Origin of the sequence: Burkholderia sp. MSMB1072 (genome assembly GCF_001524725.1) — a bacterium.
GTDB lineage: Bacteria > Pseudomonadota > Gammaproteobacteria > Burkholderiales > Burkholderiaceae > Burkholderia.
The window spans coordinates 56182-167111 of the sequence record NZ_LOYC01000071.1; the positions used below are offsets into that span (position 1 = coordinate 56182).

Annotated in this window: 109 protein-coding genes, 1 tRNA gene, 1 other RNA gene, 1 pseudogene and 1 riboswitch (2 of these 113 only partly in view); of the genes and pseudogenes, 58 read left to right on the top strand and 54 right to left on the bottom strand. The window is 67.7% G+C overall.

Annotated elements, in window-relative coordinates:
- Positions 1 to 819, top strand: the 3' portion of a protein-coding gene (gene murB / locus WS89_RS30175) for a UDP-N-acetylmuramate dehydrogenase (RefSeq protein WP_059795744.1). 231 nt of this gene lie to the left of the window's left edge; only the last 819 of its 1050 coding nucleotides appear in the window; its start codon lies off the left edge, out of view; it ends in the stop codon at positions 817 to 819.
- A gap of 87 nt (positions 820 to 906) precedes the next feature.
- Here the strand turns inward: murB and argF are convergent, their stop codons facing one another.
- Positions 907 to 1836 carry an ornithine carbamoyltransferase gene (gene argF / locus WS89_RS30180; RefSeq protein WP_006482207.1) on the bottom strand — a complete coding sequence of 310 codons (930 nt, stop codon included), beginning with the start codon at positions 1834 to 1836 and terminating at the stop codon, positions 907 to 909.
- A 412-nt stretch (positions 1837 to 2248) separates the two neighbouring features.
- Here argF and WS89_RS30185 point away from each other — a divergent pair, with 412 nt between their 5' ends.
- Positions 2249 to 2569 (top strand): DUF3579 domain-containing protein, encoded by a 321-nt coding sequence (locus tag WS89_RS30185; protein ID WP_011546046.1) that lies wholly within the window; start codon positions 2249 to 2251, stop codon positions 2567 to 2569.
- Positions 2570 to 2724: 155 nt separating this feature from the next.
- Here the strand turns inward: WS89_RS30185 and rpsT are convergent, their stop codons facing one another.
- On the bottom strand, positions 2725 to 2997 hold the full coding sequence (gene rpsT / locus WS89_RS30190; protein ID WP_059795746.1) for a 30S ribosomal protein S20: 273 nt from the start codon (positions 2995 to 2997) through the stop codon (positions 2725 to 2727).
- A gap of 304 nt (positions 2998 to 3301) precedes the next feature.
- On the opposite strand from rpsT, the gene murJ reads away from it, so the two are divergent.
- Positions 3302 to 4852: a murein biosynthesis integral membrane protein MurJ gene (murJ, locus tag WS89_RS30195; RefSeq protein WP_059504672.1), complete on the top strand. Its 1551-nt coding sequence runs from the start codon at positions 3302 to 3304 to the stop codon at positions 4850 to 4852.
- Between the two features lie 8 nt (positions 4853 to 4860).
- Positions 4861 to 5703 carry a SirB1 family protein gene (locus WS89_RS30200; RefSeq protein ID WP_011546044.1) on the top strand — a complete coding sequence of 281 codons (843 nt, stop codon included), beginning with the start codon at positions 4861 to 4863 and terminating at the stop codon, positions 5701 to 5703.
- A gap of 238 nt (positions 5704 to 5941) precedes the next feature.
- Here the strand turns inward: WS89_RS30200 and adk are convergent, their stop codons facing one another.
- The 4 genes from adk to lpxK all read right to left on the bottom strand — a co-directional run bounded on the left by adk (position 5942) and on the right by lpxK (position 8932).
- Positions 5942 to 6604: an adenylate kinase gene (adk, locus tag WS89_RS30205; RefSeq protein ID WP_059504675.1), complete on the bottom strand. Its 663-nt coding sequence runs from the start codon at positions 6602 to 6604 to the stop codon at positions 5942 to 5944.
- Positions 6605 to 6812: 208 nt separating this feature from the next.
- On the bottom strand, positions 6813 to 7604 hold the full coding sequence (gene kdsB, locus WS89_RS30210) for a 3-deoxy-manno-octulosonate cytidylyltransferase (protein ID WP_059795747.1): 792 nt from the start codon (positions 7602 to 7604) through the stop codon (positions 6813 to 6815).
- 124 nt (positions 7605 to 7728) lie between these two features.
- Positions 7729 to 7923, bottom strand: a complete 195-nt coding sequence (locus tag WS89_RS30215; protein ID WP_006482216.1) for a Trm112 family protein — start codon at positions 7921 to 7923, stop codon at positions 7729 to 7731.
- The gene (lpxK, locus tag WS89_RS30220; RefSeq protein WP_027812762.1) at positions 7904 to 8932 is read right to left on the bottom strand and encodes a tetraacyldisaccharide 4'-kinase; all 1029 of its coding nucleotides are present in this window, start codon (positions 8930 to 8932) and stop codon (positions 7904 to 7906) included. The genes WS89_RS30215 and lpxK overlap by 20 nt, the downstream gene beginning before the upstream one ends.
- Before the next feature lie 451 nt (positions 8933 to 9383).
- Here lpxK and xseA point away from each other — a divergent pair, with 451 nt between their 5' ends.
- Both xseA and sodB read left to right on the top strand, forming a co-directional pair.
- Positions 9384 to 10766: an exodeoxyribonuclease VII large subunit gene (gene xseA, locus WS89_RS30225; protein ID WP_059795748.1), complete on the top strand. Its 1383-nt coding sequence runs from the start codon at positions 9384 to 9386 to the stop codon at positions 10764 to 10766.
- A 230-nt stretch (positions 10767 to 10996) separates the two neighbouring features.
- On the top strand, positions 10997 to 11575 hold the full coding sequence (gene sodB, locus WS89_RS30230; RefSeq protein ID WP_006489396.1) for a superoxide dismutase [Fe]: 579 nt from the start codon (positions 10997 to 10999) through the stop codon (positions 11573 to 11575).
- 103 nt (positions 11576 to 11678) lie between these two features.
- Here the strand turns inward: sodB and chrA are convergent, their stop codons facing one another.
- The gene (gene chrA / locus WS89_RS30235; protein WP_059795750.1) at positions 11679 to 12890 is read right to left on the bottom strand and encodes a chromate efflux transporter; all 1212 of its coding nucleotides are present in this window, start codon (positions 12888 to 12890) and stop codon (positions 11679 to 11681) included.
- Between the two features lie 96 nt (positions 12891 to 12986).
- Complete coding sequence (locus WS89_RS30240; RefSeq protein WP_059504684.1) at positions 12987 to 13694, bottom strand: Crp/Fnr family transcriptional regulator; 708 nt, start codon at positions 13692 to 13694, stop codon at positions 12987 to 12989.
- 81 nt (positions 13695 to 13775) lie between these two features.
- Between WS89_RS30240 and WS89_RS30245 the strand changes: the two genes are divergently transcribed.
- From WS89_RS30245 to WS89_RS30255, 3 genes and pseudogenes are all read left to right on the top strand, one after another.
- On the top strand, positions 13776 to 14300 hold the full coding sequence (locus WS89_RS30245; RefSeq protein WP_059795751.1) for an Mpo1 family 2-hydroxy fatty acid dioxygenase: 525 nt from the start codon (positions 13776 to 13778) through the stop codon (positions 14298 to 14300).
- Positions 14301 to 14364: 64 nt separating this feature from the next.
- A pseudogene (locus tag WS89_RS30250) lies at positions 14365 to 14580 on the top strand (ketopantoate reductase C-terminal domain-containing protein); the annotation flags it as partial.
- Positions 14581 to 14671: 91 nt separating this feature from the next.
- Positions 14672 to 15277 (top strand): class I SAM-dependent methyltransferase, encoded by a 606-nt coding sequence (locus tag WS89_RS30255; RefSeq protein ID WP_059795754.1) that lies wholly within the window; start codon positions 14672 to 14674, stop codon positions 15275 to 15277.
- Positions 15278 to 15296: 19 nt separating this feature from the next.
- Here WS89_RS30255 and WS89_RS30260 read toward each other — a convergent pair whose 3' ends face one another.
- Both WS89_RS30260 and mdtD read right to left on the bottom strand, forming a co-directional pair.
- A complete protein-coding gene (locus tag WS89_RS30260) occupies positions 15297 to 16571 on the bottom strand; it encodes an EAL domain-containing protein (RefSeq protein WP_034208206.1) in 1275 nt (424 codons plus the stop codon).
- Between the two features lie 168 nt (positions 16572 to 16739).
- A complete protein-coding gene (gene mdtD, locus WS89_RS30265; RefSeq protein ID WP_034208205.1) occupies positions 16740 to 18176 on the bottom strand; it encodes a multidrug transporter subunit MdtD in 1437 nt (478 codons plus the stop codon).
- A 226-nt stretch (positions 18177 to 18402) separates the two neighbouring features.
- Between mdtD and WS89_RS30270 the strand changes: the two genes are divergently transcribed.
- A complete protein-coding gene (locus WS89_RS30270; RefSeq protein WP_059795756.1) occupies positions 18403 to 18726 on the top strand; it encodes a DUF2917 domain-containing protein in 324 nt (107 codons plus the stop codon).
- Here WS89_RS30270 and WS89_RS30275 read toward each other — a convergent pair.
- Positions 18699 to 19931 (bottom strand): citrate/2-methylcitrate synthase, encoded by a 1233-nt coding sequence (locus WS89_RS30275; RefSeq protein ID WP_059795757.1) that lies wholly within the window; start codon positions 19929 to 19931, stop codon positions 18699 to 18701. The two genes, WS89_RS30270 and WS89_RS30275, sit on opposite strands and share 28 nt — an antisense overlap.
- A 140-nt stretch (positions 19932 to 20071) precedes the next feature.
- Between WS89_RS30275 and WS89_RS30280 the strand changes: the two genes are divergently transcribed.
- Entirely contained in the window at positions 20072 to 21463 is a 1392-nt protein-coding gene (locus WS89_RS30280; RefSeq protein WP_059795758.1) for a CoA transferase, read from the top strand.
- A gap of 22 nt (positions 21464 to 21485) precedes the next feature.
- On the opposite strand, the gene WS89_RS30285 is transcribed toward WS89_RS30280, so the two are convergent.
- Positions 21486 to 22232: a GntR family transcriptional regulator gene (locus WS89_RS30285; RefSeq protein WP_006489667.1), complete on the bottom strand. Its 747-nt coding sequence runs from the start codon at positions 22230 to 22232 to the stop codon at positions 21486 to 21488.
- A 166-nt stretch (positions 22233 to 22398) separates the two neighbouring features.
- Between WS89_RS30285 and WS89_RS30290 the strand changes: the two genes are divergently transcribed.
- Complete coding sequence (locus tag WS89_RS30290; protein WP_059795759.1) at positions 22399 to 23244, top strand: aldo/keto reductase; 846 nt, start codon at positions 22399 to 22401, stop codon at positions 23242 to 23244.
- 30 nt (positions 23245 to 23274) lie between these two features.
- Here the strand turns inward: WS89_RS30290 and WS89_RS34800 are convergent, their stop codons facing one another.
- The 6 genes from WS89_RS34800 to WS89_RS30315 all read right to left on the bottom strand — a co-directional run bounded on the left by WS89_RS34800 (position 23275) and on the right by WS89_RS30315 (position 30075).
- Positions 23275 to 24534 (bottom strand): hypothetical protein, encoded by a 1260-nt coding sequence (locus tag WS89_RS34800; protein WP_082742028.1) that lies wholly within the window; start codon positions 24532 to 24534, stop codon positions 23275 to 23277.
- A 291-nt stretch (positions 24535 to 24825) separates the two neighbouring features.
- A complete protein-coding gene (locus WS89_RS30300) occupies positions 24826 to 25836 on the bottom strand; it encodes a HoxN/HupN/NixA family nickel/cobalt transporter (protein ID WP_179949396.1) in 1011 nt (336 codons plus the stop codon).
- 162 nt (positions 25837 to 25998) lie between these two features.
- Entirely contained in the window at positions 25999 to 28110 is a 2112-nt protein-coding gene (gene fusA / locus WS89_RS30305) for an elongation factor G (RefSeq protein WP_059504705.1), read from the bottom strand.
- Positions 28111 to 28337: 227 nt separating this feature from the next.
- Positions 28338 to 28838 (bottom strand): DUF192 domain-containing protein, encoded by a 501-nt coding sequence (locus tag WS89_RS30310; protein WP_059795763.1) that lies wholly within the window; start codon positions 28836 to 28838, stop codon positions 28338 to 28340.
- 160 nt (positions 28839 to 28998) lie between these two features.
- The gene (locus WS89_RS33415; protein WP_011352970.1) at positions 28999 to 29214 is read right to left on the bottom strand and encodes a hypothetical protein; all 216 of its coding nucleotides are present in this window, start codon (positions 29212 to 29214) and stop codon (positions 28999 to 29001) included.
- A gap of 282 nt (positions 29215 to 29496) precedes the next feature.
- Entirely contained in the window at positions 29497 to 30075 is a 579-nt protein-coding gene (locus WS89_RS30315) for a pseudouridine synthase (protein ID WP_006490892.1), read from the bottom strand.
- A gap of 276 nt (positions 30076 to 30351) precedes the next feature.
- Between WS89_RS30315 and icd the strand changes: the two genes are divergently transcribed.
- Both icd and WS89_RS30330 read left to right on the top strand, forming a co-directional pair.
- Positions 30352 to 31608, top strand: a complete 1257-nt coding sequence (gene icd, locus WS89_RS30325; protein WP_006478026.1) for an NADP-dependent isocitrate dehydrogenase — start codon at positions 30352 to 30354, stop codon at positions 31606 to 31608.
- A 283-nt stretch (positions 31609 to 31891) separates the two neighbouring features.
- A complete protein-coding gene (locus WS89_RS30330; RefSeq protein WP_059795764.1) occupies positions 31892 to 34120 on the top strand; it encodes an NADP-dependent isocitrate dehydrogenase in 2229 nt (742 codons plus the stop codon).
- A 123-nt stretch (positions 34121 to 34243) separates the two neighbouring features.
- Here WS89_RS30330 and WS89_RS30335 read toward each other — a convergent pair whose 3' ends face one another.
- A complete protein-coding gene (locus WS89_RS30335; protein ID WP_034208193.1) occupies positions 34244 to 34468 on the bottom strand; it encodes a hypothetical protein in 225 nt (74 codons plus the stop codon).
- Between the two features lie 613 nt (positions 34469 to 35081).
- Here WS89_RS30335 and WS89_RS30340 point away from each other — a divergent pair.
- Complete coding sequence (locus WS89_RS30340) at positions 35082 to 36689, top strand: multicopper oxidase family protein (protein ID WP_059795974.1); 1608 nt, start codon at positions 35082 to 35084, stop codon at positions 36687 to 36689.
- A gap of 180 nt (positions 36690 to 36869) precedes the next feature.
- Here WS89_RS30340 and WS89_RS30345 read toward each other — a convergent pair whose 3' ends face one another.
- Positions 36870 to 37073 carry a cold-shock protein gene (locus tag WS89_RS30345; protein ID WP_034208192.1) on the bottom strand — a complete coding sequence of 68 codons (204 nt, stop codon included), beginning with the start codon at positions 37071 to 37073 and terminating at the stop codon, positions 36870 to 36872.
- A gap of 545 nt (positions 37074 to 37618) precedes the next feature.
- On the opposite strand from WS89_RS30345, the gene clpS reads away from it, so the two are divergent.
- The 3 genes from clpS to WS89_RS30360 all read left to right on the top strand — a co-directional run bounded on the left by clpS (position 37619) and on the right by WS89_RS30360 (position 41713).
- Positions 37619 to 37933 carry an ATP-dependent Clp protease adapter ClpS gene (gene clpS / locus WS89_RS30350; RefSeq protein ID WP_006398529.1) on the top strand — a complete coding sequence of 105 codons (315 nt, stop codon included), beginning with the start codon at positions 37619 to 37621 and terminating at the stop codon, positions 37931 to 37933.
- On the top strand, positions 37930 to 40230 hold the full coding sequence (gene clpA / locus WS89_RS30355; protein ID WP_059504715.1) for an ATP-dependent Clp protease ATP-binding subunit ClpA: 2301 nt from the start codon (positions 37930 to 37932) through the stop codon (positions 40228 to 40230). The genes clpS and clpA overlap by 4 nt, the downstream gene beginning before the upstream one ends.
- 103 nt (positions 40231 to 40333) lie before the next feature.
- Entirely contained in the window at positions 40334 to 41713 is a 1380-nt protein-coding gene (locus tag WS89_RS30360) for an amino acid permease (RefSeq protein WP_059795977.1), read from the top strand.
- 212 nt (positions 41714 to 41925) lie between these two features.
- On the opposite strand, the gene dut is transcribed toward WS89_RS30360, so the two are convergent.
- From dut to WS89_RS30385, 5 genes are all read right to left on the bottom strand, one after another.
- A complete protein-coding gene (gene dut, locus WS89_RS30365) occupies positions 41926 to 42372 on the bottom strand; it encodes a dUTP diphosphatase (protein WP_059504717.1) in 447 nt (148 codons plus the stop codon).
- 54 nt (positions 42373 to 42426) lie between these two features.
- A complete protein-coding gene (gene coaBC / locus WS89_RS30370; RefSeq protein ID WP_027808191.1) occupies positions 42427 to 43638 on the bottom strand; it encodes a bifunctional phosphopantothenoylcysteine decarboxylase/phosphopantothenate--cysteine ligase CoaBC in 1212 nt (403 codons plus the stop codon).
- A 67-nt stretch (positions 43639 to 43705) separates the two neighbouring features.
- Complete coding sequence (lspA, locus tag WS89_RS30375) at positions 43706 to 44206, bottom strand: signal peptidase II (protein ID WP_059795765.1); 501 nt, start codon at positions 44204 to 44206, stop codon at positions 43706 to 43708.
- A 3-nt stretch (positions 44207 to 44209) separates the two neighbouring features.
- On the bottom strand, positions 44210 to 47047 hold the full coding sequence (gene ileS, locus WS89_RS30380) for an isoleucine--tRNA ligase (RefSeq protein WP_059795767.1): 2838 nt from the start codon (positions 47045 to 47047) through the stop codon (positions 44210 to 44212).
- A 102-nt stretch (positions 47048 to 47149) separates the two neighbouring features.
- A complete protein-coding gene (locus tag WS89_RS30385) occupies positions 47150 to 48142 on the bottom strand; it encodes a bifunctional riboflavin kinase/FAD synthetase (protein WP_059504721.1) in 993 nt (330 codons plus the stop codon).
- A 122-nt stretch (positions 48143 to 48264) separates the two neighbouring features.
- Here WS89_RS30385 and purN point away from each other — a divergent pair, with 122 nt between their 5' ends.
- From purN to nadC, 6 genes are all read left to right on the top strand, one after another.
- On the top strand, positions 48265 to 48927 hold the full coding sequence (gene purN, locus WS89_RS30390) for a phosphoribosylglycinamide formyltransferase (RefSeq protein WP_059795768.1): 663 nt from the start codon (positions 48265 to 48267) through the stop codon (positions 48925 to 48927).
- A complete protein-coding gene (locus WS89_RS30395) occupies positions 48924 to 50189 on the top strand; it encodes an RsmB/NOP family class I SAM-dependent RNA methyltransferase (RefSeq protein ID WP_059795769.1) in 1266 nt (421 codons plus the stop codon). Before purN ends, WS89_RS30395 begins: the two co-directional genes overlap by 4 nt.
- 17 nt (positions 50190 to 50206) lie before the next feature.
- Positions 50207 to 51589, top strand: coding sequence for a mechanosensitive ion channel family protein (locus tag WS89_RS30400; protein ID WP_059795771.1), 1383 nt, complete (start codon positions 50207 to 50209; stop codon positions 51587 to 51589).
- Between the two features lie 220 nt (positions 51590 to 51809).
- Complete coding sequence (locus WS89_RS30405) at positions 51810 to 53006, top strand: DesA family fatty acid desaturase (RefSeq protein ID WP_059504729.1); 1197 nt, start codon at positions 51810 to 51812, stop codon at positions 53004 to 53006.
- Positions 53007 to 53309: 303 nt separating this feature from the next.
- Positions 53310 to 54446 carry a quinolinate synthase NadA gene (gene nadA, locus WS89_RS30410; RefSeq protein ID WP_059795979.1) on the top strand — a complete coding sequence of 379 codons (1137 nt, stop codon included), beginning with the start codon at positions 53310 to 53312 and terminating at the stop codon, positions 54444 to 54446.
- On the top strand, positions 54446 to 55408 hold the full coding sequence (nadC, locus tag WS89_RS30415) for a carboxylating nicotinate-nucleotide diphosphorylase (RefSeq protein WP_082742015.1): 963 nt from the start codon (positions 54446 to 54448) through the stop codon (positions 55406 to 55408). The genes nadA and nadC overlap by 1 nt, the downstream gene beginning before the upstream one ends.
- Before the next feature lie 97 nt (positions 55409 to 55505).
- Here the strand turns inward: nadC and nadB are convergent, their stop codons facing one another.
- The 4 genes from nadB to radC all read right to left on the bottom strand — a co-directional run bounded on the left by nadB (position 55506) and on the right by radC (position 58683).
- Positions 55506 to 57092 carry an L-aspartate oxidase gene (gene nadB / locus WS89_RS30420; protein WP_059504730.1) on the bottom strand — a complete coding sequence of 529 codons (1587 nt, stop codon included), beginning with the start codon at positions 57090 to 57092 and terminating at the stop codon, positions 55506 to 55508.
- Positions 57093 to 57253: 161 nt separating this feature from the next.
- Complete coding sequence (gene rpmG / locus WS89_RS30425) at positions 57254 to 57421, bottom strand: 50S ribosomal protein L33 (protein ID WP_006478046.1); 168 nt, start codon at positions 57419 to 57421, stop codon at positions 57254 to 57256.
- 17 nt (positions 57422 to 57438) lie between these two features.
- Entirely contained in the window at positions 57439 to 57672 is a 234-nt protein-coding gene (rpmB, locus tag WS89_RS30430) for a 50S ribosomal protein L28 (RefSeq protein WP_004186391.1), read from the bottom strand.
- Positions 57673 to 57909: 237 nt separating this feature from the next.
- A complete protein-coding gene (gene radC / locus WS89_RS30435) occupies positions 57910 to 58683 on the bottom strand; it encodes a RadC family protein (protein WP_059795773.1) in 774 nt (257 codons plus the stop codon).
- 135 nt (positions 58684 to 58818) lie between these two features.
- On the opposite strand from radC, the gene WS89_RS30440 reads away from it, so the two are divergent.
- From WS89_RS30440 to WS89_RS30475, 8 genes are all read left to right on the top strand, one after another.
- Entirely contained in the window at positions 58819 to 59274 is a 456-nt protein-coding gene (locus tag WS89_RS30440; protein WP_034208176.1) for an FKBP-type peptidyl-prolyl cis-trans isomerase, read from the top strand.
- A gap of 2 nt (positions 59275 to 59276) precedes the next feature.
- Complete coding sequence (ispH, locus tag WS89_RS30445) at positions 59277 to 60257, top strand: 4-hydroxy-3-methylbut-2-enyl diphosphate reductase (protein ID WP_059504734.1); 981 nt, start codon at positions 59277 to 59279, stop codon at positions 60255 to 60257.
- A gap of 202 nt (positions 60258 to 60459) precedes the next feature.
- The gene (locus WS89_RS30450) at positions 60460 to 61170 is read left to right on the top strand and encodes an amino acid-binding protein (RefSeq protein ID WP_179949898.1); all 711 of its coding nucleotides are present in this window, start codon (positions 60460 to 60462) and stop codon (positions 61168 to 61170) included.
- A 212-nt stretch (positions 61171 to 61382) separates the two neighbouring features.
- Positions 61383 to 62333 carry a branched-chain amino acid ABC transporter permease gene (locus tag WS89_RS30455; protein ID WP_034208173.1) on the top strand — a complete coding sequence of 317 codons (951 nt, stop codon included), beginning with the start codon at positions 61383 to 61385 and terminating at the stop codon, positions 62331 to 62333.
- A gap of 19 nt (positions 62334 to 62352) precedes the next feature.
- A complete protein-coding gene (locus tag WS89_RS30460; RefSeq protein WP_059504738.1) occupies positions 62353 to 63522 on the top strand; it encodes an ABC transporter permease subunit in 1170 nt (389 codons plus the stop codon).
- Positions 63523 to 63545: 23 nt separating this feature from the next.
- On the top strand, positions 63546 to 64322 hold the full coding sequence (locus WS89_RS30465; RefSeq protein WP_034178806.1) for an ABC transporter ATP-binding protein: 777 nt from the start codon (positions 63546 to 63548) through the stop codon (positions 64320 to 64322).
- A complete protein-coding gene (locus WS89_RS30470) occupies positions 64322 to 65038 on the top strand; it encodes an ABC transporter ATP-binding protein (RefSeq protein ID WP_006750046.1) in 717 nt (238 codons plus the stop codon). The genes WS89_RS30465 and WS89_RS30470 overlap by 1 nt, the downstream gene beginning before the upstream one ends.
- A gap of 290 nt (positions 65039 to 65328) precedes the next feature.
- Positions 65329 to 66000, top strand: a complete 672-nt coding sequence (locus WS89_RS30475; protein WP_059795775.1) for a DUF2278 family protein — start codon at positions 65329 to 65331, stop codon at positions 65998 to 66000.
- 24 nt (positions 66001 to 66024) lie between these two features.
- On the opposite strand, the gene WS89_RS30480 is transcribed toward WS89_RS30475, so the two are convergent.
- From WS89_RS30480 to WS89_RS30490, 3 genes are all read right to left on the bottom strand, one after another.
- Positions 66025 to 66480 (bottom strand): GNAT family acetyltransferase, encoded by a 456-nt coding sequence (locus WS89_RS30480; protein ID WP_034208170.1) that lies wholly within the window; start codon positions 66478 to 66480, stop codon positions 66025 to 66027.
- A gap of 13 nt (positions 66481 to 66493) precedes the next feature.
- The gene (locus WS89_RS30485) at positions 66494 to 67678 is read right to left on the bottom strand and encodes an acetylornithine transaminase (protein WP_059795776.1); all 1185 of its coding nucleotides are present in this window, start codon (positions 67676 to 67678) and stop codon (positions 66494 to 66496) included.
- Positions 67679 to 67968: 290 nt separating this feature from the next.
- Entirely contained in the window at positions 67969 to 69000 is a 1032-nt protein-coding gene (locus WS89_RS30490; protein WP_059504744.1) for a CDP-6-deoxy-delta-3,4-glucoseen reductase, read from the bottom strand.
- Between the two features lie 107 nt (positions 69001 to 69107).
- Here WS89_RS30490 and WS89_RS30495 point away from each other — a divergent pair, with 107 nt between their 5' ends.
- Positions 69108 to 70145: an NAD-dependent epimerase/dehydratase family protein gene (locus WS89_RS30495; protein ID WP_059504746.1), complete on the top strand. Its 1038-nt coding sequence runs from the start codon at positions 69108 to 69110 to the stop codon at positions 70143 to 70145.
- Here WS89_RS30495 and WS89_RS30500 read toward each other — a convergent pair.
- Together WS89_RS30500 and WS89_RS30505 are read right to left on the bottom strand one after the other, a co-directional pair.
- The gene (locus WS89_RS30500; protein WP_059504749.1) at positions 70128 to 70316 is read right to left on the bottom strand and encodes a hypothetical protein; all 189 of its coding nucleotides are present in this window, start codon (positions 70314 to 70316) and stop codon (positions 70128 to 70130) included. The two genes, WS89_RS30495 and WS89_RS30500, sit on opposite strands and share 18 nt — an antisense overlap.
- Positions 70317 to 70421: 105 nt before the next feature.
- Positions 70422 to 71138, bottom strand: coding sequence for a pseudouridine synthase (locus WS89_RS30505; protein WP_059795777.1), 717 nt, complete (start codon positions 71136 to 71138; stop codon positions 70422 to 70424).
- Between the two features lie 112 nt (positions 71139 to 71250).
- On the opposite strand from WS89_RS30505, the gene copC reads away from it, so the two are divergent.
- The 4 genes from copC (at position 71251) to WS89_RS30525 (ending at position 74260) form a co-directional block, all read left to right on the top strand.
- Complete coding sequence (gene copC, locus WS89_RS30510; protein WP_059504752.1) at positions 71251 to 71625, top strand: copper homeostasis periplasmic binding protein CopC; 375 nt, start codon at positions 71251 to 71253, stop codon at positions 71623 to 71625.
- A 64-nt stretch (positions 71626 to 71689) separates the two neighbouring features.
- Complete coding sequence (locus WS89_RS30515) at positions 71690 to 72190, top strand: DinB family protein (RefSeq protein ID WP_059504754.1); 501 nt, start codon at positions 71690 to 71692, stop codon at positions 72188 to 72190.
- Between the two features lie 179 nt (positions 72191 to 72369).
- Positions 72370 to 73143 carry an SDR family oxidoreductase gene (locus WS89_RS30520; protein ID WP_059795778.1) on the top strand — a complete coding sequence of 258 codons (774 nt, stop codon included), beginning with the start codon at positions 72370 to 72372 and terminating at the stop codon, positions 73141 to 73143.
- A gap of 187 nt (positions 73144 to 73330) precedes the next feature.
- Complete coding sequence (locus WS89_RS30525; RefSeq protein ID WP_059795779.1) at positions 73331 to 74260, top strand: LysR family transcriptional regulator; 930 nt, start codon at positions 73331 to 73333, stop codon at positions 74258 to 74260.
- A 108-nt stretch (positions 74261 to 74368) separates the two neighbouring features.
- On the opposite strand, the gene WS89_RS30530 is transcribed toward WS89_RS30525, so the two are convergent.
- Positions 74369 to 75256, bottom strand: coding sequence for a LysR family transcriptional regulator (locus WS89_RS30530; protein ID WP_059795781.1), 888 nt, complete (start codon positions 75254 to 75256; stop codon positions 74369 to 74371).
- 112 nt (positions 75257 to 75368) lie between these two features.
- Here WS89_RS30530 and WS89_RS30535 point away from each other — a divergent pair, with 112 nt between their 5' ends.
- Positions 75369 to 76259 (top strand): alpha/beta fold hydrolase, encoded by an 891-nt coding sequence (locus WS89_RS30535; RefSeq protein WP_059795980.1) that lies wholly within the window; start codon positions 75369 to 75371, stop codon positions 76257 to 76259.
- Positions 76260 to 76294: 35 nt separating this feature from the next.
- Here WS89_RS30535 and WS89_RS30540 read toward each other — a convergent pair whose 3' ends face one another.
- Positions 76295 to 77194: an SDR family oxidoreductase gene (locus WS89_RS30540; RefSeq protein WP_059795782.1), complete on the bottom strand. Its 900-nt coding sequence runs from the start codon at positions 77192 to 77194 to the stop codon at positions 76295 to 76297.
- A gap of 44 nt (positions 77195 to 77238) precedes the next feature.
- Complete coding sequence (locus tag WS89_RS30545) at positions 77239 to 77976, bottom strand: SDR family oxidoreductase (RefSeq protein WP_059795783.1); 738 nt, start codon at positions 77974 to 77976, stop codon at positions 77239 to 77241.
- Positions 77977 to 78096: 120 nt separating this feature from the next.
- Here WS89_RS30545 and WS89_RS30550 point away from each other — a divergent pair, with 120 nt between their 5' ends.
- On the top strand, positions 78097 to 78999 hold the full coding sequence (locus tag WS89_RS30550; protein ID WP_059795784.1) for a LysR family transcriptional regulator: 903 nt from the start codon (positions 78097 to 78099) through the stop codon (positions 78997 to 78999).
- A gap of 345 nt (positions 79000 to 79344) precedes the next feature.
- On the opposite strand, the gene WS89_RS30555 is transcribed toward WS89_RS30550, so the two are convergent.
- From WS89_RS30555 to WS89_RS30565, 3 genes are all read right to left on the bottom strand, one after another.
- Positions 79345 to 79429 (bottom strand) — tRNA-Leu (locus tag WS89_RS30555).
- 95 nt (positions 79430 to 79524) lie between these two features.
- Positions 79525 to 80682: an ABC transporter substrate-binding protein gene (locus WS89_RS30560; protein ID WP_059795786.1), complete on the bottom strand. Its 1158-nt coding sequence runs from the start codon at positions 80680 to 80682 to the stop codon at positions 79525 to 79527.
- A gap of 70 nt (positions 80683 to 80752) precedes the next feature.
- Positions 80753 to 81694 (bottom strand): CysB family HTH-type transcriptional regulator, encoded by a 942-nt coding sequence (locus tag WS89_RS30565; protein WP_027785173.1) that lies wholly within the window; start codon positions 81692 to 81694, stop codon positions 80753 to 80755.
- A 214-nt stretch (positions 81695 to 81908) separates the two neighbouring features.
- Here WS89_RS30565 and WS89_RS30570 point away from each other — a divergent pair, with 214 nt between their 5' ends.
- The 6 genes from WS89_RS30570 to cobA all read left to right on the top strand — a co-directional run bounded on the left by WS89_RS30570 (position 81909) and on the right by cobA (position 88092).
- Positions 81909 to 83588: a nitrite/sulfite reductase gene (locus tag WS89_RS30570; RefSeq protein WP_059504769.1), complete on the top strand. Its 1680-nt coding sequence runs from the start codon at positions 81909 to 81911 to the stop codon at positions 83586 to 83588.
- A 25-nt stretch (positions 83589 to 83613) separates the two neighbouring features.
- On the top strand, positions 83614 to 84156 hold the full coding sequence (locus WS89_RS30575; protein WP_059795787.1) for a DUF934 domain-containing protein: 543 nt from the start codon (positions 83614 to 83616) through the stop codon (positions 84154 to 84156).
- The gene (locus tag WS89_RS30580) at positions 84153 to 84905 is read left to right on the top strand and encodes a phosphoadenylyl-sulfate reductase (RefSeq protein ID WP_059504772.1); all 753 of its coding nucleotides are present in this window, start codon (positions 84153 to 84155) and stop codon (positions 84903 to 84905) included. Before WS89_RS30575 ends, WS89_RS30580 begins: the two co-directional genes overlap by 4 nt.
- A gap of 75 nt (positions 84906 to 84980) precedes the next feature.
- A complete protein-coding gene (gene cysD / locus WS89_RS30585; protein ID WP_006478076.1) occupies positions 84981 to 85943 on the top strand; it encodes a sulfate adenylyltransferase subunit CysD in 963 nt (320 codons plus the stop codon).
- Positions 85944 to 85965: 22 nt separating this feature from the next.
- The gene (locus tag WS89_RS30590) at positions 85966 to 87282 is read left to right on the top strand and encodes a sulfate adenylyltransferase subunit 1 (RefSeq protein WP_059504774.1); all 1317 of its coding nucleotides are present in this window, start codon (positions 85966 to 85968) and stop codon (positions 87280 to 87282) included.
- Between the two features lie 60 nt (positions 87283 to 87342).
- Positions 87343 to 88092, top strand: coding sequence for a uroporphyrinogen-III C-methyltransferase (gene cobA, locus WS89_RS30595; RefSeq protein ID WP_059504776.1), 750 nt, complete (start codon positions 87343 to 87345; stop codon positions 88090 to 88092).
- Between the two features lie 81 nt (positions 88093 to 88173).
- Here the strand turns inward: cobA and WS89_RS30600 are convergent, their stop codons facing one another.
- Genes WS89_RS30600 through lptF form a run of 3 tightly spaced genes read right to left on the bottom strand, consistent with a single transcriptional unit; the run spans position 88174 to position 90831 of the window.
- Positions 88174 to 88557, bottom strand: coding sequence for a sirohydrochlorin chelatase (locus WS89_RS30600; protein WP_027785167.1), 384 nt, complete (start codon positions 88555 to 88557; stop codon positions 88174 to 88176).
- A 27-nt stretch (positions 88558 to 88584) separates the two neighbouring features.
- Positions 88585 to 89733, bottom strand: a complete 1149-nt coding sequence (lptG, locus tag WS89_RS30605) for an LPS export ABC transporter permease LptG (RefSeq protein WP_059504778.1) — start codon at positions 89731 to 89733, stop codon at positions 88585 to 88587.
- A 3-nt stretch (positions 89734 to 89736) separates the two neighbouring features.
- Positions 89737 to 90831, bottom strand: a complete 1095-nt coding sequence (lptF, locus tag WS89_RS30610; RefSeq protein ID WP_059504780.1) for an LPS export ABC transporter permease LptF — start codon at positions 90829 to 90831, stop codon at positions 89737 to 89739.
- A 122-nt stretch (positions 90832 to 90953) separates the two neighbouring features.
- Between lptF and WS89_RS30615 the strand changes: the two genes are divergently transcribed.
- From WS89_RS30615 to WS89_RS30625, 3 genes are read left to right on the top strand one after another with little or no spacing between them, the layout of a single operon-like run.
- On the top strand, positions 90954 to 92465 hold the full coding sequence (locus tag WS89_RS30615; protein WP_059504781.1) for a leucyl aminopeptidase: 1512 nt from the start codon (positions 90954 to 90956) through the stop codon (positions 92463 to 92465).
- A gap of 34 nt (positions 92466 to 92499) precedes the next feature.
- On the top strand, positions 92500 to 92916 hold the full coding sequence (locus WS89_RS30620; protein ID WP_006478083.1) for a DNA polymerase III subunit chi: 417 nt from the start codon (positions 92500 to 92502) through the stop codon (positions 92914 to 92916).
- A 25-nt stretch (positions 92917 to 92941) separates the two neighbouring features.
- Positions 92942 to 93700: a DUF2486 family protein gene (locus WS89_RS30625; RefSeq protein WP_059795788.1), complete on the top strand. Its 759-nt coding sequence runs from the start codon at positions 92942 to 92944 to the stop codon at positions 93698 to 93700.
- Between the two features lie 148 nt (positions 93701 to 93848).
- Here the strand turns inward: WS89_RS30625 and WS89_RS30630 are convergent, their stop codons facing one another.
- Entirely contained in the window at positions 93849 to 94175 is a 327-nt protein-coding gene (locus WS89_RS30630) for a c-type cytochrome (protein ID WP_059504785.1), read from the bottom strand.
- A gap of 128 nt (positions 94176 to 94303) precedes the next feature.
- A complete protein-coding gene (gene ilvD, locus WS89_RS30635; protein WP_059795982.1) occupies positions 94304 to 95977 on the bottom strand; it encodes a dihydroxy-acid dehydratase in 1674 nt (557 codons plus the stop codon).
- Between the two features lie 134 nt (positions 95978 to 96111).
- Here ilvD and WS89_RS30640 point away from each other — a divergent pair, with 134 nt between their 5' ends.
- Together WS89_RS30640 and lgt are read left to right on the top strand one after the other, a co-directional pair.
- A complete protein-coding gene (locus tag WS89_RS30640; RefSeq protein WP_034208142.1) occupies positions 96112 to 97026 on the top strand; it encodes a LysR substrate-binding domain-containing protein in 915 nt (304 codons plus the stop codon).
- A gap of 87 nt (positions 97027 to 97113) precedes the next feature.
- Positions 97114 to 98010 (top strand): prolipoprotein diacylglyceryl transferase, encoded by an 897-nt coding sequence (lgt, locus tag WS89_RS30645; protein ID WP_059504789.1) that lies wholly within the window; start codon positions 97114 to 97116, stop codon positions 98008 to 98010.
- A gap of 150 nt (positions 98011 to 98160) precedes the next feature.
- Here lgt and WS89_RS30650 read toward each other — a convergent pair whose 3' ends face one another.
- The 5 genes from WS89_RS30650 to WS89_RS30670 all read right to left on the bottom strand — a co-directional run bounded on the left by WS89_RS30650 (position 98161) and on the right by WS89_RS30670 (position 100537).
- Positions 98161 to 98901 carry an SIMPL domain-containing protein gene (locus tag WS89_RS30650; RefSeq protein WP_059504791.1) on the bottom strand — a complete coding sequence of 247 codons (741 nt, stop codon included), beginning with the start codon at positions 98899 to 98901 and terminating at the stop codon, positions 98161 to 98163.
- A gap of 180 nt (positions 98902 to 99081) precedes the next feature.
- Positions 99082 to 99543 carry an EVE domain-containing protein gene (locus WS89_RS30655; protein ID WP_006478090.1) on the bottom strand — a complete coding sequence of 154 codons (462 nt, stop codon included), beginning with the start codon at positions 99541 to 99543 and terminating at the stop codon, positions 99082 to 99084.
- 69 nt (positions 99544 to 99612) lie between these two features.
- Positions 99613 to 99794, bottom strand: a non-coding RNA gene (gene ssrS, locus WS89_RS30660) — 6S RNA.
- 81 nt (positions 99795 to 99875) lie between these two features.
- A complete protein-coding gene (locus WS89_RS30665) occupies positions 99876 to 100190 on the bottom strand; it encodes a cell division protein ZapA (RefSeq protein ID WP_006478091.1) in 315 nt (104 codons plus the stop codon).
- Positions 100187 to 100537 carry a hypothetical protein gene (locus WS89_RS30670; RefSeq protein ID WP_059504792.1) on the bottom strand — a complete coding sequence of 117 codons (351 nt, stop codon included), beginning with the start codon at positions 100535 to 100537 and terminating at the stop codon, positions 100187 to 100189. Before WS89_RS30670 ends, WS89_RS30665 begins: the two co-directional genes overlap by 4 nt.
- A gap of 154 nt (positions 100538 to 100691) precedes the next feature.
- Positions 100692 to 100940: riboswitch (cobalamin riboswitch) on the top strand.
- 160 nt (positions 100941 to 101100) lie between these two features.
- Here WS89_RS30670 and WS89_RS30675 point away from each other — a divergent pair.
- The 5 genes from WS89_RS30675 (at position 101101) to cobC (ending at position 105366) form a co-directional block, all read left to right on the top strand.
- Entirely contained in the window at positions 101101 to 102099 is a 999-nt protein-coding gene (locus WS89_RS30675) for a FecCD family ABC transporter permease (RefSeq protein WP_059795985.1), read from the top strand.
- The gene (locus WS89_RS30680) at positions 102096 to 102914 is read left to right on the top strand and encodes an ABC transporter ATP-binding protein (RefSeq protein ID WP_059795789.1); all 819 of its coding nucleotides are present in this window, start codon (positions 102096 to 102098) and stop codon (positions 102912 to 102914) included. Before WS89_RS30675 ends, WS89_RS30680 begins: the two co-directional genes overlap by 4 nt.
- Before the next feature lie 61 nt (positions 102915 to 102975).
- A complete protein-coding gene (gene cobT, locus WS89_RS30685) occupies positions 102976 to 104031 on the top strand; it encodes a nicotinate-nucleotide--dimethylbenzimidazole phosphoribosyltransferase (RefSeq protein WP_059795790.1) in 1056 nt (351 codons plus the stop codon).
- 13 nt (positions 104032 to 104044) lie between these two features.
- Positions 104045 to 104797 (top strand): adenosylcobinamide-GDP ribazoletransferase, encoded by a 753-nt coding sequence (locus WS89_RS30690; protein WP_059795792.1) that lies wholly within the window; start codon positions 104045 to 104047, stop codon positions 104795 to 104797.
- Positions 104782 to 105366: an alpha-ribazole phosphatase gene (gene cobC / locus WS89_RS30695; protein WP_059795794.1), complete on the top strand. Its 585-nt coding sequence runs from the start codon at positions 104782 to 104784 to the stop codon at positions 105364 to 105366. The genes WS89_RS30690 and cobC overlap by 16 nt, the downstream gene beginning before the upstream one ends.
- A gap of 103 nt (positions 105367 to 105469) precedes the next feature.
- Here the strand turns inward: cobC and WS89_RS30700 are convergent, their stop codons facing one another.
- Genes WS89_RS30700 through cobU form a run of 4 tightly spaced genes read right to left on the bottom strand, consistent with a single transcriptional unit; the run spans position 105470 to position 108897 of the window.
- On the bottom strand, positions 105470 to 106396 hold the full coding sequence (locus WS89_RS30700) for a cobalamin-binding protein (RefSeq protein WP_059795795.1): 927 nt from the start codon (positions 106394 to 106396) through the stop codon (positions 105470 to 105472).
- The gene (gene cobD, locus WS89_RS30705; RefSeq protein WP_059795797.1) at positions 106393 to 107412 is read right to left on the bottom strand and encodes a threonine-phosphate decarboxylase CobD; all 1020 of its coding nucleotides are present in this window, start codon (positions 107410 to 107412) and stop codon (positions 106393 to 106395) included. Before cobD ends, WS89_RS30700 begins: the two co-directional genes overlap by 4 nt.
- A complete protein-coding gene (gene cbiB, locus WS89_RS30710) occupies positions 107405 to 108349 on the bottom strand; it encodes an adenosylcobinamide-phosphate synthase CbiB (protein WP_059795798.1) in 945 nt (314 codons plus the stop codon). The genes cobD and cbiB overlap by 8 nt, the downstream gene beginning before the upstream one ends.
- A complete protein-coding gene (cobU, locus tag WS89_RS30715) occupies positions 108343 to 108897 on the bottom strand; it encodes a bifunctional adenosylcobinamide kinase/adenosylcobinamide-phosphate guanylyltransferase (protein WP_059504806.1) in 555 nt (184 codons plus the stop codon). Before cobU ends, cbiB begins: the two co-directional genes overlap by 7 nt.
- A 75-nt stretch (positions 108898 to 108972) precedes the next feature.
- On the opposite strand from cobU, the gene WS89_RS30720 reads away from it, so the two are divergent.
- From WS89_RS30720 to WS89_RS30725, 3 genes are all read left to right on the top strand, one after another.
- Positions 108973 to 110475 carry a cobyric acid synthase gene (locus WS89_RS30720; RefSeq protein WP_059795800.1) on the top strand — a complete coding sequence of 501 codons (1503 nt, stop codon included), beginning with the start codon at positions 108973 to 108975 and terminating at the stop codon, positions 110473 to 110475.
- An 82-nt stretch (positions 110476 to 110557) separates the two neighbouring features.
- A complete protein-coding gene (locus tag WS89_RS34375; RefSeq protein WP_179949705.1) occupies positions 110558 to 110695 on the top strand; it encodes a hypothetical protein in 138 nt (45 codons plus the stop codon).
- A 150-nt stretch (positions 110696 to 110845) separates the two neighbouring features.
- Positions 110846 to 110930, top strand: the 5' end (the start) of a protein-coding gene (locus WS89_RS30725; RefSeq protein WP_059504810.1) for a DoxX family protein. The gene runs 329 nt beyond the window's last position; the window shows 85 of its 414 coding nt (coding positions 1–85); the start codon lies at positions 110846 to 110848; the stop codon falls past the right edge of the window.

Below are 110930 nucleotides of genomic sequence, written 5' to 3' on the forward strand. Positions count from 1 at the left end.
GACGAGATCGCGGGCCGCGGCGTCGTGCGCGAGGACGACGATGCATGGTACGTCGAGGCCGGCGGCGGCGAGAACTGGCACGCGTTCGTCGCGTGGACGCTCGAGTGCGGGATGCCGGGCCTCGAGAATCTCGCGCTGATCCCGGGCACCGTCGGCGCCGCGCCGATCCAGAACATCGGCGCGTACGGCCTCGAGATGAAGGCGTATTTCGATTCCCTGGTCGCGGTCGAGCTGGCGACGGGGCGCCGCGAGCGTTTCGACGCCGCGCGCTGCGCGTTCGGCTATCGCGACAGTTTCTTCAAGCGGGAAGGGCGCGGCCGGTTCGCGATCGTCGCGGTGACGTTCCGGCTGCCGAAGCAATGGGCGCCGCGGCTCGGCTACGCGGACGTCACGCGCGAACTCGACGCGCGCGGCATCGCGCCCGATGCGGCGACGCCGCGCGACGTGTTCGACGCGGTCGTCGCGATCCGCCGCGCGAAGCTGCCCGACCCGCTGGTGCTCGGCAATGCGGGCAGTTTCTTCAAGAATCCGGTGATCGACGCCGCGCAGTTCGATGCATTGCGCGCCCGCGCGCCGGAGATCGTGTCGTATCCGCAGCCGGACGGGCACGTGAAGCTCGCGGCCGGCTGGCTGATCGACCGCTGCGGCTGGAAGGGTCGCGCGCTCGGGGCGGCGGCCGTGCACGACCGCCAGGCGCTCGTGCTCGTCAATCGCGGCGGCGCGACCGGCGCCGACGTGCTCGCGCTGGCGCGGGCGATCCAGGCCGACGTGCGCGCGCGGTTCGGCGTCGAGCTGGAGGCGGAGCCGGTCTGCCTGTAACGCAGTGCGTGCGCCGGTTTTGGCGCATCCAAACGAAAAGCGCCGATCATCGACCGGCGCTTTTTTACGCGTGTGCGTTGCGGCGCGTCAGTGCTTGAGGCGGCCGAGCAGCAGGAACTCCATCAGCGCCTTCTGCACGTGCAGGCGGTTTTCCGCTTCGTCCCACACGACGCTCTGCGGGCCGTCGATCACGCCGGCTGTCACTTCCTCGCCGCGGTGCGCGGGCAGGCAGTGCATGAAGAGAGCATCCGGATTCGCATGGCCCATCATTTCCTCGTCGACGCACCAGTCGGCGAATGCCTGCTTGCGCGCCTCGTTCTCGGCCTCGAAACCCATGCTCGTCCATACGTCGGTCGTCACGAGATCGGCGCCCTTGCACGCCTCGTTCGGATCGTCGAACACCTCGTAGAACGGCGCGCTGTCGGGCGACACGAGCTTCATGTCGAGCGCATAGCCGGGCGGCGTCGACAGGCGTAGCTTGAAGCCGAGGATCTGCGCGGCTTCGATCCACGTGTACAGCATGTTGTTCGCGTCGCCGACCCACGCGACGGTCTTGCCGGCGATCGGGCCGCGGTGTTCGTAGTACGTGAAGATGTCGGCGAGCACCTGGCACGGGTGATATTCGTTGGTCAGGCCGTTGATCACCGGCACGCGGGAGTTCTGCGCGAAGCGTGTGATCACGTCCTGCTCGAACGTGCGGATCATGATGATGTCGACCATTCGCGAGATGACCTGCGCGGAATCCTCGACGGGTTCGCCGCGGCCGAGCTGCGTGTCGCGCGTGCTCATGAAGACGGCGTGGCCGCCGAGCTGGAAGATCCCGGCCTCGAACGACAGGCGCGTGCGCGTCGAGCTCTTCTCGAAGATCATCGCGAGCGTGCGGTCGTGCAGCGGGTGGTAGGTCTCGTAGTTCTTGAACTTGCGCTTCAGGATACCCGTGCGTTCGAGCACGTACTCGTAGTCTTCCAGCGAGAAATCCTTGAACTGCAGGTAGTGACGAATGGTTTTGGCGGTCATGAAACGAAATACGGCGGGTCTCACCCGGCAGCGAGGCCGGACGGCGCCGCCGTCGGGTGTGGATAACTCAAAGCAGCATAAAGGATTTTCCGTGCTTTGACGAGCCGTGGCGCGACGCGGCGCTGGATCGCCGTGCACGACCGGCGGCGTGGGAGCGGGGGTGTCGGGACGACGCGCGATGGCGCGCTGCGGTATAATTCGAAAGTTTTCTCCAGCCCGGCAGGCAAGGCTTTTCGCGCTCTGCCGGACACAAGCCGTGCGCTGCACACATCCGGTGCAGTCCACCGGCGGCGCGCCTCGACGCCCCGTTTTCGGGATATCGATCGGCTCGTGCCGCCGACCCTCCAGCTTTGTGTTCGCGTACCCAGGCGCCGTTGCCTGGGCATCGCCGGGCCGTCACTTGGGTAACCACATGGCTGAAACCCCTCCGACCGAATTTTTCATCCAGGGCATCACGAAAGACGGGAAAAAGTTTCGCCCGAGCGACTGGTCGGAACGACTGGCCGGTGTGATGGCCTGCTTCGGGCCGGGGGCGAGCGGGCCGAATGCGCGTCTCAAGTATTCGCTGTACGTGCGCCCGACGATGCTCGGCGACCTGAAATGCGTGATCCTCGATTCGCGGTTGCGCGACATCGAGCCGATGGCTTTCGATTTCGTGCTGAACTTCGCGAAGGACAACAACCTCGTCGTGACCGAGGCGTGCGAGCTGCCCGACTACAACACGAAGAAGTGAGTGATGTCGACGGGCGAGGGCGCGTGCTGCGCCCGCCCGGACGAATGCCGCCGCCGTGCGTGATGCGTAGGCGACAGGCAACAAAAAGCCCGCCGAGGCGGGCTTTTTTGCGATCGCAGGAAACAGGAGCACCCGCCGAAGCGGGCACACCGGATTTACGCTGCTGCCTGCAGACCCTTGACGGCTGCGGCCAGGCGGCTCTTGCTGCGAGCGGCCTTGTTCTTGTGAACGATCTTCTTGTCGGCGATCGTGTCGATCGTCTTCACGGCACCCTTGAACAGCTCGGCAGCCTTTGCCTGGTCGCCGGCTTCGACAGCCTTGCGAACCGACTTGATCGCGGTACGGAATTTCGAGCGCAGCGCCGAGTTGTGCGAGTTTGCCTTCGCGGCCTGACGGGCGCGCTTGCGTGCTTGTGCGGAGTTAGCCATGACGGTTCCTTATCCTGTCCTGTTTCCAGAGCTTGGAGCCTGACGGCCAAGCGCTGCTTTTCGATCCGTCCCCTGAGAACGATTGCCCAGGGGCGCATAAAAAAACGGTGATTTTAACCGAGGCCGGGACATGAAAACGGCAGTTGCCGTGCATGTACGAGCCCAGAAACCGGCGATTATAGCAACAAAATCAAGCGAGTGGCAAGTTCGACGTAACGCCCGCCGGGCGGGGCGCCGGCGGCGGGTGCGCTTTTCGGCATCGGCCGGTGGCCGGGTCGCGCAACGTCCGTATAATAAGCGCCCCATGAATCTATTCCGAGCCCTGCTGACGGTCAGCGGCTTCACGCTGCTGTCGCGCGTGACCGGACTGGCCCGCGAGACGCTGATCGCCCGTGCGTTCGGCGCCAGTCAATACACCGACGCGTTCTACGTCGCCTTCCGTATCCCGAACCTGCTGCGCCGCCTGTCCGCCGAAGGCGCGTTCTCGCAGGCATTCGTGCCGATCCTCGCCGAGTTCAAGAACCAGCAGGGTCACGATGCGACGAAGGCGCTCGTCGACGCGATGTCCACCGTGCTCGCGTGGGCGCTGGCCGTGCTGTCGGTCGTCGGGATCGCCGGCGCGTCGTGGGTCGTGTTCGCGGTCGCGTCCGGCCTGCACGGCGACGGCCAGGCGTTCCCGCTCGCGGTCACGATGACGCGGATCATGTTCCCGTACATCGTGTTCATTTCGCTGACCACGCTCGCGTCGGGCGTGCTGAACACGTACAAGAGCTTCTCGCTGCCCGCGTTCGCGCCGGTGCTGCTCAACGTCGCGTTCATCGCCGCGGCCGTGTTCGTCGCGCCGCACCTGAAGGTGCCGGTCTACGCGCTCGCGTGGGCCGTCATCGTCGGCGGCGTGCTGCAGTTTCTCGTGCAGTTGCCGGGCCTGAAGAAGATCGACATGGTGCCGCTGATCGGCCTCAACCCGCTGCGTGCGCTGCGTCATCCGGGCGTGAAGCGTGTGCTGGCGAAGATGGTGCCCGCGACGTTCGCGGTCTCCGTCGCGCAGTTGTCGCTGATCATCAACACCAACATCGCGTCGCGCCTCGGGCAGGGCGCCGTGTCGTGGATCAATTACGCCGACCGCCTGATGGAATTTCCGACGGCGCTGCTCGGCGTCGCACTCGGCACGATCCTGCTGCCGAGCCTGTCGAAGGCGCACGTCGATGCCGATTCGCACGAATATTCGGCGCTGCTCGACTGGGGGTTGCGCGTCACGTTCCTGCTCGCGGCGCCGAGCGCGCTCGCGCTGTTCTTCTTCGCGACGCCGCTCACCGCGACGCTGTTCAACTACGGCAAGTTCGACGCGCATACCGTCACGATGGTCGCGCGCGCGCTCGCCACCTACGGGATCGGCCTCGTCGGCATCATCCTGATCAAGATCCTCGCGCCGGGCTTCTATGCGAAGCAGGACATCAAGACGCCCGTGAAGATCGCCGTCGGCGTGCTGATCGTCACGCAGCTGTCGAACTACGTGTTCGTGCCGCTGATCGGCCATGCCGGCCTCACGCTGAGCATCGGCGTCGGCGCATGCCTGAACTCGCTACTGCTGTTCCTCGGGCTGCGCAAGCGCGGCATCTACCAGCCGTCGCCGGGCTGGCTGCGCTTCTTCGTGCAACTCGTCGGCGCGGCGCTCGTGCTCGCGGGCCTGATGCACTGGTGCGCGATCAGTTTCGACTGGACCGGGATGCGCGCGCAGCCGCTCGATCGCATTGCGCTGATGGCGGCGTGCCTCGTGCTGTTTGCTGCACTATATTTCGGTATGTTGTGGGTGATGGGCTTCAAATACGCTTACTTCAGAAGGCGCGCCAAGTGACGACCGCAATGACCCGCGTCCTCGACTACTTCAGCACGCTCGTGGCGGACGACGACAGTCTGCCCGTCACGGAAGCCGCGCTGTCGCTGGCGCAGGACGCGTATCCCGACCTCGACCTGCAGGGCACGCTGGCCGAACTCGACATGCTGGCGGCGCGGCTGCGCCGGCGGCTCGCCGACGATACGGACCTGAAGGGCCGCGTCGCCGCGCTGAACGACTTCTTCTTCCGCGAGCTCGGCTTCGCGTGCAATCACAACGATTACTACGACCCCGATAACAGCCACCTGAACGCCGTGCTGAAACGGCGGCGCGGGATCCCCATCTCGCTGTCGGTGCTGTACCTCGAGCTCGCCGAGCAGATCGGCGTGCCGGCGCGCGGCGTGTCGTTCCCCGGACATTTCCTGCTGCGCGTGACGCTGCCGGACGGCGACCTGATCATCGATCCGACCAACGGCCATTCGCTGTCCGAAGCCGAGATGGTCGAGATGCTCGAACCGTACGTCGCGCGTGCGGCCGGTGCGGTCGACAGCGCGTTGCGCGCGCTGCTGCAGCCCGCGACGAGCCGCGAGATCATCGCGCGGATGTTGCGCAACCTGAAGACGATCTACCTGCAGACGGAACGCTGGCAGCGGCTGCTCGCGGTGCAGCAGCGGCTCGTGATCCTGTTGCCCGAGCAACTCGACGAAGTGCGCGACCGCGGCTTCGCGTATGCGCGGCTCGACTACCTGCGTCCCGCGCTCGAGGATCTCGAGCAGTATCTCGGCGAGCGGCCGGAGGCGGAAGACGCGACCGTCGTCGAGTCGCAGGTCAGCGAATTGCGGCAGCGGATGCAGCGCGACGGCGAAGATTGAGTTGAGTTGCCCGCGCGCCGCTGCCGGCACACGAAAAAAACGCCCGCATCGCGGGCGTTTTTCTTGCGCGTGCGGCGACGTCGGCCGCATCCGGATCGCGCCGCCGGCGCAACCCGCGCGTTCGCCCGATCGTACGGGGTGCCACAGCGCAGCGGCGACACGTGCGCGATCGTGCACATCGCGGCAGGCAAAAAAAAGCCGCCCGGAACGGGCGGCTTGCGGGTGTGCGACGCGCTGCTTACTTCAGTGCGGCAAACGCGCGCTCGCGGATTTCGTCGACGGTGCCGAGGCCCGAGATCTTGCGATACTGCGGCGCCTTCAGGCCGTTCTCCTCGCCGCGCTGCGCCCAGTCGCCGTAGTACGTGATCAGCGGCTTGGTCTGCGCTTCGTACACTTCGAGACGCTTCTTGACGGTTTCTTCCTTGTCGTCGTCGCGCTGGATCAGCGGTTCGCCCGTCACGTCGTCGTGACCTTCGACCTTCGGCGGGTTGAACTTGACGTGGTACGTGCGGCCCGATGCCGGGTGCGTGCGGCGGCCGCTCATGCGTTCGATGATTTCCGAGAACGGGACGTCGATCTCGAGCACGTAGTCGATCGCGACGCCGGCTTCCTTCATCGCGTCAGCCTGCGCGATCGTGCGCGGGAAGCCGTCGAACAGATAGCCGTTCGCGCAGTCGGATTCCTTCAGGCGTTCCTTGACGAGGCCGATGATCAGCGCGTCCGGCACGAGCTTGCCGGCGTCCATGTAGCTCTTCGCCTCGACGCCGAGCGGCGTGCCGGCCTTCACGGCGGCACGCAGCATGTCGCCCGTCGAGATTTGCGGGATGCCGAATTTTTCCTTGATGAAGTTTGCCTGGGTGCCCTTTCCCGCGCCGGGCGCGCCCAACAGGATCAAACGCATGGTGATATCTCCAAGTATGTAGATTCGTGTGGCGAGACACGAAGGCGTCGGCGACAGCGGGCGCGGGGCTTGCCCGGCGCGCGGCGGATCGGTCTGATGCGGCGCGTCGGCCAGGGCGACGCGCGGCTGCCGGCAAGGCCACGGGCGGGGTCAAGCGAGGACGCGCTGGTCGCGGACGGCTCGCACAATCGCCTGATTATGCCACGGGTTATTTTGAACCCGGCTGAAAAAGGGCCTGCACGCGCGCGAGATCGGCCGGCGTGTCGATGCCGGCTTCGGGCGCGGACTCGGTGATCAGCACTGCGATGCGCTCGCCGTGCCACAGCGCGCGCAGCTGTTCGAGCTGCTCGGCCTGTTCGATCGGCGCCTGCGCGAGCGACGGATAGGTGCGCAGAAAACGCGCGCGATACGCATAGAGGCCGATGTGCCGATAGACCGGGAAAGCCGGTGCCGGCATGGCCGCGACGTTCGGCCAGTGCGGCTGGTAGGCGTCGCGGCTCCACGGAATCGGCGCGCGCGAGAAGTACAGCGCGACGCTCTGCGCGTCGAGCGCGACCTTCACGACGTTCGGGTTGAACACGTCGGCCGCGTCGTGGATCGGGTGAGCTGCGGTCGCGATCGCGCACGCCGGATGCGCGGCCAGGTGCGACGCTACGTCGCGCACGAGCACGGGGTCGATCAGCGGTTCGTCGCCCTGTACGTTGACGACGACGGTGTCGTCGCGCCAGCCGAAGGCCGCCGCGACTTCCGCGAGCCGGTCGGTGCCGGACGGGTGATCGGCGCGTGTGAGCACCGCTTCGAAGCCGTGATCGCGCGCCGCGTCGAGCACGCTCTGCGCGTCGGAGGCGACGAGTACCTGCTGCGCGCCCGCCTCGCGCGCGCGCTCGGCGACACGCACGACCATCGGCTTGCCGCCGAGATCGGCGAGCGGCTTGTTCGGGAGCCGCGTCGACGCGAGCCGGGCGGGAATGACGGCGATGAAGGGTTGCGGGTGAGTCATCGGGAAGCGTTGGGAAGAACGGGGCGGGCGACGCCGGAAGCCGGTCGTCCGGCGGAGTGCGGCGACCCGGCCGGGGCCGGGCCGTCGGTTTCGAATCGGTGCGCCGGGCGAGCGGCGCGGCGGTTCAGCGGCCGGCCGGGTCGACCGGCGTGCCTTCGACGGTCTGGCGCGCTTCGTCGACGAGCATCACCGGGATGCCGTCGCGGATCGGGTAGGCGAGCTTGTCCGCGTTGCAGATCAGCTCCTGCGCGGCACGGTCGTAGTGGAGCGGGCCTTTGCAGATAGGGCACACAATGATTTCAAGCAGGCGAGCGTCCACGGAGTTTCTCCACAACGAGGGCAATGAGGCGAGGGTCGAGCGCGGCTTCGACGGGGACCACCCACAGTCGGGCGTCGCGCCAGGAAGCGCCCAATTTTACTGCATCCTTCTCGGTGATTAGGATCGCATCGACGGCGTCGTCGACGAACGGATTGTCGGCGAACGCGTAATGGTCGGGCAGCGCGCGGGTCGCCGGCGCGAGGCCGGCCGCGCGCAGCGTCGCGAAGAAGCGCTCCGGCGCGCCGATGCCGGCCGCGGCGAGCACGCGTTCGTTCGCGAATTGCGACAGCGGGCGGCGCAGCGCGGGCTGGTCGAGGTGCCACGCGGCGCCGGGCGTCAGCGCGAGCGCGTAGGTGTCGGGCCACGGCGGCAGCGCGCCGCTGTACGGATCGTTGACGAGCGTCGCGTCGCGGTGCCGCGACAGCGGCTCGCGCAGCGGGCCGGCCGGCAGCAGGAAGCCGTTGCCGCCGAGCCGGTGGTCGAATACGACGAGTTCGACGGTGCGCGCGAGACGGTAATGCTGCAGGCCGTCGTCGCTGACGATCACGTCGACGTCCGGATGCGCGGCGCGTAGCGCCTGCGCGGCCGCGACGCGGTCCGGGCACACCCACACGGGCGCGCCGGTGCGGCGCGCGATCAAGAGCGGTTCGTCGCCGGCCGCGCCCGCACGCGACGCCGGCGTGACGGCGGTCGGCGCCTTCACGTTCGCGCCATAGCCGCGCGACACGACGCCGGGCGTGAAGCCGGCCGCGCGCAGCGCGTCGACGAGCGCGATCACGGTCGGCGTCTTGCCGGTGCCGCCGACGGTCACGTTGCCGACCACGACCACCGGCACGCCGACGTCGACCGGCTGCTTCCAGCCTTGCGCGTAAGCGGTGCGCCGCAGCGCCGCGCACAGGCCGAACACGCATGCGAACGGCGTGAGCGCCCACGCGAGCGCGCCGCGCCGCTGCCATTCGCGTGTCAGGCGCGCTTCGAGTCGCGCGAGCGGGCCGCCGGGCGCGCTCATCGGGCCGGGCGCGGCGCGTCGTGCGCCGCGGCGAGGGACGGATTCGTCAAGGCGGATTCTCCGTTGGGCGGCGCATGCCGCAGGGTCCGTGGAAGGCGGCACTCTAGCGCGCCGCACGCGGGCGCGGCAAGCGTGACCGGCCGCCGCGGCGTGCGGGGCCGGATCGGGCCGGCCTGTGGATAACTCTGTGAAAAACTCCCCGGTCGATTGCCTCAAACGCCCGTCCGGCGGGCATCGAATCGGATGGGAATCATTCTGAAAGCTTTAAAAAATTATAAAAATCAACGCGTTACGAAGAATTGTCTGGCTTTTTTAGCGGTTTCCGAGCGTTTTACGCGGACGAATGCCAGAGTGTGGACACCTTTTCCGTGCGCGGCGGCGAATGCGGGGGCGCTGGACGTCGCGTGCATGTCGGACTATCGTGACGCCGCCAGCATTCATCCGACCGCCCATGCTTTCCGATTCTCCTTTTTCCGCACCCGGCGCCACGCGCGGCGGCGACGAAGTGATTCCCGTTTCGGCGCTCAATCGTGCGATTTCGACGATGCTCGAGCGTTCGTTTCCGCTGCTGTGGATTTCCGGCGAAGTGTCGAATTTCACGCGCGCCGCGAGCGGCCACTGGTATTTCTCGATCAAGGACCAGCAGGCGCAGATGCGCTGCGTGATGTTCCGCGGCCGTGCGCAATACGCGGAATTCACGCCGCGCGAAGGCGACCGCATCGAGGTGCGCGCGGTCGTCACGATGTACGAGCCGCGCGGCGAAGTGCAGCTCAATGTCGAAGCGGTGCGGCGCACCGGGCAGGGGCGTCTGTACGAGGCGTTCCTGCGGCTGAAGGCGCAGCTCGAAGGCGAGGGCCTGTTCGCGCCCGAGCGCAAGCGGCCGTTGCCGGCGCACCCGCGCGCGATCGGCATCGTCACGTCGCTGCAGGCCGCCGCGCTGCGCGACGTGCTGACCACGCTCGCGCGGCGCGCGCCGCACATTCCGGTGATCGTCTATCCGGCCCCCGTGCAGGGCGCCGGTTCCGCCGAAAAGCTCGTCGCGGCCGTCGCGACCGCGAATGCGCGGCGCGAGGTCGATGTGCTGCTGGTCTGCCGCGGCGGCGGCTCGATCGAGGATTTGTGGTCGTTCAACGACGAAGCGCTGGCGCGCGCGATCGCGGCGAGCGAGTTGCCGGTGGTGAGCGGCGTCGGGCACGAAACCGACTTCACGATCGCGGACTTCGCGGCCGACCTGCGCGCGCCGACGCCGACCGGCGCGGCCGAACTCGCGAGCCCGCAGCGCGCGCTGCTGCTGCGCGAGGTCGACGACCGCCGGCGTGCGCTTGCGCGCGGCATGGCGCGCCGGCTCGAACAGCGTGCGCAGCAGCTCGACTGGCTCGCCCGCCGGCTCGTGAGCCCGGCCGAGCGGCTGCAGCGGCAGCGCACGCACGTCGAGCAGCTCGCGGTGCGGCTGGCATCGGCCGCGGCGCGGCCGGTGCGCGATGCACGTGCGCGTTTCGCGCTCGCGCAGCTGCGCTGGCAGCGCGCGCGGCCCGATCCGTCACAGGCGCGCCACGCGCTCGCGGGGCTGTCGCAACGGCTCGCGAGCGCGTTGCAGCGTCGTCATGAACGCGACACGGCGCGTGTGTCAGCCTGTGCGGCGCGGCTCGAGGTGCTGAGCCCGCAGCGCACGCTCGAGCGCGGCTATGCGGCGCTGATCGATGCGCAGACGGGCCGCGCGGTGCGCGCGCCGAATGCGCTGAAGCCGCAGCGGCGGCTGACCGTGCATCTCGCCGAAGGCTCGGCCGACGTGTCGCTCGCCGACGTGCAGCCACGGCTGACCGATACGATCTGACGTAAGCGGTGCGAGCAAAACGCGAGGCACGCCGCAACGCGTGCCGCGCGGCCGGGCACGAATACTGCGCATCGTCGGGTTCGCCCTGCCGGACGTTGCGCCAGCATCGCTTTTCCGCATACCGCGGATAAATGGCCCGCGAGTTTGCGGGGATATTCGTCCTCGCCTACAATCGGACGCTCGGCAGCATTCAACACAAGCCTCCCTACATACTCAACGAAGGAATCGCCATGGCTCATACGCTCCCGCCGCTCCCGTACGCTGAAGACGCACTCGCGCCGACCATCTCGAAAGAGACGATCGAGTACCACTACGGCAAGCATCATCAGGCTTATGTGACGAACCTGAACAATCTGATCCCCGGCACGGAATTCGAAAACCTGCCGCTGGAAGAGATCGTGAAGAAGTCGTCGGGCGGCATCTTCAACAACGCCGCGCAAATCTGGAACCACACGTTCTTCTGGAACAGCCTGTCGCCGAACGGCGGCGGCGCACCGACGGGCGCGCTGGGCGATGCGATCAACGCGAAGTGGGGTTCGTACGACGCATTCAAGGAAGCGTTCACGAAGGCCGCAGTCGGCACGTTCGGTTCGGGCTGGGCATGGCTCGTGAAGAAGGCCGACGGTTCGCTCGACATCGTGTCGACGAGCAACGCAGCCACGCCGCTGACGACCGCCGACAAGGCGCTGCTGACGATCGACGTGTGGGAACACGCGTACTACATCGACTACCGCAACGCACGTCCGAAGTTCGTCGAAGCGTTCTGGAACATCGTGAACTGGGACTTCGCAGCGAAGAACTTCGCGTAAGTCCGGCGCCTGCGCGCCGCCACGGCGCGCGGCATCGAAAAAAGCCCTCGTTTCGAGGGCTTTTTGTTTTTTGTCCCGCCCCGAACGCGGCGCGTGGGCCGGATCAGCCGGCCATGCCGAGCAGCCAGCCGAACGCCGCGCTCGCGATCACGACGGCCCACGGCGGCACGCGCCAGAACACCAGCGCGACGAAGGCGACCAGCGCGGCGGCCAGATCGCGCGGCGCGACGATCGTGTCGGTCCAGACGGGGCGATAGAGCGCAGCGAGCAACAACCCGACGACGGCCGCGTTCACGCCGGCGAGCGCGGCCTGCATCCGCGCGCTGCGGCGCAGGCGCTCCCAGAACGGCGCGGTGCCGGCGATGAGCAGGAATGACGGCGCGAAGATCGACACGAGTGCGATCGTGCCGCCGAGCCAGCCGTTCGGCGCATCGCGCAGCGACGCACCGAGGAATGCCGAGAACGTGAACAGCGGCCCCGGCACGGCCTGCGCGACCCCATACCCGGCGAGAAACGCCGAATCGCCGACCCACCCGGGCGCGACCACCGCCGCCTGCAGCAGCGGCAGCACCACATGGCCGCCGCCGAATACGAGCGCACCCGTGCGGAAGAACGCGTCGACGACGGCGAGCGTGTCGGAGCGCAGCGCGCGGGCCGCGAACGGCAGTGCGACGAGCAGCGTCGCGAACACGGCGAGCCACAGCACGCCTGCCCGCGGCGACACGTGCAGCGGCAACGGTTCATGCGCGTCGCGCGCCGGTTGCGGCAGCAGCACCAGCCCGGCCGCTCCCGCCACGACGATCACCGCGATCTGCGTCCAGGCGGCCGGCGCGAGCAGCGCGACGCACGCGGCCGCGGCCATCAGCGTGACGCGTCGCGCGTCCGGGCACAGCGTACGCGCCATGCCCCACACCGCTTGCGCGATCACCGCGACCGACACGATGCGCAGCCCGTGCAGCGCACCCGCTTCGATCGGCGCGCCCGACGCGTGAACGCCGAGCGCGAACAGCATCATCAGCAGCGCCGACGGCAGCGTGAAACCGAGCCACGCGGCGAACATGCCGGCATAGCCGGCACGCGCGAGACCGATCGCCATCCCGACCTGGCTGCTCGCCGGACCCGGCAGGAACTGGCACAGCCCGACGAGATCCGCATAAGTGCGCTCAGTGAGCCAGCCGCGCCGCGTGACGAATTCCGCGCGAAAGTAGCCGAGATGCGCGACCGGCCCGCCGAACGACGTGAGGCCGAGCCGCAGGAACGCGACGAATACGGGCCACGGATGGCGGGCGGGGGCGGGGAGGGTCGACGTGTTCAAGGCGGTGCGGGCGGCGGACGGAACGAGCCGCCACGATAGCGCAACTCGGCGGCCGCGGGCAGCGCATCGAGGCCGATGGGGGCCGTCGTGCGGCGTTCAGTACGTGCCGTCGCCGAGCCCGCTCGCGCGGCGCAACGCGTCGATGTCCACGAGCTCGATCTCGCCGACGTGCAGCCGCACGACGCCGTCGGCCTGCAGCGCCTTCAGCAACTGGTTGGTGGTCTGCCGCGTCAGCGACAGCATCGACGCGAGCGTTTCCTGCGACAGCCGGACGTGCGTGCGCCCGGCGCTGATGCCGCCGTAGCCTTCGGCGATCATCAGCAGTCGCGCGGCGAGCCGTTGCGCGGCCGGCATCACGCTCATCGACTCGACGGTCAGGAAGCTCAGGCGCAGCTTTTGCGCCATCAGCAGCGCGAACTGCCGCCAGTACTGCGGCGTCGTATCGAGGATCGCGAGCAGCGCGGCCTGCGGCACGTGCAGCAGCAGCGCGTCGTCGAGCGCGATGGCGTCGTGCGTGCGCGGCTGGCCGTCGAACAACGCGATCTCGCCGAACCACGTGATCGGCTCGGCCACCGTCAGCAGCGTTTCCTTGCCCTGCGGATCGACCGCACCTATCGTGAGTGAACCGGCCAGCACCGCGTACAGCCCGCACGGCGGGTCGCCGCGCCGGAACAGCGCGTGGCCGGACGGCAGACGGCGCAGCGTCGCGCGGGCGATCAGTTCGGCGCGCAGCGCGGGGGGCAGCGCGGCGAACCACGGGTTCGCTTCGATCTGCGGCAGGTACGGGGCGAGCGAGGAAGGCATGGGCACGCGATGTCGGGTAGCTGACAGAGGTTCTCGGGCGTGACGCGCATCATAGCGCTCGATAGCCGATCAGGAGACGCCATGAAAACCCTCGAAGACCATCTTTCCCAGTATGCGGCCTACCATCGCGACGCGCGCAACATCGCGACGCATCTGGTCGGCATCCCGATGATCGTGTTCGCGGTCGAGGTGCTGCTGTCGCGGCCGGCGATCGGCGCGCTGGCCGGCATTGCGTTGTCGCCGGCGCTGCTGCTCGCCGTCGTGTCCGCGGCGTTCTACCTGCGTCTGGACCTGCGGTTCGGGATCGTGATGACCGTGCTGCTCGCGCTCGGCCTGTGGGCCGCGCAGTCGCTGGCGCTGCTGCCGACCGCGCAATGGCTCGCGATCGGCGTCGGCGCGTTCGTGGTCGGCTGGATCGTGCAGTTCGTCGGGCATTGGTTCGAAGGCCGCAAACCCGCGTTCGTCGACGATCTGGTCGGCCTGATCGTCGGGCCGCTGTTCATCGTCGCCGAGGTCGCGTTCTTCGCGGGGCTGCGCGGCGACGTGCGCCGCGAAGTCGAGCGGCGCGCGGGCCCGGTGCACGGCGGCACGCATTCGCATGTCTGACAGGCCGGCCGGGCCGGTCTGCGTGTTCGGCGCAGGCGCGGTCGGCTGCTATCTCGGCGGCCGCCTCGCGGCGGGCCGCGCGACCGAAGTCGACTGGATCAATGGTGAAATCGTGCGGCTGGCCGGGCGCTTCGGTGCGCCGGCGCCGGTCAATGCGCGACTCGGCGCGCTCGTCCACGACGCGGCACGCGCGGCGGCGCGCCCGGCGTGGCGCGGCGATGCGCTGTGGGCCGACCTGTCCGCGCGGGCGCCGCGCGTGGGCCATGTACGGGCCGCGTAGGCCGGCGTCGCACCATCCGCCGTCGGCGCGGGCCGTGCGTAACGGCTAAGATGCGGAGTGCGTCATACGACGCCTTTGCGGAGCAATCGCCATGGTGGATCGCCCGACTCTCGATGCCTACGAGGCCCATGCCGCGCAATACGCGCAGGACTGGCTCGATCAGGCCGCGCCCGACGACATGTACGCGCTGCTCGAACAGCATTTCTCGCCGGGGCTGACCGCCGACGTCGGCTGCGGCGCGGGGCGCGACACGGCCTGGCTCGCGTCGCGCGGCTTCGACGTGCGCGGCTACGACGCGAGCGCCGCGCTGCTCGACGAGGCGCGACGGCACCATCCGGGTCTGGTTTTCGAGCTGGCCGTGCTGCCGGCGCTGGCCGGCGTACCGTCCGGCGCGTTTCGCAACGTGCTGTGCGAAACGGTCGTCATGCATCTCGAACAGGCGGACGCAGCGGCCGCCGCCGCGCGGCTGGCCGAGCTGCTGATGCCGGGCGGCACGTTGTACCTGAGCTGGCGGGTGGCCGGAAACGGCGTGTTGCGCGACGAGCGCGGCCGCCTCTATACGCCGCTCGACTCGGCGCGGATGCATGCGGCGCTGGGCGCCGGCGTGCATGTGATCGACGAACACGAGGTCGTCAGCGCGTCGTCCGGCAAGCGCGTGCACCGGCTGATCGTGCGCAAGGCGGCCGGCGACGCGTGAACGCGGCGCGCCATCGGGCTCATTCGCGGCTGAGCGCCGCTTCCCAGTTGATGTCGACGCAGAGCACCTGCATGCCCGTCGCGGCCGGTGCGGCGATCGATGCGGTCACGCACAGGTGCGCCTCGTTGATCGACAGGTACGGCGCCGTCAGATGCACGCCGCCCGGCGCGCGCATCGCGTCGATGAAATACGGGCGGCGTTCCCAGCTCGCGCCTTCGGAATGCAGCAGCGGCCGGAAGCGTTTCGCGCGTTGCGACACGCTGCCGCGCGCGAGCACGTTGTCGCCGATCTGGCGGCCCGACGCGTCGAGCAGGAAGCAGCGCGCGGTCTCCGGCAGCCCGAGCACGGCGGCGGCCGCGTCGGTGAGCGATTCGCCCGCGCCGAGTTTGCGGCTCGCTTCCTCGAGCGCGGCGACGTACGGTGCGAGCCGTTCCGCCTGCGTGCGCTCGCGCTGCGCGACGCGCAGCCGCAGCGCGGCCGACAGCGTGTCCATGCAGCCCGCGGCGGCCTGCGGCTGCACGGGATCGACGCTCGGCCCCGCGAAGTACTGGCCCTGCACGAAATCGACGTCGCATTCGAGCGCGATCAGCGCGTCGCGTTCGGTCGCGAGCCCGCCCATCAGCACGAGCTGGCCGGATTCGTGCAGCAGCGACACGAGCCCCGGCAGCACGCGTTCGAGATGCGAGTGCTCGCTCGCCTGCGCGAGGATGCCGCGGTCGAGCGTGACGATGTCCGGATGCAAATGCCACACGCGATCGATGTTCGAATGCTTCGCGCCGAAGCCGACGAGTGCGATCAGGAAGCCGGCCTTGCGCAGCCCGTCGATGATCGCCGCATAGCGCGGCGTCTCGCCGCCGGCCTGTTCGGGCACCTCGAGCACCACGCGGTGCGGCGGCAGCCCGAGCGCCTTCAGGTTCGCGAGCAGCGCGTCGCCGTAGATGGTGTCCATCAGCGCGGCCGGATGCAGGCTCAGGAAGAGCCATTCGTCGTGGCTGTCGAACGCGTGGAAGTTACCGAGATGCAACGATTCGGCGAGCCGGCCGAGCTCCAGCAGGTCGCCGCGCCGCGCCGCCTGCGTGAATACCTCGTGCGACGCCACCTGGCGGCTTTCCTCGTCGTGCGCGCGCAGCGACGCGTGATAGCCGATCGCGCGCCGGTGCGACACCGAGAAAACGGGCTGGAACACGCTGAACACGGTGTAGCCGCCGTACAGCACGGTGCGCCGGTTCCCGTCGTCGCCGGCGACAGGGCGGGGCGGCTGAAAGCCGGGGGGATCGATTTCGATCATGCTCATGATGTCGGCCGAAGGAAGACTGCCAGTTTACCTACAGAATAGGCGAGCAAGAAGCATGCACGGCAGCGCGCCGCGTGCGGCCGCCATTCGCGGTCGGTACGCGCACGCGTGCCCGGCCGCGTTGCACCGCGATGGTGCGCGCGAGCCCGATTCGGCGCGCACCGCGCGTCACGCGCGCTCGGACGGGTCGGTCTTGCGCGCGGTGCTGCGGATCTCGGGCGCGAGCTGCGCGAAGATCCACGCGGAGGCGGCCGTGATGATCCCGACGCAGATGAACGTTGCATGGAACGCCGGCAGCGTGTTGCTCGGCGTCACGGTGCGCAGCATGCCGGTGAACGTCGCGAGCAGCGCGCCGGCGACCGTGACGCCGAGGCTCATCGACAGCATCTGCACGAGCGAGAACAGGCTGTTGCCGCTGCTCGCGCCGCCGGTGCCGAGATCCTTCAGCGTCAGCGTGTTCATCGCGGTGAACTGCATCGAGTTGAAGCCGCCGAACAGCGCGAGATGCACGACCTTCACCCACACCGGCACCGTGTCGCGCATCAGCGCGAAGCTCGCCATCATCACGCCGACCATGATCGTGTTCGCGAGCAGCACCTTGCGGTAGCCGTGCCGCGTGATCAGGCGCGTGATGATCCGTTTCGAGAACATGCCGGCCGCCGCGACCGGCAGCATCATCAGCCCGGCCTCGAACGCCGAGTAGCCGAGGCTCACCTGCAGCAGCAGCGGGATCAGGTACGGCATCGCGCCGCTGCCGATCCGCGCGAACAGGTTGCCGAGCAGCCCGACGCTGAACGTGTGGATCTTGAACAACTCCAGCGAGAAGATCGGCTGCGGCGCGCGCACCGCGTACAGCCCGTACGCGACGAAGCACGCGAGGCTCAGGATCAGCAGCACCAGCACGGCCGCGTGCTGCATGCCGAGATCGGCGAGCCCGTCGAGCGACAGCGAGATCGCGACCATCCCGATCGTCAGCAGCAGATAGCCCTTCAGGTCGAAGCGGCCGGCGGCCGGGTTGCGCGAATCGGGCATCGAATAGAAGGTCGCGATGCAGCCCGCGACGCCGACCGGCACGTTGATCAGGAAGATCCAGTGCCACGACGCGATCTTCACGAGCCAGCCGCCGAGCGTCGGCCCGATCAACGGGCCGATCAGGCCCGGAATCGCGACGAACGACAGCGCGGGCAGGTAGCGCTCGGCCGGGAACGTGCGCAGCACCGCGAGCCGCCCGACCGGCAGCAGCATCGCGCCGCCGACGCCCTGCACGACGCGGAACGCGACGAGCTGCGTCAGCGTATGGGCGTTCGCGCACAGCAGCGAGCCGAGCGAGAACACCAGGATCGCGCTGAAGAACACGCGCCGCGTGCCGAACGTGTCGGCAAGCCAGCCCGACACGGGGATCATCACCGCCATCGTCAGCGAGTACGCGATCACGACCGATTGCATCCGCAGCGGCGATTCGCCGAGGCTCGCGGCCATCGACGGCAGCGCCGTGTTGACGATCGTCGCGTCGAGCGTCTGCATGAAGAAGCCCGTCGCAACGAGCCAGAGCATCACGGTGAGGTTCTTTTCGCCGGGAGCGGCGGCGGGTGGGCGTTGGAACATGACGGCGGGGACGGTGGCGCGGGACAGCCGACATTGTAGGGAAAGCCGCCGCGCCGTGCAGTTCGGGGCGCTGTGTCGGGTGGCCCGCCCGGCCCGGCCGCCGGATGCCTGTCTCCGTCGGGCGGCCAGTACAGTTCAGCCGAAAGTGTCTGCGGCCGTATCTGTCCGTGCGCCGCCGCTATCCGAAATACTGGAGGCATCGACCCCGTGCGACCAGGAGGCTGCCATGCGCGAACTGCGACTTTACGTGATGGACGGCGACGAGCCGGCCGGACGGTGGCGGATCGTCGATCGCACGCTGCTCGAGGTGGCCGAAGGCGACGTGTGGGTGACCGTCGAGGGGCGGCCCGACGATCACTGGCTGGGTGCGGGCGCATCGCTGACCTTGCTGCCCGGCACGCGCGCGTGGGTCAGCGCCGGGCCGCGCGGCGCGACGTTCGCGTTCGGCCCGCTCGCGGCGCCGGCCGAGCGCCGCGCGCCGGCATGGTGGCGCCCGTTCGCCGCATGGCGCGGCGGCCGGCGTCACGCAGCCGCGTCGCTGCCGACGTAGCGCGCCCGCGGCCGGATCAGCTTCCCGTCCGCATACTGTTCGAGCGCATGCGCGATCCAGCCGGCCGTGCGACCGGCCGCGAACAGCGTGAACGCCGCGCCGTCGGGCAGCGCGAGCGTGCGCTCCAGCACCGCGAGCGCGAAATCGATCGTCGGCCGCAGGCCCGTCGCCGCTTCGACGCGCGAAGCGAGCATGCGCGCCATGCGCAGCGCCGGCTGCTCGGGCGTCGAAGCGTGCAGCGCATCGAGCAGCGCCCGTGCGCGCGGGTCGCCGTCGGGGTACAGCGGGTGCGCGAAGCCGGACAGGGCCGTGCGCCCGCCGTCCGCGCGTTCGTCGTGCGCCAGCCGCAGCGCGAGGTAGCGATCGAGATCGGCGGCGCGGGCGGCTTCGTCGAGCAGCGTGCCGGCGCGGAACGTCTCGCCGCCGTGGCGCGGCCCCGACAGCGCCGCGAGCCCGCCCGAGATCGCGCCGAACAGATGGGTGCCGGTCGATGCGATGCAGCGCACCGCGAAGGTCGACGGATTCAGTTCGTGATCGGCGCACAGCACGAGCGCACGCCGCAGCAGGTCGGCTTCGTCGCGCCGCCGCACGCGCCACGCGGCTGCCAACTGGCGGTGCACGGGTGCGTCGCCCGGCGCGATGCCGACGAGCGCCGCCGTCGCGACGCGCAGCAGCAGCGCTGCGGAATCGAGCTGCGCGTTGCGCCCCTGTGCCCACAGGCGCGGCATCGATGCGGCCGCGGCCGGCAGCAGCACCAGCGCCCGTTCGAGCGGTGCGAGATGCGCCCAGCGACGCGCCCAGTCGTCCCACTGCGCCGCATCGAAACCGGTCGATGCAAGCGACGTGGCGGCCAGCCGCGCGGGCGGACAGTCCCACAGCCGCGCGGCCGTTTCTTCGAGCGTCGCTGCGTCGGCCAGTGCGATCGCATCGGCGCCGCGGTACCGCAGGCGGCCGTCGGCGATCTGCGTGATGCGCGATTCCAATACCGGCACGCCCCAGTCGAGCGAACGTTCGGCGACGCCGCCCGCGCGCTTCGCGTCGGCGCGGCGGCGCGCGAGCAGGCGCACCTCGTTCGCGTCGTAGCGGCGGCGCTTGGTCGCGCCGTCGGGCAGCGAGCGCAGCAGGCCGCGGCTCACGTATGCGTAAAGGGTGCTCACGCTGACGCCGAGCATGCCGGCGGCTTCCTGTGCGCTGACGGATGTCATGCCGCTTGCTCCTGTCGCCGCGCATGAAGCGCGGGCTCGCTACAACTATTCGTTATGTATTGATTCGCGCAATCAAGATTGATCGTGCCCGTCGCGAATTCTAGACTCGATTCCGTCTCCCCAACGGCGTCTCCTTCACCATGACACCCGAATTCGCATTGGCGCATCTTTGGCAACTCGCAGACGGCGCGCGCGACGCGCTGGCCCGGACGACCGTGACCGGGCAGGACCCGGCGCTGCCGTCGACGTTTCATGTCGGCACGCTTGCCGCCGCGACGATCGCCGCAGCCGGGCTCGCGGCGGCCGAATGCCATCGGCTGCGAACGGGCGTGGCGCAAACGGTCGACGTGTCGGTGCGCGACGCGCTCGTGGCGTTCCGCAGCGAACGCTACCTGCGCGTGGACGACGGGCCGCCGCCGGAGTTGCGCCATCCGGTGACCGGCTTCTTCGAGACGGGCGACGGACGCTGGATTCAACTGCACGCGAATTTCCCGCATCACCTGCACGGCATTCTCGACGTGCTCGGCTGCGGCTCGCAGCCCGCCGACGTGGCCGCGGCGATCCGTACGTGGGACGGCGCGGCACTCGACACCGCGCTGGCCGAGGCCGGCCTGTGCGCGGCATTGATCAGAACCCCTGACGAATGGGCGGCTCACGAGCAGGCGCGCGCGATCGCGTCGCTGCCGCTGTTCGAGATCGAACGGATCGGCGACGCACCGGCCGAGCCGATCGGCCGCGGCGAGGCCGGCCAGCCGCTGGCGGGCGTGCGCGTGCTCGATCTCACGCGCATCATCGCGGGGCCGGTCGCGGGCCGCACGCTGGCGTCGCACGGCGCGCAGACGCTGCTCGTCAACGGTCCGCACCTGCCGAACATTGCGCCGCTCGTGATCGACAACGGGCGCGGCAAGCGTTCGACGTGGGTCGATCTGCGCGACGCGGCAGGCGTCGATACGCTGCACGCCCTGGCGCGCGATGCGGACGTGTTTCTGCAATCGTACCGGCCCGGCGCGCTCGCGGCGCGCGGCTTCGCGCCGCAGGCGCTGGCGGCGCGGCGGCCCGGCATCGTCTACGTGTCGGTGTCGGCGTACGGGCATGCAGGACCGTGGGCGGCGCGGCGCGGGTTCGACAGCCTCGTGCAGTCGGCGAGCGGAATCGCCTGGCAGGAGCAGCAGGCCGCGCAGGCGAGCGGGCCGCGCCATCTGCCGTGCCAGGCGCTCGATCATGCAACGGGGTATCTGGCGGCGTTCGGCGCGATGATCGCGCTTGCACGGCGGGCGCGCGAAGGGGGAAGCTGGCACGTGCGGATGTCGCTCGCGCAGACGGGGCGCTGGCTGCAGTCGTTCGGCGTCGTGCCGGACGGGCTGCACGCGCCCGATCTCGCGCTTGCCGACGTGCGGGACCGGATCGACCGCATCGCATCGCCGTTCGGCGTGCTCGACACCGTGCGGCCGGCCGAGCGGTTGTCGGCGACGCCGCCGTCGTTCGCGCGTCCGCCCGTGCCGCTCGGCACCGACGACGCACGCTGGCTGTGAGGGCCGGCGACGCACGCTCGCGTTACTTGCGCAGTTCGACGACGAAATCGTAGTAGTCGTTGCGGCAGTAGGTATCGGTCAGTTCGATCGCGCGCTGGTCGGACGTATAGCCGATCCGCGTGATCAGCAGGAGGGCGTCGTGCGGGGCGATGCCCATCTGCTCGGCGATCTCGTCGGTCGCGTTGACCGCGCGGAAATGCTGCAGCGCGCGCACGATCGGCGTGCCGCGCGCTTCGAGATAGCTGTACAGCGAGCCGACGATCGCCTGCGGGTCGGGAATCAGCGTGGCGGGGAACGTCGAGTTCTCGACGGCCATCACGATGCCGTCGGCGAGACGCAGGCGTTTCAGGCGTGTAACCGATGCGGCCGGCGACAGTCCGAGCTGGATCACTTCGTCGCGGTTCGCGGGCTGGATTTCGCGCGCGAGCCACTGCGAACTCGGCTTGAAGCCGCGGCGCTCGAGCATTTCGCTGAAGCTCGACAGCCGCGACAGCGGATCCTCGTAGCGCGGCTGGATGAAGTTGCCCGCGCCCTGTGTGCGGCGGATCAAGCCTTGCTCGACGAGCAGCGCGATCGCCTTGCGCGCGGTGATGCGCGACACACCTAGCGCTTCGGACAACACACGCTCGGAGGGCAGCGCTTCGCCGGCCGTCCAGCGGTTGTCGTGGATCGCGTCGCCGAGCTTGCGGGCGAGCTGTAGGTAGAGCGGCGTATCGTTGTCGGGGTCGGGGCGCAGGTCCTGCCAGCGGTCGTCCGTGGGTGCCTTCATACAATGGGTATCGATCAGGTTGCGGCCATTCTAAGTCATCATGCCGCGCCGTTATAGCCGGTTTTTGCCGTGTAATAGGCTGGGGGCGCACCGATTGACTACACTGATGCGTCGTATCCGATGCTTCGGCCGCGGTGTGCGGCCACGAATCCGCAACGAGGAACGCATGACAGACACGATCGCCACGGTCGTCTTGCCGAACGGCGAGACGATTCCGAAGCTGGGCCTGGGCACCTGGGAAATGGGCGAGCGGCCGGCGCGGCGCGCGGACGAGATCGCCGCGCTGCGCGAGGGCATCGAACTCGGGATGACGCTGGTCGATACGGCCGAGATGTATGGCGACGGCGCGACCGAGGAACTCGTCGGCGACGCGCTCGCGGGCCTGCGCGACGACGTGTTTCTCGTCAGCAAGGTCTATCCGCACCATGCGAGCCGGCGCGGTGTCGTCGCCGCGTGCGACGCGAGCCTCAAGCGCCTGCGTACCGACCGCCTCGACCTGTACCTGCTGCACTGGCGCGGCTCGGTGCCGCTCGAAGAAACCGTCGCGGGCTTCGACGCGTTGCAACGTGCGGGCAAGATCCGCCACTGGGGCGTGAGCAATTTCGATACGGCCGACATGGCCGAACTCGTCGGCGAGGCGGGCGGCGGTGCGTGCGCAACCAACCAGATTCTCTACAACATCGCGCGACGCGGCCCGGAATTCGACCTGCTGCCGTGGCTGGCCGACCATCGGATTCCGGCGATGGCGTATAGCCCGGTCGATCACGGGCGGCTGCCCAAACGCTCGCCGCTCGACGAGATCGCGCGGCTGCGCGGCGTGTCGGTGATGCGCGTCGCACTGGCATGGGTGCTCGCGCAGCCGGCTGTATTCGCGATTCCGAAGGCGTCGCGGATCGAACACGTGCGCGACAACCGCGCCGCGCTCGACTTGGTGTTGAGCGATGACGAGCGCGCGCAGCTTGACGCGTATTTCCGTCCGCCGCGCAGCAAGCGCGCGCTCGAGATGCTCTGACCGTATTCGGCCGGGCAACGCTTCGTCGGGTCAGTGATTGCCGCCGGACGATCCGCCGGTGCCGTGACCGCCGCCGTTGCCGTTACCGGCGCCACGGCCGTTGCCGACGCCGTTGGCCCCGCCGTTGCCGGCGCCGCCACTGCCATTGCCGTTACCGTTGCCGCCGCCATTGCCGTGGCCGCCGGTGCCATTGGCGCCGCCGCTCCCGCCGCCGTGACCCGCGCCCCCACCGCCGTTACCGTTTCCGCCACCGTTGCCCGCGCCGCCGCTATTGCCACCATTACCACGACCGTTGCCGACACCGTTAGCGCCGCCATTGCCGGCTCCGCCACTGCCGTTGCCATTGCCGTTGCCGCCGCCATTGCCGTGACCACCTCCACCGTTGCCACCGCCATTGCCATTGCCATGGCCGCCACCACCGTCACCATGGCCGCCGCCATTGCCATGGCCGCCACCGCCGTCACCATTGCCGCCGCCATTGCCGTGACCACCACCGCCGTTGCCATTGCCGCCGCCGTTGCCGTGACCACCACCGCCATCGCCATGGCCGCCACCGTGGCCGCCGCCGTCACCATCGCCACCACCACCGTGGCCACCGCCACCCGAAGTACCGCCACCCGAAGTACCGCCGCCCGAAGTACCGCCACCCGAAGTACCGCCACCCGAGGTGCCGCCACCCGAAGTACCGCCACCCGAAGTACCGCCACCCGAAGTACCGCCACCCGAAGTACCGCCGCCCGAAGTACCGCCGCCCGAAGTACCGCCGCCCGAGGTGCCGCCACCCGAAGTACCGCCGCCCGAGGTACCACCGCCCGAGGTGCCGCCACCCGAGGTGCCGCCACCCGAACCACCGTTACCCGACGCATTGCCTCCCCGGCCCGTGCCGCTCGTACTGCCTGAAGTTCCGCCTGTCGTTCCACCGACACCGGCCGGTCCGACGGCCCCGTTCCCGTTATTTCCGCCGCTACCGTTGCCACCGCCACCGCCGCTACCGGTGCCACTGCCGTTTCCATTCCCACTGCCGCTGCCGCTCGCACCGGCACCGCCATTACCGACGCCCCGGCCGGCATAAACGTGCGCCGCGCACGCGGCCGGATTGGCGGCGCACGGCGATGCGTTCTCGACCAGCGTCATGATGGTGTCCGCGCTGGCGTTCGCGTCGGGCGTGGCGTCAGGCGTGGTGTTCTGTGCGACGGCATACGAGCAGCAGCACGCAAACGCGGCCGCGGCCAGCAAGGTTGCACGAGGGCGCCGTCCCGCCGCGCGGAACGGTTGTTTCGTCTTATGCATCATGGCCTCCCCATGCGCGCGATGCCTCGTTGCCGCGCGACGATCTACGTGTGGTGCAGGGGGGCGTAAAAGATTCGTTGTCCTATCGTCGGCCGATGGCCGTCGGGCCGGCGCTCGACGCCAGCCGCGAATGCGGATCGGCACGCGGGCCCGCCGTGCGAATCCCTATCTGCGAGATTCGTGCCATCGGCCGCTTGGGCCCGTGGCGAAAGGCGGGCGTCGTCGCGTGACCACGCCTGCAACGTCGCAGGGGGGCGTTTTGTTTCCGGAATGAAACGTCGGGCGCGTCGTTCAGCGCGCAGGCGCGTCGGCCGCACGTTGCCAGCGGTGGAATAGGATCGACGCGATCCAGCAGACGAGGAACAGCGCGACGATGCCGTAGCCGATCGAGCCGAAGCGTTCGCCGAGCGCATCGAGCGTGTCGCGCACGGGGCCCGTCAGCGACAGCTTGTCGGCCAGCAGGCCGGCCGCCTCGATCCCGCCGATCGCCAGCGCGACGGCCGCCGACACGAACGTGATGCTCGCGTTGTAGAGCAGCTTGCGCTGCGGATCGTCCATTGCCCAGCCGTATGCGTGAATCATCAGGACGTTGTCGGTCGAGTCGATCAGCGTCATGCCGGCGGTGAATAGCGCGGGGAACAGCATGATCGTATAGACCGGCAGCCCCTGGCTGGCCTGCGCGGCGGCGATCGCGAGCAGGCCGATTTCGGTTGCAGTATCGAAACCGAGCCCGAACAGCACGCCGACCGGATACATGTGCCAGCTCTTCGACACGAACCGGAACAACGGGCGCAGCAACCGCGAGACGAGTCCGGCGGGACGATGATCATGCGCGCCGTCGTGCGTGTGCCCGGATGCGCCGCGATAGCGTCGCCACACGTCGCGCAGGATCGCCAGGTTCACGCATGCGAGCACCAGCAGGAACGTGGCCGATACTGCCGTGCCGATCGTGCCGCCGATCTCGCGGAACGCATCGAACCGGTCGCGCAGCGCAAACGCGGCGAGCGCGATGCCGAGCGTCGCGGCGATCACGATCGTCGAATGGCCGAGCGAGAAGAACAGGCCGACGCTCACCGGACGCTGGCCGTCCTGCATCAGCTTGCGCGTCGCGACGTCGATCGCGGCGATGTGATCCGCGTCCACCGCATGACGCAGCCCGAGCCCGTACGCGATCGCCGCGGTGCCGAGCAGCAGCGGATGGTCGCGCAGCACCGCGAGCGCCCACAGCCAGACGGCGACGTTCGCGGCGATCAGGCCGGCATAGAGGGCCAGCAGGCGGCGCAGGGCAGGGGTGGGCGGCATCGGGCGGGTTCCATCTGACGATTCGCCATCCATTGTGGCACGCGAAAAAAAGCTCGGCGTATCGATCAACAAGTCGCGAGCGCGATGCGCCGCGCCGGATGAAAAAAAGCCCGTCCGGAACCGGACGGGCTTCGCGTGCATGCGCCGGGGCGCGCGCGGCGCTTACTTCGTCTTCGCGTTGATCACGGCTTCCGACACGTTCGCCGGCGTTTCCGCGTAATGCTTGAACTCCATCGTGTACGTCGCACGACCCTGCGTTGCCGAGCGCAGCGACGTCGAATAGCCGAACATCTCCGCGAGCGGCACCTCGGCGCGCACCAGCTTGCCGCCGCCGCCCGCGATGTCCTCCATCCCCTGCACGATGCCGCGCCGGCTCGACAGGTCGCCCATCACGTTGCCCATGAAGTCCTCGGGCGTCTCGACCTCGACGGCCATCATCGGCTCGAGCAGCACGGGCTTTGCCTTACGCATCGCTTCCTTGAACGCCATCGAGCCGGCCATCCGGAACGCGTTTTCGTTCGAGTCGACGTCGTGGTACGAGCCGAACGTCAGGTGCACCTTCACGTCGACGACCGGGTAGCCCGCGAGCACGCCGCTCTTCAGCGTGTCCTGGATGCCCTTGTCGACCGCCGGGATGTACTCGCGCGGAATCACGCCGCCCTTGATCTCGTCGAGGAACTCGTAGCCCTTGCCCGGGTTCGGCTCGAGCGTGATCACCGCATGGCCGTACTGGCCGCGACCGCCCGACTGCTTGACGAACTTCCCTTCGACGTCGGCGGCCGTCGTGCGCACCGTCTCGCGATATGCGACCTGCGGCTTGCCGACCGTCGCTTCGACGCCGAACTCGCGCTTCATCCGGTCGACCAGGATTTCGAGGTGCAGCTCGCCCATCCCCGAAATGATCGTCTGGCCGGACTCTTCGTCGGTCTGCACGCGGAACGACGGATCTTCCTGCGCGAGGCGGTTCAGCGCGAGGCCCATCTTTTCCTGGTCGGCCTTCGTCTTCGGCTCGACGGCCTGCGAGATCACCGGCTCCGGGAATTCCATCTTCTCGAGGATGATCGGCTTGGCCGGATCGCACAGCGTGTCGCCGGTGGTCGCTTCCTTCAGGCCGACGGCCGCCGCGATGTCGCCCGCGCGCACTTCCTTGATTTCCTTGCGCTCGTTCGCGTGCATCTGCAGGATCCGCCCGAGCCGCTCCTTCTTGTCCTTCGTCGCGTTGAGCACCGTGTCGCCCGACTCGACGACGCCCGAATACACGCGGAAGAAGATCAACTGGCCGACGAACGGGTCGGTCATGATCTTGAACGCGAGCGACGAGAACGGCTCGTCGTCGCTCGGATGACGTTCCGCCGGCTTTTCCGGATCGGCGAAATCGTGGCCGAGGATCGCGGGCACGTCGACCGGCGACGGCAGGTAATCGATCACCGCGTCGAGCATCGCCTGCACGCCCTTGTTCTTGAACGCGCTGCCGCACAGCATCGGCACGATCTCGTTGGCGATCGTGCGCTGGCGCAGCGCGGCCTTGATCTCGTCCTCGGTCAGCGATTCATGGTCGTGCAGATACTTCTCGAGCAGTTCCTCGCTCGCTTCGGCCGCGGCCTCGACCATCTTCTCGCGCCATTCGTGCGCGAGCTCGACCAGGTTCGCGGGGATGTCCTCGTACGTGAACTTCACGCCCTGGCTTTCGTCGTCCCACACGATCGCTTTCATCTTCACGAGATCGACGACGCCCTGGAAATGATCTTCGGCGCCGATCGGGATCTGAATCGGCACGGCGACGCCTTTCAGGCGGTCGCCGATCTGCTTCTGCACGCGGAAGAAGTCGGCGCCGATCCGGTCCATCTTGTTGACGAACGCGATGCGCGGCACCTTGTACTTGTTCGCCTGGCGCCACACGGTTTCCGATTGCGGCTGCACGCCGCCGACCGAGTCGTAGACCATGCACGCGCCGTCGAGCACGCGCATCGAACGCTCGACTTCGATCGTGAAGTCGACGTGCCCGGGCGTGTCGATGATGTTGATCCGGTGTTCCGGATAGTTGCCGGCCATGCCTTTCCAGAAGGCCGTGGTCGCCGCCGACGTGATCGTGATGCCGCGTTCCTGCTCCTGCTCCATCCAGTCCATCGTGGCCGCGCCGTCGTGCACTTCACCGATCTTGTGGCTCACGCCGGTGTAAAACAGGATGCGCTCGGTCGTCGTGGTCTTGCCGGCATCGATGTGAGCGCTGATCCCGATATTTCGATAGCGCTCGATGGGGGTTTTGCGGGGCACGTGAACCTCCTGGTGGTTCGGATCGTAAGCGGGCCGGCTGGAGCCGGCCCGGGCTGGAACAAGCGAGACTTCAAGCATAGCGCTTGCGCGTGGCTTTTGCAGATGCGGCCGGCGCAGGCGGAATCAAGGCGCGCACCGCCGCCGGCGGGCGAAAAAAAACCGGCGCGCCACGGGCGGCCGGCTTGCGGTCGGTGCGCGGCGCGATGCCGCCGCGCGGGCCGTTGCCGTTACTGGGTCCGCGGCAGGCCGTCGAGCTTCATGCCGGGCTTGATGCCCTTCGCGGCAAACCAGCCCTTGCTCATTTCGAGCGCATAGACGCCGTTGTTGCGCGGACAGTGGTTGTCGGTCGTCTCGGCCTTCATCTCGTCGATGTCGGTGATCGTGCCGTCCGCGCGGATGAACGCGATCGACAGCGGAATCAGCGTGTTCTTCATCCAGAAACAGTGCACGGCGTTCTCGTTGAAGACGAACAGCATGCCTTCGTTCGGCGCGAGCTGCGAACGGTACATCAGCCCCTGTTCGCGATCGGCGTCGTTGGCGGCGACGGCCGCGTCGATCACATACATGCCGGCGCGCAGCTTCACGCGCGGGAACTCGCTCGGCTGCTTGGCGCCAGGCGGCACTTGCGCGCCGGCGGCCTGCATGCCGAGCGCGAGGACGGCGAGGGCGGCGGGAAACACGGCGGCGCGCGCAAGGCGGCCGAGCGACTGGCGCAGGGAGAATGGCACAGCATGGCTCCTGTCTGGAAAACGAGACCCGCATGGTACGCGATGCGCGCCGGCGGGCACAAAAAAGAAAAAGGCAGATCGCCTTGCGGTGATCTGCCTTTCAACGCCGTAAGAACGGCAGAACTGCGTGTTCTTGACTGCGTTATTACAGCTTGCTTACTTAGTTCGAAGCAGCTGCCGGTGCTGCTGCGTCGCTTGCTGCAGCCTTCTTCGATGCCTTGTGGTGCTTCTTGGCAGCGTGGTGCTTCTTGGCAGCGTGCTTAGCCGGTGCCGAAGCAGCTTCTGCTGCTGCCGGAGCAGCTTCCGGAGCCGAAGCTTGTGCGAAAGCAGCCGTTGCGAAGAGGCCAGCGACCAGAGCGGCGATCAGTTTGTTCATGTTGTGTTCCTCAGCTTTAGTTAATTAACCAAATGACCCGGCAATAGGAGTCATGTCGTCTAACGGTGCCATCCACCTTTCGGTTGACAGACGCTTCGAGAAATTTCTCTTTGCGCTGCGGGCGCCGAATCGTATTCGAATAAAACGTCGCTTTCGTGACGCAAACACGGGTTCGGCTGCCAATGCCGGATAGCTAAGGTTGGCATCTGCGTGGTTTAACGCGCGATCTCCGCGGGTGGTTGACGAAAAAGACGACGAAAAAATTCGCGCATCCCGGATGCGTCATCCGGCGGGCGCGAAACCGTCCCACGGCGCGCGCGGCGGCAGGGCGATCGTTTCGCCCGGCGCAATGCCGAGCGCGAATATATCGAGCGCGCCGATGCCGACGCGCACCAGGCGCAACGTCGGGAAGCCGACGGCCGCCGTCATCCGGCGCACCTGCCGGTTCTTGCCCTCGGTGATCGCCAACTCGATCCAGGTGGTCGGGATCGCGGCGCGGTAGCGGATCGGCGGATTGCGCGGCCACAGCGTGTCGGGCGGCTCGATGAATTCGGCGCGGCACGGGCGCGTCACGTAGTCGCCGAGGTCGACGCCGCGTGCGAGCGCCTTCAGGTCGGCGGGCCCCGGCGCGCCGTCGACTTGCGCCCAGTAGCGTTTCACCAGCTTGTGGCGCGGCTCCGCGATGCGGGCCTGCAGCGCACCGTCGTCGGTGAGCAGCAGCAGCCCCTCGCTGTCCGCGTCGAGCCGGCCGGCTGCGTACACGCCGGGCGTTTTTACCCAGTCGCCGAGCGACGGCCGCGTCTCGTGCGCGGAAAACTGGCAAATCGTGCCGAACGGCTTGTTGAGGGCGATCAGGTTCATGGCGGGGGCCGCCCGGCGCCCCGCGGGAAGCCGGGGGCGGGCGGTCTATGGCAAATGGCGGAATCTTAATGCATAATACGGAACGGCAAGTCCTCTGTCTTATATAAGACATAAGTGAGGGCTTGATGCGCAGTGTCGCGGTTCGCGCCGAAGTGCCCGGTTGGGGCGCTAGAATAGCGGCTCGCTGTTGCCGTCGCGGGGTGGCCATGCCGCGCCCCCGCCGCGCGCGCAGTTTCGACCAGCATCACCTGCTCAGCCACGTCACTGGAGTCGATCATGCCGTATCAGCACATCAAGGTTCCGGAGGGCGGTGACAAGATCACCGTCAACAAGGACTTCTCGCTCAACGTTTCCGATCAGCCGATCATTCCCTATATCGAAGGCGACGGTACGGGCTTCGATATCACGCCGGTCATGATCAAGGTCGTCGACGCGGCGGTCGCGCATGCCTACAAGGGCAAGCGCAAGATCCACTGGATGGAGATCTTCGCGGGCGAGAAGGCGACCAAGGTGTACGGTCCGGACGTGTGGCTGCCGGACGAAACGCTGCAGGTGCTGAAGGAATACGTGGTGTCGATCAAGGGGCCGCTCACGACCCCGGTCGGCGGCGGCATCCGTTCGCTGAACGTCGCGCTGCGCCAGGAGCTCGACCTGTACGTGTGCCTGCGTCCGGTCCAGTACTTCAAGGGCGTGCCGTCGCCGGTGCGCGAGCCGCAGAAGATCGACATGGTGATCTTCCGCGAGAACTCGGAAGACATCTACGCGGGCATCGAATGGGCGGCGGGCTCCGAGCAGGCGAAGAAGGTGATCAAGTTCCTGCAGGACGAGATGGGCGTGAAGAAGATCCGTTTCCCGGAAACCTCCGGGATCGGCGTCAAGCCCGTGTCGACCGAAGGCACCGAGCGCCTCGTGCGCAAGGCGATCCAGTACGCGATCGACAACGATCGCAAGTCGGTCACGCTGGTGCACAAGGGCAACATCATGAAGTTCACGGAAGGCCTGTTCCGTGATGCCGGCTACGCGCTCGCGCAAAAGGAATTCGGCGGCGAGCTGATCGACGGCGGCCCGTGGATGCGCGTGAAGAACCCGAAGACGGGCAACGAGATCGTGATCAAGGATTCGATCGCCGATGCGTTCCTGCAGCAGATCCTGCTGCGCCCGGCCGAATACGACGTGATCGCGACGCTGAACCTGAACGGCGACTACATCTCCGACGCGCTGGCCGCGCAGGTCGGCGGCATCGGGATCGCGCCGGGCGCGAACCTGTCGGATTCGGTCGCGATGTTCGAGGCGACGCACGGCACGGCGCCGAAGTACGCAGGCAAGGATTACGTGAACCCGGGTTCCGAGATCCTGTCGGCGGAAATGATGCTGCGTCACCTCGGCTGGACGGAAGCAGCCGATACGATCATCGCCGCGATGGAGAAGTCGATCCTGCAGAAGCGCGTCACGTACGACTTCGCGCGCCTGATGGAAGGTGCGACGCAGGTATCGTGCTCCGGTTTCGGCGAAGTGCTGATCGAGAACATGTAAGACCCCTTCCGGGGTGGGCCGGCAGGTTGCCGGCCGCCCCGGCGCTGACTGCCGGCGCCGGAGCGTTTCGTGGATGGCAGGTTTTGTTGGCAGGGCGGCCCGGCATGCGGGCCGCGGCGCCGCGATGCGGCCCGCAAGCCCTGCAAGGTAGACCATGACGGCCCTCGCAACACCACCGCCCGGCTGAACCGGCGCGCCCCTTTCGCGATCGACCCGGTCGCTCCCCGCCGGTTACCGCCGGCGCTCCTCAGTCCCATCATCACGTAGCAATGCTTTGACCACCATGTCCACTTCGCCCAAGATCATCTACACCCTCACCGACGAAGCGCCGGCGCTCGCGACCTATTCGCTGCTGCCGATCGTCAAGGCCTTCACGCGTTCGTCCGGCGTCGCCGTCGAAACGCGCGACATCTCGCTCGCCGGCCGCATCATCGCGGCATTCGCAGACGTCCTGCCGTCGGAGCAGAAGGGTTCCGACGATCTGGCCGAGCTGGGCCAGCTCACGCTGAAGCCGGAAGCGAACATCATCAAGCTGCCGAACATCAGCGCATCGGTGCCGCAACTGAAGGCCGCGATCGCCGAACTGCAGGCGCAGGGCTACGCGCTGCCGGCCTATCCGGAAGATCCGTCGACGGACGAAGAGAAGGCCGTCAAGGCGCGCTACGACAAGATCAAGGGCAGCGCGGTGAACCCGGTGCTGCGCGAAGGCAACTCCGACCGCCGCGCGCCGCTGTCGGTCAAGAACTACGCACGCAAGCATCCGCACAAGATGGGCGCGTGGAAGCCGACGTCGAAGGCCCACGTCGCGCACATGACCGAGGGCGACTTCTACGGCAGCGAGAAGTCGGCGCTGATCGCCGATGCCGGCAGCGTGAAGATCGAACTCACGACGGCCGACGGCGTGAAGAAGGTGCTGAAGGAAAAGACGGCCGTGAAGGCCGGTGAAGTGATCGACGCTTCGGTGATGAGCCGCAAGGCGCTGCGCAGCTTCATCGAAGCGCAGATCGCCGACGCGAAGGCGCAGGACGTGCTGTTCTCGGTGCACCTGAAGGCGACCATGATGAAGGTCTCGGACCCGATCCTGTTCGGTCACTTCGTGTCGGTGTTCTACCGCGACGCGCTCGCGAAGCACGCGGACGTGCTGGCGAAGGTCGGTTTCAACCCGAACAACGGGATCGGCGATCTGTACGCGCGCCTGAAGGATCTGCCGGCCGACACGCGCGAAGCGATCGAGGCCGACGTCAAGGCCGAATACGCGGTGCGCCCGCGTCTCGCGATGGTCAACTCGGACAAGGGCATCACGAACCTGCACGTGCCGAGCGACGTGATCGTCGACGCATCGATGCCGGCGATGATCCGCGATTCGGGCGGCATGTGGGGCCCGGACGGTCAACTGTACGACGCGAAGGCCGTGATTCCGGACCGCTGCTACGCGGGCGTCTACCAGGCCGTGATCGAGGACTGCAAGCAGCACGGCGCGTTCGATCCGGTCACGATGGGCAGCGTGCCGAACGTCGGCCTGATGGCGCAGGCGGCCGAAGAATACGGTTCGCATGACAAGACGTTCCAGATTCCGGCGGACGGCGTCGTGCGCGTCATCGACGAAGCCGGCAACGTGCTGCTCGAGCACGCGGTCGAGTCGGGCGACATCTGGCGCATGTGCCAGACGAAGGACGCGCCGGTGCAGGACTGGGTCAAGCTCGCGGTGAACCGCGCGCGCGCGACCGGCGCGCCGGCCGTGTTCTGGCTCGATCCGGCGCGCGCGCACGATGCGCAGATCATCGCGAAGGTCGAACGCTACCTGAAGGATCACGACACGAACGGCCTCGACATCCGCATCATGACGCCCGTCGAAGCGACGCGTTTCTCGCTCGAGCGCATCCGCGCGGGCAAGGACACGATTTCGGTCACCGGCAACGTGCTGCGCGACTACCTGACCGACCTGTTCCCGATCATGGAACTCGGCACCAGCGCGAAGATGCTGTCGATCGTGCCGCTGATGGCCGGCGGCGGGATGTTCGAAACGGGGGCGGGCGGCTCCGCGCCGAAGCACGTGCAGCAGTTCGTCGAGGAAGGCTTCCTGCGCTGGGATTCGCTCGGCGAATTCCTCGCGCTGGCCGCGTCGCTCGAACATCTCGGCAACGCTTACCGGAACCCGAAGGCGCTCGTCCTCGCGAAGACGCTCGACCAGGCGACCGGCAAGTTCCTCGACGAGAACAAGTCGCCGGCGCGCAAGGTCGGCGGCCTCGACAACCGCGGCAGCCATTTCTACCTGTGCCTGTACTGGGCGCAGGCGCTAGCCGAGCAGACCGAGGACGCCGCGCTGAAGGCGCAGTTCGAAGGCGTGGCGAAGGCGCTGTCCGACAGCGAAGCGCGCATCCTGGAAGAGCTGGCGGCCGCGCAAGGCAAGCCGCAGGCGATCGGCGGCTACTACCGTCCGAACGTCGAGCTGACGAGCCAGGCCATGCGCCCGAGCGCGGCGCTGAACGGCATCGTCGACGCGGTTGCCTGACGCCGGCCGCGCAATCGCGCGAGCCGATGCATGTGCGGGCGCGGCGGGTTGAACCGTTCGCCGCCCGGCATTCAAGAAAAACGCCCCGGTCGCCCGGGGCGTTTGTCGTTGCAGGCTTGCCATTCAGACGTGAACGATCTCCCATTCCGCGATTTCGTCCGGCACTTCGAGCGTGGCCGTGTCCAGTTCGGACGGTTGCGCGCAGTCGCCGCGGGAGATGTGGTCGGCCGCCGCTTCCGGGCACGAGAATGCGCCGAGCAGGGCGTTGCCGAACGTCGCTTCCCAGCCGCCGTTTGCCGGCAGGATGTAGAACGACCCGAGCGCTGAACCAAAGCGAAATCCCTTCATTTCCGTTCTCCCTTTCTGATCACGAGCGATTCTGGTGTGCCGCCTGCCGGCTCGGCCGGCTGTGGCCCGACTGGCTGCTTGCGCCGCGTTTCGTATCGAACGTCGTGGCGAAGCGTCAGTGCATGGAACAAAGTCTACGTCCGCGACCTGCTCGGATGGTGCAGGTAGAACGGCTTCTCCAAACAAAATTTCTCTTTTAAAAACAAATAATTATTTTTGTTGTTTTGTATTGCGGAACGTTTTTCGGCATCGCGAAACGGGAAATTTGTGCCCTGCACCACGAATTTTTATAACGCAGTGACTTGTTCCGCATCGTGAAAAATTGGCCGGTTTGCGGATCGTCGATCCAGCGGGAGCAAGCGCGGGGTCGAGGCGGAACGCGCCAAGCTCGTTTGCACGGCGGGTGCAAGGCACGGGTGGAGGGCAGCGATGGTTGCCGAAGCGCCGCTCGGCGATGCCAAGCGTGGCGCTTGTGTCCGGCCTGGTCGCGACGCTCTGCTGCGGCGTATCGCCGCCCGCCCGGCGACGGCGTTTTTCGATGAAGGCCTGCGGTTATGATGACGCGACCGCCGCGGCTGCCGCGCGGCGCCGCATGAATAACGAGGATCGATTGATGAGACGGAGAACCTTCCTGTCGCACGCCGTTGGCGTCGCGGCCGCGTCGCTATGCGCACGCACTGCGTGGGCGCAGCATGCCGGTCACGCGGGCATGGCCGGCATGGATTCGATGACCGACATGCCGGGCATGCCGGGTATGTCAGGGACGTCAGCGCACGCGCAGCACGGTAAGCCCGCGCCGGTCGCGCTGGCGGCCGCCGACGCGCTGCCGGCCGGCGCGCCGCTGGCGACGTTGCGCACGCTGGCCAACGAAAGTCGCGAGCCCGGCACGTTCCGCGCCACGCTGGTGGCGCAGCCCGTCGCGCGTTCGATGCTGCACGGTGCGCGGCCGACCACCTTCTGGCAGTTCGGCGCGGGCACGCAAGGCCCCGTCGTCGGCCCGCTGATCGACGTGCGGGAGGGCGATACGGTCGAGATCCGGTTCGTGAACAAGCTGCCGCAGCCGTCGACGATCCATTGGCACGGCCTGCCCGTGCCGCCCGACCAGGACGGCAACCCGTCCGATCCCGTCGCGCCCGGCGCGTCGCGCGTGTATCGCTTCACGCTGCCGAAGGGCAGCGCCGGCACCTACTGGTACCACCCGCATCCGCACATGATGACCGCCGAGCAGGTGTTCCGCGGGCTGGCCGGCCCGTTCGTCGTGCGCGCCGCCGACGATCCGCTTGCCGGCTGGCCCGAGCGCCACCTGTTCGTGTCGGACCTGAAGCTTGCACGCGACGGCACGATTGCGCCGAACGACATGATGGACTGGATGAACGGCCGTGAAGGCCAGTTCGTGCTGGTCAACGGCGCGCGTCGGCCGCGCATCGACGTCGCGGGCGACGAACGCTGGCGTGTCTGGAACGCGTGCAGCGCCCGCTACTTGCGTATCGCATTCGACGACGGCCGCGCGTTCGAGCACGTGGGCACCGATGGCGGGTTGTTCGACGCGCCGCGGCGCGCGACGTCGCTGTTGATTGCGCCGGGCGAGCGCGCGGAGCTGTTGGTGCGCGCCGGCGAGCGCGCGTCGCGCGCGGTGCTGCAGGCGGCCGAGTACGACCGCCGCAAGATGGCGATGTCGCACGACGACGGCCACGGCAGTCTGCCGCCCGATCCGGCGCTGGCGTTGGCCGATGTCGCGTTTGCGCCCGCCGAGGCCCGTGCGCTGCCTGCCACGCTGCGCGCGGTGCGGCCGCTGGGCGAACCGGTGGCGCACAAGACGGTCGCGTTCGGCGAGGAAATGGACATGGACGCGATGATGAACGGTGCGACGCACGGCCGCCCGGCCGGCATGCGCTTCACGATCAACGGCGACACCTACGCGCCGCACCGCGCGACGCTGACGAGCCGTCGCGGCGACGTCGAGCGCTGGGAGATCCGCAATACGACGGACATGGATCACCCGTTCCATCTGCACGGCACGCAGTTCCAGGTCATCGAGCGGGCGTCGGCCGGTTCGCGCACGAGCGAACCGTTCCGCGCGTGGCGCGATACCGTGAACGTGCGCAGCGGTGAAACCGTGTCGATTCTCGTCACGCAAGACATGCCCGGAGAGCGCATGTTTCACTGCCACATTCTCGAACACGAGGATCTCGGCATGATGGGTACGCTGAAGGTCGTGTAACGAAACCGCGAATGTGTTCCACGTGCGGATTCGATACGCGATCCGCATGCGTGACGAGACAATGTGCGTTCAATTATCGGGATTGAACGAAAAGGCCGGCCAATCGATTATCGATTGGCCGGCCTCAAAAAAGAAACCCGGCGCTGTGCGCCGGGTTTCTTCGTCCGATATCCGATGCCTTTATGCGGCCTGGATGTTCGACGCTTGCTTGCCCTTCGGCCCTTGAACGACGTCAAAGCTCACCTTCTGGCCTTCCTTCAGCGTCTTGAAACCATTCATGCTGATAGCCGAGAAGTGCGCAAACAGATCCTCACCGCCCTCGTCGGGAGTGATGAAGCCGAAGCCCTTCGCGTCGTTGAACCACTTAACGATACCAGTTGCCATTTTCCTACTTCCCCTGTCACACAGTCGCTGCTACTTACCACGAGCACGCTCGAAAAGCTAAACGACTGAAAATACAGCCGTTCCCCCCTCACAAGCTCACCTCGGCCTCTTTCGTTTCGCCAATCGGCGAATTGAAAAAAGTGCCAGCTTGATTGTTGGCGCTCTTTATTGGAGTGTCAAGTGGAATTTTTCGACGTTTAGAGGGTCGTTGTAAAGAACCCATTTTCAGGGTTTTTCCGGCTTTGCTTTGCAGCATGCGGCCAAGCGCGAGGGCTTGAAAAGCCGCATAATCGGCTCATATACCAGGCTCGAGTGACACGCGTTCGAGTCGTCCCGGCTTGTGGGATACTGGATGCGGACACGACGTTCCGGTGCGATTCCCCCTGACGGTTCGTGTTCCGCGCCACGCGTGAAAGCCGGCACCGCAGCCGGCTTTCGTATGGCGCAAGGGCGATCGCGTGTTCCGGGATACCGGGGAGGGCGCCGGCCGGTCGGTCGGGTAATGGCAGGATTGCGGGCCTGTCCGAGTTGTTTAGAATGGGTGTATGGCGATTATCCCGGACAAGCAGGACAGTACCGTCCTGGAACGCAAGCAGCAGAAGCTCAAGCCGCCTTCGATGTACAAGGTGGTGCTGCTGAACGACGACTTCACGCCGATGGAGTTCGTCGTGATGGTGGTCCAGGAGTATTTCAAGAAGGATCGCGAGACGGCCACGCAGATCATGCTGAAGGTCCATCGCGAAGGGCGAGGGGTTTGTGGGGTCTATACGCGGGACATCGCGTCGACCAAGGTTGAGCAAGTCGTTACCCATGCGCGGCAGGCAGGGCATCCGCTGCAGTGCGTGATGGAGGAAGCATGATTGCCCAGGAATTGGAAGTCAGCCTGCACATGGCGTTCATGGAAGCACGCCAGGCGCGCCATGAGTTCATTACGGTCGAGCATCTGCTGCTGGCCCTGCTGGATAATCCGACGGCGGCCGAGGTGTTGCGCGCGTGCGCGGCAAACATCGAGGACCTGCGTCAGAACCTGCGCAATTTCATCCACGACAACACACCTACCGTCCCGGGCACCGACGATGTCGATACCCAGCCGACGCTCGGTTTCCAGCGCGTGATCCAGCGCGCGATCATGCACGTCCAGTCGACGTCGAACGGCAAGAAGGAAGTGACCGGCGCGAACGTGCTGGTCGCGATCTTCGGCGAGAAGGATTCGCACGCCGTGTACTACCTGCAGCAGCAGGGCGTCACGCGCCTCGACGTGGTGAACTTCATTTCGCACGGCATCGCGAAGACGAACAGCGGCGAAGCCGCGAAGTCGTCCGACGCGAACGCGGAAAGCGAAGACGCGAACGCACAGAAGGAAACGCCGCTCGCGCAGTTCACGCAGAACCTGAACCAGATGGCGAAGGACGGCCGCATCGATCCGCTGATCGGCCGCGAGCCCGAGGTCGAGCGCGTCGTGCAGGTGCTGTGCCGCCGCCGCAAGAACAACCCGCTGCTCGTCGGCGAAGCCGGCGTCGGCAAGACCGCGATCGCGGAAGGCCTCGCGTACCGGATCACGCGCGGCGAAGTGCCGGACATTCTCGCGAACGCGCAGGTGTACTCGCTCGACATGGGCGCGCTGCTCGCGGGCACCAAGTATCGCGGCGACTTCGAGCAGCGTCTGAAGACGGTGCTGAAGGAGCTGAAGGAGCGTCCGCACGCGATCCTGTTCATCGACGAAATCCACACGCTGATCGGCGCGGGCGCCGCATCGGGCGGCACGCTCGATGCGTCGAACCTGCTGAAGCCCGCGCTGTCGTCGGGCACGCTCAAGTGCATCGGCGCGACCACGTTCACCGAATATCGCGGCATCTTCGAGAAGGACGCGGCGCTGTCGCGGCGCTTCCAGAAGGTCGACGTGACGGAGCCGAGCGTCGAGCAGACGGTCGCGATCCTGCGCGGGCTGAAGTCGCGCTTCGAGGAGCACCACGGCGTCAAGTATTCGTCGGGCGCGCTGTCGGCCGCGGCTGAACTGTCGGCGCGCTTCATCACCGACCGTCACCTGCCGGACAAGGCGATCGACGTGATCGACGAAGCGGGCGCCGCACAGCGCATCCTGCCGAAGTCGAAGCAGAAGAAGACGATCGGCAAGAGCGAGATCGAGGAAATCATCTCTAAGATCGCGCGCGTGCCGGCGCAAAGCGTGTCGCAGGACGACCGCAGCAAGCTGCAGACGCTCGATCGCGACCTGAAGAGCGTCGTGTTCGGCCAGGATCCGGCGATCGACGCGCTTGCGGCCTCGATCAAGATGGCGCGCGCGGGCCTCGGCAAGATGGACAAGCCGATCGGCGCGTTCCTGTTCTCCGGCCCGACGGGCGTCGGCAAGACCGAAGTGGCGCGTCAGCTCGCGTTCACGCTCGGCATCGAGCTGATCCGCTTCGACATGTCGGAATACATGGAGCGTCATGCGGTCAGCCGTCTGATCGGCGCGCCGCCGGGCTATGTCGGGTTCGACCAGGGCGGCCTCTTGACCGAAGCCGTCACGAAGAAGCCGCATTGCGTGCTGCTGCTCGACGAAATCGAGAAGGCGCATCCGGACATCTTCAACGTGCTGCTGCAGGTGATGGACCACGGCACGCTGACGGACAACAACGGCCGCAAGGCGGATTTCCGCAACGTCATCATCATCATGACGACGAACGCGGGCGCCGAATCGATGCAGAAGGCGACGATCGGCTTCACGACGCGCCGCGAAACCGGCGACGAGATGACCGACATCAAGCGGCTGTTCACGCCGGAGTTCCGCAACCGCCTCGATGCGATCATCAGCTTCCGTTCGCTCGATGAGGAAATCATCATGCGCGTGGTCGACAAGTTCCTGATCCAGCTCGAGGAGCAGCTGCACGAGAAGAAGGTCGACGCGCTCTTCACCGACGCGTTGCGCAAGCATCTCGCGAAGCACGGTTTCGACCCGCTGATGGGCGCGCGGCCGATGCAGCGGCTCATCCAGGACACGATCCGGCGCGCGCTGGCCGACGAACTGCTGTTCGGCAAGCTGCTAAACGGCGGCCACGTGACGGTCGACGTCGACGAGGCCGACAAGGTGCAGTTGTCGTTCGACAAGCTGGCGAATCCGCCGCACAAGCCGAACGAAGAGACGGTCGAAGTCGAGTAAGCGATAATTCGTTGTTCATGCGAACGGCGCGGGAAGTTCTCCGCGCCGTTTCGTTTTATCCGGCGCCGGCGGCGCGATGGTGGTGCAGGGGAGTGGTAACGCAGTGACACAACAACAACGGTCGTTCGACGATATCGTCGCGCGCGAACAAGGGTTGCGCCATGCGCTGACGTCGGGGCAGATGGCGATGATCGCGATCGGCGGCGCGATCGGCACGGGGCTGTTCCTCGGCAGCGGGTTCGCGATCGGGCTCGCCGGCCCGAGCGTGCTGGTTTCCTATGCGATCGGCGCGCTGATCGCGCTGCTGCTGATGGGCGCGCTCGCGGAAATGACCGTCGCGCATCCGACGGCCGGCTCGTTCGGCGCGTACGCCGAGCATTACGTCGGCCCGCTCGCGGGTTTTCTCGCGCGTTATGCGTACTGGTTCGCGGTCGTGTTCGCGATCGGCACCGAGATCAGCGCGATCGCCGTGTTCATGAAGTACTGGTTCCCGGCCGTGCCCGGCTGGTATTGGGTGATCGGCTTCTCCGCGCTGCTGATCGCGGTGAACCTCGCGAGCGTGACGTTGTACGGGACGGTCGAATACGCGTTTTCGCTGCTGAAGATCGCGGCGATCGTCGTGTTCATCGTGCTCGGCGGCTATCTCGTCTGGTCGGCGCCGGCCGCAGCGGGCATCGGTTTCGCGAACTACACCGCGCACGGCGGCTTCATGCCGAAGGGGCCGTGGGGGACGTGGGTCGCAGTGATCGTCGCGATCTTCAGCTACATGAGCATCGAAGCCGTCGCGATCGCGGCCGGCGAGGCGCGCGATCCGCAGCACGCGGTCACGCGCGCATTCCGCTCGACCGTGTTCCGGCTCGTGCTGTTCTACCTGCTGACACTCGCGCTGATGCTCGCGATCGTGCCGTGGACGCAGGCCGGCACCGACGAAAGCCCGTTCGTGAAGGTGATGGCCGCGACGCGCGTGCCGTACGCGGCGGGCGTGATCAACTTCGTGCTGTTGATCGCGGCGCTGTCGGCGATGAACAGCCAGCTCTACGTGACGACGCGGATGATGTTCAGCCTGTCGCGCGCGCGCCTCGCGCCCGCGGTGTTCGGCCGGCTCGGCGCGAACGGCGTGCCGCGCGCGGCGCTGTGGATCTCGACGAGCGGCGTCGCGGTGGCGGCCGTGCTGGTCGTGCTCGCGCCCGACACCGCGTTCACGGTGATGATGGCGATCGCGATGTTCGGCGCGCTGTTCACATGGCTGATGATCTTCGTCACGCATCTGCGGTTCCGTTCGCGGTATCGCGGCCCCGCGCTCGCGTTCCGGATGTGGGGGCACCCGTTCGGCAGCCTGCTCGGCGCCGGGCTCGTGGCCGCGATCCTGCTGACGACCGCTTTCACGCGCGAATTCCGGATGACGATGGCGGTCGGCGTCGTATTCGTCGTGCTGCTGACGCTCGCCTACGCACTGCATTACCGGCACCAACACGCGCGTTGACCGCGCCGGCGTGGCGGCCGATGCCGTTCTTCACACTTACTAAGGTTCCGTTGTGCTGCTCGGCGTGCTGGCCGCGATGGTCGTCTATGCCAGCATCGCGCAGGCGCGGCGGCGTGAGCCGGCGCTCGCGCGAAGCGCGCAACCGCCCGGCAAGTGACGGCGCATGAAAAGGAAAAGGGGCCGCGAGGCCCCATCTTTTCGTGCTGCGTGGCTCAGTGGCGACCGGTGCTGCCGAAGCCGCCGGCGCCGCGATCGCTCGCGGGGAATTCGTCGACGATGTTGAACTGCGCCTGCACGACCGGCACGATCACGAGTTGCGCGAGCCGTTCGAACGGGTTCAGCACGAACTCGGTCTGGCCGCGGTTCCACGTCGAGACCATCAACTGGCCCTGGTAGTCGGAGTCGATCAGGCCGACGAGGTTGCCGAGCACGATTCCGTGCTTGTGGCCAAGGCCCGAGCGCGGCAGGATCAGCGCCGCATAGCCGGGATCGGCGAGGTGGATCGCGAGGCCGGTCGGCACGAGCGTGGTTTCGCCCGGCTGCAGCGTGACCGGTGCGTCGAGGCAGGCGCGCAGGTCGAGGCCGGCGCTGCCGGTGGTCGCGTAGGCGGGCAGGTAGTCGCGCATGCGCGCGTCGAGAATCTTCAGGTCGAGTTTCATGCTGTCGTCGAATCGGTCGGGAAGGGCGCGGCGGCAAGGGCCGCCTCGCGGGGATCAGATCAGGCGGTTGTCGGGCAGGCGCTTCGCGATTTCCGCGACGAGCGCATGCGCGAGTTCGTCCTTGGGCGCGCGCGGCAGGCGCGTGAGGCCGGCGGCCTCGAACAGCACGACTTCGTTGTCGTCGCGGCCGAACGTCAGCGGGCCGAGATTGCCGACGAGCAGCGGCACGTTCTTGCGCTTGCGCTTCTCGTCGCCGTGCACGTCGAGGTCGCCGCTTTCGGCCGCGAAACCGACGCAGAACGGCGCATCGGGCAGCGCCGCGACCGACGCGAGGATGTCGGGGTTCTCGACGAAGGCGAGCGCCGGCATCTTGCGGTCGGCCGTCTTCTTCATCTTGTGCTCGGCCGGCTGATCGACGCGCCAGTCGGCGACCGCGGCCACCGCGATGAAGATGTCGGCGTCGGCGACCGCATGCATCACCGCGTCGTACATCTGCTGCGCGGTCTGCACGTCCTGACGGTAGACGCCCCACGGCGTGTCGAGCGCGACCGGCCCGGCGACGAGATGCACGTCGGCGCCGGCCTGCTGCGCGGCCCGGGCGAGCGCGAACCCCATCTTGCCGCTGGAGCGGTTCGTCAGGCCGCGCACGGGGTCGAGCGGTTCGAACGTCGGCCCGGCCGTGATCAGCACGCGACGGTGCGCGAGCACCTTCGGCGCGAAGTGCGCGACGATCGCTTCATAGATCGCCTCGGGTTCGAGCATGCGGCCGTCGCCGACTTCGCCGCACGCCTGCGCGCCCGAATCCGGGCCGAGCACCGACACGCCGTCGGCGCGCAGTTGCGCGGCATTGCGTTGCGTGGCCGGGTTCTGCCACATCTGGCGGTTCATCGCGGGGACGACGAGCAGCGGACAGTCGCGCGCGATGCACAGCGTCGACAGCAGATCGTCGGCGAACCCATGCGCGAGCTTGGCGAGGAAATCCGTCGACGCGGGCGCGATCACGATCGCGTCGGCTTCGCGCGACAGGTCGATGTGCGCCATGTTGTTGTCGATGCGCGCATCCCACTGGCTCGTATAGACGGGCCGGCCCGACAGCGCCTGCATCGTGACGGGCGTGATGAACTGGGTGGCCGCGTCGGTCATCGCGACCTGCACGGTCGCGCCGGCCTTCACGAGCAACCGCGTGAGCTCGGCGATCTTGTAGCAGGCGATGCCGCCCGTCAGGCCGAGAACGAGGTGTTTTCCTGCGAGTTCTGCGTGTGCCAACTCAGGCCTCCTGGGGTCAAACGGAACGGCCGGCGCGAAGCCGGCCGTCGACACGGAGTATGCGCGCTCAGCGCGAGCCGCGCACGCGCCGTAGCTCGTCGTAGATCAGCAGCACCGCACCGATCGTGATCGCGGAATCGGCGAGGTTGAACGCCGGGAAGTGCCACGCGCCGAGGTGGAAATCGAGGAAGTCGATCACGTGGCCGTAGACGAGCCGGTCGATCACATTGCCGAGCGCGCCGCCGAGGATCAGCGCGAGCGACAGGCTGAACAGCCGCTGCTGGCCGTGACGGCGCAGCAGGAAGCAGATCACGAGCGTCGCACCGACGCCGAGTGCGGTGAACGCCCAGCGCTGCCAGCCGCTCGCGGTCGACAGGAAGCCGAACGCGGCGCCGCGGTTATATACCAGCACGAGGTTGAAGAACGACGTCAGCGCATGCTGCGCGCCGTACGCGAACGTTTTCAGGATCGCGATCTTCGACAGTTGATCGAACAGGATCACGATCAGCGAAATACCGAGCCAGGGCGCGAGCGCGCCGCTGGCCGGTTTCGACAGGGTCTTCGCCATGGTTTAAGCAGCGCTCCGGATTTCGCCGTTTTCAAACAGGTTCGAGAAGCAGCGGCCGCACAGCGTCGGATGCTCGGCGTGCGCGCCGACGTCTTCGCGGTAGTGCCAGCAGCGCTCGCACTTCTGGTACTTCGACGCGGCCACGTCGACGCTTTCCTGCGCTTCGTCGTCGACCTTGACGACCGTCGCGGCCGACGTGATCAGCACGAACTTCAGGTCGTCGCCGAGGCTCGTGAGCGCGTCGTAGCGCGCGCCGCTCGCGTGCACGGCCACTTCGGCCTGCAGCGACGAACCGATGCGGTTCGCGGTGCGCGCTTCCTCGAGCGCCTTGGTCACGTTGCCGCGCACGTCGCGCAGCAGCGCCCACTTCTCGATCAGCGCGGCCGAGCCGGCGACTTCCGGATACGCATAGTAGGTTTCCGTGAAGATCGTGTCGCTGGCAGGCTGGAATACCTTCCACGCTTCTTCGGCCGTGAACGACAGGAACGGCGCGAGCACGCGCAAGAGGCCATGCGTCAGGTGGTACAGCGCGGTCTGCGCGGAGCGGCGTGCGCGCGAATCGGCGGCGCTCGTGTACAGGCGATCCTTCAGCACGTCGAGGTAGAAGCCGCCGAGGTCTTCCGAACAGTACGTCTGCAGCTTCGCGACGACCGGGTGGAATTCGTACTTCTCGTAGTGGCCGAGCAGTTCCGTCTGCAATTGCTGCGAGAACGCGACCGCATAGCGGTCGATCTCGAGCCATTCGTCGACCGGCACCGCGTGCTGCGCGAAGTCGAAATCCGACAGGTTCGCGAGCAGGAAGCGCAGCGTGTTGCGGATGCGGCGATAGCCTTCGGTCACGCGCTTCAGGATTTCCTCGGAAATCGCGAGCTCGCCCGAGTAGTCGGTCGACGCGATCCACAGGCGGATGATTTCCGCGCCGAGGCGGTTCGCGACTTCGTGCGGGTCGATGCCGTTGCCGAGCGACTTGCTCATCTTGCGGCCTTCGCCGTCGACGGTGAAGCCGTGCGTGAGCAGGCCCTTGTACGGCGCGCGGCCGTCGAGCATCGATGCCGTGAGCAGCGACGAATGGAACCAGCCGCGATGCTGGTCCGAGCCTTCGAGGTACAGGTCGGCCGGGAACTGCAGCTGATCCTTGTGCGAGCCGCGCAGCACGTGCCAGTGCGTCGTGCCCGAGTCGAACCACACGTCGAGCGTGTCGCGGTTTTTTTCGTACAGGTTCGCATCGTCGCCGATCAGCTCGCGCGGGTCGAGCGACTGCCACGCCTCGATGCCCGATTGCTCGACGCGCTTCGCGACTTCCTCGAGCAGCTCGAGCGTGCGCGGGTGCAGCTCGCCGGTTTCCTTGTGCACGAAGAACGCCATCGGCACGCCCCACTGGCGCTGGCGCGACAGCGTCCAGTCCGGACGGTTCGCGATCATGCTGAACAGACGCTGCTTGCCCCAGGACGGGTAGAACGCGGTCGCGTCGACGCCTTCGAGCGCGGTTTCGCGCAGCGTCTTGCCGCCGTCGTGCGGCTTCACGTCCATGCCGGCGAACCACTGCGACGTCGCGCGGTAGATGATCGGCGTCTTGTGGCGCCAGCAGTGCATGTAGCTGTGCGTGTACTTCTCGCTGCGCAGCAGGGAGCCCGCCGCGTTCAACGCGTCGACGATCTTCGGGTTCGCATCCCAGATCGACAGGCCGCCGAACAGCGGCAGCGATTCGATATAGCGGCCGTCGCCCATCACCGGGTTGATGAAGTCGGAATCGGTCATTCCGTGCGCCTTGCACGACATGAAGTCCTCGATACCGTACGCGGGCGACGAGTGCACGACGCCGGTACCGGTGTCGGTCGTCACGTAGTCGCCGAGGTAGACGGGCGCGGTGCGCTTGTAGCCGGGGTGGGCCGACGCGAGCGGGTGGTGGAAGCGCAGGTTCGCGAGCTTCACGCCGGGCGCGGTCGCGACGACGCGGCCGGTCAGCTTGAAGTCGGTCATGCAGGCTTCGACGCGCTCTTCCGCGATGATCAGCAGCCCGCGCTCGGTGTCGACCAGCGCGTAGACGATTTCCGGATGGAGGTTCAGCGCCTGGTTGGCGGGAATCGTCCACGGCGTGGTCGTCCAGATCACGATGCCGCCCTCGGCGCGCGGCAGCGCCGCCAGGCCGAACGCCTGCGCGGTCTTTTCGGGTTCCGCGAACGGGAACATCACGTCGATCGTCGGATCGGTGCGGTCCTTGTACTCGACTTCCGCTTCCGCGAGCGCCGAGCCGCAGTCGAAGCACCAGTTGACCGGCTTCAGCCCGCGGTACACGTAGCCCTTCTCGATGATCTTGCCGAGCGCGCGAATTTCTTCCGCCTCGTTCACGAAGTTCATCGTCTTGTACGGGTTGGCCCAGTCGCCGAGCACGCCCAGGCGCTTGAAGCCGACCTTCTGCTTCTCGATCTGCTCGGTCGCGTACGCGCGCGCCTTGCTCATCACTTCGGCCGCCGGCAGCGACTTGCCGAACTGCTTCTCGATCTGGATCTCGATCGGCATCCCGTGGCAATCCCAGCCCGGCACGTACGGTGCGTCGAAGCCGGCCATGTTGCGCGACTTGACGACGATGTCCTTCAGGATCTTGTTGACCGCGTGGCCGAGGTGGATGTCGCCGTTCGCATACGGCGGGCCGTCGTGCAGGATGAACTTCGGCCGGCCCTTGCTGGCCGCGCGGATCTTGTCGTAGATACCGCGCTCTTCCCACTCCTTGACCCACTGCGGCTCGCGCTTGGGCAGGTCGCCGCGCATCGGGAACGGCGTGTCGAGCAGGTTGACCGGATACTTGGCCTGCGGTTTCGAATCGGCTTTCTTGTTGCTCATGATGGGATCGCTATCTAAATCGGGGGACGCTCGTGCGTCGTGAATCGGGGATGCGCGCGCGTCGGCGGCGCGAGGGTGCGGCGCGGTGCGCCGCCGGCCGGATCAGCTAATTCGGTCGGTGGCCGACGTCGCGAAGCCGGTCGCGCGGCTGCCCGGCGCGCGGTCGCGCTCGGCGAAGTACGCGCGCGCATTCGCGACGTCGAGCGCGATCGCCCGCGACAGCGCCTCGAGATCGTCGAACTTCGCCTCGTCGCGCAGCTTCTTCAGAAATTCGACGCGGATCAGTTTGCCGTATGCATCGCCGTGCCAGTCGAGCAGATGGACTTCGAGCAGCGTGCGGCCGGAATCGTCGACCGTCGGGCGCAGCCCGAGGCTCGCGACGCCCGGCAGCGGGGTGGGGCCGAGGCCGTGCACCTGCACGACGAAGATGCCCTTGAGCGCCGGCCGCTTGTGCGCGATCGGCAGGTTCAGCGTCGGAAAGCCGAGATCGCGGCCGAGCTTCAGCCCGTGCGCGACGTGGCCGCTGATCAAGTAGCCGTGGCCGAGCGCCTGCGCGGCCGCGTCGAGATCGCCGGCGGTGAGCGCCGCGCGCACACCGGAGCTGGAAATGCGCGTGCCGTCGCTGCCGGCGACCGTGCCCATCTGCTCGACTTCGAAGCCGTACTGCTCGCCGGCTGCCTTCAGCGTGTCGAAGGTGCCCGCGCGTTTCGCGCCGTAGCAGAAATCGTCGCCGACCATCATCCAGCGCGTGTGCAGCCCGTTCACCAGCGTGCGCTCGACGAACGCCTGCGGCGACTGGCTCGCGAAGGTGTGATTGAAGTGCTCGACGACGACGCGGTCGACCCCGTGGTCGCGCAGCGCCTCGAGCTTGTCGCGCAGCATCGCGATGCGCGGCGGCGCGCCGGCCGGGTTGAAGAATTCGCGCGGGTGCGGCTCGAACGTCATCACGCACACGGGCAGGCCGCGCGCGTCCGCTGCCGCGCGCACGCGCGCGAGCAAGGCCTGGTGGCCGCGATGGACACCGTCGAAGTTGCCGATCGTCAGCGCGCACGGGGCGCGGCTCTCGGCGTTGGGCAGGCCGCGGAAGACTTTCACGATAGCGGATGCAGCGTCGGGGAATGGGCGGTGGGATGCCGCAAAGCAGAAGATTATAAACGTTCGGGCGGGCCGGCGGCCGAGAAGGCGGGAAACGCGAGGGCGAATGGTAAAATTCGCGGATGAAAAAACTCGTGATCCTGATTTCCGGTCGCGGCAGCAACATGGAGGCCATCGTCCGCGCGTGCGCGCAGGAACGCTGGCCGGCCGAGGTCGCCGCCGTGATCGCCAACCGGCCCGACGCGGCCGGCCTGGCTTTTGCCGCGTCGCACGGGGTGGCGACGGCGGTGGTCGACCACCGGTCGTTCGACGGCCGCGACAGCTTCGACGCGGCGCTCGCCGCGGAGATCGACCGTTTCTCGCCCGATCTCGTCGTCCTCGCCGGCTTCATGCGCATCCTCACGCCCGCTTTCGTCAGACGTTACGAGGGCCGGCTGCTGAATATCCATCCGTCGCTGCTGCCGAGCTTCAAGGGCATCCACACGCACCAGCAGGCGCTGGATGCCGGCGTCACGCTGCATGGCGCGAGCGTGCATTTCGTCATTCCCGAGCTCGACAGCGGCGCGATCGTCGCGCAGGGCGCGGTGCCCGTGCGCACCGGCGACGACGCAGCGGCACTCGCGCGGCGCGTGCTGGCGGTCGAGCACGTGCTGTATCCGCGCGCGGTGCGCTGGTTCGTCGACGGCCGGTTGCGCCTCGAGAACGGCCGTGCAGTGGTGGCGCCCGACGAGGCGCGCTGGATTTTCGCGGATGAACCGCATACCGAAACGAGTGAGGGCGTATGAAGCTGCACGGATTCCTGATCGGCCAGACCGAGACTTTGCTGGCCGAGGTGCTGAAGTTCGCCGGCCCCGCCGACGCGACGACGAGCCGGTTCTTCCGCGCGCACCCGAAGCTCGGGCATGCCGAGCGCGGCGTGATCGCCGAGGCCGTGTTCGCGGTGCTGCGCCGGAAGATGGAATTTTCGCATCTGGCCGAGAGCGGCACGGGCACGCCCGCGCGACGCCTCACGCTGCTCGGCCTGATGCAGACGGTCGGTCGCAATGCGCTGAAGCCGTTCCTGTCCGACACCGAGTCCGCATGGCTCGAGCACGTGTCGAAGATCGATCCGGCGAGCCTGCCCGTGCGCATTCGCACGAATCTGCCCGACTGGATTCATCAGGCGCTGTCGGCCCGTTTCGACGCCGACGAGCTCGCGCAACTCGCCGCCGCGCTGAACTACCCGGCGCCGCTCGACCTGCGTGCCAACGCGCAGAAGGCGAGCCGCGACCAGGTGATCGAAGCGCTGCGCGTGAGCGGCATCGACGCAGGCGCGACGCCGTTCGCGCCGTTCGGGGTGCGCGTGGTCGGCAAGCCGGCGCTGACGCGCCTGAAGCTGTTCGAGGAAGGGGCGATCGAGGTGCAGGACGAAGGCAGCCAGCTGCTGTGCTCGCTGGTCGCGCCGCGGCGCGGCGAGATGGTCGTCGATTTCTGCGCGGGCGCGGGCGGCAAGACGCTTGCGCTCGGCGCGATGATGCGCTCGACCGGGCGCCTGTATGCGTTCGACATCTCGGAAAAGCGCCTCGCGAAGCTGAAGCCGCGCCTTGCGCGCAGCGGGCTGTCGAACGTGAACCCGGTGCTGATCGACAGCGAGCACGACGCGAAGATCAAGCGGCTCGCGGGCAAGATCGACCGCGTGCTGGTCGACGCACCGTGCAGCGGCCTCGGCACGTTGCGCCGCAATCCGGACCTGAAGTGGCGCCAGACGCGCACCGCGATCGACGAGCTGACGCCCAAGCAGGCGTCGATCCTCGCGAGCGCCGCGCGGCTCGTGAAGAAGGGCGGCCGGCTCGTCTACGCGACCTGCAGCGTGCTCGACGCCGAGAACGAGCGCATCGTCGAACAGTTCCTGGTCGATCATCCCGACTTCGTGCTGGTGCCGGCGCAGCAGGTGCTGGCCGACCAGCGCATCGCGCTCGAGACGGGCGATTACCTGTCGCTGTGGCCGCACCGTCACGCGACTGACGGCTTCTTCGCCGCGGTGCTCGAACGCCGCGCCGCGCAGTAACGACGCCCGGACGGACGATGGAGAATCTGCAGAGCCGCCTGCTGTCGCACCGGCTGGCGTCGGTGATTCGCGATTTCCACCAGCCGGTGATGATCTGGCAGGCGGCGATCCTCGTCGGGGCGCTGTGTTTCGCGTGGGTAGCCGCGCGCTTCGTGCACGGCCGGATCGAGGCTCGGCGCCGGGCCGCTGGACGCGCACCGGGCGCGGGCGCGCAAAGCCTGAAGCGGGCGCTGTTTCCGCTGTTCGGCAGCGTGTTCGTCGGCGGCGCGCAGCTCGCGTTCGACCCGTTCATGTCGACGTCGCTGCTGTCGCTCGCGCTCGTGCCGCTGTTCGGCATCGGGCTGATCTACGTGCTGTTCTTCTTCGCGCGACGCGTGTTCGCGCGCGACGGCCACACGCACGCATGGCTGTCGATCGTCGAGAAGATCGTGTCGACCGTCGTGTGGGCCGCGATGGTGATGACCGTGCTCGGCATCCAGCACGACGTGCTCGGCTGGCTCGACAGCGTGCAGTTCCGGGTCGCGACCGCGCACCTCACGCTGCTGTCGGTGATTTCCGGCGCGCTGTGGGTCTGCGTGACGCTGATGGTCGCGATGTGGCTCGGCTCGGTGCTCGAGGATCGCCTGTCGCGCGCGAGCACGCTCGACGCGAACCTGAAGGTCGTGCTGTCGCGGGTCGGCCGCGCGCTGCTCGTGTTCGCGGCGATCCTGATCGGGCTGTCGCTCGTCGGCATCGACGTGACGGTGCTCGGCGTGTTCGGCGGCGCGGTGGGCGTCGGCCTCGGTTTCGGGTTGCAGAAGATCGCGAGCAACTACGTGTCGGGCTTCATCATCCTGCTCGACCGCTCGCTGCGGCTCGGCGATGCGATCAGCGTCGGCGGGCTGCAGGGCGTCGTCACGCAGATCCGCACGCGCTACACGGTCGTGCGCGGCCTCGACGGCAACGAGACGCTGATCCCGAACGAGAAGCTGATCACCGACGTCGTGCAGAACCAGTCGTCGTACCTGACGCGCGGCTACGCGAAAGTCGCGGTGCAGGTCGCGTACACGAGCGACGTCGAGCGGGCGCTCGCGTTGCTCGCCGACGCCGCGAAGGACGTGCCGCGTGTGCTGGCCGAGCCGGCGCCGACTCCGTATCTCGTGAGTTTCGGCGCGGACGGGATCGACCTGGAGCTCGGCTTCTGGATCGAGGATGCGGCGAAAGGCACGTCGGGCGTGCGCTCGAGCGTGAACCGCAACATCTGGCGGCTGTTCAGCGAGCACGGGATTTCGATTCCGTTTCCGCAGCGCGAAGTGCGCGTGGTCGGGCTGCCGGACGGCTTTCCCGCGCCGGGCGTGGCGGCCGGGGTCGATCCGGCGGCGGCCAATGGTGCGCTGGACGCGCGCACACCGGCGGCGTAGCGGGCGGGTGCGGTCGATCGTATCGATTCCGCGGTCGAAACCGGATCGTAGGCCTTTTCCAGTCCGCCCGTGGACCGCGCGGATTGCGTCAAGGCAAGAAAATATTCATTTTTTACAAAGACTTGGAACGGTTGAAGTAAAATTCTGGTCTACACGCGGTATGCTTTCATTTTTCTGACGCTGGCGTGAGCCGGCGTCGCTCTCATCACAGGTAACTGCCTTGTTGAATTCCCTGCTCGATTTTCTTTCCCACGGGCTTCTGCATTTTTCGTGGTGGCAGGTCGCGCTGTTCGCGCTCGCCGTCACGCACGTCACGATCATCGGCGTAACGGTCTACCTGCACCGCTGCCAGGCGCACCGCGCGCTGGAGCTGCATCCGATCGCGAGCCATTTCTTCCGTTTCTGGCTGTGGATGACGACCGGGATGCTGACCGGCCAGTGGGCCGCGATCCATCGCAAGCACCACGCGAAGTGCGAAACCGAGGAAGATCCGCACAGCCCGCAGACGCGCGGCATCTGGAAGGTGTTCCTCGAGGGCGCCGAGCTGTACCGCGCGGAAGCGAAGAACGAGGAGACGATGCGCAAGTTCAGCCACGGCACGCCGAACGACTGGCTCGAGCGCAATCTCTACTCGAAGTACCCGATCCTCGGCATCAGCATGATGATGGTGATCGACGTCGCGCTGTTCGGCGTGCTCGGCCTGACCGTGTGGGCCGTGCAGATGGTGTGGATCCCGTTCTGGGCGGCGGGCGTCGTCAACGGCTTCGGTCACTTCTGGGGCTATCGCAACTTCAACTCGGCCGACGCGAGCACGAACCTGTTCCCGTGGGGCATCGTGATCGGCGGCGAAGAGCTGCACAACAACCACCACACGTTCGCGACGTCGGCGAAGCTGTCGAACAAGTGGTACGAGTTCGACATCGGTTGGATGTACATCCGGATCATGTCGGCATTCGGTCTCGCCAAGGTCAAGAAGGTTGCGCCCACGCCGCGCCTGAACAAGCCGAAGACGGTGCTCGACCAGGAAACGCTGCAGGCCGTGCTGTCGAACCGCTATGAAGTGATGGCGCGCTACGGCAAGGCCGTGAAGCGTGCGTACCGCCAGGAGCTCGCGCACCTGAAGGAGCTCGGTTCGAGCGAGAAGTACCAGTTGATGCGCAGCGCGCGCAAGTGGTTCCACAAGGATGCCGACGGCCTCGACGAGCCGCAGAAAAAGCTGCTGCCGGAAATCTTCGCGAACAGCCAGAAGCTGCATACGTACTTCCAACTGCGCCAGGATCTCGCCGCGATCTGGGATCGTTCGACCGCGTCGCGCGAACAACTTCTCGCGCAATTGCAGGATTGGTGCCATCGTGCGGAACAAAGCGGCATCAAGGCGCTGCAGGAATTCGCGATGCGCCTGCGTCGCTACGCCTGATTCGAAATCGATTAGAATCTCAGGACGTCACAAACCCCGCGTTGGCGGGGTTTTTTCATTTGGGCCACCGGTTTTTGACGGATCGGCAGCGCCTGAATGGGTATGAGGCTTGGGGAGATGGCGAGTGGGCGCCCCGGGCGAGTGCAAGGGATGAGATCGGAGCAGGGCGCCGAAGCGCCCACGCTGATCGACCGCGAAGCATGGGATCGGAGTAAGTGCTGAAGCGCTAACGCTGATCGACCGCGAAGCATGGGATCAGAGTAAGCGCTGAAGCGCTAACTCTGATCGACAGGAGATATGGAGATGCAATCGACGATCAAACCCGTCGAGTACGACCGGCCCGTCGCCGCAGGGACCGTATGCGGCGTGGGACAGGCGTGGGCCAAGGTGCCCGAGGCGCCGTCCGCCGAGGAGCGCGTTGCGCTGAAGGCGCGTATCAAGGCGTTGCTCGCCCGTGAAAAGGCCGTGCTGGTCGCCCACTACTACGTGGATGCCGAACTGCAGGAACTGGCCGACGAAACCGGCGGCTGCGTGGCCGATTCGCTCGAAATGGCTCGCTTCGGCCGCGATCACGACGCGCAGACGCTGGTCGTCGCCGGCGTGCGCTTCATGGGCGAAACCGCGAAGATCCTGAGCCCGAACAAACGGATCCTGATGCCCGATCTCGACGCGACCTGTTCGCTCGACCTCGGCTGCCCGGTCGACGAATTCTCGGCCTTCTGCGATGCGCATCCGGACCGTACCGTCGTCGTCTACGCGAACACCAGTGCGGCCGTGAAGGCGCGCGCGGACTGGATGGTCACGTCGTCGATCGGTCTCGAGATCGTGGCCGACCTGCACGCGCGCGGCGAAAAGATCATCTGGGCGCCCGACCGCCATCTGGGCAGCTATATCCAGAAGAAGACCGGCGCGGACATGCTGCTGTGGCAGGGCTCGTGCCTTGTCCACGACGAGTTCAAGGGCATCGAGCTCGATCTGCTGCGCGCCGAATATCCGGACGCGAAGGTGCTCGTCCATCCCGAGTCGCCGGAAAACGTCGTGGCGCAGGCCGATGTCGTCGGTTCGACCACGCAACTGATCGACGCGGCCGTCAAGTTCGACGCGAAGCGCTTCATCGTCGCCACCGATCTCGGCATCCTGCACAAGATGCAGCTTGCGGCGCCCGGCAAGACCTTCATCGCGGCGCCGACGGCCGGCAACAGCGCGACCTGCAAGAGCTGCGCGCACTGCCCGTGGATGGCGATGAACGGCCTCGCGAACCTGGCCGACGTGCTCGAACGCGGCCACAACGAGATTTTCGTCGATCCCGCGATCGGGGAGCGCGCGCGTTTGCCGATCGACCGGATGCTCGAATTCGCGGCCGCGCACAAGAAGCGCGTGCAGGCGAGCGGCGACTTGCAGCGCGACCAGCAACTGTTTGCGAACGTGGGGGCGGCGTAATGAACGGCCCCCACGCTCACATTCGTTCGGCTCCCCCCGAGGGGGCGGCCGCCTTCCCTGGGGGCGGCCCGGCGGAAGGCGCCGCGACTGCAGTCTCCCCGCTGTTCGAAGCCGTCCGCGCGCAATACGGCGCGGCATTCGACGCAGCGATCGCACGCAACGTGGCCGATGCGATCGCCGAAGATGTCGGCACTGGCGACCAGACCGGGCGGCTCGTGCCGGCCGGCGAGCGCCGCCGTGCACGGATCATCGTGCGCGAGGAAGCCGTGCTGTGCGGCGTACCGTGGTTCGACGCCGTGATCGCCCGGATCGATCCGTCGATCGTCGTGCAATGGCGCTATCGCGAAGGCGACCGGATGACGGCGGATTCGACCGTGTGCGAACTCGAAGGGCCGGCGCGCGCGCTGCTGACCGCCGAGCGCAACGGGCTGAACTTCCTGCAACTGCTGTCGGGCGTCGCGACCGCGACGCGACGTTACGTCGATCGCGTCGAAGGCACGCGCGCGAAGATCCTCGATACGCGCAAGACGCTGCCGGGGCTACGGCTCGCGCAGAAGTACGCCGTGCGCGTGGGCGGCGGCGAGAACCAGCGTCTCGCGCTGTACGACGGCATCCTGATCAAGGAAAACCACATCGCGGCGGCTGGCGGTGTCGGCGAGGCGCTCGATGCGGCGTTCGCGCTGGAGTCGGGCGTGCCCGTGCAGGTCGAAGTCGAGACGCTCGCGCAGCTCGACACGGCGCTCGCGCATGGCGCGCAGTCGGTGCTGCTCGACAACTTCACGCTCGACATGATGCGCGAAGCGGTGCGTGTGGCGAATGGCAAGGCCGTGCTCGAAGTATCGGGCGGCGTCAATTTCGATACGGTGCGCACGTTCGCGGAGACGGGCGTCGATCGCATCTCGATCGGTGCGCTGACGAAGGACGTGCGGGCGACGGACTATTCGATGCGGATTGTCGACTGATCGAACGTCGTTCGATCAGACAAAAGCCGTTGGCGCGCAAACGCCAGCGGCTTTTTTTCTTCTGCTGCGGACGCGACGGGGAAGGGCGGCGCGCCGCTCAGCGGCGTACGCGCGGCGTGAGCACGCTCGGCAATGCCTTCGGCAGCGTATGCGGCCAGTCGCGGCTGTAGTGCAGCCCGCGGCTTTCGCGGCGCGAGTGCGCGCTCTTCACGATCAGCGTCGCCACGTCGACGAGGTTGCGCAGTTCGAGCAGATCGCGCGTCACGCGGAAATTCGCGTAGTACTCGTGGATCTCGTCGCGCAGCAGCGACAGCCGGTGCTTCGCCCGCTCGAGGCGCTTGTCGGTGCGCACGATGCCGACGTAGTTCCACATCAGGCGGCGCAGTTCGTCCCAGTTGTGTGCAACGACGACTTCCTCGTCCGCATCCGACACGCGGCTTTCGTCCCAAGCGGGCAGCGCGGCGGGTGCGTCGGCATCGAAGCCGGCCGCCTCGATCGCCCCGGCCGCTGCACGGCCGATCACGAGGCATTCGAGCAGCGAGTTGCTCGCGAGCCGGTTCGCGCCGTGCAACCCCGTGTACGACGTTTCGCCGACCGCATACAGGCCGGCGAGATCGGTGCGGCCGGCGAGATCGGTGACGACGCCGCCGCACGTATAGTGCGCGGCCGGCACGACGGGGATCGGCTGTTTCGCGATGTCGATGCCGAATTCGAGGCAGCGCGCATGGATCGTCGGGAAATGTTCGCGCAGGAACGCTTCCGGCTGGTGGCTGATGTCGAGATACACGCAGTCGATCCCGCGCTTCTTGATCTCGAAGTCGATCGCGCGTGCGACGATGTCGCGCGGCGCGAGTTCGGCGCGCGGATCGTGCGCGGGCATGAAGCGCGTGCCGTCGGGCAGCTTCAGGAGGCCGCCTTCGCCGCGCACGGCTTCCGAAATCAGGAACGACTTCGCGTACGGATGAAACAGGCAGGTCGGGTGGAACTGGATGAATTCCATGTTCGACACGCGACAGCCGGCACGCCACGCCATCGCGATGCCGTCGCCGGTCGCGGTGTCGGGATTCGTCGTATACAGATAGACCTTGCCGGCGCCGCCGGTGGCGAGCACCGTATGCGGTGCCTCGATCGTGATCGTCCGGTCGTTGTCGACGTCGAGCGCATACAGGCCGTGACAGCGGCGGCCGGGCAGGCCGAGCCGGTCCGACGTGATCAGGTCGATCGCATGGTGGTTTTCGAAGAACGTGATGTTCGGATGCTGGCGCGCGCGCGCCGACAGCGTCGCCAGCACCGCATGGCCGGTTGCATCGGCTGCATGGATGATCCGGCGGTGACTGTGGCCACCTTCGCGCGTCAGGTGAAAGCCGAGTTCGGCCGCGTCGTCCTTCGTGAACGGCACGCCTTGCGAGATCAGCCATTCGATCGCTTCGCGGCCGTGCTCGACGATGTAGCGCGTCGCGCCTTCGTCGCACAAGCCGCCACCGGCGACCAGCGTGTCGTCGACGTGGTTCTCGATGCTGTCCGCCGAGTCGAGGACCGCCGCGATGCCGCCCTGCGCGTTATCGCTCGCCCCCTCCATCATCGAACGTTTCGCGATCAACGCGACACGTCGCGTGCTGGCCAGGTTGAGTGCGACCGACAGCCCTGCCAGGCCGCTGCCGACGATCGCCACGTCGAATTTCATGCTGCATCTCCATCGTTACGCTTTTTGATCTTGCGTTCCGTCGGCTGTCGCCGCGGAAAGGGGAGAGCATACCGCGTCGGGCGCGAGCGCGCGCGCCAAAACAAAAAGCCCCGCAGATGCGGGGCTTTTCGGTCGCCGTCAGGCTGGCAGAAACCGGAAGATTACTTGATCTTGGTTTCTTTGTATTCCACATGCTTGCGGACGACGGGATCGAACTTCTTGATCGCCATCTTTTCCGGCATGTTGCGCTTGTTCTTCGTGGTCGTGTAGAAGTGACCCGTACCAGCGGTCGACTCGAGCTTGATCTTGTCGCGGGCGCCTTTTGCCATGATTGTGCTCCTTGGGCTTAGGCTTCGCCGCGTGCGCGCAGGTCAGCGAGCACGGAATCGATGCCGTTCTTGTCGATCAGGCGCAGGCCGGCGTTCGAGACGCGCAGGCGCACCCAGCGGTTTTCGCTCTCTACCCAGAACCGGCGGTTTTGCAGGTTCGGCAGGAAGCGACGCTTCGTCTTGTTGTTGGCGTGGGAAACGTTGTTGCCGCTCATCGGCGCTTTCCCAGTTACTTGGCATACGCGTGCCATGAGAGCACTCCTAATACGCTAAATTCGGGGTTCGATCGCCGGTGAAGGTTCCATCGCACCGCCACGTGATCCATGGCTGCACTCAGAACGCCGTAGCCCTTACAGACAAGGCCCTTCGATGGCTAGAACTGGTTGGAAAAAAGACAGACGGCGATTCTAGCAGAAAAAGTTCAGAAAAATCAAACCTAATTTCGCTTCGCCGTTGCGGCGCCTTGGGATGGGCCGCCGCGCCACAGTCTACAGCCAACCGGCCCGCGCGAACGAAAAAGTATCGCTGACGCCGACGACGATGTGATCGAGCAGCCGCACGTCGACGAGCTCGAGCGCGTCTTTCAGCACGCGGGTCAGGCGGCGGTCTTCCGCGCTCGGTTGCACCGCGCCCGACGGATGGTTGTGCGCGACGATCAGCGCCGCGGCGTTGTGTTTCATCGCGCGGCGCACGATCTCGCGCGGATAGACGGCCATGCGCGTGAGCGAGCCGCGCGCGATTTCCTCCATGTCGATCAGGCAGTTGCGCGCGTCCAGGTAGACCGCGATGAACACTTCGTACTGGCGCGTGCCGATCTTCAGTCGCAAACAATCCTCGACGGCACCGGGCGAGTCGATCTGCATCCGTTCTTCCGCTTTCTCCACCAGCATGCGCCGCGCGATCTCGGTGACCGCGACGAGGCGCGCGGAGCGCGCGGGGCCGATGCCGGGATGCGCCTCGAAATCGTCGGTGGTCGCTTCGAGCAGCCCGTGCAACGTGCCGAACTGCTCGACCAGTCTGCGGGCGGTGACGAATACGTCGTGCCCGGGCTTGCCGGTGCCGAGCAGCAGCGCGATCAGCTCGTCGTCGGTCAGCGCGGCCGGCCCGCGTTCCACCAGCCGTTCGCGCGGCCGCTCGGGCCGCCAGTCGCCCGTGCGGCGCCTGCGCCGGTTGATCGGGATGACGCGGCCGGGCGGATCGGCCGGCGCGTCGGCGGTGTCGCGGCATTCGGCCGACGGCAGGATGGGGCGGGGTGACGGCATGATCGGAACTCCATTGGCGGCAGGCGGCGTGCGCAACGTCGTCGCACTTTCCGCCTTGCACGCTCAGGTGACTTACAATATTGGCTTTGCGCCGGGCCATTCGGCCGTATCGGGCGCCGACTGAACGAGTAATTCATGAGCCTCATCGATCTATCCGAAGTGAAGCCCGGTTCCCACGTCACGTTGCATTACCGGCTGGCACTGGCCGACGGCGCCGACATCGTCAACACCTTCTCGGACAAGCCGGCCACGCTGTTGCTGGGCGCGGGGCAACTGGCGCCGTCGCTGGAACAGATTCTGCTCGGGCTCAGGGTCGGCGACCACTCGACTTTTCAGCTAGCCCCCGATCAGGGGTTCGGCCCCCGCAATCCCGACATGCTCCAGCGCGTGACGCTGTCGACGCTGCGCGAGAACGGAATGGTCGGCGACGATTTCACGCCGGGCGAACTCATCGAGTTCAATGCACCGGATGGCGGGCGCTACGCGGGGGTGCTGAAGGAAGTCGGCGAGACCTCGGCACTGTTCGACTTCAATCATCCGCTCGCGGGCCAGGCGCTCACGTTCGAAGTGAAAATCATCGGAATCCTGTAATCATGAGTACCACCGATATGCTGTCCGGGCAGACCGTCGCCGCCGACGCCGAAATCCTGCTGGCCCAGCCGCGCGGCTTCTGTGCGGGCGTCGACCGCGCGATCGAGATCGTCGAGCGCGCCATCGCGATGCACGGTGCGCCGATCTACGTTCGTCACGAAATCGTCCACAACAAGTACGTGGTCGAGGATCTGAAGAAGAAGGGTGCGATCTTCGTCGAAGAGCTCGAGGAAGTGCCGGCCGGCAATACCGTGATCTTCAGTGCGCACGGCGTGTCGAAAGCCGTGCGCGACGAGGCCGACGTACGCGGGCTGCGCATTTACGACGCAACCTGCCCGCTCGTCACGAAGGTGCACGTCGAGGTCGCGAAGATGCGCCAGGACGGCGTCGACATCGTCATGATCGGGCACAAGGGCCATCCCGAAGTCGAAGGTACGATGGGCCAGGTCGAGCGCGGCATGCACCTCGTCGAAAGCGTCGAGGACGTGCAGAAGCTCGAGCTCGCCGATCCCGAGCGCATCGCGCTCGTCACGCAGACGACGCTGTCCGTCGACGACGCGGCCGAAATCATCGGCGCGCTGAAGGCGAAGTATCCGAAGATCCGCGAACCGAAGAAGCAGGACATCTGCTATGCGACGCAGAACCGCCAGGACGCGGTGAAGTTCATGGCACCGCAATGCGATGTCGTGATCGTGGTCGGGAGCCCGAACAGTTCGAACTCGAGCCGGCTGCGCGAAGTGGCGGAAAAGCGCGGCGTGGCCGCGTACATGGTCGACGCGCCCGACCAGATCGATCCGGCATGGGTCGCCGGCAAGCGCCGCATCGGCGTGACGGCCGGCGCGTCGGCGCCCGAGGTGCTCGCCCAGGCCGTGATCGCACGGCTGCGCGAACTCGGCGTGCGCAACGTCCGCGCACTCGACGGCATCGAGGAAAACGTGTCGTTTCCGCTGCCGCGCGGGTTGAACCTGCCGCCCGCCACTTGATTGCCGCATCGCACCCGCGGAATACCGAAGCGCGCCTCCCGGCGCGCTTTTTTTGTGTGTCGAAATTGCGATCGCAACCATGATTCCCGATCGTGGTGCAACCCGGTTGCTCCCGGCGCGCTCAATCGTGTCTCAAAATTGGTTGCAATGCAGGAAAACCCCATCGAATCAGGAATATTGGCGTCCTGTAAATGGAGTTACAATGCGCCCGTTTTCAAGCCGGAATGGCTTTGAAATCGGGTTTTGGCAAGGCGCGGGAGACCATTCAATGCATGTGAAGTTGGCTTACGCCGTGTCCGTCGCCGCACCGGTTGCAATCCTCGCCGGCTGCAGCAAAAAGAGCGACGACGGGGCGGGCAGGGAAGCTGCGGGGTTCGCGGCGCCATCGGCCAGCGGCGGGCGCGTCGCCGGAAGCGGACGTGCGGCGCCATCGGCGCGCCGTCTCGCGCAACTGGGCAGGGACAAGGAATACGGGGCACGTTTGACGATCGAGGAAATCAACGCGCTTGGCCCGACGAGCGGGCCGGCAGCGGGCATGCAGGCTGCGTCGCGGCAAGCGGCCGGTCGACGGATGCCGGACAATCGCGGCGTTGCCCGCAGCGTGCCGAGGCCACTGTCCCCCCTTCGATTCGATTCGACGAAACGGCATGCCGCCGCGACCGCCCGTGTCGGGGCGCGCTGCCTGGTTCGTACGATGGATTCCGATGCAGTCCTGACGGAAGTCGGGCGCGATTGCCGCAACGCCTTGTCGGGCGACGCGGCGCGGAATCCGCTCCGTCCGGGCGCGATGTTTGCGTGGCACCGGACGGGCCAAGGCACGGATGCCGGGCAACCGGACGACGGCCGTCTCGGCATGCTGCCCCACGACTTCAAGGAGGCCACGAACACCGTCCTCGATGTCGTGACGATTTAGCGACGGGACTCATGACGGCACCGAAACAGTGCGGTGCCGTTTTCGTATCCGCTCCGGCGGCAGGCCCGGCCGTACAGGCCGGGCGGCGCGCGCCGGGACGATCCACCCTTACCGGTATCGAACTAGTACCCGCAGTGTCGCCGAGAAGGCGCGATTCCTCGCTTACCGGCGGGGCGCAACGTCCTCCGGCAGCATGGGCCAAGGAGCTTTAAATGGATATTTTCGTCCAGCAGGTTCTCAACGGGCTGGTGCTCGGCAGTGTGTACGCCATCATCGCGTTGGGATACACGATGGTGTACGGCATTCTCGGCATCATCAACTTCGCGCACGGCGACGTGCTGATGATCGGCGCGATGGTCGCACTGTCGGCCATCACCGTGCTGCAGAACCACTTTCCCGGACTCGGCAACGTCGCGACGCTGACGATCGGCCTGGGCATCGCCGCGGTCGTCTGTGCGTTCGTCGGCTTCACGATCGAGCGCGTCGCGTACCGTCCGCTGCGCCGCGCGCCGCGCCTCGCGCCGCTGATCACCGCGATCGGCGTGTCGATCCTGCTGCAGACGGCCGCGATGATCATCTGGTCGCGCAACCCGCTGCCGTTCCCGCAATTGCTGCCGACCGACCCGATCAACGTGATCAAGGCGACCGACACGACGCCCGGCGCCGTGATCTCGGTCACTGAAATCGTGATCATCGCCGTCGCGTTCATCGTGATGGGCGGCCTGCTGCTGCTCGTGCACAAGACCAAGCTCGGCCGCGCGATGCGCGCGATCGCCGAAAGCCCGAATACGGCAAGCCTGATGGGCGTGAACCCGAACTTCGTGATCTCCGCGACGTTCATGATCGGCTCCGCGCTCGCCGCGCTGGCCGGCGTGATGATCGCGTCCGAATACGGCAACGTGCACTTCTACATGGGCTTCATCCCCGGCATGAAGGCGTTCACCGCGGCGGTGCTCGGCGGGATCGGCAACCTCGGCGGCGCGATGGTCGGCGGCGTGCTGCTCGGCCTGATCGAGCAGCTCGGGGCCGGCTACATCGGCAACCTCACGGGCGGCGTATTCGGCAGCAACTACCAGGACGTGTTCGCCTTCATCGTGCTGATCGTCGTGCTGGTGTTCCGTCCGTCGGGCCTGCTGGGCGAACGGGTCGCGGATCGCGCGTAACGGAAGGGGAGCAAACAACATGACATCCATTCAACCGATCGAATCGTCGACGTCGCTCGTCGAAGAGCGCAACACCGCCAAGACCGTCGTCATCGGCCTCCTCACCGCGGTCCTCGTGATCGCCGCGCCGATCGTGATCGGCTCGGCCGGCGGCAACTACTGGGTGCGCGTGCTCGACTTCGCGATGCTGTACGTGATGCTCGCGCTGGGCCTGAACGTGGTGGTCGGCTTCGCCGGCCTGCTCGACCTCGGCTACATCGCGTTCTACGCGGTGGGGGCGTACACGGCGGCACTGCTGAGCTCGCCGCACCTGACCTCGCAATTCGAGTGGATCGCGGCGCTCGCGCCGAACGGCCTGCACGTGCCGTTCCTGATCATCGTGCCGATCGCGATGGCGCTGGCGGCGACCTTCGGGATCCTGCTCGGGGCACCGACGCTGCGCCTGCGCGGCGACTATCTGGCGATCGTGACGCTCGGCTTCGGTGAAATCGTCCGGATCTTCATGAACAACCTCGACCGTCCGGTGAACATCACCAACGGCCCGAAGGGGATCACGGGCATCGATCCGGTGCACGTCGGCGGCTTCAACCTGTCGCAGACGCATACGCTGTTCGGCTTCCAGCTGCCGTCGGTCTACATGTACTACTACCTGTTCGTGCTCTGCTCGCTGCTGGTGATCTGGGTGTGTACGCGTCTGCAACACTCGCGTATCGGCCGTGCATGGGCAGCGATCCGCGAAGACGAGATCGCGGCGAAGGCGATGGGCATCAACACCCGTAACGTGAAGCTGCTGGCGTTCGCGATGGGCGCATCGTTCGGCGGCCTGTCGGGCTCGATGTTCGGCGCGTTCCAGGGCTTCGTGTCGCCCGAGTCGTTCACGTTCTGGGAATCGATCGTCGTGCTCGCCTGCGTGGTGCTCGGCGGCATGGGCCATATCCCGGGCGTGATCCTGGGCGCGGTGCTGCTCGCGATCTTCCCGGAATTCCTGCGCTCGACGATGAGCCCGCTGCAGCATGCGCTGTTCGGTCATGACGTCGTCGATACCGAAGTGATCCGTCAGGCGCTGTACGGCCTCGCGATGGTGATCATCATGCTGTACCGCTCGGAAGGCCTGTGGCCCGCGCCGAAGCATGAGGACAAGATCGCGAAACTGGCGAAGCGCAACAGCAAGAAGCCGGTGCGCGCTTAACCAACGGACAAGGGGATACACACATGAGCGACAAGCAAATCCGACTGTCCGTGCAGGGCGTGAACAAGCGTTTCGGCGGCCTGCAGGCGCTGTCCGACGTCGGCCTCCAGATCAAGGAAGGCGAGATCTACGGCCTGATCGGCCCGAACGGCGCCGGCAAGACGACGTTCTTCAACGTGATCACGGGCCTCTACACGCCGGACTCCGGCGACTTCAAGCTGGACGGCCAGAACTACACGCCGACGGCCGTGCACCAGGTGGCCAAGGCCGGCATCGCGCGCACGTTCCAGAACATCCGCCTGTTCGGGGGGATGACGGCGCTCGAGAACGTGATGGTGGGCCGCCACGTGCGCACCAAGCACGGGCTGCTCGGCGCGGTGTTCCAGACGCCGGCCGAACGCCAGGAAGAGCGCGAGATCAAGGAACGCGCGATCGAGCTGCTCGAATACGTCGGCGTGCTGCAGTATGCCGACTACACGTCGCGCAACCTGTCGTACGGTCACCAGCGTCGTCTGGAAATCGCACGGGCCCTTGCGACCGATCCGAAGCTGCTCGCACTCGACGAGCCGGCCGCCGGGATGAACGCGACCGAGAAGGTCGAACTCACGCGCCTGCTCGACAAGATCCGCTCGGACGGCCGCACGATCCTGCTGATCGAGCACGACGTGAAGCTCGTGATGGGGCTGTGCAACCGGATGACGGTGCTCGATTACGGCAAGGTGATCGCCGAGGGTCTGCCGCAGGACGTGCAGAAGAATCCGAAGGTGATTGAGGCATATCTCGGCGCAGGGGTGCACTGATGGCAGCGGCAATGTTGAAAATCAAGGGCTTGCAGGTCAACTACGGCGGCATCCAGGCCGTCAAGGGCGTTGACATGGAAGTCCGTCAGGGCGAGCTCGTGACGCTGATCGGCGCGAACGGCGCCGGCAAGACCACGACGATGAAGGCGATCACCGGCCTGAAGCCGTACTCGGCAGGCGACATCGAGTACGACGGCAAGTCGATCAAGGGCGTGCCGTCGCACGAACTGCTCAAGCGCGGGCTCGCGATGGTGCCGGAAGGCCGCGGGATCTTCGCGCGGATGTCGATCATCGAGAACATGCAGATGGGCGCGTACCTGCGCAACGACAACGAGCAGATCAAGAAGGACGTCGACCGGATGTTCGGCTTTTTCCCGCGCCTGAAGGAACGGGCGACGCAGCTCGCGGGCACGCTGTCGGGCGGCGAGCAGCAGATGCTGGCGATGTCGCGCGCGATTCTGAGCAAGCCGAAGTTGCTGCTGCTCGACGAGCCGTCGATGGGTCTGTCGCCGATCATGGTCGAGAAGATCTTCGAAGTGGTGCGCGAGATTTCGAAGGAAGGCATCACGGTGCTGCTGGTCGAGCAGAACGCACGCCTCGCGCTGCAGGCGGCCGACCGCGGCTACGTGATGGATTCGGGCACGGTCACGATGGAGGGCGATGCGAAGCAGATGCTCGACGATCCGAAGGTGCGGGCTGCGTATCTCGGTGAATGAATGAGCGGGCCCGGCGCGGCGGCGGTTGCCGGCGCGTCGCGCAAGGGCTTTCGAAAAGCTGTCGCGGGATGCCGTGACAGCTTTTTTTTCGTCCGGCGTGTCCGGCGGCGAACTGTGCTCGCGGATGCGACGCCATTCATCGGGTAGCGAGGCCGGCCACGCGGTGCGGGACACGGCGGCGTGTCGGTTTGCCGGCAGCCGTCCGCCACCGGCCCTCCGCCACCGGCCCTCCTCAAACCGACACGCGGGAGGCGTAGCATGGCCGATCCATCGCGATACGGAGAGCACGCATGAGTCTGGACTACGGTTTCGTGAAGGCGAAGGTGACGTCGGTGGCGCAGCTGAAGGGCTCACCGCACGGCAGCGAGATCCAGTATCACATCCATCTGACGCTCGCGTTGCCGAGCGGCGACTGGGATGTCGCGATCAATGTCGGCACCAACGATGCGGATGACCTGCTGAACTACAAGCTCGTCTACGATTTCCATCATCCGATCACGGCGACGCTGGCGGCCGCAGCCGAAGGCTATACGGACCTCACCGGGCACGCCGCGCTACCTGCGCTCGACTATTTGCGCAGCGATATCCTGAACGAGACGGGGGCGTGGCGCGCGAGCGCCGTGATGGACGGCACCGAGCACGCGGAGCCGATTCCGTCGCTGCTGCGGCTCGTCAATGCCGCCCAGTCGCAAGGGCTCGATGTGGTCGTTTTCGGCCGCACGTATGCGCAAGGCAACGGCATCCACGACACGCACATGAACCAGGGCTCGACAGGCTCGAACTACCTGCACCGCGCGGGCAACGACCGCAACGACCACAACGACGTGTGGCAGGACGGCGCGCTGATCGTGCGCGTGAGCGACACGCAGTGGGCCGCGTATTTCGCGGCGTTCGAGCAGCAGGCCGTGCCGACCGACGCGCTCGGCAATCCGCTACCGAGCGCGGGGCCGATCACGCGCTGAACCGTGTAGCAGCCGGCGGCCGCGTTACGCGGCGGGCAGCGTCTTGCCGAACGAGATGCGTTCCTCGACGCGATAGCCGAGCGCCGCGTAGAAGCGGCATGCATCGTCGTTGCCGGGCAGCACCTGCAGGTTGATCTTCAGGCAGCCGCGCGCGGCGAGCGCGCGCTCCGCATGTGCGATCAGCGCGCGGCCGACGCCGAGCCGGCGTACGTCGTTCGCGACGCCGAACGAATAGAGCCAGCCGCGATGTCCGTCGAAACCGGCCATCAGCGTGCCGACGACGCGCGCCCCGCTGGTCGCGACGAAGAACAGCTCCGGCTGCGTCGCGAGCTTCAGCTCGATCGATCGTAGCGGATCGCGGTGCGGCGGCGCACCGGCTTCGTCGTACTGCGGGAACGCGTCGCGCCATACCGCGAGGACGGCATCGGTGTCGGCGCGTTCGAACGGGCGGATCACGACAGCATCGGCGGCGGCATCCATCGCGGCGGCTCCCTTACAGCGTGTCGAGGATCGACCGCAGCATCGCCATCATCCGGTCGATTTCTTCGGTCGTCACGTTCAGCGCGGGCATGAAGCGCAGCAGGTTCGGCCGCGCGGCATTCAGCAGCAGGCCGTCGGGCTGCATGTCGCGCGCCTTCTCGACGATCTGCGGGCCGATGTCCTTGCCGAGCAGCAGCGCGCGCAGCAGGCCTTCGCCGCGTTCGCCCTCGAAGCCGCGCTCCTCCGACAGCTCGAGCAGCTTGCGCTTCAGGTATTCGCCGCGCTCGCGCACGCCTTCGAGGAAGCCGGGCGCGACGAGCTGCGAGATGACCGAATAACCGACCGCCGTCATCAGCGGGTTGCCGTTGTACGTGCCGCCCTGGTCGCCGGCCTCGAACACCGCGACATCGGCCTTCGACAGCAGCGCCGCGAGCGGCACGCCGCTGCCGATGCCCTTGCCGAGCGTCATGACGTCCGGCTCGATATCGGCGAGTTCGTACGCGAACAGCGTGCCCGCGCGACCGCAGCCGCTCTGCACTTCGTCGACGATCAGCAGCAGGTTGTGCTGTTTCGTCAGCGCGCGCAACTCGCGCATGAATTCGCGCGTGGCCGGAATCACGCCGCCTTCGCCCTGGATCGGTTCGAGCATCACCGCGACGGTCTTGTCGGTGATCAGCTTCTCGACCGAGTTGATGTTGTTCAGTTCGGCCTTCGGGAAGCCCGGCACCTGCGGCGCGTAGATTGTGTCCCAGCCCGGCTTGCCGCTGGCCGACATCGTCGCGAGCGTGCGGCCGTGGAAGCTGTGATCGAACGTGATGATCTCGTACGCGCCGTTCCTGAACTTGCGGCCCCACTTGCGCGCGAGCTTGATCGCGCCTTCGTTCGCCTCGGCGCCGCTGTTCGTGAAGAACACCTTGTCGAACACGCTGTGCTGCGTGAGCAGCGCCGCGAGCTTCGCCATCGGCTCGTTGTAGAACGCCGGCGACGGGTTCAGCAGCTTTTCGGCCTGCGTTTTCAGTGCTTCGACGACACCGTCGTTGCAGTGACCGAGGCTGTTGACGGCCCAGCCCTGGATGAAGTCCAGATAGCGCTTGCCCGTGTGATCGTAGAGCCACGAACCCTTGCCGTGCGTAAACACGATGTCGGGGCGGTTCGTGATGTACATCAGCGAGTCGATCGGATAATCGTTCAGGGGCATGGCGGCAGACTCCAGCGGGCGTTGAAAGGAAACGGGCAATAAAAAAGCCACGGAAGGCCGTGGCTGGTGGGTCGAACAGCTTGTGCGTAACCGGTGAAGCGGAGGAGGGTTACGCGCGAGTCCGTGACGAGCCGGCGGCATCCGGGCGGAGCGGCGAGCGGCGACGTCGGAGAGCGGACAGGAAGCGGTTCATGTGCGCAAGCATAAGGCATCCCGCGCCCCACTGTAAACCGCCGCGATGCCACGAATGTGACACGGGCGGCGCGCAGCGGGGCGCGGGCGCCCGGCGCTCAGACCGGATGCGCGAGATCGGCGGCGCTCGTAAACGAGTCCGCGTAGAACTCGTCGGCCGGCAGTGCGTGGTGCTGCGTGAAGTCGCGCTGCGCGGATTCGACCATCACCGGCGCGCCGCACGCGTACACCTGATGGCCCGACAGATCGGGCAGGTCCTCGATCACCGCGCGATGGACGAAGCCCGTGCGGCCCGTCCACTGGTCGGCGTCGTCCGGCTCGGAGAGCACCGGCACGTACTTGAAGTTCGGGATGTCGCGCGCCCACTGCTCGGCGAGTTCGGCGAGGTAGATGTCCTTCTTGCGGCGCGCGCCCCAGTAGAGCGTCATCGGGCGCGTGATGCCCGAGTGCTTCACGTGCTCGATGATCGCCTTGATCGGCGCGAAGCCGGTGCCCGACGCGAGCAGCACGATCGGCTTGTCGGAGTCCTCGCGCAGGAAGAACGTGCCGAGCGGGCCTTCGAAGCGCAGGATGTCGCGCTCCTTCATCGCGCCGAACACGTGGTCGGTGAACTTGCCGCCCGGCATGTGGCGGATGTGCAGCTCGATCGGGCCTTCCTCGTGCGGCGCGTTCGCCATCGAGTAGCTGCGGCGCGAGCCGTCCTTCAGGATGAATTCGACGTACTGGCCCGCGAGGTACTGCAGGCGTTCGTTGGCAGGCAACTGCAGCTTCACGACCATCACGTCGTCCGCCTTGCGTTCGAGCGCGGCGATCCGGCACGGCAGCTTCTTGACCTGCACGCCGTCGACGCCGGCGATCTCGCGCACGTCGATCTCGAGATCGCATTGCGCCTTCGAGCAGCACAGCAGCGCGAGGCCGCGCGTGCGTTCGTCGTTGGACAGCGCCGACGCGGCGTGCGGGCCTTGTTCGATCTGACCCGACACGATCTGGCCCTTGCAGGAGCCGCACGCGCCGTTCTTGCAGCCGTACGGCAGATGGACGTTCTGGCGCAGCGCGGCCGCCAGCACGGTTTCGTCCGACTCGACCTGGAATTGCCGGCCGCTTTGCTTGAGAGTGACGTTGAATGCCATAGAACCAAACTAGAACAAAATGGGAGGACCGTGCGTGTCGCGCACGGCAGCTACAATGCAAAACCGTTGCACGTCGCGCAACGGCGGCTACTGATTTCGCAACCAACATGATCGCGACACGAATCCTGCGCCGGCCGCGCGTACTGATCGTCGGCTGCGGCGACGTCGGCATGCGCTGCGTCGCGCAATGGCGTGACGCGCGCCGCAATCTGCGCATCTTCGCGCTGACGAGCCACCCGGCCCGCCGCGACGAACTGCGCGCCGTGGGCGCGACGCCGATCGTCGGCGATCTCGATCGCCCGGCGACGCTCGGCCGCCTCGCGGGCCTCGCCCGCACGATCCTGCATCTCGCGCCGCCGCAATCCGACGGCCGCGACGACCGGCGCACGCGTGCGCTGATCGCCGCAACGTCCATGCCCGCGCGTCGGCCGGCGGCGCCGCCGGCACCGGCGGCCGGCCGGCTCCGAACGCTGCGCAGCGCGGCGCGACAGGCCGGCGCGCCCGTTCGGGCAGCGCGTATTGTACCCGACGGTCTTCGCGCGCCGAGGCTCGTCTACGCCAGTACGACGGGCGTCTACGGCGATTGCGGCGGCGCGCGTATCGACGAAACGCACCCGCTGCGCCCCGCGAATCCGCGCGCGTTCCGGCGCGTGTCGGCCGAGCGGCAACTGCGCGCGGCGACGGTGCGCGGCGCGTTGTCCGCGCGCATCGTGCGCATTCCCGGCATCTATGCGGCGAACCGCTTGCCGCTCGCGCGGCTCGAGCGCGGCACGCCGGCGCTCGAGCCGGCCGACGACGTGTACACGAACCACATCCACGCGGACGATCTCGCGGCGATCCTGCGCCGCGCGGCCGAGCGCGGCAAGCCGGCGCGCGTCGTGCACGCGTCGGACGACACCGAACTGCGGATGGGGGAGTATTTCGACCGGGTCGCGCAGGCGCTCGGCCTGCCGAGGCCGCCGCGCGTCAGCCGCGCGGACGCGGAGCGCCTGCTCGAGCCGACGCTGCTGTCGTTCATGCGCGAGTCGCGGCGCCTGTCCAACGCACGGCTCAAAGCCGAATTGTGCGTGACGTTGCGCTATCCGACCGTAGACGATTTCCTTCAAACGCTCGCGCCGGGCAGCGCGTCAGGTGAGCGCCGGTAACGCCTCGATCAGCAGGAAGCACAGCAGCGCACCGATCAGCGCGCCGATCAAGTTCGGATGATATTTGTGCCTCAGATGCATCGTGACCAGCAGGCCGCCGATCGCGATGACGCCGATGACCGCGAACGCGATCATCACCGACGACAGTTCGAAAGAATGGTTGATGTTCATGACGTCCCCCCTGCATCGCTGCTCTTGCAGCTTGTGATTTCAGTATAGCGGGGGAACCTGCGGCGCAGGGGCGGCCGGATGCCGAACGATCGTGCGGATTTTCCCTTACAGGGTTTGGACGGGATTGCGCAGCGCGGCAAGGTCGGCTTCGTCGAGCCACCGCCATGCGCCGGGTGCGAGGTCGGCCGGCAGCGCGAAGCCGCCGATGCTTTCGCGATGCAGCGACTCGACGCGGTTGCTCGCCGCCGCGACCATCCGCTTGACCTGGTGGTACTTGCCTTCGAGCACGGTCAGCGCGAGCGCGTGCGTGTCGCGGGCGGCGGCGGCGACGGCCGCGATCGGCTTCGGCTGGCCATGCAATTGCACGCCGGTGCGCAGCGCCTGCAGTTGCGTGTCGTCGAGCGGGTGGCGTACGGTCGCGACGTAAGTCTTCGGCACCTTGCGCTTCGGCGACGTGTACGCGTGCACGAACTGGCCGTCGTCGGACAGCAGCAGCAGGCCGGTCGTGTCCTGGTCGAGCCGGCCGACGCACTGCACGCCGCGTGCGACGAGCGGCGCGGGCAACAGGCTGAACACGCTCGCATGGTGCTGCGGATCGCGCGAACACTCGTAGCCGGCCGGCTTGTTGAGCGCAAGATATGCGCGCACATGGAACGGCCATGCCGTATCGTCGACCGAGAACACGAGGCCGTCGGTATCGAAGGTGGCGTCCGGGTCGGTCGAGGTCGCGCCCGCGACGGCGACGCGGCCTGCTTCGATCAGGCCGCGGCACTGGCGGCGCGAGCCGAAGCCCTGGGTGTAGAGAATGCTTTCGAGATCCATAGCGCGCGCATTCTATCAAGCACCGGCGCAGGGCCGGCATGGACGCGCATGCTGGTAAGCTGCCGGAACGCTGCGCGGCGCGCGGCGCCCGTTCATTCTTCACGGAACGCTCATGCCTTTCGATTCATTCCCGTTCGGCCGCCGTGCTGCCGCCGTCATCGTCGCCGCGACCGTTTCGTCGACCGCGTTCGCGCACGCGCATCTCGCGAAAAGCGACCCGCCGGCGGGCGCCGCGCTGGCAGCCGCACCGGCGGCCGTCACGATCGACTTCACCGAGCCGCTGGAGCCGGCATTCAGCTCGATCGTCGTCGTCGACGGCGACGGCAAGACGGTGTCGAGCGGCCGCGCGCGCATCGACGCGTCGAACCGCAAGCGGATGACGGTGCCGCTCGCGGCGCTCGGCCCGGGCGCGTATACGGTGAAGTGGGCGGCCGTCGCGACCGACGGGCATCGCACGCAGGGCGCGTACGGCTTCGGCGTGAAGTGACGCAACGGCGGCGGCAAGCCCGTGCCAGGATTGCCGCCGCCTTTATCCGACAGGAGTCTCCGGCATGAATCCGACGACGCTCGACGCACTCGCCGATTTCCCCCGCCAGCTCGAAGCGCATTTCGCGGCCGTCCCCGACGGCTATGCGCGCTGGACCCCGGACGACTGGGCCGGCATGCCGAGCGAGCATTTCTCGCCGCTCGGGCAGCTCTGCCATGTGCGCGACATCGAGATCGACGGCTATCACGTGCGGCTGCGCCGCATGCTCGACGAAGACCGGCCGCGGCTCGTCTCGATCGATGGCGACGCGCTCGCGATCGAGCGGCGCTACAACGACGCGTATGCGTCCGACGTGCTCGCGGCGATTCGCGACGCGCGGCGCGAGACGCTGGAGCTGCTGTCGCGCCTCACGCCCGAACAGTTCGAGCGTACCGGCGAGTTCGAGGGCTACGGTGCGCTGACCGTGCGCGGGCTCGTCCACTACCTGTGCAGCCACGATCAGCAGCATCTGGCCGGCATGCAGTGGCTGCTCGGCAAGATCGACGCAGCGCTGCACGCGCGCTGAGCCGGCCGGCGGCCGGGCAATCAACCGCGGAATCCGGCCCCGCCGTCGGTGCGGCAGGCCACCTTGCATGGCTTCGATTGGATCGGTTTTCTGGATAATCCATCCAGCCGCGGCCGGCTGACCGGCGGCTCGTGCATGCCTACACTCCTAGCTTCGTTCACCGAAAAAAGGAGTCAACCGTGGCAACTCATACGCTCGCAGACAAGGTCGTCATGATCGCAGGCGGCGCGAAGAATCTAGGCGGCCTGATCGCCCGCGATCTGGCAGGCCACGGCGCGAAGGCGGTGGCGATTCACTACAACAGCGCGGCGTCGCAGGCGCAGGCCGAGGAGACGGCCGCCGCGGTGCGGGCGGCTGGCGCGCAAGCCGCGACGTTCCAGGGCGACCTGACGACGGCCGCGGCGGTCGAGAAGCTGTTCGACGACGCAAAACAGCATTTCGGCAAGATCGACATCGCGATCAACACGGTCGGCAAGGTGCTGAAGAAGCCGTTCACCGAGATCAGCGAAGCCGAGTACGACGAGATGTTCGCGGTCAACAGCAAGTCGGCGTTCTTCTTCATCAAGGAAGCCGGGCGGCACCTCGAGGATCACGGCAAGCTCGTCACGCTCGTGACGTCGCTGCTCGGCGCGTTCACGCCGTTCTACGCGGCGTACGAAGGGTCGAAGGCGCCGGTCGAGCACTTCACGCGCGCGGCGTCGAAGGAATACGGCGCGCGCGGCATCTCGGTGACGGCCGTCGGGCCGGGCCCGATGGACACGCCGTTCTTCTATCCGGCCGAAGGCGCCGATGCGGTCGCGTACCACAAGACGGCCGCCGCGCTGTCGCCGTTCAGCAAGACGGGGCTGACCGACATCGAGGACGTCGTGCCGTTCATCCGCCATCTCGTGACCGATGGCTGGTGGATCACGGGCCAGACGATCCTGATCAACGGCGGCTATACGACCAAGTAACCGGGGCCGCTCACGGGCCGTGCCGGCGGCCGTAGCGGCACCGGCGCCCCGCAATGGCGCGTTTGCATGGACAATGGACGGGCGCGCGGTCACGAGGCCGCGCGCCCGTTTTTCCTTGTGTCGCCGAAGCCGGCCGCGATGCGCGGCAGCCGGCGGCGGCGACCGTTCGAACCCGGGTTTCCCGCCGATGGACAAGCTGGATCAGGTCAGGATCTTCCTGCAGGTTGTCGAGATGGGCAGCTTCATCAAGGCCGCGCATGCGCTCGACGTTCCGCGCGCGACCGTGTCGGCGGCCGTCCAGCAGCTCGAGACGGCGCTCGGCACGCGCCTGTTGCACCGCACGACGCGCCAGGTGCAGCTGACCGCCGACGGCGCGCTGCTGCTCGAACGCGGCCGGCGCCTGCTCGCGGAAGCCGACGAACTCGACCGCCTGTTTCGGCGTCGCGACCGCGACGTGGTCGGGCGGCTGAACGTCGACGTGCCGAGCCGGATCGCGCGCCGCGTCGTGGCGCCCGCGCTGCCGTCGCTGTTTCGTCGCCACCCGAAGCTGCAACTGTCGCTCGGCTCGACGGATCGCACGATCGACCTCGTGCAGGAGGGTGTCGATTGCGCGATCCGCGTCGGGCGGCTCGCGGACAGCAGTCTCGTCGTGCGGCCGCTCGGGCAGTTCGCGCTGATCAACTGCGCGAGCCCCGACTACCTGCGCGAATGCGGCGTGCCCGAGCATCCGGATGCGCTCGCGCACGGGCACTGGGCGATCGGCTATGCGTCGCCGACGACGGGGCGCGAGCTCGGCTGGGAATACTGCGCAGACGGACAGCGGCACGAGCTGACGCTGCCGAGCCGCGTGATCGTCAACAACGCCGAAACCTATATCGCCAGCTGCATCGCGGGAATGGGGCTGATCCAGATTCCGCGCTTCGACGTCGAGCATCTGCTGGCAAGCGGCGCACTCGTCGACGTGATGCCCGGCCACCGCGCCGAGCCGATGGACGTGGCGGCCGTGTATCCGCACCGCCGGCATCGCTCGAGGCGGCTCAACGCGTTCATCGAGTGGTTCGGCGAGTTGATGGCCGATGCGTTGAACGACGCAGGCGCGAGCGGCAGCGGCGACTGAAGGCGGCATCGTGCCGGTATCCGCGGGCCGTCCCGCCGTTCGCCGGCTCGGGGTGCGGCCGATCGGCATCGGCGCGCTGCGGCCGTGCGGCGACTGCGCCGCGCATGCTCAAGCGGCGAACTGCCGGGTGCGCCCGGTGGCCCGTACCGCGTCGACCAGTGCGGCGCCGACGCCCGCGGGTTTCGACGCGAATGCGTAAAAGCGTGCGGCCGGCAGCGCCGGCAGGCCGTCGTGCGGCCCGCATTCGCGCAGGCCGTCGCGCAACTGGCTGCGCGCGAGCGCCGTGACTGCGAAACCGGCGAGCGCGGCCGACATGCAGCCGGCCATGCTCCCGCTTTCGAACAGCACGCGAAACGGCCGCAGCGCCGCGGCGAGCGCGGAAACCGCGGCTTGCCGATACACGCACGGCTCCGGAAACAGCGCGAGCGGCACGCCTTCTTCGGCGTCGAGCGCCGTATCGGCCGCGAATGCCCACACGAGCGGCTCCTCCCACAGCAGTTCGCCGGGCGTGTCGACCTGTCGGCACTGCTTGCCGAACACGACGTCGAGCCGGCCCAGGGATTGCTCCCGCAACAGCGACGCGGTGATGCCGACCTTCAGTTCGATCGAGGTGCGCGGATGGCTGTCGCGGAACGTGCGCAGCACCTGCGGCAGCCACGTGCCCGCGAAATCCTCCGACGCGCCGACCCGCAGCGGCCCGTGCGCCGGCGCGCCGCGCAGCCGCGCGCGCACTTCGCGCTCCATGTCGACGATGTTGCGCGCGTACGCATACAGCGTGTCGCCGGCCGGCGTCAGCGCGATACGGCGTGTCGTGCGCGCGAGCAGCACGGTGCCGGCCGCCTGTTCCAGCCGCTTGATGTGGCCGCTGACGGCGGACGGCGTCAGCGCGAGGCGCTCGGCGGCCGGGGCGAATCCGCGGCTGTCGACCACTTCGAGAAAGGTGCGCAGCAGCGCGATGTCGAGCGCGGTCGATGCGGGGTCGGTCGGCGGTTCCATGGATCGATTCAACGCGATATTTGAAGAGTAAATCATGATACTCCGCGAATCATGATGAAAGGCCGGCCTACCATCGTACGTTCATGCTGACCTTGACCTGATGGAGGACCCGATGACGACCTATGCGCATGCGACGACTGCGTCGCTCGACATTGCCTATCTCGAATGGAACCCGCGTGGCGAACGCGTCGCCGTGCTGCTGCACGGCTGGCCGGACAGTCCGGTCGGTTGGGAGGCGGTGGCGGCGGCACTCGTCCCGCGCGGCTACCGCGTGCTCGCGCCCGCATTGCGCGGTTTTGCGCCCACGCGCTTTCGCGACGCGTCCGTGCCGCGCAGCGGCCAGCTCGCGGCGCTCGGGCGCGACCTGCTCGAATTCGTCGACGCGCTCGGTATCGAGCGGCCCGTGCTGGTCGGGCACGACTGGGGCGCCCGCGCGGCCGCGAACGCCTGCGGGCTGCGCGGAGGGGCCGCCTCGCATCTCGTGATGCTGTCGGTCGGGTACGGCACCAACGATCCCGCTCAGCCGCTGTCGCTGCAGCAGGCGCGCAACTACTGGTATCACTGGTTCATGGCGACGCCGCGCGGCGAGCAGGCGCTGCGCGACGACCGCCGTGCGTTCGCGCGCCTGATGTGGGATACGTGGTCGCCGCCGGGCTGGTATCGCGACGGCGATTTCGACGCGGCGGCCGCTGCGTTCGACGGACCCGACTGGATCGACGTCGTGCTGCATTCGTACCGGCAGCGCTGGGGCTTCGCGCCGGGCACGCCGGCCTATGCGGACGACGACGCGCGGCTGAACCCGGCGCCCGTGCTGGCGGTGCCGACGCTCGTGCTGCACGGCGGCGCGGACGCCTGCAATCATCCGGACAGCTCGGTCGGGCGCGAGCGGTTCTTCGCCGGACGGTACGAGCGGCAGGTGCTCGACGGCGTCGGTCACTTCCCGCAGCGCGAATCCGCGGCGGCGGTCGCGGACGCGATTCTCGGGTTCTGCGAGCGGGGGTGACGCGCACCGGCCGGCCCGACCCGGCGCGGGAAGGATCAGTCGTGCACGCGCGGCGCGAGCAGGTCGGCGAGGCCGATGTTTCTGAACATCTCGCGGCGGATGCGATCGCCGACGCGGAACACTTCTTCGGCGCCGTCCTGCGACGGGTCGACGAACACGCGGTAGGGGCGCTTGCCGGCCGGCGCCGCGACGAGCGTGGCAATCGCCGTGGCGACGGCGCCCGCATCGGCGTCCGCCGGCTCGAGCGCGGCGAGGCCCTTCAATGCCTGATCGGCGACGCCCGCGTACGGCCCACTGTCGTACGCGGCCTGTACGACGGTATCGGCCGGCTTGCCCGCGTGGAGGAAGTGATTCGTGCCCCGGGTGAACGCGCCCGGCACGACGATCGACGTTTCGATGCCCCAGCGCGCGAGTTCGGCTGCGTAGGACACCGCGAGCGAGTCCATCGCGGCTTTCGCGGCGAAGTAGGGCGCGAGGAACGGCGGGGTGCCGCCGCGCGCCGACGAGGACGACACCCAGACGAGCAGGCCGCGGCCTTGGCGGCGCAGGTGCGGCAGCGCCGCGCGGTTCACGCGCTGGGTCGACACGACGTTGACGTCGTAGAGCTGCGCGAGCTGTTCGGGCGTGAACGCTTCGGCCGGCCCGAACACCATGTGGCCGGCGTTGTGGACGACGACGTCCAGACGGCCGTCGTCGGCGATCACGCGATCGATTGCGGCGTCGACCGATGCATCGTCGCCGACGTCGAGCTCGAGGCTGCGCAGGTCGACGCCGTGTTCTTGCGCATAGCCGGCGACGGCGGCGACGCGCGACGCGTTGCGCCCGGCGCTTTCGCGCATCGATGCGTAGACCGTGTGACCGGCGCGGGCGAGCGCCTGGGCCGTCAGCAGGCCGAAGCCGCTGGACGCGCCGGTGACGAGGATGACTTCCTTCATGAGCGATCTCCTGGCGGAAAGACGAGGGGGCGGCGGGCGGTCCGTCAGCACATGCCGCCGTTGGCGCGCAGGATCTGGCCGTTGATCCACGCGCCGTCCGGGCCGGCGAGGAATGCGACGACGCGCGCGATGTCGTCGGGCTGGCCGAGCCGCTCGAGCGGGTTCAGCTTCGCGAGCCGCTCGACGAGTTCGGCGCTCTTGCCCTGCAGGAACAACTCGGTCGCGACCGGCCCCGGCGCGACGGCGTTCACGCGGACGCCGCGCCCGCGCATTTCCTGCGCGAGCACCTGCGTGAGGCTTTCGACCGCCGCCTTGCTCGCGACGTACACGCCGTAAGTCGGCATGCGCATGCCGATCACGCTGGTCGACAGGTTGATGATGCGTCCCCCGTCGCGCACCCGGTTTGCCGCTTCGCGGCATACGTTGAACGTACCTTTCACGTTGATGGCGATCGTTTCGTCGAACAGCGCGTCGTCGCAGTCGGCGATCGCCGCCAGCTTCATCACGCCCGCTGAATTGACCACCACGTCGATGCCGCCGAATGCATCGCGGGCGGCGTCGAACAGCGCGGCCACGGCCGCCGGGTCGGCGACGTTGGCCTGCACCGCGACGGCACGGCCGCCGTCGGCGACGATCGCATCGACCACGTCGCGGGCCGGGCCGGCGCTGCCGGCATAGTTGACGACGACCCGGAAACCGTCCCGGGCGAGCTGGCGCGCGATTTCCGCGCCGATGCCGCGCGATGAACCCGTGACGAGGGCGACCTGTTCCGATGTGCTCATGTCCTGCTCCTGGTGAATGGATGAATGCCGTTCGATCCGGCGACAGGACAACTGTAGGCTTCCTCGACAAATAAAAATAATGAATAATGATCAGTCAATGGATGACTGAAAGTACGTCTAATGGGATTCGACAGCAGGCTGCTCAGCGGTATCGGGGTGCTCTCCGCGGTGATCGAGGCCGGCACCTTCGCGCGCGCGGGCGAGGCGATGGGACTGACTCAACCGGCGGTGAGCCGCGCCGTCGCCCGGCTGGAACAGCGCGTCGGCATCCGGATCTTCAACCGGACGGCGCGCGCGATCACGTTGACCGACGAAGGACGACGCTTTTACGAGGCGGTCGCGCCGCTGCTGGCCGGCATCGAGGAGGCGGCGCTCGACGCCGGCCGGTCGAAGGCACGCGTGAGGGGCCGATTGCGGGTCAACGTGGACGGCACGTTCGGTCACTACGTGCTGGCGCCGCGGATGACGGAATTTCTCGACCGCTTTCCGGACCTGTCGGTCGAGATCAGCGTGCGCGACCGGATGGGCGACCTCGTCGCCGACGGCTTCGACGTGGCCGTGCGCTTCGGCATCCCGGAGCCGTCGTCATATCGGGCGCGCCTGCTGGTCGAGACGCGCGTGCTGACCTGCGCGTCGGCGGCCTATGTCGCGCGTCATGGCGAACCGCGGCACCCGCGGGATCTCGCGGACGGTCACCAGTGCGTGCTGATCCGCAATCCGGTGACGGGGCGGCCGTACGAATGGGAATTTCATCGCGGCAAGGAAGTCGTGCCGGTCGACGCCGCCGGCAGGCTGACGGTCAACGATACGGGCGGGCTGCTCGGCGCGTGCCTGGGCGGCGTCGGCATCGCGCAACTGCTGGAACTCTATGCGCGGGACGTCCTGGCCGACGGGCGGTTGGTGCAGTTGTTGCCCGAGTGGGCGGACGAGACTTTCCCGCTTTACGCGTATCACCACGCGTCGAATCTCGTTTCGGCGAAGGTGAGGGTGTTTCTCGACTTCGTCCGCGAGCTGATGGCCTGAGTGAGGTGGCTGCACGACGAAGGGCTGCCGTCAGGTCATTCGGTGCGATGGGGAAGGTTGTCCGGGAACGGATAGGGCGCATGCGGCCCGGGCCAGTCGGGTACGGGCGGCGCGCTCGGTATGTCGCAAACCGCCGAGCATGAGCGCCAGCCCGGTGGCGAGCACGGCGCGGCAGATTCGGCGTGAAATCTTGCGCGTGGACGCGGCCTCCGTGATCGGCATCTCCCTGATGCTTGGACTGCCGGGCGGAACGCCTGTCGCGGCGATGCGGCCAAAAACAAAAAACCCGCGAAGCGGCGAGCTTGCGCGGGTTTCGACGATTGCAGCGCGGACGCTGCGAAATACTGGTGCCCAGGGCCGGAATCGAACCGGCACGCCTTGCGGCGGGGGATTTTGAGTCCCCTGCGTCTACCAATTTCACCACCTGGGCTTGATCGTGGCCGCGCATGCGGTGGTGCGCGGCGAAACGCGGATTATGGCGGAAATCCGGGCGCCGGGCAAGCTACCCGGCATCCGGCGTACAAGTCACTGGCTCAGATAGACGAAGCGGCCCTGTTTCACGATCCCCATCACGCTCGCACGCTGGTCGAGCCCCACGTGATCCTTGTCGCTCGTATTGACGACGCCGTTCGGCACGACGAGCTCGTGCGCGCGTTCGAGTTCGCGCCGCAGCGCCGCGCGGAACGCGGGCGTGCCGGGCTGCGCGGCCTTCAGCGCGCGGCCGACCGCGTCGGCGAGGCGCGGATAGACGCCCGCCGCATCGCCCGCGAACTGCGTGACGGTGCCGGCGCCGTATTTCGCGTCGTACGCATCGACGAACGCGAGCGCGGCGCGGCGGGCCGGGTGGTCGGCCGGCAGCGTGTGCGCGACGACCACCGGCTGGGTCGGGAACAGCGTGCCGTCGACGTCCTTGCCGCCGAGCTTGATGAATTCCGGCGTCGCGATCCCGTGGGTCTGGTAGACCGCACCCTTGTAGCCGCGCTCGATCAGCGTGCGCTGCGGCAGCACGGCCGGCGTGCCGGAGCCGGCGATCAGGATCGCATCGGGTTTCGCCGCGATCAGCTTCAGCGCCTGGCCCGTGACGCTCGCGTCGGTGCGATTGAAGCGCTCGGTCGCGACCACGCGGATCTTGCGCAGGTCCGCGAAGCGCGTGAATTCGTTGAGCCAGCTGTCGCCGTAGCTGTCCGCGAAGCCGATGAAGCCGACCGTCTTCACGCCGTGGTTGGCCATGTAGCGCGTCATCACGTCGGCCATCGCGCGGTCGCTCTGCGCCATCTTGAACGCCCAGGTCCGCGCGCCTTCCTGCGGCTCGACGATCGCACCCGAGCCGACCAGCGTGATCATCGGCGTCTGTGCGGCCGCCACCGCGTCGAGCGCCGCGAGCGCGGCCGGCGTGATGTTCGGCCCGACCACGACGTCGACGTGATCCTCGTCCACCAGCTTGCGGATGTTGCGCACCGCGGTGCCCGGGTCGGAGGCGTCGTCGAGCACCGTGACCTGCACGGGTTGCCCGGCGATCGTCTTCGGCCACATCAGGATCGCGTTCTTGCTCGTGATGCCGATCGCGGCGGCCGGGCCGGTCGACGACAGGTCGACGCCGACCTTCAGGTCGGCATGCGCGGCCGCGCAGGCGAGCAGGAGGGCGGCGCCGGCGGCGCGGCGCAACAGGGCGGGAAGCGTCATGCGGGAATCTCCATTTCCGTCGGGCAACGAAAAGGGGCGCAATGCGCGCCCCTGTGTTCATACCTGTCCGTCAAAGCTCGTACGATTCGGATTCGCCTTTGAGCGCCTGCTCGATCAGCTTGCGGTTCAGTGTCGGCGACAGCAGTTCGACCAGCGTATACACATAGCTGCGCAGGTAGGCGCCCTGCTTGAGCGCGACGCGCGTCACGTTGCTGCCGAACAGATGGCCGACCGGGATCAGCCGCAGGCCGCGATCGCGCTCGGGATTGAACGCGATGTCGGCCATGATGCCGACGCCGAGGCCGAGTTCGACATAGGTCTTGATCACGTCGGCGTCGATCGCCTCGAGCACGATGTCCGGCGACAGCCCGCGCAGCGCGAACGCATGATTGATCTTCTTGCGGCCCGCGAATGCGTCGTCGTACGTGATCAGCGGATATTGCGCGAGATCGTCCAGCGTGACCGGCTTGCGTTCGAGCAGCGGATGGTCGGCCGGCACGACGGCCGCGTGATGCCACTGGAAGCAGGGTAGCGACACGAGCTCCTTGTAGTCGGAGATCGCCTCGGTCGCGATCGCGAGATCGGCCTGATCGTGGATCACCATCTCGGCCACCTGCGTCGGGCTACCCTGCAGGATCGACAGGTGGACCTTCGGGAAGCGCTTCTTGAACTCGGCGATCGCGGCCGGCAGCGAGTAGCGGGCCTGCGTGTGGGTGGCCGCGATGGTCAGGTTGCCCTGATCCTGCGCCGCATAATCTTTCCCCACCCTCTTTAAGCTTTCAACTTCCTGAAGAATCCGCTCGACCGATGCGAGGATGATCCGGCCCGGCTCAGTGAGCGAGCGCACGCGCTTGCCATGCCGCGTGAAGATCTCGACACCCAGCTCGTCCTCGAGCTCGATGATTGCCTTCGATACTCCCGGTTGCGACGTGTAGAGCGCCTTGGCGGCCTCGGTGAGGTTGAAATTCTGCCGGACGGCCTCGCGCACGAAGCGAAATTGGTGCAGGTTCATTTATAACCCTTCCGCATATCAACAGAATTTTTTAGTCGTTTGAAATATAAGGCGAGTTTATTACGATTCACCCGAGTTTTTCAAATATGGATATCTGTTTTCGTCATTAGCAATCCAGCCGGCAGCGGATGGCGGCGGTGACGACGGAACGGAGATTCGGGCGCGACGTGGCTAGGACGTCGCGCGGTCAACACGAAAACCCTGGGGTCCCCGAATGTATCAGTACGACCAATACGACCAGACGATCGTCGACGAGCGAGTCGCGCAGTATCGCGACCAGGTGCGCCGCCGGCTGTCGGGCGAGTTGAGCGAAGACGAATTCCGTCCGCTGCGTCTGCAGAACGGCCTGTACATGCAGCGCCACGCGTACATGCACCGCATCGCGATTCCGTACGGCAACCTGCGCAGCGACCAGCTCCGGATGCTGGCCCGCATCGCCCGCGAACACGACCGCGGCTACGGCCACTTCTCGACGCGCTCGAACATCCAGTTCAACTGGATCGAACTGGAAGAGACGCCCGAGATCCTCGCGAAGCTCGCGTCGGTGCAGATGCATGGCATCCAGACGTCGGGCAACTGCATCCGCAACATCACGGCCGACCAGTTCGCCGGCGTCGCGCAGGACGAAGAGATCGATCCGCGCCCGTGGGCCGAAATCCTGCGCCAGTGGTCGACGTTTCACCCGGAATTCGCATGGCTGCCGCGCAAGTTCAAGATCGCGGTGTCGGGCTCGAAGCACGACCGCGCGGCCGTGCAGATCCACGACCTCGGCGTGTACCTGAAGAAGAACGCGCAGGGCGAGGTGGTCGCGAGCATCCTCGCGGGCGGCGGCCTCGGCCGTACGCCGATCGTCGGCGCGGTGATCAAGGAAGACCTGCCGTGGCAGCACCTGCTCACGTACTGCGAGGCCGTGCTGCGCGTGTACAACCGCTACGGCCGCCGCGACAACCTGTACAAGGCGCGGATCAAGATCCTCGTGAAGGCGCTGTCGCCGGCGAAGTTCGCGCAGCAGGTCGAGGAAGAATGGCAGCACCTGAAGGACGGCCCGTCGACGCTCACGCAGGCCGAAATCGACCGCGTGTCGCAGTACTTCCAGCCGCCGGTCTACGAGAAGCTCGCCGACACCGACGCGTCGTTCGAACAGCACCTGCTCGAGAACAAGGCATTCGCGCGCTGGGTCGAGCGTAACGTCGCACCGCACAAGGTGCCGGGCTATGCGGCCGTCACGCTGTCGCTGAAGGATCACCGCGTGGCTCCGGGCGACGCCACCGACGCGCAGATGGATCTGGTCGCCGACTGGGCCGACGCATACTCGCTCGGCGAACTGCGCGTGTCGCACGAGCAGAACCTGATTCTGGCGAACGTGAAGAAGCGCGACCTGTTCGCGTTGTGGGAAAAGGCGAAGGCGGCCGGTTTCGCGACGCCGAACATCGGCCTGCTGACCGACATCATCGCGTGCCCGGGCGGCGACTTCTGCTCGCTCGCGAACGCGAAGTCGATCCCGATCGCACTCGCGATCCAGCAGCGTTTCGACGATCTGGATTACGTGTACGACCTCGGCGACCTGTCGCTGAACATTTCCGGTTGCATGAACTCGTGCGGCCATCACCACGTCGGCAACATCGGCATCCTCGGCGTCGACAAGGATGGCGCCGAGTGGTACCAGGTGTCGCTCGGCGGCGAGCAGGGCACGGGCCGCAACGGCGCGCGCCTCGGCCGCGTGATCGGGCCGTCGTTCTCCGCGCAAGAAGTGCCGGACGTGATCGCGAAGCTGATCGACACGTTCGTCGAAGCACGCATCGACGGCGAGCGCTTCATCGACACGTACGACCGCATCGGCATCGCGCCGTTCAAGGAGCGCGTGTATGCGGCGCGCCAGGCAGTGAACGCGTAACCAACCGGGTAGAAGGAATTTGCAGATGGCTTCGATTATCAAGAACCGCGCAGTGATCGACGACGCATGGCAGGTCGTGCGCGCGGCGGAGGACGGCGCGCTGCCCGCGGTCGACGCATTGCCGGCCGGCAAGGTGCTGGTGCCGTTCGCGTTGTGGCAGGCCGAGCGTGCGGCGCTCGTCGCCGCGAAGACGAAGGACGAACTCGGCGTGTGGCTCGCGCCGGACAGCGAACCGGCCGATCTCGTGGCCGACTTCGGCGCGATCTCGCTGGTCGCCGTCGATTTCCCGCGCTTCGCGGACGGCCGCGGCTACAGCATCGCGCGCCTGCTGCGCGAACGTCATGGCTGGACGGGCGAGCTGCGCGCGATCGGCGACGTGCTGCGCGACCAACTGCTGTACATGTCGCGTTGCGGCTTCGACGCGTTCGCGGTGCGCGCCGACAAGGACATCCACGACGCGCTGAATGCGTTCACGGAATTCACGCAGCGTTACCAGGGCGCATTCGACGAGCCGGCGCCGCTGTTCCGCCGCCGCGAGGCTGCGGCCGACACCAAGGTGAGCGCATGAGCACCGCGACCGCCACCGAACTGACGCCGGAACTCGCCGCGAAGGTCGAGCGCCTCGACGCGCTGCTCGCGCGGATCGGCGCCCGTCACGACAAGGTGAAATTCGCGAGCAGCCTCGCCGCGGAAGACATGCTGCTCACGCACGCGATCCTGTCGAAGGGCGTGCCGATCGGCATCTTCTCGCTGAACACGGGCCGCCTGCACGCCGAAACGCTCGGCATGATCGATCGCGTGCGCGAGCGCTACGGCTACGAGATCGAGCAGTTCCACCCGCAGCAGGACGCGGTGGACCAGTACGTCGCCGAGCATGGCCTGAACGCGTTCTACGAGAGCGTCGAGCTGCGCAAGTCGTGCTGCCATATCCGCAAGGTCGAGCCGCTGAACCGCGCGCTGGCCGACGTCGGCGCGTGGGTCACGGGCCAGCGCCGCGAGCAGTCGGTCACGCGCGCGGAGCTGCACGAGGAAGAACGGGACGAAGCGCGCGGGATCGCGAAGTACAACCCGCTCGCCGACTGGACGGAAGCCGACGTGTGGGCGTACCTTAACGCGTTCGACGTGCCGGTCAACCCGCTGCATGCGCGCGGCTATCCGAGCATCGGCTGCGAGCCGTGCACGCGCGCGATCCGTCCCGGCGAGGACAGCCGCGCGGGCCGCTGGTGGTGGGAGTCGCGCGACACGAAGGAATGCGGGCTGCACATCACCACGATCACGCCGATTCCCGCGAATGCCGATGCCGGCGCCGCGCACTGAAAGCCGACAAGACACTGAATATTGCGCCGCCTGCGACAGCGGGCGGCACGAACCCGGAAGAGAAGGACTGAAATCATGAGCACGACGCTCGAGCAATCCGCCTTTGCCCCGCCCACCGGCGCCGACAGCCGCATGGGCCATCTCGACTGGCTCGAAGCCGAGTCGATCCACATCCTGCGCGAACTCGTCGCCGAATGCAGCAAGCCGGCGCTGTTGTTCTCGGGCGGCAAGGATTCGGTCGTCGTGCTGCACCTGGCGCTGAAGGCGTTCGGCCTCGGCGCGAACCGCAAGACGACGCTGCCGTTCCCGCTCGTGCATATCGACACGGGCCACAACTACGAGGAAGTGATCGACTTCCGCGACCGCCGTGCGCAGGAGCTCGGCGCCGAGCTGGTGGTCGGCCACGTCGAGGACTCGATCAAGCGCGGCACGGTCGTACTGCGCCGCGAAACCGATTCGCGTAACGCCGCGCAGGCCGTCACGCTGCTCGAGACGATCGAACAGCACGGCTATACGGCGCTGATCGGCGGCGCGCGCCGCGACGAAGAGAAGGCGCGCGCGAAGGAGCGCATCTTCTCGTTCCGCGACGAATTCGGCCAGTGGGACCCGAAGGCGCAGCGCCCGGAACTGTGGAGCCTGTACAACGCCCGCCTGCACAAGGGCGAGCATCTGCGCGTGTTCCCGATCTCGAACTGGACCGAGCTCGACGTGTGGCAGTACATCGCGCGCGAGAACCTCGAACTGCCGTCGATCTACTACGCGCATCAGCGCGAGATCGTGCGCCGCAACGGGCTGCTCGTGCCGGTCACGCCGCTCACGCCGATGCGTGACGGCGAGACGAGCGAGCTGGCGCAGGTGCGCTTCCGCACGGTCGGCGACATCAGCTGCACGTGCCCGGTCGAAAGCGACGCGGACGACGTCGAGAAGATCATCGCCGAGACGGCGGTGACCGAGATCACCGAGCGCGGTGCGACCCGGATGGACGACCAGGCGTCCGAAGCCGCGATGGAACAGCGCAAGAAGCAAGGTTATTTCTGAAGCACACGAGGACATTCACATCATGAGCATCATCGAGAACACCGAAGACCTCGGCGTGTTGCGCTTCATCACCGCGGGCAGCGTCGACGACGGCAAGAGCACGCTGATCGGCCGCCTGCTGTACGACAGCAAGGCCGTGCTGTCCGACCAGCTGTCCGCGCTGTCGCGCGCAAAGAACAAGCGCACGGTCGGCGACGAGCTCGATCTCGCGCTGCTGACGGACGGGCTGGAGGCCGAGCGCGAGCAGGGCATCACGATCGACGTCGCGTACCGCTATTTCGCGACCGCGAAGCGCAAGTTCATCATCGCCGACACGCCGGGCCACGAGCAGTACACGCGCAACATGGTGACGGGCGCGTCGACCGCGCACGCGTCGATCATCCTGATCGACGCGACGCGCATCACGGTCGAGAACGGCGTCGTGCAACTTCTGCCGCAGACCAAGCGCCACAGCGCGATCGTCAAGCTGCTCGGGCTGCAGCACGTGATCGTCGCGATCAACAAGATGGACCTCGTCGACTACAGCGAGGCGCGCTTCAACGAGATCCGCGACGCGTACGTCGCGCTCGCGAAGCAGCTCGGCCTGACCGACGTGCGCTTCGTGCCGGTGTCCGCGCTGAAGGGCGACAACATCGTCGGCGCGAGCGAGCGCATGCCGTGGTACGCCGGCGAGCCGCTGCTCGACGTGCTCGAGTCGCTGCCGGTCGAGACGCAGGCGCACGACGCGCTGCGCTTCCCGGTGCAGTGGGTCGCGCGCCAGGACGGCAGCTCGGCCGACGATTTCCGCGGCTACATGGGCCGGATCGAGTCGGGCGAAGTGAAGGTCGGCGACGCGATCGTCGTGCTGCCGTCGAACCGCACCGCGACGGTCGCCGAGATCGTCGCGCCGGTGCCGGGCGGCACCGCATCGGTCGCGCACGCGTTCGCGGGCCAGACGGTGACGATCCGTCTCGAAGAGGATGTCGACGTGTCGCGCGGCGACATGTTCGTCACGGCCGCCGAGCCGGTCGAGCCGGCGAAGAAGCTCGAGGCGGACCTGTGCTGGTTCGACGAGACGCCGCTGTCGCCGCAGCGCAAGTACCTGCTGAAGCAGACCACCAGCACGGTGTTCGCGAAGATCGGCGGCGTCAAGCAGGTGCTCGACGTGCATACGCTGTCGCACGCGACCGATCGCCAGGACCTGAAGATGAACGACATCGGCCGCGTGGCGCTGACGCTGCAAAAGCCGATTGTGTGCGACACGTACGATGCGCACCCCGGTACGGGCGCGTTCGTGCTGATCGACGAGGCGACGCACCACACGGTCGCCGCCGGGATGATCCGCGCGTTCTCGGCGTAATCGTCAATCTGCGCGGCGGCGAACCGGCCGCCGCGGCAGGACCCTAGCGAAGCGACAAACATGGGCAAGGTATATCTGATCGGAGCAGGGCCGGGCGCCGCGGACCTCATCACGGTGCGCGGCATGCGGCTGCTCGAGCAGGCCGACGTCGTGCTGCACGACGCGCTCGTCGAGCCCGCGATGCTCGACTATGCGCCGAACGCGCGGAAGATCGCGGTCGGCAAGCGCTGCGGGCAGCGCTCGACCGCGCAGCATTTCATCAACAAGCAGATCGTCGACGCGGCGCGCGAGCATGCGTGCGTCGTGCGGTTGAAGGGCGGCGATCCGATGCTGTTCGGTCGCGCCGAAGAGGAAATGCGCGCGCTCGACGCGGCCGGCATCGACTACGAGGTCGTGCCGGGCATCACCGCGGCGCTGGCCGGTGCGGCGACGCTGAAGCGTTCGCTCACGTTGCGTGGCGTATCGCGCAGCGTCGCGTTCGCCACGCACAGCCGCGCACCGGGCAGCGACGAGATTCGCGAAGCCGCACGCGCCGATTCGATCGTCTACTACATGGGCCGCGACAGCGCGCCCGGCATCGCGCAGGAATTGATCGACGCCGGCCGTGCGCCGGCGACGCCGGTGGCGATCGTCGAGGCATGCAGCACCGCGCGCGAACGCACGCTGACGCTGACGCTCGCCCGCATGGCGGCCGGCGATGCGCAGGCGTGGCTCGATCCCGCGGAACCGAGCCTGCTGATGATCGGCGATGCATTCGCCGAACGCACACGGCAGGCGCAGGCGGGCGACCCGGTGCGCAATGCCGCCTGAGCGCGGCTCGCGCGCGATCCCAAACGCAAAAAGCGCCGGCAGATGCCGGCGCTTTTTCTTTGGGCGTGGCGAAGACGTGGCCTACGCGTCGTCGCCGAGCTGGTCGACGCAATAGCGCGCGACCGCGTCGAGCACGCCGTCGTCTTCGCCGACGGCCGTCGCGCAGCGGATCTCGACGCCCGGATGCGCGGCGCGGCATGCGTCGACGAGCTGCGGCAGGTCGCGGCGGACATGGCCGCCCTGGCCGAAGAACACGGGCACCACGGTGATGCGCGCGCAGCCGGCCGCGACTTGCGCGGCCACGGCCTCAGCGAGCGACGGCGTCATCAGTTCGAGGAACGCGAGCGACACCTGCGCGGCAGGGGAGCCGGCGCCGCGCAGCCGCGCGGCGAGCCGCTCGAACGGCTCGGCCCAGCGCGGGTCGCGGGCGCCGTGGCCGAACAGGACGATACCGTGCGAATGCATGTCGAAGCCTCCGTCGCGACGCGGCGCTCAGTGCCGGTCGACCCACTTGAGCGCGAACAGGCCGAGCGCGAGATAGATGAGACCCGGCGTCGCGGCGGTGAGCGGCGCGGGCCACGTGTTCAGCGTGCCGATGTGCGAGAACAGCGTGTTGAGCAGCTGGAAGCTCATGCCGAGCATGATGCCGCCGAACACTTTCACGCCGACCACGCCCGCCCGCGTGTGCAGGTAGGCGAACGGCAGCGACAGCACGAGCATCACGAATACCGCGAACGGATACAACAGCTTGCGCCACAGCGCGATGTCGTAGCGCTGCGTGTCCTGCTGGTTCTCGCGCAAGTGCTGGATGTAGCGGAACAGGTTGATGAGCGACATGCGCTCCGGCGACACGAGCAGCACCGACAGGATCTGCGGCGTCAGGTCGGACCGCAGCCGGTATTCGGGCAGCGACACCTGCTGCGACCGGTACACGGGGTTCAGCGCATCGGCCGGCTGGCCGCTGACCGGCTTGATCGGCGTCAGCTCCGTTTCGGTGACGCCTTTCAGCAGCCAGTGGCCGGGCGGCTCGTAGCGGCCGGTTTGCGCGATCCGCACGTTCTGCAGCTGGAATTTCGAGTCGAACTCGTAGATGCGCACGTTGCTGATCGTCGAGTCGGGCGACAGGCTGCCGACGTTGACGAAGCGCGTGACCTGCTCGCCGTTCTCGCGGGCCGCGAGCGTGTCCTTCACCCACACGCCCGACTGGAAGTTCGACGACACCGATGCACCGAGCGCCTGCAGCCGCACGCGTTCGGACAACTGGTCGGCGTACGGGCCGACGAATTCGCCGATCAGGTAGGTGACGATCACGAGCGGCACGCCGATCTTCAGCAGCGAACGCAGCGCCTGGTTGGTCGCGAGGCCCGACACGCGGAAGATCGTGAATTCCGAGTTCGCGGCCATCTGCGCGAATACGTAGATCGCGCTGATCAGCGCGGCGACCGGGATGATCTCGTAGAAGCGCGACGGCGTTTGCAGCGCGACGCGCAGCACCGCGTAGCCGAACTTGTAATTGCCGTGCCCGACCGAGTTCAGCTCGCTGATCAGGTCGAAGAAGAAGAACAGACCGGAGAACGCGAACAGGATGAAGATGAACGTGATGTAGATCTGCCGCGCGAAGTATTTTTCATAGAGCCGCATCGATCATGCTCCCGAGCGGCCGAACAGCGCGCGTGACAACAACGGACGATTGCGCACGCGCAACCAGAAAATGAACGCGACGATCGCCGCGACGAGCACGTGCAGCCCGACGAGACCGACGCCGAACGACATCTTGCCCTGCTCGATCTGCGCCTGCACGACGTTCAGCAGGTTCGAATACGTGAGGTAGATCAGCACGGCCATCACGAGGTTGATCGTGCGGCTGCGGCGCGGGTTCTGGTACGCGAGCGGGATGCCGAGCACCATCAGGTTCAGCGCGATCAGCGGCAGCCCCGCGCGCCACGCGAATTCCGCGAGATTGTCGCGCGTCGGGTTGCGCAGCAGGTCGGGCGTGGGCGTGCTGTTGGTGGTCTGAACGTTGACGACCGGCTTGCTGGTGATCTTCACGCCGTAGCGCTCGAACTCCATGATCTTGAAGTTCGGCTGGCCGGGCGTGCCGTCGTAGCGGCGGCCGTCTTCGAGGACGACGAAACGATCGCCGTCCTTCGAGGTTTCCGTGTGGCCCGTCTGCGACACGACCACGTTGAGCTTGCCGTTTTCCGTCGACGTGACGAATACGTTCTGGACCTTGCTCTGGTCGGGCGACATCTTCTCGATGAAGAACACGCGATGGTTCGCGGCCGATTCGCGGAACTGGCCGGGCGCGAGCAGCGAGATTTCGTCGCGCTGCTGGAAGCGCGCCTTGATCATCTTGCTCTGCTGGTTCGACCACGGCCAGCCGACGAACGCGAAGAAGGCGATCAGCAGGACGATCGGCGTGGCGAACACGCCGATCGGCTTGATGAGGCGCGTGAGGCTCACGCCCGACGCGAGCCACACCACCATTTCGGAGTCCCGGTACCACCGGGTCAGCACGAACAGGATCGACACGAACAGCGTGACGACGAGCATCACGGCGAGGTAGCCGATCACGGTCAGGCCGATCAGCACGAGCACGTCCCGCGGATCGATTTCGCCGGACGCGGCGTAGCCGACGATGCGAATCATCATCGTCGTGAGCATGATCGTGAGCAGCACCATGAACACGGCGCCAGCCGTATACGCAAGCTCGCGCTGGAGGGAGCGTTCGAAGATCATTCTTGATGAGAAGAGGGCGGGAGGCTGCGCACGCGTGGTGGAGCGCTCGCGCCGCCACGGGAAAAATAGCGGATAATTGCGGCTTTCATCCTTAGCCCAGATTTTATCCGAGGACAAGCGCGATGGACTTTAGCATAAAAGGCTGTGATTGGAGCAAAGGCGAGGCCAAGGGGTTCCTGACCGGGAAGTCCGACTGCATCGTGCTCGGCATCTTCGAGGCGCAGACCCTGTCGGGCGCGGCGCTCGACATCGACACGGCCACCAAGGGGCTGATCTCGCGCGTGGTGAAGGCCGGCGACATGGACGGCAAGCGCGGCAAGACGCTGTTCCTGCACGAAGTGTCGGGCATCGGCGCGTCGCGCGTGCTGCTCGTCGGGCTCGGCAAGCAGGATGCTTTCAATCAGAAAGCCTATAACGACGCGGTGACCGCCGCCTGGCGCGCGCTGCTGGCGACCAAGGTCGTCCAGGTCACGTTCTCGCTCGCGCAACTGCCGGTCGACGAGCGCAGCTCCGACTGGGGCGTGCGCGCCGCGATCCTCGCGCTGCGCAACGAGACCTACCGCTTCACGCAGATGAAGAGCAAGCCGGAACCGGCGTCGCACACGCTCAAGCGCGTCGTGTTCAGCGTCGATCCGGCGGACGAAAAGGCCGCGAAGGTCGCGGTCAAGCAGGCCGTCGCGCTCGCGAACGGGATGGATCTGACCCGCGACCTCGGCAACCTGCCGGGCAACGTCTGCACGCCGACCTATCTCGGCAACACCGCGAAGAAGATCGCGAAGGATTGGGGCCTGAAGGCCGAGGTCCTCGGGCTCAAGCAGATCCAGGCGCTGAAGATGGGGTCGTTCCTGTCGGTCGCGCGCGCGTCGGTCGAGCCGCCGCAGTTCATCGTGCTGCACTACCAGGGCGCCGCCGCGAAGGCCGCGCCGGTCGTGCTGGTCGGCAAGGGCATCACGTTCGATACGGGCGGCATCTCGCTGAAGCCGGGCGAAGGCATGGACGAGATGAAGTACGACATGTGCGGCGCGGGCTCGGTGCTCGGCACGATCCGCGCGGTCGCCGAGATGGGCCTGAAGATCAACGTCGTCGCGATCGTGCCGACCTGCGAGAACATGCCGGGCGGCAACGCGACGAAGCCGGGCGACATCGTCACCAGCATGAAGGGGCTGACGATCGAGGTGCTGAACACCGACGCCGAAGGCCGCCTGATCCTGTGCGACGCGCTCACGTATGCCGAGCGCTTCAAGCCGGCCGCCGTGATCGACGTCGCGACGTTGACGGGCGCGTGCGTGATCGCGCTGGGCGGCCACAACAGCGGGCTGTTCTCGACGAACGACGCGCTCGCGGGCGAGCTGCTCGACGCGTCGCGCGAGGCGAACGACCCGGCATGGCGCATGCCGCTCGACGACGAGTACCAGGAACAGCTGAAGTCGAATTTCGCGGATCTCGCGAACATCGGCGGGCGTCCGGCCGGCGCCGTGACGGCCGCGTGCTTCCTGTCGCGCTTCACCGAGAGCTATCCGTGGGCTCACCTCGACATCGCGGGCACCGCATGGAAGGGCGGTGCGGCGAAGGGCGCGACGGGCCGTCCGGTGCCGTTGCTCGCGCAGTTCCTGATCGACCGCGCCGGCCAGTGATGGCGGGGCCGACGACGCTGCGGGTGCGCGGGCAATGACGCGGATCGATTTCCACTCGAACGTCGGCGATTCGCTCGCGTACGCGTGCCGGCTGCTGCGCAAGGCCTATCAGGCCGGGCAGCCGGTCGTCGTGCTCGCGGAGCCCGCGCGCCTGCGTGCGCTCGACGAGCGGCTCTGGACGTTCTCGCCGCTCGATTTCATCCCGCATTGCGGTGTCGACAGCGAGCACGCGGCCGGCACGCCGATCGTGCTGGCCGCCGATCTCGACCGCGCGCCGCATCATCACGTGCTGCTGAACCTCGGCGCGACCGTGCCCGCGCAGTTCGCCCGCTTCGAGCGCCTGCTCGAAGTGGTCGGCAACGCGCCGGAGGAGCTGGCCGCAGGCCGCGACCGCTACCGGTTCTACCGCGACCGCGGCTATGCGCTGAACAACTACAAGCAGGGCGGCTAGCCGCAACCGTCGACGGAGTGTTCCCGTGACCGAAGCCGATTCATCCTCGATTCCGACACTGACCGACGTGCTGGTGCCGGGCAAGCCGGCGCCGGCGCGCTCGCCCGCGTCCGCCGCGCCCCGCCCGCACGACGACGCGGCGATTCCGGTGCTCACCGACGTGATCGTGCCGGCCGCCGCGGGCGTGGCTGCGCCGGCCGGATCGAATAAAACCGAAGCCGACCCCGATTCCGTCGTGGTCGAACCCGTGCCGACGCCGCACGTGCCGGCGGTCGAGCTGCCGGGCGACGCGGCGACGGCCGCCGCCGTGGGCGAGACCGATGCGCCGGCCGAGCCCGGCGCCGCCGAGCACGTGGTCGCGGAGGACGCGGCGGCGATGACGGCGCCGCTGCGCTCGTCGCTGGTCGATGACGACCTGCCGCAACACACGTTCGCGGCGATGGCGCGCGATGCGGCCGCGCACGCGCCCGACCCGGCGATGCCGGAGGTGGCCCTGCCGAGCGCGGCGCCGCAGCGCGATGCGCAGGCCGCAGTCGCACTGACGCCGGAAGATGGGCAGCACGTCGCCGAACGGCTTCGCAATCGCCTGACGAACTATCTGACCGGGGCGGGGCGCGAGGCCATCGAAGCGCGTTGTCGCGATGCGCTGCACGAGCATTCGGCCTGGCTGGTCGGCCAGGTCACGCGCGAAGTCGCACTCGCGCTGGAAACCGAGGTGATGGACTGGGTGCGCGAAGCGGTCGATGAAGAGATCGCCCGTCGTCGCGCCGGTCATTCCGGCTGAACGAGCAATCGCTCGCGACGGCGAAAAAAGAGAATGCAGGTTTGGTAGGCGCCTGCGAAGCCGCCGGCGACGCACAGGTCGGCAGTACTCGGCCTTCCTCAGTGACGCCCTGCGTACGACGTGGGTACGCCGAGCGGCGTATTCGCTTTCAGCGTACCGACAGCACCCACTGGGCGAGCGTGTGGGCCTCGGTGCTCGTCAATTGCGTATTGGCGGGCATCGGCACGCTGCCCCATACGCCGACGCTGCCTTTCACGATCGATTGCGCCAGGTAATCGACACCGTCGCCGCGCGCCGCGTACTTGCCGGCGATGTCGCGGAACGACGGACCCATCAGCGGCTTGCCGATCGCATGGCAGGCCATGCAGTTCTTGCGCTGCGCCAGCGCGAGCCCGTCGGCCTGGTCGGCACGCGCCGCCGCCGCGCTGCCGGTCAGCAGCATGGCGAGCAGCACGCGCAATATCGTCTGTTTCATGCGGTTCTCCGCCGGCAGGGACGGCCGGCTTCATGGTCCGCGCATTATAGAAGCAAAGGGAAAGCACGTTTTGCGCGTTCCCCGGGCGGGCCTCTTTTATCGGGGTCGCATGCGCCGGCGCCTCTGCATCAACCCGTGACCGCCCCCTGGTTCGCCGGCCGGGCGAGCGCCGCGAATTTGGCGAGCACGCCACGCGTATAGCGGGGCGCCGGCTGTCGCCACGCAGCGCGGCGGCGCGCGAGTTCCGCGTCGTCGACGTTCAGTTGCAGCAGTAGCCGGTGCGCGTCGATCGTGATCGAGTCGCCTTCCTGCACCAGCGCGATCGTGCCGCCGACGAACGCCTCCGGCGCGACGTGGCCGACCACCATGCCCCAGGTGCCGCCCGAGAAGCGGCCGTCCGTGATGAAACCGACCGATTCGCCGAGCCCCTTGCCGATGATCGCGGACGTCGGTGCGAGCATTTCCGGCATGCCGGGGCCGCCCTGCGGGCCGAGGTAGCGCAGCACGAGGATGTCGCCCGCGCGGATCCGGTCGCCGAGGATCGCATCCATCGCGCTCTGCTCGTCGTCGAACACGCGTGCCGGGCCCGTGATCACCGGGTTCTTCAGGCCGGTGATCTTCGCGACCGCGCCGTCCTGCGCGAGATTGCCCTTCAGGATCGCGAGATGGCCTTCCTGGTACAGTGCGCGGTCGATCGGGAAGATCACGTCCTGGTCCGCGCGCGGCACGCTCGGCACGTCCTTCAACTCGTCGGCGAGCGTGCGGCCCGTGATCGTCAGACAGTCGCCGTGCAGCAGCCCCGCGTCGAGCAGGATCTTCAGCACCTGCGGAATCCCGCCGGCCCGGTGCAGGTCGGTCGCGACGTACTGCCCCGACGGCTTCAGGTCGCAGATCACCGGTACGCGCTTGCGGATGCGCTCGAAGTCGTCGATCGTCCAGTCCACTTCGGCCGCGTGCGCGATCGCGAGATAGTGCAGCACCGCATTGGTCGAGCCGCCGGTGGCCATGATCACCGATACTGCGTTCTCGATCGACGCCTTCGTGATGATGTCGCGCGGTTTCAGGTCGCGCTTCACGGCCTCGACCAGCACACGCGCCGATTCGGCGGCCGAATCGACCTTCTCCTGATCGGGGTTCGCCATCGTCGACGAATACAGCAGCGACATGCCGAGCGCCTCGAACGACGAACTCATCGTGTTCGCGGTGTACATGCCGCCGCACGAACCGGACGTCGGGCACGCGTTTTTCTCGACGCCTTCGAAATCCTCCTGCGACATCCGGCCCGCGGTGAATTCGCCGACGGCTTCGAACGACGACACGATCGTCAGGTCGCGGCCCTTCCAGTTGCCCGGGCGGATCGTGCCGCCGTAGACGTAGATGCCCGGCACGTTCAGGCGCGCGAGCGCGATCATGCCGCCGGGCATGTTCTTGTCGCAGCCGCCGACCACCACGACGCCGTCCATCCACTGGCCCTGCACGCAGGTCTCGATGCAGTCGGCGATCACTTCGCGCGACACGAGCGAGTACTTCATCCCTTCGGTGCCCATCGACATGCCGTCCGAAATCGTCGGCGTGCCGAAGATCTGCGGGTTCGCGCCGGCGGCCTTGACGGCGTCGACGGCCGCGTCCGACAGGCGCTGCAAACCGGAATTGCACGGCGTGATCGTCGAATGGCCGTTCGCGATGCCGATCATCGGCTTGTCGAAATCGTCCTTCTGGTAGCCGAGGGCGTAATACATCGAGCGGTTCGGCGAACGGGCCACGCCTTGCGTGATGTGCTTCGAGCGACGGTTGTACGACATGGGGGACTCCATCGTTGTGTGGGCGTCGCTCGCGAGGGCGCGCCGGTTCGGATCGAACAAGCATGGAGTTTCCCGATTGGGATGTCCAATATATTATTTGTCGCCTATTAAGTCGTTTTGCGAATGAGTCGAACATGGCCGATCCGATCCCCGACCTGCGCCAGTGGCGCTATTTCGCGACCGTCGCCGACGAGCGCCATTTCGGCCGTGCGGCCGAGCGCCTGTCGATGACGCAGCCGCCGCTGTCGCAGGCGATTCGCGCGCTGGAGGACGCGCTGGGGGTGGCGCTGTTCGTGCGCACCAAGCGCTCGGTGGCGCTGACGGCGGTCGGCGCTGCGCTGCTGCCCGACGTGCGCCGGCTGCTGGCGTCGGCCGATGCGCTGCCGCCGCTGGCGCGGCGGCTCGCGCGCGGCGAGGCCGGTTCGCTGTCGCTCGCGTTCGTGTCGACCGCCGATTACGGGCTGTTGCCGTCGTTGCTGCGTGCGTTCGGCGCGCGCTATCCGCAGGTGCGGCTGCAGCTCGCGGAAGCGACGAGCGACGTGCAGATCGACGAACTCGTCGCCGGGCGCATCGACGCCGGGCTCGTCATCCCGCCCGTGCCGCCGCGTCACGCGGCCGGGTTGTCGTACTTGCCCGTCGTGCGCGAGCCGCTGGTGGTCGCGATGCCGAGTACGGCATCCGACGCGCCCGAGGACGAGCCGGTGCAGCTTGCCGACGTCGCCGCATTGCCGCTCGTGATCTTTCCGCGTCGTTTGGCGCCCGGCTTTTATGACATCATTACGGGCTGCTACGGCGCGGCGGGGGAAACCCCGCGCATCGGTCAGGAGGCAATCCAGATGCAGACGATCGTCAGCCTCGTGTCGGCCGGCATGGGCGTCGCACTGGTGCCGCAATCGCTGCGTAACCTGCGGCGCACCGGTGTGGTCTACCGGCCGCTCGCCGGCCACGCGCCGCTCGTCGAGACGGGCCTCGTGTGGCGTACCGACGACGTGAGCCCCGTGCTTGCCGGGTTCATCGACGTCGTGCGCGCGCAGGGGCTTGCCGCGTGACGTGAACGATGGCGTGCGGGCGCCGTCCAACGCGCGGTGCTGCGCGTGCGACGGCCGTACCGTATTCGAAAACTTCTTCGCTAACCCATGATCATTCACCCGAATTTCGACCCCGTTGCGATCCATCTCGGGCCGCTGGCCGTGCGCTGGTACGGCCTCATGTATCTCGTCGGCTTCATCGCGGCGATCGTCGTCGGCCGGGTCCGCCTGAAGCTGCCGCATGTCGCGGCGCAGGGCTGGACCGCGAAGGACATCGACGACATGATGTTCTACGGCGTGCTCGGCACCGTGCTCGGCGGCCGGCTCGGCTATGTGCTGTTCTACAAGGCCGGTTTCTACTTCTCTCATCCGCTCGACGTGTTCAAGGTGTGGGAAGGCGGCATGTCGTTTCACGGCGGCTTCCTCGGCGTGACGCTCGCGATGATGCTGTTCGCGTGGCAGCGCAAGCGGCACTGGCTCCAGGTCACCGATTTCGTCGCGCCGATGGTGCCGACGGGGCTGGCAGCCGGGCGCCTCGGCAATTTCATCAACGGCGAACTGTGGGGCCGCGTGACCGATCCGACGGCGCCTTGGGCGATGCTGTTCCCGGGTGCGATGCGCGACGACGCGGCATGGTTGCCGAAACATCCGGAGCTCGTCGAGAAGTGGCATCTCGCCGACGTGTTCATGCAATACCAGATGCTGCCGCGCCATCCTTCGCAGCTCTATGAAATCGCGCTCGAAGGGATCGCGCTGTTCTTCGTGCTGTTCTTGTTCGCGCGCAAGCCGCGCCCGATGGGCGCGATATCCGCGCTGTTCCTGATCGGTTATGGCCTCGCACGTTTCACGGTCGAGTTCGCGCGCGAGCCGGACGACTTCCTCGGGCTGCTCGCGCTCGGCCTGTCGATGGGGCAGTGGCTGTCGCTGCCGATGATTCTCGCGGGTATCGCGCTGATGGCCTGGGCGTATCGCCGCCGCGCGGCGAACGCGAATGCGGCTGCGTGACGTGGCTGCGTGACGTGGCTGCATGACGTGGCTGCATGACGTGGTAACGATGTACGCGTGATCGGCGCGTGCATCGGCTACCCTGACATGCATGAAAAACGCCGGCCCTCGGGCCGGCGTTTTTCGTTTCCGACAGCTGCGCGATGCGCGTTACTTCATCTGCACCGAACCGTTGACGGTGACCGACACGGTGGCCTTGCCGCCTTCGACCGCGATCGGCGCGCTCATCTTCGCGCTGTCCATCGGCGCCGCGGCCATCGCCATCATGCGCGTGTACGGCTGCACGTTGCGGCCGCTGCCGACGTTCACGTCGCGGATCGTGTAGCTGCTGTAGCCGAACGCCTTCGCGGCTTCGTCCGCGCGGGCGCGGAACGACTTGATCGCTTCGGTCGTGAGCTTCTGCTCGGCCGTGCGCTGCGCTTCCGGCGACAGCGAGAACTCGACGTTCGCGACCTGCATCAGGTTCGACAACTGGCCCGCCAGCTTCGACGCCGCGGCGAAATCGCGCGATTCGAGCGCGACCTCGGTGCGGCCGCGCCATGCGGAGATCTTCCCGTCGCGATCGGTGCTCGGATACACGGAGAACGCGCCCGTGTGCGCGGTGACGCCCGACACGCCCTTCGCCTGCGACAGGGCCGCGTCCGCGCGCTGGTTCAGCTGCGCGGTGAGGCTGCCCGGATCCTTGGCCTGCTGCTCGTAGAACAGCGTGATGTGGATGATGTCCTGCGGCACGTCGGCACTGGCCTGCGACGAAAGCGACAGCACGCCGGCCGGCTCCGGAAAGTGCGGGTTCGCCGCCTGGGCGTGCGCGGCGGGCGACGCGAGCGCCAGCGCGACGGGAACGGCGGCGGCGAGGGCGAGCGACAGCGCGAGTGCGGATTTCTTGGTCATTGTTGGATTCCTTGTACGAGGGCGCGCACGCGGGTCACGCGCGCGCGACGCGGGCGTACCGCGCGACGAAAAAACGACGGCCGGCCCGTTCGGCCGACAGCGGTTGCTTAGGCTGCGCGAAAGTGCCGCGAGTTCCGTTACGGTCGCGCGTACTGACCGGATTTGACCTTTGGCGCGCGCCTACTTCATCAGCTTTTCGGTGATGAATCGCCATTCCGCACGCGTGACGGGCGTGATCGACAGCCGGTTGCCGCGCGCGAGCACGCGCATGTCGGCGAGCTCGTCGTGCTCGCGCAGCGCGGCGAGCGGCACGAGCGGCGACTTCTTCACGAAGCGCACGTCGACGAGCAGCCAGCGTGGCGCTTCCTGCGTCGATTTCGGGTCGTAATAGGGGCTTTTCGGATCGAACTGCGTGGGATCGGGGTAGGGCGTCGACGAGACTTCGGCGAGCCCGGCGATGCCCGGCTCGGGGCAGCTCGAGTGATAGAACAGCACGCCGTCGCCGATCTTCATCGTGTCGCGCATGAAATTGCGCGCCTGATAGTTGCGCACGCCGGTCCACGGCAGCGAGCGCTGCGGTGCGTTGGCGAGATCGTCGATGCTTGCTTCGTCCGGTTCGGACTTCATCAGCCAGTATTGCATGGTCGTGGTCGACGCAGAAAAGGCTGCTACAAAAGAAAACGGCACCGGGACTTGCCCGATGCCGTTGGATAGGCCCCCACCTTGGCCGCTAGGCCGGCATCCTGAACCTGAGGTTCAGAATTGGTCGCAGTTAGCAGCACTTCGGGTACATCAGACAGAGTGACGCGCGCGCCCGTGCTACAAATTTCCGCAACCGTGCACATGGCATTGGTTCAAGGAATATATGACCTTGGCGAACCAGGCAGGGAAGCTGACTGAACTGTGATTCGATGCGCCAATTTGACCACCGTTGACCGTCGAGATCAAGGGGAATCGACGCATCGTTTGAAACGTTACTGCGTCTCGTGCTGTGCGAGCACCGCGCCGAGCTGTTCGTTCATCTGGTGCATTGTACGACGGATTTCCTCCGCCGGAAATGCTTCACCATGCCGCACGCTCGTTTGCAGCCGCAGCAATTCCGATGCAAGCGACAGCGCCGCCATCACCGCGATGCGATCGGTGCCGCGCACCGAGCTGTTCGAGCGGATTTTCGACATTTCGGCGTCGACGCGCGCGACCGCTTCGAGCAGCGCCGCTTCGGTCTCGGCCGAACAGGCGAGCCGATAGGGCTGACCGAGAATCGAGACTTCGATCTGCTTGGTGCTCATGCATGTTCTCCGTGGCTGGCCGCGTCATCGCCATCCGTGCGCGCCTGCGCATCCAGCAGGTCGAGCTGGTTGTCGGCTTGCTCCGCGCCCTTCGAGCGCGGCAGCTTTTCGAGGATCGCGTTCAGTTTCACCTGGGCGTCGTCGATCTTCGCCGACAACGTGTCGCGCTCGGCCGCGAGCGCATTGCGTTCGTCGCGCAGCTGCGCGAGTTCCGCGCGGACCGTGTCCGCTTCTGCGCGCAATTGCGCGACCTGCTCCTCGAGCGCGAGCCGTTCCGAGTGATAGCGCTTGTTCAGCGAAATCAGACGGCCAATATTTTGAGATAGGGTTTCGAGTTCGTTGAGCATTTGCTGCGTCCTCTAAAGACCCAGCATTTTAGCGCGGAATAACGCGCAATCCGACATCTGTAACGTTTCCAGTCGTAACACCCCTGCTTCTTGCCGCGAATAGGCGCGTCCCGCGCGGGTCCGGACGCTTCCTTGACGCTCGCGCGACCGGCTCCTAAACTGGCGCCGCCTCGGTGCTCGCGCGCAGGACGCGCGGTTAAACGGGAAGCAGGATGCGGGCTCCACGAGCGCGCCGACCTGCGCTGCCCCCGCAACGGTAAGCGGCCGCGTCGTGTGACGCAGGCCGGCTCGGGCGCGTTCCGCGTGCAGGTCGCATGCGGGCGCGGGCCACTGCGCGTCATCGCGCGGGAAGGCGAGCCGGACCGCCGCCAGCCCGGATACCGGCCGAGACGGGGAGCCCGCACGGGCTCCATGACGCGCGACCTGCGGGGAAGCGGGGCGCGCAATGCTTCACGGAACGTTTCTTCGATGCCGACCCCAATCGTCCGCCACGCGCCCCCGTCGCGCCCGGCCGGCTCCCGCAAGCGGATGTGCCGCGCGTCGTGCGTGCAGCCGTGCGCGGCATGAGCGCCGCGCGCGCCGCCGCGATCTGGGCCGCGCTGGCCGCCATGGTCGCGCTGCTGTTCGTCGCGTCGCTGTCGATCGGCAGCGTGCCGATGTCGCCGTGGCAGGCACTCGCGTCGCTCGTGCCGCACGGCGGCGACACCCTGTTTGCCGATATCGTCCGGACGCTGCGCCTGCCGCGCGCGCTCGCGGGTTTCGCGTGCGGCGCGCTGCTCGCGCTGGCCGGCGCGCTGTTGCAGGTGCTGCTGCGCAATCCGCTCGCGGAGCCATACGTGCTGGGCGTGTCCGGCGGCGCGGCCGGCTTCGCGCTCGTCGCGATGATCGCGGGCGGCGCATGGTGGCTCGTCGACACGTCGGCGTTCGCCGGTTCGCTCGTCTCGGTCGCGCTCGTGCTCGGTCTCGCGAGGCGCGAGCTGTGGCGCGGCGAATCGCGCGACGCCTCGCCGCGGCTGCTGCTCACGGGCGTCGTGATCGCGGCGGGGTGGGGCGCGCTCGTCACGCTGTTGCTGTCGCTCGCGCCCGACGCGCGGCTGCGCGGCATCATCTTCTGGCTGACGGGCGACCTGAACGGCGCGACGGCGCCGTGGTTCGCGTGGGGCGCGCTGTTGCTGAGCGCATGCGTCGCGCTGCCCGCCGCGCCGCAACTGAACGTGCTGCTGCGCGGCGACGCGACCGCGCTCGCGCTCGGCGTGCCGGTCGCGCGCCTGCGCGTGCGGATCTATCTCGTCGCGTCGCTGGCCGCCGCGGCCGCCGTGACGACGGCCGGCACGATCGGCTTCGTCGGGCTCGTCGTGCCGCATGCGTTGCGGCTCGCGTTCGGCAACGACCAGCGGATGCTGCTGCCGGCCGCGATGCTTGCGGGCGGCGGCGGCGTGATGGCGGCCGACCTGCTGGCGCGCACCGCGATCGCGCCCGCGCAATTGCCGGTGGGCGCGATGACCGCGTTGATCGGCGTGCCGATGTTCCTGTGGATGTTGCTGAGGAGGCCGATGCGATGACGGGCACCGCCGCACCGCATGCCGCTGCCCGCGACATGCGCTACATGGCCGTCGATCTGACGCTGAAGGCCGGCGCGCGCACGCTGCTCGAGCGCTTCACGCAGGCGTTCCGCCCCGGCGAGATCTGGTGCGTCGCCGGACCGAACGGCGCGGGCAAGACGACGCTGCTCGCCACGCTCGCGGGATTGCAGCCGCCGGCCGGCGGACACGTCGAGATCGACGGCCGGCCGTTTGCCGCATGGCGTCCCGAGCAACTCGCGCGGCGCCGCGCGCTGATGCCGCAGCAATTGCACGATGCGTTCAGCGCGACCGTGTTCGACACGGTGCTGCTGAACCGCTTTCCGTATCTCGGCGGCTGGGGCTGGGAGCGCGACGGCGACCGCACGGCCGTGCGCGATGCGCTCGCGACGTTCGGCCTGAGCGCGCTCGCGTCGCGCGACGTGATGTCGCTGTCGGGCGGCGAGCGGCAGCGCGTCGCGCTGGCCGCGACGCTGTGCCAGGATGCGCCGCTGATGCTGCTCGACGAACCGCTCGCGCATCTCGACCTGCATCACCAGATCGACTGCCTGACCGCGCTGGCCGCCTGGCTCGCGGCAGGCCCGCGCACGGTGATGTTTTCGTGTCACGACCTGAACCTCGCGCGGCGTTTCGCGACGCATGCGCTGTTGCTCGACGGCCGCGGCCATGCGTGGGCCGGTCCCGTGCACGACGTGCTGACGCCCGAGCGCGCGAGCGACGCATTCGGCTATCCGCTCGTGCTGATCCGCGAGAACGGCCGCGATGCGCTGCTGCCGGCATGGCCTGCGCGACAATGACCCTTTCCGTTCCGATTTTTCCGATGCGCGGCGCCCGCCGCGCCCACGACACGGCTCCTCGATGACGACTCCGACCCATTTCCCGCCCGTGATCGCGCCGCTCGACGACGCGCTGCGCACGCACCTGCAACATGTGATCGACCACAAGACCAAGCCGCCCGGCAGCCTCGGCCAGCTCGAGGCGCTCGCGCTGCAGATCGGCCTGATCCAGCGCACCGAGCGGCCGGTCGTGCAGCGTCCCGTGACGATCGTGTTCGCGGGCGATCACGGAATCGCGGCCGAAGGCGTCAGTCCTTATCCGCAAGCGGTGACCGCGCAGATGGTCGCGAACTTCCTGGCCGGCGGTGCGGCGATCAACGCGTTCTCGGGCGTCGCGCAGAGCACGCTCGAGATCGTCGATGCGGGCGTCGCGTCGCCGCTGCCGCCGTCGGAGCGGCTGGTGTCGCTGCCGGTCGCGCGCGGTACGCGCAACTTCGCGACGGAACCGGCGATGACGCGCGAAGAAGCGATGACGGCGCTGGCCGCCGGCGCGGCCCGCGTCCGCCTGCACGCGTCGCTGGGCACGAACGTGATCGGCTTCGGCGAGATGGGGATCGCGAACACGTCGTCGGCCGCCTGCCTGATGAGCCGCCTGCTCGACGTGCCGATCGATGCATGCGTCGGCCGCGGCACGGGGCTCGACGATCAGGGCCTCGCGCACAAGCGCGCGGTGCTCGGCCGCGCGCTCGTCAAGCACGCGCATGCGGTCGCGCCGCTCGACGTGCTCGCGACGTTCGGCGGCTTCGAGATCGCGATGATGACGGGCGCGTACCTCGCGGCCGCGAGCGAGCGGATGACGATCCTCGTCGACGGCTTCATCGCGACCGCCGCGCTGCTCGTCGCCGAGCGCATCGCGCCCGGCGTGCGCGACTACTGCGTGTTCTCGCATACGTCGCACGAGGCCGGCCACCGGCGCATGCTCGAGCATTTCGGCGCGAAGCCGCTGCTCGCGCTCGACCTGCGGCTCGGCGAAGGCACGGGCGCCGCGCTCGCGCTGCCGCTCGTGCGCGCGGCGGCCGCGTTCCTCGCCGAGATGGCGAGTTTCGAGTCCGCCGGCGTCGACGATCGTGACGCCTGAGCGCGCACGCGGCATGCGGGCCGAACTGCGCTACTTCTTCGTCGCGCTCGGCTATTTCACGCGCGTGCCCGTGCCGCGCTCGATCGGCTACGCGGCCGGCGACCTCGACCAGGCCGCGCGTTATTTCCCGCTCGTCGGCGCGTGCGTGGGCGCATGGGGCGCGCTGGTCTATCTCGTCGCACTGCGCGCGCTGCCCGCGTCGATCGCGGTCGGGCTGTCGATGGCCGCGACGCTGCTCGCGACCGGCGCATTCCACGAAGACGGCCTTGCCGACAGTTGCGATGCGTTCGGCGGCGGCTACACGCGCGACGACGTGCTGCGCATCATGCACGATTCGCGGATCGGCACGTTCGGCGCGGTCGCGCTCGTGATCGCGCTCGGGCTGAAATGGCAGGCGTTGACGTCGATGCTGCCGTTGCGCGCCGCATGGACGATGATCGCCGCGCATGCGGCGAGCCGCGCGATGGCCGTGAGCCTGCTGATGTCGCTCGACTACGTGCGAGCCGAAGGCAAGGCGAAGCCGGTGGCGCAACGCATGCGCGCCCGCGCGGCATGCATCGCGGCGGCGTTCGGGATGCCGTGGCTGTTCTGGCCGGACTGGCGCATGGGCGTCGCCGCGTGCGTGGTGCTCGTGCTCGTGCGTGCATGGCTCGCGCGCTATTTCGTGAAGCGGATCGGCGGTTATACGGGCGACTGTCTCGGTTTCGCGCAGCAACTGGGCGAGCTGGCGATCTATCTCGTGGTGCTCGGATGGACATCGTCCTGATCCGTCATCCGGCCGTCGGCATCGAGCCGGGCATCTGCTACGGGCGCAGCGACGTGCCGCTCGCCGCATCGGCCGACGGCGGCGCGCAGGCCGTGCGTGCGCATCTGTCGACACTCGGCGCGCCGTTACCCGAACGGGTCTGGACGAGCCCGCTCGCGCGTTGCGCGTCGATTGCCGAACGGCTCGCGCGGGCATTCGACGTGCCGCTGCGGCGCGATGCCGACTGGCAGGAAATGGATTTCGGCGCATGGGAGATGCAGCGCTGGGACGATATCGACCGCGCGGCACTCGATGCGTGGGCGGCCGACCTGATGCATGCCTGCGCGCACGGCGGAGAAAGCGTGGCGCGATTCGTCGAACGGGTCGCGCGGCAGGCCGATACGATTGCGGCGCTCGGCGGCGCGCATTGGGTCGTCACGCATGCGGGCGTGATCCGCGCGTTCGCGTCGCATGTCTTGCGCGTGCCGTTCGACACGCTGCTGTCGCGGCCCGTGCCGACGGGCGGGGCCGTCTGGCTGCGCACGAACGGCGACGCGCGAGCATGGGAAGTCGTGCACTGGGACGCATAGGCGCACGTGCGTCCGCAATGAACGACGCCGCGCACGATCCATTTGCTTCGGGCGCCGCACGCATCCGGCATCGGTGCGCGACGAATGCGCCAGCCGCTGGCAATCAGCGCGCCGGCCGCCGCGCACGAGCGGCATCCAGATCCTCGCACAGCGCGGCTGCGCCCTGCACGATCCGCGGCGACGGCCGCGTCAGCAGATCGCCGTCGATCGCGAACAGGTTGTGGCGCGCCACGGCCGTCAGTGCGGGCCACGCACGCCACCGCGCGAGGCTCGGCAGCGGTTCGGTCGAACGGGTCGCCCCGGCGCTCGTCGTCACGATCGCTTCCGGATTCGCCGCGAGCACGGCCTCGTCGGTGACGGTCGGCACGAGCGGCTTGAGCGATGCGAATACGTTGCGGCCGCCGCATAGTTCGAATACTTCGTCGATCAGGTGCGTGCCGTTGAGCGTCGTCAGCGGACGGTCCCACACCTGGAAGAACAGCGTGACGGGCGGGCGTGCCGAGTAGCGTGCGCGTAGTGCCGCGAGGTCGCGCACAAAGGCCGCAGCGGCGGCATCGGCGGTCGGTTGCGTGCCGAGCAGCGTGCCGAGCCGGCGCAGCGACGACGGCACGTCGTCGAGATGCTTCGGTTCGCTGAAGAACAGCGGGATGTGCAGCGCGCGCAGTGCATCGGTCTGCCGCTCGGCGTTGCCGTGTCGCCAGACGACGATCAGGTCGGGCTTCAACGCGGCGATTCGTTCGAGATCGAGCGCCTTGTTGTCGCCGACCCGCGGCACCGCTTGCGCGGCGGCCGGATAGTCGCTGTACGTGACGGTGCCGACGAGCTTCGCGCCGCCGCCGGCCGCGTAGACGAGCTCGGTCGCGTGCGGCGCGAGGCTGATCACGCGCTGCGCGGGCGCGGGCAGCGTGACCGTATTGCCGGCATCGTCGCGCGTCGCGACATCGGCGTGGACGAGCGGCGCATGAGCGAGCGCCGCCAGCAGTGCGGCCGGTGCGAGCCGGCGGAACGGGCGGAACAGGCGTGGCCTCATGCCGAGGCCTGCTGCAGCAGCGGCACGCAATGCGCGAGCGCGTCGCCGAGGCGCCGCCATTCGGCTTCGCTGCCCGGCAGGCCGACGCGCACGCTCGACGGGCTCGGGAAGTGCCGCGTCCAGATCCCGCGCGCCGCGAGCGCCGCATGCAGCGCCGCGGCCCGCGGATCGTCGGTCCAGCTGAAGAGCGGCGTTGCGCGAACCGCGAAGCCGTGTGCGCGCAGCAGCGCGGCCAGTCGTTCGCCGTCGGCCGCGAGCCGCTCGCGGGCGGCAGCTTGCCATGCGCGATCGGCGAACGCCGCGGCGACCGCGTGGCGTGCGGGGCCGCTGACCGTCCACGCGCCGAGCCTGTCGCGCAACGCGACGACGTGGTCGGGGCATGCGAGCACGAAGCCCGCGCGAATTCCGGCGAGCCCGAAGAACTTGCCGACCGAGCGCAGTACGACGAGGCCCGGACGATCGACCTGTGATGCGAGCGATGGCGTCGCGCCCGTATCGGCGAACGCTTCGTCGACGATCAGCGTTCCGCCGCGTGTCGCCAGTTGCGCATGCCAGCCGAGCAGGCGCGCGGTCGGCACGAACTCGGCGGTCGGATTGTTCGGATTCCCGACGATAACGTGGCGCAGCGTCGCGGGCAGCGTATCGGCGCGGATGTCCAGCGCGACGACACGATGGCCGTGGCGCGCGAACGCGGGCGCATATTCGCCGTACGCGAGCGCCGCGACGCCGGCGTCGCCGGCCGGCAGCAACCCGGGCAACGCGCGGATCGCGGCCTGGCTGCCGGCGACCGGCAGCACGTGCGCGGCATCGGGCGCGTGGTAGTACTGCGCGGCGCAGGCCGCGAGGCCGTCGCCGTCGTCGGGCAGCCGGCGCCACGCGTCGGCCGGGACGGGCGGCACCGGGAAGCCCGCCGGATTGATGCCGGTCGACAGGTCGAGCCACGCGTCGTACGGGATGCCGTGACGGCGGGCGGCTTCGTGCAGGTTGCCGCCGTGCGCGATGGATGAATCAGACATGATGGGTGGCCATGACGAGTGCGCCGCTCGCGACCAGCAGCGCGAGCCACAGGGCGAGCGTGCGCGTGACGAGCGACAGCGCGGCGACGATGTGGACGGCAGTCGCCGTGGCGCCGGTGCCGAGCATCGGGCGATTCTCGAGCTCGCCGTGATAGACGGCCGGGCCGCCGAGCTGCACGTTCAGGCTGCCGGCGCCCGCGGCCATGACGGGGCCTGCGTTCGGGCTGTCCCAGTGGCGCGCCTGCGTGCGCCAGCAGCGCCACGCGGCGGCGGTGTCGCCGAGCAACGCGTAGCTCGCGGCGGTGAGGCGTGCGGGCATCCAGTTCAGCGCGTCGTCGATGCGTGCGGCGGCCCAGCCGAAGGTCAGGAAGCGCGGCGTGCGATAGCCCCACATCGCGTCGAGCGTGTTCGCGAGCCGGAACAGCAACGCGCCGGGACCGCCCGCGACGACGAACCAGAAGAGCGCGCCGAAGATCGCGTCGTTGCCGTTCTCGAGCGCCGATTCGACGGCCGCGCGCGACAGCGCACCTTCGTCCGCGCTGCCGGTGTCGCGCGACACGATGCGTGCGGTCAGCGTGCGCGCCGCGTCGAGATCGCGCCGCAGCAGCGCGGCGGCGATCGGCGCGACGTGGTCGGCGAGACTCTTCGCGCCGAGCGCGAACCATAGCAGCGCGACGTGCAGCGCAGCCGCGAACGGCCACGGCAGCAAGCAGACGAGCCATGCCGCGACGGCCACCGGCGGCACGACCGCCGCGAGCCATGCGGCGACGCCGACGAGGCGGCCGCGCCGGCCCGTGTTCAGCGCGGCTTCGATGCGCGCGGCGACGCGGCCGAACGCGACGAGCGGATGCCAGCCGGCCGGCTCGCCGATTGCGCGGTCGACGATCGCGGCCGCGACCGCGAGCATCGCGACGACGGGCAGCGACAACATCAGCATGGCTGCGCGCCCGTCTTGAGGTCGAGCGGCAGCCCCGCAACCAGCAGCGTGACGCGCGTCGCGAGCGCGGCGACGCGCTGGTTCAGGCGCCCGAGCTCGTCGACGTAGCGGCGCGTGACCGACCCGAGCGGCACGACGCCGAGCCCGATCTCGTTGCTGACGACGATCACCTTCGCGCGTGCGCCGCGCAACGCGTGCTCGAGCCGTTCGACGTGCGCCGCGTACTGCGCGTCGTCGAGCGGTTCGCCTTCGGCGGGGCACAGCAGGTTCGTGAGCCACAGCGTCAGGCAGTCGACGAGCAGGCACGCGTGCGGATCGTCGAGCCGCGCGAGCGTGCCGGCGAGATCGACGGGTGCGTCGGCGAACCCCCAGGCGGCCGGCCGGCGTGCGCGATGATGCGCGATGCGCTGCGCGAATTCGGCATCGGCGGCGGTCGCGGTCGCGATGTAGGTGACGGGGCGGCCGCTGTCGGCGGCGAGCCGCTCGGCATGCGCGCTCTTGCCCGAGCGCGCGCCGCCGAGGACGAAGGTGAGGTCGTGCGGAATCATCGCGTGATTGTAACGGCGCGCGCGACCCGCCGCGGGCGATAATGCCGCCTTTGCTTCGCGACGACCTTTGACACGATGAATGCACCCGAGCCGCGGCCGCGCGGCACGCTGATGATCCAGGGCACCACGTCCGACGCGGGCAAGAGCACGCTCGTCGCGGGCCTGTGCCGCCTCGCGCGCCGCGGCGGCGCACGCGTGGCGCCGTTCAAGCCGCAGAACATGGCGCTCAACAGCGCGGTGACGGTCGACGGCGGCGAGATCGGCCGCGCGCAGGCGTTGCAGGCGCTGGCCGCCGGCGTCGCGCCGCATACGGATTTCAATCCGGTGCTGCTGAAGCCGACGAGCGACCGCGGCGCGCAGGTGATCGTTCACGGCAAGGCGCGCATGAACCTCGACGCGCGGGCGTATCACGACTACAAGCCGGTCGCGTTCGATGCGGTACTCGAATCGTATGCGCGCCTGCGGGCGGGGTACGACACGGTGATCGTCGAAGGCGCCGGCAGTCCGGCCGAGATCAACCTGCGCGACGGCGACATCGCGAACATGGGGTTTGCCGAGCGCGTCGACTGCCCGGTCGTGCTCGTGGCCGACATCGATCGCGGCGGCGTGTTCGCGCATCTGGTCGGCACGCTCGCCTGCCTGTCGGACAGCGAGCGCGCGCGCGTGCGCGGCTTCGTGATCAACCGCTTCCGCGGCGACCTCGCGCTGCTCGAACCCGGGCTCGACTGGCTGCGCGCCCGGACGGGCAAGCCGGTGTTCGGCGTGCTGCCGTACCTGCACGGGCTGCTGCTCGACGCGGAGGATATGCTGCCCGCGCAGGCGCGCAGCGCCGCCGCACGCGGCGATGCCGGCGTGTTGCGCGTCGTCGTGCCCGCGCTGCCGCGCATCAGCAACCACACCGATTTCGACCCGCTGCACGCGCATCCGCAGGTCGAGTTCACGTACTGGAAGAGCGGCCCCGTGCCCGACGCCGACCTGCTGATCCTGCCGGGTTCGAAGAGCGTGCAGCGCGACCTCGCGTGGCTGCGCGACGCGGGCTGGGAAGCGCTGATCCGGCGTCATCTGCGCTACGGCGGCAAGGTGATCGGCATCTGCGGCGGCATGCAGATGCTCGGCCGCACGCTCGACGATCCGCTCGGCCTGGAGGGCGCGCCCGGCAGCGTGCCGGGGTTCGGGCTGCTCGATTTCGACACGACGCTGCAACCCGACAAGACGCTGAAGAACGTGACCGGGCAACTCGCGCTGCCGGGCGAGGCGGCCGTGCGCGGTTACGAAATCCACATGGGCGACACGCGCGGGCCGGCGCTCGCGACGCCCGCGCTGACGCTGGCCGCCGATGCCGCGCAGGATGGCGTGCGTCCCGACGGCGCGATGTCGGCCGACGGCCAGATCCTCGCGACCTATGTGCACGGGCTGTTCGACGCGCCCGACGCCTGCACGGCGCTGCTCGCTTGGGCGGGGCTCGACGGGGCGGCGCGCATCGACTACCCGGCGCTGCGCGAGGCTTCCCTCGAGCGGCTGGCCGACACGTTCGCCGCGCATCTCGACCTCGACGCGCTGTACGCCGAGTTTCGGTGACGGCGAGCCGGTCCGCCCTCGCTTTTTCCGTCCGATCGCGTACAACGGAGGAGGGCGGAGGTCCGCCCGAAGGAGGGCGACGATGAAGGTTCGGTGGTGGTGGAGCGTGCTGCTTGCGGCGCTGCTGGGCGCGTCGTCGGCGGCGCATGCGTGCGATTCGTATGCGCCGCGCGGCGGCCAGTCCGGCGGCGATGCAACGCAAGGCAAGAGCGGTTACTGAGCAGGACGGAGGGCATGATCGGTCATGCCCTTTTTTTTCGCTTCGATTCGTTCCGAAATGGAATCAATTTAAGCGACATGGCGTGTTTATCGGTCGAATCGATTCGAATAGAGTGCGATCCATTCCCATCCACTCCCGAAGGAAGCCGTCATGAACGCCAACCGCCTGAACGATTTCGCCGCGACGCTGCTGCGCGTCGCCCTCGGCGTGCTGTACCTCGCGCACGTCGCGCAGA

Excerpts from the sequence above, each read along its gene's own strand:
- WS89_RS30565 (WP_027785173.1), bottom strand. The coding sequence starts at position 81,694 with ATGAACCTGCACCAATTTCGCTTCGTGCGCGAGGCCGTCCGGCAGAAT.
- WS89_RS33415 (WP_011352970.1), bottom strand. The coding sequence starts at position 29,214 with ATGAACAAACTGATCGCCGCTCTGGTCGCTGGCCTCTTCGCAACGGCT.
- ileS (WP_059795767.1), bottom strand. The coding sequence starts at position 47,047 with ATGAGCAACAAGAAAGCCGATTCGAAACCGCAGGCCAAGTATCCGGTC.
- WS89_RS34375 (WP_179949705.1), top strand. The coding sequence starts at position 110,558 with ATGAAGGTTCGGTGGTGGTGGAGCGTGCTGCTTGCGGCGCTGCTGGGC.
- WS89_RS30575 (WP_059795787.1), top strand. The coding sequence starts at position 83,614 with ATGGCTTCGATTATCAAGAACCGCGCAGTGATCGACGACGCATGGCAG.
- adk (WP_059504675.1), bottom strand. The coding sequence starts at position 6,604 with ATGCGTTTGATCCTGTTGGGCGCGCCCGGCGCGGGAAAGGGCACCCAG.
- WS89_RS30330 (WP_059795764.1), top strand. The coding sequence starts at position 31,892 with ATGTCCACTTCGCCCAAGATCATCTACACCCTCACCGACGAAGCGCCG.
- WS89_RS30535 (WP_059795980.1), top strand. The coding sequence starts at position 75,369 with ATGACGACCTATGCGCATGCGACGACTGCGTCGCTCGACATTGCCTAT.
- ilvD (WP_059795982.1), bottom strand. The coding sequence starts at position 95,977 with ATGTCGTACAACCGTCGCTCGAAGCACATCACGCAAGGCGTGGCCCGT.
- WS89_RS30300 (WP_179949396.1), bottom strand. The coding sequence starts at position 25,836 with ATGCCGCCCACCCCTGCCCTGCGCCGCCTGCTGGCCCTCTATGCCGGC.
- WS89_RS30260 (WP_034208206.1), bottom strand. The coding sequence starts at position 16,571 with ATGAGCATGATCGAAATCGATCCCCCCGGCTTTCAGCCGCCCCGCCCT.
- WS89_RS30590 (WP_059504774.1), top strand. The coding sequence starts at position 85,966 with ATGAGCATCATCGAGAACACCGAAGACCTCGGCGTGTTGCGCTTCATC.
- WS89_RS30240 (WP_059504684.1), bottom strand. The coding sequence starts at position 13,694 with ATGCCTTCCTCGCTCGCCCCGTACCTGCCGCAGATCGAAGCGAACCCG.
- lpxK (WP_027812762.1), bottom strand. The coding sequence starts at position 8,932 with ATGAGCGCGCCCGGCGGCCCGCTCGCGCGACTCGAAGCGCGCCTGACA.
- WS89_RS30550 (WP_059795784.1), top strand. The coding sequence starts at position 78,097 with ATGGGATTCGACAGCAGGCTGCTCAGCGGTATCGGGGTGCTCTCCGCG.
- WS89_RS30275 (WP_059795757.1), bottom strand. The coding sequence starts at position 19,931 with ATGACATCCGTCAGCGCACAGGAAGCCGCCGGCATGCTCGGCGTCAGC.
- WS89_RS30665 (WP_006478091.1), bottom strand. The coding sequence starts at position 100,190 with ATGAGCACCAAGCAGATCGAAGTCTCGATTCTCGGTCAGCCCTATCGG.
- WS89_RS30400 (WP_059795771.1), top strand. The coding sequence starts at position 50,207 with ATGGAGAATCTGCAGAGCCGCCTGCTGTCGCACCGGCTGGCGTCGGTG.
- WS89_RS30650 (WP_059504791.1), bottom strand. The coding sequence starts at position 98,901 with ATGACCAAGAAATCCGCACTCGCGCTGTCGCTCGCCCTCGCCGCCGCC.
- WS89_RS30480 (WP_034208170.1), bottom strand. The coding sequence starts at position 66,480 with ATGGATGCCGCCGCCGATGCTGTCGTGATCCGCCCGTTCGAACGCGCC.
- mdtD (WP_034208205.1), bottom strand. The coding sequence starts at position 18,176 with ATGTTCCAACGCCCACCCGCCGCCGCTCCCGGCGAAAAGAACCTCACC.
- WS89_RS30655 (WP_006478090.1), bottom strand. The coding sequence starts at position 99,543 with ATGCAATACTGGCTGATGAAGTCCGAACCGGACGAAGCAAGCATCGAC.
- WS89_RS30600 (WP_027785167.1), bottom strand. The coding sequence starts at position 88,557 with ATGCATTCGCACGGTATCGTCCTGTTCGGCCACGGCGCCCGCGACCCG.
- lspA (WP_059795765.1), bottom strand. The coding sequence starts at position 44,206 with ATGGCGAAGACCCTGTCGAAACCGGCCAGCGGCGCGCTCGCGCCCTGG.
- cobT (WP_059795790.1), top strand. The coding sequence starts at position 102,976 with ATGACGACTCCGACCCATTTCCCGCCCGTGATCGCGCCGCTCGACGAC.
- clpA (WP_059504715.1), top strand. The coding sequence starts at position 37,930 with ATGATTGCCCAGGAATTGGAAGTCAGCCTGCACATGGCGTTCATGGAA.
- WS89_RS30315 (WP_006490892.1), bottom strand. The coding sequence starts at position 30,075 with ATGAACCTGATCGCCCTCAACAAGCCGTTCGGCACGATTTGCCAGTTT.
- sodB (WP_006489396.1), top strand. The coding sequence starts at position 10,997 with ATGGCTCATACGCTCCCGCCGCTCCCGTACGCTGAAGACGCACTCGCG.
- nadC (WP_082742015.1), top strand. The coding sequence starts at position 54,446 with ATGAACGGCCCCCACGCTCACATTCGTTCGGCTCCCCCCGAGGGGGCG.
- WS89_RS30620 (WP_006478083.1), top strand. The coding sequence starts at position 92,500 with ATGACGCGGATCGATTTCCACTCGAACGTCGGCGATTCGCTCGCGTAC.
- WS89_RS30255 (WP_059795754.1), top strand. The coding sequence starts at position 14,672 with ATGGTGGATCGCCCGACTCTCGATGCCTACGAGGCCCATGCCGCGCAA.
- purN (WP_059795768.1), top strand. The coding sequence starts at position 48,265 with ATGAAAAAACTCGTGATCCTGATTTCCGGTCGCGGCAGCAACATGGAG.
- ispH (WP_059504734.1), top strand. The coding sequence starts at position 59,277 with ATGAGTACCACCGATATGCTGTCCGGGCAGACCGTCGCCGCCGACGCC.
- WS89_RS30285 (WP_006489667.1), bottom strand. The coding sequence starts at position 22,232 with ATGAAGGCACCCACGGACGACCGCTGGCAGGACCTGCGCCCCGACCCC.
- rpmB (WP_004186391.1), bottom strand. The coding sequence starts at position 57,672 with ATGGCACGCGTATGCCAAGTAACTGGGAAAGCGCCGATGAGCGGCAAC.
- lptF (WP_059504780.1), bottom strand. The coding sequence starts at position 90,831 with ATGATCTTCGAACGCTCCCTCCAGCGCGAGCTTGCGTATACGGCTGGC.
- WS89_RS30515 (WP_059504754.1), top strand. The coding sequence starts at position 71,690 with ATGAATCCGACGACGCTCGACGCACTCGCCGATTTCCCCCGCCAGCTC.
- WS89_RS30720 (WP_059795800.1), top strand. The coding sequence starts at position 108,973 with ATGAATGCACCCGAGCCGCGGCCGCGCGGCACGCTGATGATCCAGGGC.
- WS89_RS30680 (WP_059795789.1), top strand. The coding sequence starts at position 102,096 with ATGACGGGCACCGCCGCACCGCATGCCGCTGCCCGCGACATGCGCTAC.
- WS89_RS30465 (WP_034178806.1), top strand. The coding sequence starts at position 63,546 with ATGAGCGACAAGCAAATCCGACTGTCCGTGCAGGGCGTGAACAAGCGT.
- WS89_RS30340 (WP_059795974.1), top strand. The coding sequence starts at position 35,082 with ATGAGACGGAGAACCTTCCTGTCGCACGCCGTTGGCGTCGCGGCCGCG.
- WS89_RS30450 (WP_179949898.1), top strand. The coding sequence starts at position 60,460 with ATGCGCCCGTTTTCAAGCCGGAATGGCTTTGAAATCGGGTTTTGGCAA.
- nadB (WP_059504730.1), bottom strand. The coding sequence starts at position 57,092 with ATGAAATTCGACGTGGCGATCGTCGGCAGCGGCCTGGCAGGGCTGTCG.
- WS89_RS30200 (WP_011546044.1), top strand. The coding sequence starts at position 4,861 with ATGACCCGCGTCCTCGACTACTTCAGCACGCTCGTGGCGGACGACGAC.
- WS89_RS30245 (WP_059795751.1), top strand. The coding sequence starts at position 13,776 with ATGAAAACCCTCGAAGACCATCTTTCCCAGTATGCGGCCTACCATCGC.
- WS89_RS30440 (WP_034208176.1), top strand. The coding sequence starts at position 58,819 with ATGAGCCTCATCGATCTATCCGAAGTGAAGCCCGGTTCCCACGTCACG.
- WS89_RS30460 (WP_059504738.1), top strand. The coding sequence starts at position 62,353 with ATGACATCCATTCAACCGATCGAATCGTCGACGTCGCTCGTCGAAGAG.
- cobU (WP_059504806.1), bottom strand. The coding sequence starts at position 108,897 with ATGATTCCGCACGACCTCACCTTCGTCCTCGGCGGCGCGCGCTCGGGC.
- WS89_RS30670 (WP_059504792.1), bottom strand. The coding sequence starts at position 100,537 with ATGCTCAACGAACTCGAAACCCTATCTCAAAATATTGGCCGTCTGATT.
- dut (WP_059504717.1), bottom strand. The coding sequence starts at position 42,372 with ATGAAACTCGACCTGAAGATTCTCGACGCGCGCATGCGCGACTACCTG.
- WS89_RS30485 (WP_059795776.1), bottom strand. The coding sequence starts at position 67,678 with ATGCCCCTGAACGATTATCCGATCGACTCGCTGATGTACATCACGAAC.
- WS89_RS30540 (WP_059795782.1), bottom strand. The coding sequence starts at position 77,194 with ATGAAGGAAGTCATCCTCGTCACCGGCGCGTCCAGCGGCTTCGGCCTG.
- WS89_RS30630 (WP_059504785.1), bottom strand. The coding sequence starts at position 94,175 with ATGAAACAGACGATATTGCGCGTGCTGCTCGCCATGCTGCTGACCGGC.
- WS89_RS30530 (WP_059795781.1), bottom strand. The coding sequence starts at position 75,256 with ATGGAACCGCCGACCGACCCCGCATCGACCGCGCTCGACATCGCGCTG.
- copC (WP_059504752.1), top strand. The coding sequence starts at position 71,251 with ATGCCTTTCGATTCATTCCCGTTCGGCCGCCGTGCTGCCGCCGTCATC.
- WS89_RS30280 (WP_059795758.1), top strand. The coding sequence starts at position 20,072 with ATGACACCCGAATTCGCATTGGCGCATCTTTGGCAACTCGCAGACGGC.
- WS89_RS30185 (WP_011546046.1), top strand. The coding sequence starts at position 2,249 with ATGGCTGAAACCCCTCCGACCGAATTTTTCATCCAGGGCATCACGAAA.
- WS89_RS30640 (WP_034208142.1), top strand. The coding sequence starts at position 96,112 with ATGGCCGATCCGATCCCCGACCTGCGCCAGTGGCGCTATTTCGCGACC.
- WS89_RS34800 (WP_082742028.1), bottom strand. The coding sequence starts at position 24,534 with ATGCATAAGACGAAACAACCGTTCCGCGCGGCGGGACGGCGCCCTCGT.
- nadA (WP_059795979.1), top strand. The coding sequence starts at position 53,310 with ATGCAATCGACGATCAAACCCGTCGAGTACGACCGGCCCGTCGCCGCA.
- WS89_RS30455 (WP_034208173.1), top strand. The coding sequence starts at position 61,383 with ATGGATATTTTCGTCCAGCAGGTTCTCAACGGGCTGGTGCTCGGCAGT.
- argF (WP_006482207.1), bottom strand. The coding sequence starts at position 1,836 with ATGACCGCCAAAACCATTCGTCACTACCTGCAGTTCAAGGATTTCTCG.
- WS89_RS30690 (WP_059795792.1), top strand. The coding sequence starts at position 104,045 with ATGCGGGCCGAACTGCGCTACTTCTTCGTCGCGCTCGGCTATTTCACG.
- WS89_RS30525 (WP_059795779.1), top strand. The coding sequence starts at position 73,331 with ATGGACAAGCTGGATCAGGTCAGGATCTTCCTGCAGGTTGTCGAGATG.
- WS89_RS30475 (WP_059795775.1), top strand. The coding sequence starts at position 65,329 with ATGAGTCTGGACTACGGTTTCGTGAAGGCGAAGGTGACGTCGGTGGCG.
- WS89_RS30335 (WP_034208193.1), bottom strand. The coding sequence starts at position 34,468 with ATGAAGGGATTTCGCTTTGGTTCAGCGCTCGGGTCGTTCTACATCCTG.
- lptG (WP_059504778.1), bottom strand. The coding sequence starts at position 89,733 with ATGCGGCTCTATGAAAAATACTTCGCGCGGCAGATCTACATCACGTTC.
- cbiB (WP_059795798.1), bottom strand. The coding sequence starts at position 108,349 with ATGCTGATGTTGTCGCTGCCCGTCGTCGCGATGCTCGCGGTCGCGGCC.
- cobD (WP_059795797.1), bottom strand. The coding sequence starts at position 107,412 with ATGTCTGATTCATCCATCGCGCACGGCGGCAACCTGCACGAAGCCGCC.
- WS89_RS30495 (WP_059504746.1), top strand. The coding sequence starts at position 69,108 with ATGATCGCGACACGAATCCTGCGCCGGCCGCGCGTACTGATCGTCGGC.
- WS89_RS30570 (WP_059504769.1), top strand. The coding sequence starts at position 81,909 with ATGTATCAGTACGACCAATACGACCAGACGATCGTCGACGAGCGAGTC.
- WS89_RS30395 (WP_059795769.1), top strand. The coding sequence starts at position 48,924 with ATGAAGCTGCACGGATTCCTGATCGGCCAGACCGAGACTTTGCTGGCC.
- WS89_RS30700 (WP_059795795.1), bottom strand. The coding sequence starts at position 106,396 with ATGAGGCCACGCCTGTTCCGCCCGTTCCGCCGGCTCGCACCGGCCGCA.
- WS89_RS30615 (WP_059504781.1), top strand. The coding sequence starts at position 90,954 with ATGGACTTTAGCATAAAAGGCTGTGATTGGAGCAAAGGCGAGGCCAAG.
- icd (WP_006478026.1), top strand. The coding sequence starts at position 30,352 with ATGCCGTATCAGCACATCAAGGTTCCGGAGGGCGGTGACAAGATCACC.
- cobA (WP_059504776.1), top strand. The coding sequence starts at position 87,343 with ATGGGCAAGGTATATCTGATCGGAGCAGGGCCGGGCGCCGCGGACCTC.
- WS89_RS30470 (WP_006750046.1), top strand. The coding sequence starts at position 64,322 with ATGGCAGCGGCAATGTTGAAAATCAAGGGCTTGCAGGTCAACTACGGC.
- kdsB (WP_059795747.1), bottom strand. The coding sequence starts at position 7,604 with ATGACTCACCCGCAACCCTTCATCGCCGTCATTCCCGCCCGGCTCGCG.
- WS89_RS30580 (WP_059504772.1), top strand. The coding sequence starts at position 84,153 with ATGAGCACCGCGACCGCCACCGAACTGACGCCGGAACTCGCCGCGAAG.
- WS89_RS30505 (WP_059795777.1), bottom strand. The coding sequence starts at position 71,138 with ATGGATCTCGAAAGCATTCTCTACACCCAGGGCTTCGGCTCGCGCCGC.
- clpS (WP_006398529.1), top strand. The coding sequence starts at position 37,619 with ATGGCGATTATCCCGGACAAGCAGGACAGTACCGTCCTGGAACGCAAG.
- WS89_RS30675 (WP_059795985.1), top strand. The coding sequence starts at position 101,101 with ATGAGCGCCGCGCGCGCCGCCGCGATCTGGGCCGCGCTGGCCGCCATG.
- WS89_RS30270 (WP_059795756.1), top strand. The coding sequence starts at position 18,403 with ATGCGCGAACTGCGACTTTACGTGATGGACGGCGACGAGCCGGCCGGA.
- rpmG (WP_006478046.1), bottom strand. The coding sequence starts at position 57,421 with ATGGCAAAAGGCGCCCGCGACAAGATCAAGCTCGAGTCGACCGCTGGT.
- WS89_RS30560 (WP_059795786.1), bottom strand. The coding sequence starts at position 80,682 with ATGACGCTTCCCGCCCTGTTGCGCCGCGCCGCCGGCGCCGCCCTCCTG.
- cobC (WP_059795794.1), top strand. The coding sequence starts at position 104,782 with ATGGACATCGTCCTGATCCGTCATCCGGCCGTCGGCATCGAGCCGGGC.
- WS89_RS30490 (WP_059504744.1), bottom strand. The coding sequence starts at position 69,000 with ATGGCATTCAACGTCACTCTCAAGCAAAGCGGCCGGCAATTCCAGGTC.
- murJ (WP_059504672.1), top strand. The coding sequence starts at position 3,302 with ATGAATCTATTCCGAGCCCTGCTGACGGTCAGCGGCTTCACGCTGCTG.
- rpsT (WP_059795746.1), bottom strand. The coding sequence starts at position 2,997 with ATGGCTAACTCCGCACAAGCACGCAAGCGCGCCCGTCAGGCCGCGAAG.
- cysD (WP_006478076.1), top strand. The coding sequence starts at position 84,981 with ATGAGCACGACGCTCGAGCAATCCGCCTTTGCCCCGCCCACCGGCGCC.
- xseA (WP_059795748.1), top strand. The coding sequence starts at position 9,384 with ATGCTTTCCGATTCTCCTTTTTCCGCACCCGGCGCCACGCGCGGCGGC.
- WS89_RS30345 (WP_034208192.1), bottom strand. The coding sequence starts at position 37,073 with ATGGCAACTGGTATCGTTAAGTGGTTCAACGACGCGAAGGGCTTCGGC.
- lgt (WP_059504789.1), top strand. The coding sequence starts at position 97,114 with ATGATCATTCACCCGAATTTCGACCCCGTTGCGATCCATCTCGGGCCG.
- radC (WP_059795773.1), bottom strand. The coding sequence starts at position 58,683 with ATGCCGTCACCCCGCCCCATCCTGCCGTCGGCCGAATGCCGCGACACC.
- WS89_RS30545 (WP_059795783.1), bottom strand. The coding sequence starts at position 77,976 with ATGAGCACATCGGAACAGGTCGCCCTCGTCACGGGTTCATCGCGCGGC.
- WS89_RS30500 (WP_059504749.1), bottom strand. The coding sequence starts at position 70,316 with ATGAACATCAACCATTCTTTCGAACTGTCGTCGGTGATGATCGCGTTC.
- WS89_RS30290 (WP_059795759.1), top strand. The coding sequence starts at position 22,399 with ATGACAGACACGATCGCCACGGTCGTCTTGCCGAACGGCGAGACGATT.